We start from the raw sequence: 115,343 nt of genomic DNA on the forward strand, positions 1-115,343 counted from the left end.
GCAAAGATATCTGCATGATCAAACTCAAGGTTATTCAAAATAGCAGTACGCGGACGATAGTGAACGAACTTTGAGCGCTTATCAAAGAAGGCAGAGTCGTACTCATCTGCTTCAATCACAAAGTAACCAGCTTTATCATCATCGCTTTTATCAGCACCTAAATAGCTGCTATGGGCGAACACTTGCTGTAGCTGCTCGTCAGTTGTATCAACTAATGGTACACCGCCAATCAAAAACCCTGTATCAATACCAGCATAATGTAATATCCACGCAAGCATAGTCGTGGTTGTGGTCTTGCCATGCGTACCTGCAACGGCGATTACGTGACGTGACTGCAATACTTGCTCAGATAAAAACTGCGGACCTGAGGTATAGCGCAAGCCATTATCTAGCATGTACTCAATCACATCCATGCCACGCTTCATCGCGTTCCCAACGACGACTAAGTCTGGCGTTGGTTGCAAATGTTCTACCAGATAGCCTTCTTCGATAGTTACGCCAGCATTTTCGAGTTGAGTGGACATAGGAGGATAGACATTGGCATCTGAACCTGTGACCGTATGCCCAAGCGCACGTGCTAGCAATGCCAGTGAGCCCATAAAAGTACCACAAATACCAAGGATATGAATATGCATAGACGTTCCGTACGCGCTTGAATGAAAAGAATAGAGAGCGGATAAAATAAAGTATGAGGTGCCTAGCTATTATCAGTAAAAATAAACACTCTGATAAACAACGACCAATATATCAGCTTGGCAAACAAGCAATCATTGTAAAGTAAACCCTGTTCGATGACCAATAAAAAACGCCTAACAAGTAGGCGCTATGTAGCTAATGTAATTTGGTCATTTTAGTATGTAGCGATACGCCAACTAATAGTTAGCATGATGACGCTTTTATTTGCGAGATAACGTATAGTCATCCTCTAAATTATCGTGTTCATCAATCCGTATCAAGTGGTTGTCTTGGATATGATAGGTCTCGATATTTTTTCCTTCATAGACAATGGTGATCTTATCATTGTCTTGTCGGTAGATACCCGATTCGAGTAGAGGTGTTTTTGGTTTTTCAGGATTATGATAATAACTTGATTTTAGTACGGAACCATCAGCGAATAGGTTCAGTGTAACGTCGATACTGTCGCAATCTATACAAGAGACCATACCGCCATAATCGCCCATCAATGTCGCTTGCAGCATACTGCTTTTTGCTTCTGATCGCTCCATAGAGCTGTCTGCATAAGTATCTTTATTTGACTGAGCAGCAGCAATTAATGATTGCCCTTCCACCATTTCGCCTGTCTCATCATTATTCGCTAGCTCAGCACTCTCAATATTGTCATCTTGCAATGATTGTGAAGCCTCCTGCGATTCAGAACCAGTCGACGCAAACGTAGATACCATGTCTTTATCGGTATTGGACGAGGCACTATCACAGCCTACGAGTAGCACACATAGTGACGCTACCAGTAAAGAAGGACGCCACCGTTTTACGATAGCAAGCGTGGTAGAGCGAACGGGAGCAAAATATATCATGGTCATACCAAAAACAGTTTTTAACAAGTATTTTTCAAGCTCATCTATACTATCGACAACGTAAAGCCATTGTCAAAGATAAGGATAATAAGGCATGGGCGCGTAGTAATAATATAAATTAAGAACTTGATAGCATTATCTTATATTCAAAATACAGATAGCTTATGAGTAGAAAGCGGCAAATATCTAATGCTTATCCGTTTATAAGGTAAGCTGACTAAAGATATCAAAGGCTTCAAATTATCTCTGTGGGCTTTTTGTTGTTGCCCATATATCTAAAAGACATGAATAGGTAGTAGAAAGTCCTGTTGGTAACGCTAATATGGTTTATAAGGGCGGGTTAATAGTAGATAAAAAAACAGACATTGTATCGAAGATAGCAATGTCTGTTTTAAAAGCAGAACTAGGAAAGAAACCTAACGTTTTATTAAGTCATAAGATACTAATTGGCAGATTTTACGATACGCATTACTATCAAGACATGTACGATCAGCAGCATACTAAATAGAATCAACGACTGCTCAGGGATACTTAATCCCATAAGCGTCCAATCAATAGAGGCACATTCGCCAGATCCTGCAAATACTTCTTTGAATACTTGTAAGATAGGGAGGGTATCAAGCCAATAGTTCAGTCCTGGACCACAAGAAGGTACTTGGTCAGCAGGCAAGTGTTGCAGCCATACATGGCGTGCTGCTACTGCGGTTGCCCAGCCGATACCTAATAGGCTACCAAGCCATAATAGTAGTCTTATCACTTTAGACTTAGGATTAAACAACGCTGATATCAGGGCAAATCCGCCCATGACGATTAGACCAACACGCTGAAAAATACAGAGCGGACAAGGTGAAAGCCCTAAATGACGCTGTAAATAAAACAGCGCAAAGCTCATGCCTATCACGGCCATTATCACCAAAAATACTTGCAGGTTACGGTAAGTGGTTAGCTGTCGCATTGTGCGGTTACTCTTATGGGTTTATCTATAATAGATGTGGGGTAGCAAACAAAATTAGGCAGTCAGACTTTAACAATGAGGACTTAGCAATTAATAACTAGCAACTTAGCGATATTGCTGTAAAAATTCCGCAAAGTCTTCTGTTTCAGACTGCTCAATCTCAGCTTGCTGTAAGATAGATTTTTCTGCCAATACTTCGTATTTAGCTTGAGTATTTGGACTAAGTGTCTGCTGTAATAAAGACTCGCGATGCTGCTGAGCCAACGTAAAGCCAAGCTGCCATAAGCTGCCTAAGCGTTTGCTATCGGAATTTACTTGTGCGGAGATAGTCGACTCAGAGTGTCCTGCTTTGCCTTGCATCAATGCTACAGCCGCGCGGTAATCGTTACCACCGTAGTGAGCATCAAGCAATGCAGCAAGCGGCTGCATACGCTCTAGATGAGTGAGCATCCAGCTTTCAAGTGACTGCTCTTGACCATTATTGATAATGTGCAAATCATCACGGCGACCTTCATTGACCACACGCTCAAGATTGATAGCGAGCGTGTCTTCTTCTTCAGGTAGCAGGTCTGGTGAGTCACTGAACAGGCAATACAGCGCCATCACTTCCAAGAAACAAGCGCTAGAGAGGCGAATACCAACGTCACTATATGGGTCAAGATCGATAGCGCGGAACTCAACATAGGCGATACCGCGACGCTCAAGCGCTTCGGTCGGTGTTTCACCGCTCATCGCAATTTGTTTAGGACGAATAGGGCTGTAGTACTCGTTTTCTATTTGCAGAATATGATTGTTAATTTGTATTGGGTTACCATCTTCGTCTTCTAAGCCAAGCTTAGCAAAGCTTTCGTGCGGTGTTTGAATGGCACGGCGTAGTCCAGCGACATACTCTGGCAGATAGTTGTAACGGATATCAAGCTGCTCTTGCACGCTATTGGTATAGCCAAGCTTACCCATACGTAGGCTAGTCGCAGCAGGTTTGTAATAGGTTGAATCATTAAGCAATTCTAAATCGTGCTCACGCCCTGCCAAGAAACAAGGACAAACGCTAGGACTGGCACCCAGTAAGTACAAAACAAGGCTAGTTAGACGTTTAAAGTTACGAATCAGCCCTAAGTATTTCTCGTTTTTGAACTCTGTTAACGTTTGGCTTTGTGCGGTCGGCGTTTTGGCTTGCCATGTCTCAAACAGCGTATCACCAAAAGACAAGTTGTAATGCAAACCAGCAATCGTCTGCATACGGCGACCGTAGCGGATACCAAGTCCACTACGATATAGGGTTTTTAGCTTACCCGTATTAGAGCTACCATAATCAGCCAGTGGAATATCTTCATCTTTAGAAGACAACATACAGGGCATAGATAGTGGCCACATCAGCTCGCCGTCAGGCATGCCTTGATACACCAATACATGCAATTGACGCAGCATATTGAGTGTCTCTTTTGGCGAAGCTTTTGGTTCGGTGATAAGCTCAAGCAGGCTTTCTGAATAATCGGTAGTAATAAAAGGATGGGTCAATTTTGATCCGAGTTTGGCTGGATGCGGCGTCTGTGCCAAAAAACCATCAGGTTTTACGCGCAGGCCCTCTTTTTCAATACCGCGGAGCATACCCGTTAAATGCTGGCTGTCAAACCAATTGGGAATGTCAAAATTAACAAAGCTACTCGCAAAATTACTCATAATAGTCATCTATTGTTATTTATTATGGCGGATCAAAACACGATAAGCGTTTGTCCATAAAATAGGTAAATGTTAGGTCAATAATTCCGTCAGTTTAGCTCAAAGCTGTCTTGAAAACCACGGACAATTACAAATACGATAAGCTTTAGGCAACGCGATTTGTGAGGATTTTGACCCTGTTTTTAATACAAATTCATCTCGAATATAGCGTTATTCTGGCCAGACAGTTTGATAAAAAAAGCATCTACCTGAGAGATAGATGCTTTGTTCATTATGCCTACCAGCCATTTGACATAGTATTGGCACAATATCGCATTATCTTAATAACCATAGCGCGACCGCGTCTATTTAGCTTATATAGAGAATGACGAACCGCAGCCGCACGTGGTCGTGGCATTTGGATTGGTCACGACAAAACGTGCCCCTTCCAGTCCTTCGGTGTAGTCAACGGTAGAGCCTTGCAAGTATTGATAGCTTAGCGAATCGACGACTAACGTCACATCACCATTATCAAAATTGGCATCGTCTTCGTTTAGATCGTTGGCAAAGTTAAACCCGTAAGAGAAACCAGAACAACCGCCACCCGTCACATAGACACGTAGCATAAGATCGCTATCGCCTTCTTCTTCACGTAGACGGCGTACTTTTTGCGCCGCACTATCAGTTAGGCTTAATACGGTTGGGTCTACTGGCTGGCTTGAGCTTGGGCTAAATTGGTTGGCTGATTCGTTCATATCTACCTCAGTTGCTAGGATCAAATGCGGTCGTCGTCCTGTTTGGGTTTGCAATAGGATACTTGCAAATAAAGATACGCACGGCGTTTGATTTAATTGGGTGCTGTCATTATGGCAAAGCTATTGGTGCATTATAAGCTGTTTGTACAATTTCAAAATAGTATTTGTGCCACCACAACGTTTTATTGGCTCTATTGATAGTGGGCACTTATCTTTTAGCAGTATATCATAATGGGGGTGCTGATTCGTTTGTCAAGAGTGATGCAACTACTGAATTTTACTAATGAATAGCAGTGTCCCAATTTTGATAATGTGTTTTTTAAAATAACTGCGTCAATGGGCTAAACCAATAACCAGACTAAAAAATAATAGCGTGTGACTGTATAAAACACTACTTAATAATATTAGGCAGTCTTAAAGCTTATTAGTCATATTACGGTATTTTACGGCCATAACCTTTATAATAGTAACAACCATGTATGAGCTCAAGAGTCGCTTGTACAACATAAGGTGTTTGGCGTAATAAATACTTAGTTTTGAAATAGTTATTTAATTGTTTGCCTATGTGGCAAGCGTTTGAAATAATAGCCGCCAGTTGGCATACCCTATGTGTGTTTCTTATTGCCCTATATCTATATTATTGTTGAGATGAAGAAATTATATGATCGAATTTAAAGACGTTGGTGTTCGCCGTGATGGTCGTGAATTGTTTGCAGGTGCAAGCTTTCAGCTCCATCCAGGTCACAAAGTTGGACTGACGGGCAACAACGGCACAGGCAAATCTACTTTATTTGCGCTGTTACTGACGCAGATGGGTACAGGCGATACAGAAGTCACCCTTGATAAAGGTGAAGTCAGTATTCCTGATAGCTGGCATGTGGCGCACATGGCACAGGAAGTTGGTGCTACGACGCAGTCTGCAATCGATTATGTATTGAGCGGTGATGAGCAGTGGTATGAAATTAATGCTGCGCTAAATGATTTGAGCAGTGTCAGTGATGAGCAAATTGGTGTGCTACACCAGCAGTTCGATGAAATCGACGGATATCGTACGCCGACCAAAGCAGCACAAATTATGGCAGGTCTTGGTTTTAAGACTAGCCAGCATGAGCTGCCTGTAGAAGGGTTTTCTGGTGGTTGGCGTATGCGCTTAAACCTTGCCAAAACCTTGATGAGCCGTGCTGATTTGATGTTACTCGATGAGCCAACCAACCATTTGGACTTGGACGCTATCTTATGGCTTGAGACATGGATCAATGCTTATATGGGTCTGGTCATCGTCATCTCGCATGATCAGGCATTTCTAGATGCGACAGTCGGTCATATCCTGCATGTAGAGCAGCAAAAAATCACTCTATATACTGGTAACTATCAGCAGTTTATCCGTACCCGTCACGAGCGTATGGCGCAGCAGCAGCAAGCGTTTGAAAAGCAAGAAGCGACAAAGGCCCACTTGGATGACTTTATTCGCCGTTTCCGTGCTAAAGCCAGTAAAGCCAAGCAAGCACAGAGCCGTATTAAGCAGTTGGAGCGCATGGCAGAGCTATCACCAATGATGGCTGACAACCCATTCTCGTTCCAGTTCTACGAGCCAGCAAATATGAGCTCACCGCTGATTGAGCTGACCAACGCAGATATTGGCTATAGTGAGACACCGCTTCTACACAATGCCAATGTACAGGTGACCCCCGATACCCGTCTTGGCTTATTGGGTATGAACGGCGCTGGTAAATCAACGTTGATTAAAGCATTAGTCGGTGAGCTTGGCGTACTAACAGGGAAATATCGTGTTTCGGATACTCTAAAGCTAGGCTATTTCAATCAGCATCAAATGGATATCCTAGATGCCAAAGCCACGCCTATAGAGATGCTACGTCGCCTAGCAGGTAAAACCTCTGATGCGATGCTACGCTCGTTTTTGGGTAGCTTTGACTTCCGCGGTGAGCGCATTGATACGCCAAGCGAGCTATTCTCAGGTGGTGAGCGTGCGCGTTTGACCTTGGCACTGATCGTTTGGCAACGTCCAAACGTTCTTGTACTCGATGAGCCAACCAACCATTTAGATTTACAAATGCGTCAAGCATTGACTATCGCCTTACAAGGTTTCAAAGGTGCAGTAGTACTGGTCTCGCATGATCGAGAATTGATTGCTAATGTCTGTGATGAGCTGTATCTGGTACATGATGGCATCATCGAAGAGTTCGATGGCGACATTGGTGACTATGGTAAATGGCTAGCAGAGAAGCGCAAGCAAGAAAACGCATCAGATAAAAATACTGGTAAGAAAAAAAGCAAAAAAGAGAGTAAGAAGTTTGTTTCACGTGAAACAGATAATAGCCAAGTAAACAACAAGTCATCTGATACTTCGTCAAACAGTAAAGCGGCGACACCTGCACTTAGTAAAGAAGAGCAGCGTAAGCTAGCCGCTGAACAACGTAAAATGACAGCACCTATCCGCCGCGAGATAGAAGAAACAGAAAAGACATTGGCTAAGATTGATAAGCAGCTCGTGACGCTTGAAGAAAAACTGGCTGATACAGATCTGTACGAAGAGAGTCGTAAGTCTGACTTGCTTGTGTTACTCAATGAGCAAACAGCGCTACAGCAGCAGCATAGTGATAATGAAGAGAAGTTACTACTATCAATGACGACTTTAGAAGAGATGGAAGCTAAGTTCGCATAAAGCGTTCTAGATAGTTAGTTATATAAGCAGACATAAAAAAGGGATGGCATAAGCCATCCCTTTTTTATTACATTATTCCTTACGATATTTGCCATCACCATACGACAGTATTTCCATCGTGGTCGTACAAAGCTGACAGTTTATTTCACCAGCAGCGGCTTTTGATAAATCAAGGATACGACCTCTAATAAAAGGTCCTCTGTCCGTGATTTTTACAACGACGCTCTGCTTTGTCTTTTGATTGGTTACTTGTACCTTCGTGCCGAACGGTAACGTGCGATGTGCAGCGGTTAAAGAGTTCATGTTGAAGATGCTGCCACTCGCTGTGCGCTTGCCATGAAACTTACTACCGTAGTAACTGGTATTGGCAGCGAAAACTGTGGTGCTAAGTAGTAGCGATAAAGTGACAACCAAAGACTTGATTAAATAAGACATTTAATACCTTTAAGCAATTAATAAAATAGACAGATGCTCTTGCCTACGTTATCTATACTCCCTATGAGTATGAATAATAGGGGATTCTACAAGAGCTAGCTTGTCATATTATTACTGCCGTGTAAAAAACTCATGAGGTCAAATAGCTGTTTTTTAAGGAAAAATAGCTATTTTTTAGCAAAAATAATGATGACGTAGGTACTAAAATTAGTCTTATAAAGAGTGATTCTCATAAAGAAGCCGACAAAATACTGGAAAGCCAATAACGTAATATAAATAGGTAATATATAAAGACCAAATCTATCGATATAGCATAATTATCGTTATGAAAGCTCAAATAGTAATAGATAATATAATGTAAAAAAACCTTGCTATATTCTTACTATTTTGTAGAATGCATAAGGTTAAACATTATTCTAGAGTATCTATGAAATATACTCATAATAAGTTTGATTTTTGGTCAAATAATCTATTTTTTATCGTCTTTCGAGGAAGTTTTATGTTAAAGAAAATTGCGTTCGCTTCAGTTGTTGCGGCAATGATTCCATTTAGTACAGCGAATGCTGATCTTGGTTCTAGCTTTAAAACAGCTGATACTGGTCGTACTATCGAGCAAGTATATAAAGAATGTGGTCTTGGTGGCGCTTTGTTTGGTAATTCAAGCCCTATCCTTGCTATTATCTCTAACGTGACTTGGGATTTAGGTACAACAGCTGCTACCTCTGACTCTATGTCTCCTGCTACTTGCCAAGGTGGTAATGTTAGAGCAGCTGTTTTGATCAAAGAAGCCTTCCCAAGTGTGGAAAAAGACTTAGCTTCAGGCCAAGGTGCTCATTTATCTGCACTACAAAGCGTTGCTAACTGTGATTCAGCTGCTAGTGTACGCGCACAATATGGTCAATATACTCAGACTTCTGCCTATCGTACTGCTACGCAAGATCAAAATGCTGAGACGCTATTTAGCATCGTTAAGCAAAGCTGTACTATCTAAATATTGAAAGTGCTAGGTATTAAGTTTTTAGTTTAATACTCAAAATTTTGATGATTTAATGATAAAAACACGTAAACCTAGTGCTTACGTGTTTTTTATTGCTCATGTATTTATGGTATCTAAATAAAATGCAAAAAATGTTTTTATGGGTGGCTTGCTTGGCTGCAACGACTATTTGCAATGCGGAAGTTGATGAAACGAATGCCTATGCTTCAGATCCAGTAACAGTAGATAAAGAAAATAAATTCTCTTCTAGTAATGCTTCGTCTATCGCAGTAGATATGACTTCAAGTGATCGCGAGAACTTGTCAGATATTGTGCAAAGCGTACAACGACTCACTGACTCGCAGATACAAGAGCAAAACCGGAACTCTCAAAAAGATACCGCTATTGACCCCATAAAACTAAAATCATTGGCTAAGCACTCCCAGTGGCAACATTTATTGTTTTATAAAAATGGCAAGGCTGAAGTCATCTCACCAGATTTTTATTTAACCAATCCTAAGCCTCGTTCGAAACGTAATTTTGACCCCTATGCAGAGCTTATAGCAACGATAGAGCAAATGAATAATGAGGGCGTAGTTTGTAAGTATCCAGCCAGATATTTATGGCTTAATCATCATTTACCAGAACTGAACGTCGATCTCAAAAACTGCTCAAAATTACCCGATGCGAATCAAGAAATAAGCTTGATCCTAGTAAGCAGCTATTTAAAAAACCCAGCTTCTTCATTTGGTCATGTACTGGTCAAAACCAACACGTCTATAGATAATATAAATAATACGAACAGTGATGTTAGAGAGCTATCTAGCGAGGACTTACTTAATAATTCATACAACTTCGGCGCTCGTATTCCAGAAAATGAGAACGGTGCGATGTATGCGCTAAAAGGACTATTTGGGTTTTATGATGCTGGGTTTTCAGAGACGGAATTTTTTAAACAAGATGCGGTATACTCCAAGAACGAGCAACGTGATATGTGGGAGTACGTGCTCAATCTAGATACCTTTGAAACGCAATTATTGAACTATCATTTGTACGAAGCAAAGTCCGCTCGATTTGACTATTACTTCATCAAACAAAATTGTGGTTATCGCTCAGGAGAGATACTTGAGCTGATAAGCGACATAAAAACGACTGAGCGAGTAGGTCCTTGGTATGCGCCAGACTATGTATTCGATCAGCTATTAGAACACGACAACGGCGCTGATTCCTTAGTTTCTTCAGTACGCTATTTGCCCTCTGAACAAACGCAGCTGCGCGAGAAGTTTGTACAATTATCTAAGCCAATACAAGCCGTCATAAACTCTGTCATTCGTACAGAAAGCACTGCCCCGCTTGCTACTTTAAACGCGGACGATAAGGCAGTTGCTCTTGATTTTCTGATCTTACATCGTACTTATAAAATCACGCAAGACGATACACCGAAGCAGAGAGCTCTCAAAAGCGAATTGCTCAGTCAGCGTTTTGCGCTACCAGCTAGCAATGGTTTGGCTCAGCTGCCTGTACCAAACAAACCCTCTCCAGCATTGAGTAACAAAACCACGCAGACTACCGTCGTTTTATCTGAGGAGAGGGCAGAAGTTGGTTTATCGTTATTTGTAAAAGACCCACTGAACGCTCATACAGATATTGATAAACGTTTTGAAGCCGTAAAAGCGTCACTGGGTTATAGCTTTGATATGCATCAATGGACATTGACGGATTTCGTATTTTTAGACATGCAGCAGATTGAAGATCTTAGACAACCGTTATCAGGCGAACCGAAACTGTCTTGGCAACTAAAAACAGGCGCTCGTATAGACATGTTTACTGGTAATCGACATAGCCCTTATGCACAAGCTGGCGTTGGCGCAGGCGCTAAGTTTGGTAAACATATACTTGGCTATGGTATGGTCAATGCGACGGTCCATGATCAAGATAGACACGCAGATATCGGTATTGAGCTTGGCTTACGTATGAAACGTAATAGCCAAAGTGCTGAATTGTCTTACGTCACTTCAAAGCGAGAAGGGCGCACTGCTATTGATGTTGCCAAATTGATATTACGCCAGCAGCTATCAAAGAATAACGATGCTAGGCTTATAATGACATATTCAGACACTGTGATGGCCGATAATAGCGTAGTGTTAGGTGAATCAGATAAGATAGATGCTGCAGTCGCTTGGCATCACTACTGGTAATATTTATATAACGGTGTTTGTGGTAATTATTGTTATGATGATAAGTAGGCTACAAAAATTGCTATAGCAAAATCTAGTAGCTATCTATACCGTATCGTTTGAAATTGGCAGACTGATACCACTAATATGTTTTTATTTTGGGGGAAATAACATGGCAGAGAAAAACTACTATGACATTTTAGGGGTCAAAAAAGACGCCTCAGACGCTGATATCAAAAAAAAATACCGTAAGCTCGTTCGTCAGTATCATCCCGATGTCAGTGATCATCCAGACGCTGATAATAAAATTGCAGAAATAAACAACGCTTACGAAACGATCAGAGATAAAGAAAAGCGCGCCGAATATGACGCTATGCTCAATAATCCATTTGCTGGTCAAAGTAGATCAAGTGGGTTTGGTGGTAGTGGGCAAACTGATGCGGGTCAAGGTGGTTTTCGCTGGGAAGATATCAAAGACCAGTTTGGTGACGGTGAGGCCTTTGGTGATGGTGGTTTTCGCTTCGATGACATTTTTTCAGCATTTGGTCGCGGCGCACGTGGGTCAACTGGTGGACAAACGGGCAGTCGCTCTCAAAGCAGTGGCTTCGATCAATTTGGTGGTGGCTTTGGGACGCAAGATAGCAAAGGTCAAGATCAGCATGCCGAGATTACCGTTGATTTATCTTCAGTCTATAGTGGCGACGACTATAGTATTAAGTTAAACGTCCCTGTTCGTCAGCCCAATGGCAATGTCGACTACGACAATAAAACCCTTAAGATAAAAATCCCTAAAGGTATCACTGACGGTAAGCAAATTCGTTTAGCAGGGCAAGGTGCTGCTGGTAGCAGTAATGGCAAAAATGGTGATTTGTTTTTGAAGGTTAAAATTCGTCATGATGCCAATATTCGTATAGAAGGTGCAGACGTTTATCAAACTGTGAATATTGCACCGTGGGAAGCGGCATTGGGTGAAAAAATCAACGTCAGTACGCCAGCGGGTACGCTTGGTGTGACCATTCCTAAGAACAGTAAGTCCGGTAGCAATTTACGTCTTAAAGGCAAGGGTATCCCTGCCAAGCAAGCAGGTGACCTGTATCTAACTCTAAATATTGTCAACCCTGATGTCAGTAGTGATGCGTCGAGACAGGCTTATGAGCAGCTAAAACAAGCCTTTGCAGATACCAATATTAGTCGTTAAACAAGATTATGAATAACCGTTACTCATTATTGAAGTAATAAACGAATAGCAGAGATGAACACGATACCGATGAAATAAAGAGAAAACGAGGATAATAGCTATGAACCACTCGACTGAATTTACAGACATCATCATGAGCTTAGATGAACTGGTCTCTGCCTGTGGCCAAGAGCGCCAATGGGTCATCGAATTAATCGAAGAAAACATCATTGAGTATGATGTACCAGAGCATGAAAAATTTACTGGTTATCAGCTGACGACAGTGCGCCGTGCATCGCGACTGAGTCGTGACTTTGAAGCCAGCGTACCAGCAATTGGTTTGATACTTGAGTTGTTAGATGAGGTTGAGCAACTGCGCCAACTCAAACGTCAAATAGAGCAGCAAACACCAGTCATCGAAGTCGACATAGACAATCTAAAGTAACCAAATAATCAAAATAACACATAAAAAAAGGGCCCTTTAAAGGCCCTTTTTTATGTCTATATAAAACACTTCAGCAGAAATTAACGCGAATACGTCGGATCAGCTGCTGCTGTAAATAATACATCAGTAGAAGAGTTCAATGCAGTCTCAGCTGAATCCTGAATCACACCGATGATAAAGCCAATCGCAACCACTTGCATCGCGATATCATTTGGAATGCTAAATAAGCTAGCAGCGAGTGGAATCAATAGTAATGAACCACCAGCAACACCAGAAGCACCGCAAGCACTAATCGTAGCAACCAGACTGAGTAGCAGCGCTGATGCAAACGTCACTTCAATACCCAACGTATGAGCAGCAGCAAGCGTTAAGACATTAATGGTAATCGCAGCACCAGCCATATTGATCGTGGCACCTAGGGGAATGGTCACCGAATAAGTGTCTTCATGCAATCTAAGCTTACGGGCAAGATTCATGTTGACTGGAATATTGGCCGCTGAACTACGTGTAAAGAAGGCAGTAATTCCTGATTCGCGCAGACATCTGAACACGAGTGGATAAGGGTTTTTACCCGTTTTAATAAGGACGATAAGCGGATTGGCAACCAACGCAATGAATAACATACAGCTGATTAATACCATCAAGATACGTGCGTAGCCTGCCAAAGAAGCAAAGCCTGTCTCCGCAACCGTGCTAGCGACTAGGCCTAAGATACCAAATGGCGCTAAAGCAATAATCCATTTAACCACTTGTGAGATGGCATCAGCGAAATCACCGACAACATTACGAGCAGTATCACTGGCTTGGCGCAATGCAAAACCAATAATAATTGCCCATGCTAAGATACCAATATAGTTGGCTTCAGCGATTGCATTGATCGGGTTAGCGACCAAGTTCATGAGCAAGTTCGTCAAGACTTCTTTTAGGTCAGCAGGTGGTACTTGTGCGATATCGGCGTTGATCAAGACCAGCTCAGTCGGGAATAAAAAGCTGGCACCGACTGCTGTTAGCGCTGCCAAAAAAGTACCGAACATGTACATAATAAGCACCGGCTTTACGTAGACTTCATTGCCACTGCGATGTTGACTAATTGCTGCCATAACCAGAATAAATACTAGGATGGGAGCGACTGCTTTTAGTGCGCCGACAAAGAGTGTACCAAGCAACCCTATGGCGGTGCCGATACTTGGCGCCAGCCAACCAATCAATACCCCTAATACCAAGCCAATAATAATAAGCGACACCAGCCCTATACGCTGATACATCGCAATTAATGAACGCATCTGTACACCCTCAAGTCCGTTAAAAGTAAGTGAATTGTCACAACAGAAAATCTATCGAAGGATGGTAGCATTTTTTGACATATTCGCATACCGCTCATAGCAGTAGCTGTTGCATGCAAATAGAGGAATAGTAGAGTTATACAACTAGTACAAAAAGAATGCAGCACTTATAGGCAAGGGCTAGCTACTCAGAATACCTCATTTATAGGAGAGTAAAAGCAGCGATATAGGCAGTGATATATAGGTAGGAAGACATGTCGCTGTAAGAGATGAAGGGAAAATAAACGGCAGAGCTACACCTTAAAGTGGGTCAGATCGTAACCTAATTGCTGGTAGGCTTTATATTTATTGCGACCTTCTTGGGTACTTGTGGCATCAGGTCGGATCAACTCAAGGACTCGGGAGGGTTTTGAATTATTAGTAGCGGCCATAAAATCGTTGACCGGACGTGTTGTCGTATTGAGCACGATACCATTAAAATCTGCTGGCATATGATTGCCTAGTAGTACAGGCGCTAATGATTTATGAGTAGCGATGTTGCTATCATCAGTACCTCTATCATCAGTACCTCTATCATCGGTACTTTTATTGTCATTATCAGAAAGACATTGATGCGGTATAAAACTCGTAGAATCTTGTGCCCAAAGTGCCGTATCTAGATTTGCTAGTAATGTCTCATCTTCAATTAAAATCAGCAAAGACTGAGCGCTTTTGTTAAGCGCCGTCTGAGTCAGCTGACAAATAAAGCCCAAGAAATCTTGGGCCTTACTTTCACTTAATACATAAAAACTAATTTTCATAAATGGATTAAGCCATCTCTGCGCTGTTTTTTAGATATTGCATAAACAGTGGTACAGGACGTCCAGTGGCTGCTTTGTCTTTGCCTGAGTTCCATGCAGTACCAGCGATGTCTAAATGGGCCCATGCTTGACCTTCTTCAATGAAACGCGACAAGAAGCAGGCGGCAGTTACCGCGCCAGCACCTTTACCACCGATGTTTTGCATATCAGCGATTGGTGAGTCAAGCTGAGCTTGATATTCATCATCCAAAGGCATATGCCAAATAAGATCGCCTGATAGGTTACTGGCATTTTCTAAATCAAACAGGACATCTTCATCATTACTAAATACTGCTGAACGAACATGGCCTAGCGCAACCACACAAGCGCCAGTCAAAGTGGCAACATCGATGATGGCTTTTGGCTGATAACGCTGCACGTAGCACAAGGTATCTGCTAGTACTAAACGACCTTCGGCATCAGTGTTCAAGATTTCAACTGACTTACCATTCATTGCTTTAACGATATCGCCTGGACGCGTGGCATCACCTGATGGCATGTTTTCAGCACAGGCTAGCGCACCAACGACGTTGATTGGTAGACGTGCTTCACATAAGGCTTTGATTGTACCAAGTACTGACGCCGAACCACCCATGTCAAACTTCATCTCGTCCATCGCCGCACCTGGCTTGATTGAAATACCGCCTGAATCAAAGGTCACGCCTTTACCGACTAATACGATAGGTGCGTCGTCATTGGTCACTTGTGCATTGTCATTGCTATTTTTGCTTGCATTTTTAGCTGACTTTTTGGTTGGTAGTTTATCCGCCAATGCTTTTAAACCACTTACTTTTGCGTTGCTAGTAGTTTGCTCGGTAGTGCCTGCATTTGAACTAAATTCTGATTTACCACGGTATTCCATGAGCACCAGCTTACCTTCTTTGGTAGAGCCTTGTGCAACGGCCAAGAAGCAATGCATACCTAGCGCTGACATCTCGTCTTCACCTAGTACTTTCACGGTTAATAGGTCAGGATACGTTTTTGCAAGTTCTTGAGCTTGTTCAGCCATATAAGCTGGGAAGCAAATATTACCAGGCTCATTGGCCACATCACGAGTAAGGCTCTGACCAGCAAATACTGATTGAGCAAATGCTAGCGCAGGCTGTAGTGACTCATCAGCTAATAGATAGACATCAGTCAATACAGGACTCGCTTGCTCAGACTTATACTTGTCAAAGCGGTAGCTTGCTGCCAATAGATTAAGGACAAATTGACCAAAGTGGTTTTCTTCTAGTGCATCACCCAAGGCGACAGTGATAGAAGATACACGCTTTTGTGTGCTGCTATAGATAGTGTTGGCGATTTTTTGCAGCACTGTGTTGTTGAACTTATCAGTGTTACCTACACCGACCAATAGCAGTTGTACAGGGTTTTGCTTAGTGGTTTTTTTATCACCTGCCAGCGCATAATCAGCAACAGTCTCACAAGTAGTACCCTTGAAATGTGATACTTCAATCAGCTGCTCAATGCGAGCGGTATATTCGGTCAGCACAGATTCAGCCAGAATGTTTTTCTTGTCATCGACCAATACAACCAGACAAGCATCGTCTTTACTTTTGGCTTCTTTTTTCAGGATTTTCTGCGTATGGGTCTTTGGTAAATGCTGAGATAATTTGATATTCATATAGTTATCCTTATTAGAGTTATGAAAATTGCAGGATTTGGATGACTGCTTATACCTGTCAGATTATTAGATTATTTGGTCTGTTGAGCAATCACAGTAGTGTAGCATATTGCGATAATCGTGCGCAGTTAGCAAGCCTTAGGTAATACGTTTGACTTATTATGCTGTGCTAACTTACGCTATGGTTTAGCGGTTACATTATCATTTTTCGATGATGCCAACATACTAGTCATTGACCAATTCGTCGGTCGTTACCATCGTGGCAAACCTGTCTTGCAGTGCTGCCATGCTAGTATCATGCATGATTTCAGCGCTTATCGGCTCTCTAGTAGCACTAGGTAGATCGCGCGTGGCACAGGCATCATGGCAGACAAAACTATCAAAACCTAGGTCAAATGCGGCGCGGACGCTTGAGCTGACGCACATATGACTCATAAAACCCGCAAAAACAATCTGCTTTTTTTCTGCTGCTGAGATTAATGATTGTAATTGCGTATCATAAAAGGCATTTGGATGCTTTTTGGCAATCACTGTTTCGCCATCTTGCGGCTGCAACTGTTCGACGATCTCAACGTTAGCTGATAAAGGGTCAAAGACATTGCCATTTTCTGCACCGTGATGAGTTATGTGAAAGATAGGTAGATCTTGCTGACGCGCTTTATCGAGTACTAGGCGTGCATTGGCGATAGCTTTTGCCCCAGCGTCCCCTAATGGCATAGCGCCATCGACATATTCATTTTGATAGTCGATAAGAACGAGTGCGCAATTTGACCAATCAAGCGCATCAAAAGTGCCGCCAGCGAGTTCAAGTAGGGTAGAAGGTGTAGAGGTCGTTTTATTCATTAATATTATTCTCCGTTTGACGATATAAGTATATTTTTCTATCAGTCAGTCTAGCAATTAATAACAGAGATAAATGTTTGATGATACGAATGACAAACAAACCTTTCTAAAATAAATAAAGCAAAAACTTAGCGCTATAAATACTATCAATTCGATATAATTTGAGGTTTTATTAATTATTTATCCAATATTTGCTATATTTGTTACTTACTGTCAGTAATGCGCTCTCAGCAAGGTGTAGGTAATGTTTTCAAACACATTTCACAGCCATTTTTGGGCAAAACATGCTAGCATTAGCGGTTATATCTGTCGCTTGTGTTTATTGAGTATGACTAACCAGTCGCTTAGTAACGTTTACCGTTATTTGAGTATGTAGATGACCCATATCATGCTGGTGATATGTCGTCGTACGACCTAAATAGTCAATAAGCTCATCATCAATTGCGCACATACCAACCGTTTAAGAGTACCCATTGTGATATTACGCCGCTACATGACACAACAAGTTGCCTCGACCACTGCCTTAGTGTTGGGGTTTTTGGTAGTGATGATGCTTGGCGGTCGTTTGATACGCTATTTTGGCATCGCTGCTGAAGGTCGTTTGGACGTCAGCCTACTGTTTACTATCATTGGGTATAACCTACCGTATTTTTTAGAGCTCATTTTACCGTTAGCATTCTTTATCGCTTTGATGCTGGTATTTGGTCGCTTGTATGTTGATCAAGAAATGGCAGTGATCAATGCTAGTGGCGTGTCTCGAGGTCGGCTTGCTCGATTGATGACACCATTAATATTAGCGTTGTTCGTCGGCGAAGCGGCGCTATCTGTCGTTGGTAAGCCTTGGGGCGTACGCTCGTCTGAGGCTGTGTGGCAGCAGCAAGCATTGACCAGTGCGTTCGACTTGATTCGTCCGAACGAGTTTATCAGTAGCGGTAATTATCATTTATATGTGGGTAGTCTCAGCGATGATAAGAAAAAGTTGCAAGATGTGATATTGATACAATCAGAACCTGCTAAAAAAGGTGGTGCTGCTGAAGATGTCGATGCTAATGTCAATGCTACTAATATGAATAACACGATTGACAGCGAAACAGCTGAACAAATTGGCATCTCTGATATTCCAAAAGATATTATAAGTAGTGGTGCAAAGGACATCAGCAAAGACACGATCACGTTGGCTAAGCGTGCTGAGCAAGTAGATACTGGCAATAGCGGCGTGACTCAGTTGGATCTGTTCCAAGGACGTCGTTACGAAGTCGGCGCAGGCAGTCTGAAATATAATCAAGTCGCTTTTGATCGCTATCGCATCACCTTGACTGAATCTTCACAGGAAGTTATCACCGAAGACAATATTGAAACGCAAAAGATAGGACCATTGTGGCAGGCCGCCACGAGTAGCTCACCATCAGGCTCTAACAGTGCAATGCGTGCTGCACAAGGTGAGCTTGGCTATCGTTTGGCGCTACCATGGCTGATGATTATCGCGCCTATGTTGGCCGTGCCACTGGCGCAAGTCCGTCCGCGTCAAGGACGTTGGCTACGCTTGTTTCCTTCTATCTTATTATTTGTCAGTTGTGCATTAGGTATCATTTCGCTAAAAAACGCAGTGAGCAAAGACAGCATCAGCGTATGGGCATATGCATGGCTTATTTTAGGATTTATGGCATTGGCGCTTTATATGAATTGGGGTAGCCGTGTGCAACATCGACTGCGCTTTCGCAAACAAGAAAACAGGCTAGCCGCTGCCGCAACTAGTTCAGTTAGCGACATAGATAATCAGAACAACAGCTCACAAGGAGGGCAGTCTTAATGCGCTCTTTATTTGCTAAGTCAGCCAAGTCTAATCAATTGGCTAAAAAGCCTGCCAATCTAAAAGTCCTCAGTCGTTATGTCAAACTCAACGCTCTATTGGCTATTATCGCTGCCGTTATTGGTTTGTGGGCGTTGCAGCTGATTTTCTCTTATTTATCAGAGCTTGATTCGTTAGATGATAACTACACCATGGGCGAGGCGCTCAAATATATCTTTTATCGTTCGCCTTACTTTTTAGAGCAATTTATCCCAACGGGTGCGCTATTGGGTGCTGTCATAGGGTTAGGTTTGCTGGCCAATAAAAGCGAGCTGGTCGTCATGCGCGCGGCTGGGGTCAGTATTTATCGTATCGTCGGCTGGGTATTGCAGCCCGCTTTGATATTTGTACTATTGGCATTGGCTATCAACCAATTTGTCCTACCGTCTTCTAACCAATTAGCGAAACAGATTAATGATGAGGACAGTACCTCACTGGTCACTTCGGTACGCGGCTACTGGACGACACAACCACGATTCGAAACCGCAGAAGATGGCAGTGCTACACATGATGGTAGCGACGTTTTATATATTGATTATGCTGATGTAGCAGGCAATATTGGCGAAGTGAAACGCTGGCATTTGGATAACAACGGAAATTTGCAAACCGCTGTCCATGCGGAAGGTGGAAAGTATACTGGCCGTGAACCAATTGATGTGAATAGTGAAAAGCCAAGCGAGCAGTATCGTTACGAGTGGCAGCTAAATGATATGGTTGAGCTCTCTATCAATCAGGGCTTTGAGAGTAGCCAAGCTATTTCACCATCAGATACGTTAAGCTTACCTTTTGCCCCAGAGTCTGTCTATCTGCTAACGCGTAAGGCAGAAGATTTGTCATTGACGCAGCTGTATGAGCATCGCACGTTTATGCATCAGCAGGGCAATCGTTCTTTAGATCATGAAGTCGCATTTTGGCAAAAGCTACTATCACCATTATCGATATTGTCGCTGGTGATTGTCGCTTGCTCGTTTGTCTTTGGCTCGCTACGGACGCACAGCTTAGGCTTGCGTATCGTCGTGGCATTGTTGTTTGGACTACTATTTAGCTATATTCAAGACTTAGTCGGTTTTGTATCGCTAGCCACAGGTTTTTCACCAATGCTCATGGTGCTATTGCCGATTATCGGCAGCGCGCTATTGGGTGGATACTTGATAAAACGTCAGATGTAAAAAGACAATTGGTCATACCAAATAAAAAGCACGCTAAATTAGATTTAGCGTGCTTTCTTATGTCGATTTCAATTTAAGCTTCAGTTTAAATGGCTGAAACTCAATCAGGCAAAGCTAAAACTAGTCTTTGGTCGCCATCGTAATCGTATAGGTTTTACCTTGTTTGATTTTGTCGCTATTGCCAAACACTTCGGTAAACGAGCGTTTCACAAATTGGCGCAGACCGTTGATGGTGACGACATAAAAACGGCCACCTTTACGCATGCGTGCATAGGCATCGAGGAAGTATAAATAATGCTGCTCTTTACCGACTTTGGCTGGCAAGTTCGACATCACAAGGCTAAAGTCTTTATCTTTTGCCACATGATTAAAGCCATTTGATAAATGCACATCGACATTGTTTAGACCATTTTTCTCACAGTTACGACGTGCGTATTCTACTGCCATAAAATCTTTATCAATCAGCGTATGCTGACCATTCGGACATTCACGCGCTGCCGTCATACCAAGTACACCATAACCACAGCCCAAATCAATCGAATCATCATCTTGCTCAAAATCTACATAATCAAGTAGCATCAAGCTACCATCATCGAGCTTTTGCGGTGAAAAAATGCCCCACGTGGTCGCAAAATCAAACGGCTTACCCAGCACTTCTTGGCGAAAATTGATATCTTCGCGCCAGTGTTCGGCGTTTTTTAACAGGTCAGAAGGTGGCTTATGATTTAGTGGGTGGCTCATAGGATTCTCAGATGATGAATAGGAAAAAGGTAGTGCGCAGCCCAGTTAGGCAGCATGTATATCATGACGCACTTTAATAAGGGTATTGTAACGAGAAAAGGATGGGTTTGCAGCTATCTATTTATGGAACTGCATTTTGCTATGTCGTAAAAATTTTTAAGAAAAAATGCTAGAGATATTAGATAAGAGGTATCGCTTAAGATAGAATCAAATCTAACCTGATAGTCTCTAAGTGTTATTTATGCCAGACATTATATTCGTATCCAAAGTAGACTTCTGGCTTGCACTGTTACTTTGGGGTTTGAGTTTATTTACGGTGTCTGTTCCATTATGGCAGTGGAAGCGAGATGCTCAAAAATCCCTCATACAAACTATATTAATGACGGTTATTCTCATCCCTTTTGCAGCACTAATGCTCATCCCTTTTTTCGGTACTAAGTACATATTAACGAATGACCAACTACAAGTAGATAGTGGGTTCTCTGTTCAAAAAATTGAAATTACAGATATCACCTATATTACGCCGACTCGAAGTATGAGTTCTGCGCCAGCACTATCATTAGATAGGATTAAAATATTATATAACGATGAAGAAATACTAATTTCACCAAAAGACAAATCACGTTTTTATCGCGAGATACGGGCACGTAATCCTAGAATAGTGATAGATACAGCAGGCGAATAGAGTGTCATTATAGTTAGCCGCATTCAGCTATACATCGTTCTTGATATTGAAGGTTTCTTGAAACTACTTCCCCAAACTCTTCTTCAGTAAATGATCAAATATAAAGGGCCCAAATGGCAAAAATGAGCCAAGCACACCAGCAGGCAAAACCCAAAGCGGCATTCTTATTCTACTCGCGGTGATGATTAACACCATGACATAGGCAACGAATAATACCCCGTGCACTGGACCGACATAGCTTACCGCTTCTGGAATATCGAGCATATATTTGAGTGGCATCGCGATACCAAGTAACAATAGAAAAGACGTACCTTCTAAATAACCCATGATAGTGAGGTTTCTAAGTGCAGAGTTTTGACTCTTTGTTAAGGTAGACGGTTGAGCTTGCGACACGATATATTCCTTTTACAATCATCAATAATATTAGATTTCAATGCTGCCCATATGACAATATGGTAAGGCTACCCACGTGGATGATGCTCGGCATGTAATTTCTGCAATCTTGCCGTTGCAACATGAGTATAGATTTGCGTGGTGGATAAATCGCTATGTCCTAGCAATAACTGCACACTTCTTAAATCTGCACCATGATTGAGCAAATGCGTGGCAAAGGCGTGACGTAGCGTATGCGGGGATAACTCTTTATCGATACTGGCAACTTTGGCGTACTTCTTAAGTAGATACCAAAAGTTCTGCCGCGTCATATAGCCACCTTGCGCCGTCAAAAATACCGCTTGGCAATTGCCTGATTTTAAATGAGCAATCAAGTCGCCACGCCCATGAGACAGATAATCTTCCAATGCATCCGCTGCATATTCGCCGAGGGGCACCAATCGCGTTTTATTGCCTTTCCCCGTGATTTGTAGCCAGCCTGAGTTTAGATTCACTTGCTCTAATGAGAGGTTAATCAACTCACTCACCCGCAGACCGCAAGCGTATAAAACTTCTAACATGGCTTTATCACGGAGACCGAGCGCGGTGCCGGTATCAGGTGCAGCAAGTAGATTATCGACGTCAGCCTCGGCTAAGTCTTTTGGCAGCGGACGTCCGAGTTTTGGGCTTTTGATACGCTCACAAGGATTGTCTTCGCGCAAATTGCTGGCGATCATCCATAGATAAAACTGGCGCAAGCTTGAGAGCATGCGTGCTTGTGTACGTGGGGTTTTGCCATCTTGAGCAAGGAGTGACAGACAGTGCAGCACATCATCAGGCTGCCAGCGTGTCAGAGCGATAGGATTGGTCAGCTCGCAGGAGCGTAGGTCGCGGACGTACGCATTACGAGTACGCGTCGCTAGACCGCGTGCCAGCATGGCTTGACGAAACTCAGTCATATAAGCTGGCTCATCATCGACCGCCAATGCTTTAGGCTGTCGTTGTTGCACGGCACGATCACGGCTCATAGGATGATACTCAGGTAGGGGTTAAGTTAGCAATAACAGACAGTTATTAAAATAATGCCAAACTTATCATGCCATTTTTTTCTTAACCAGATAGCGATATAGCGTTACGCTTGCAGGCGTATCCTCATCGCTATCGATGGTGATTTCATCAGGATCAGCGTCTAAGCTCACGTTCTCAGCCAGTGTTTCTTGGCCTACTAGTTCATGACCTAAATGACGACAGAAATTTGGAATATCGCGCGTGGTAGCCGGATCTGTCGCCAATATTTCAATCACTTCACCGCCATCTGCTTTGCGAATGACTCGGTGTAGCATCATGACGGGCTCAGGACAGATCAGCCCTTGAGTATCTAAGTGATGGTGGATAGGCGTGTCTGGTATCGAAGTGGTCATAATCATTATCGTAAAGCTAAATAAGTGGGTTTAAGGACAAGTAGGGTAAATAGTTTGCTTAAGTACTTATCATGGCGTACTTTGTAGGTCTTCTATGCTTCAGTACTTTCAGCCTCTTCGTCGACTTCAGGTACATCAGCTACTTCTAAAAAGTTAAAAAATCGCTTAAAACTTACTTTAAATAAGAATGCCACGCCTAGCCAACAAGATAGCCCTAACCATGCAGTATCGGCAAAAATTAATCCACCAACCAATATAATAGTTGATACACCAATACTCATGGCAATCATCGACGGTTGATTTAAGCGATAACGATAAACGACCAATGCATCGTAAATAGTAATGGGTATCGTGAGGGCTACTAAGGCATAGGGCAAATTGTAAAATAACTGATAAAGCAGCTGGTTATCATGGAATGCTTTGATACTAGCAATCGTGCCAAAGACCACAAATGCAAAAATAGCCGCATAAATGAGATAAATCGCTATTTGGTTGGCACGCTGTGCGCCTTTAATACGGGCAATAGCAAGTGGAGCAAAACCATGCTGTGACTTATGTTGCGAAGATTGGTCTGAGACAGTGGTCATAGTAATCAGTCATTTATCCGTTGAGAGGTATGATGTATCGAAGTGACATTATAGCTGCACACGTGTCTTTTACCTATTTGGCTGCTTTATTCTGCTTTGATTGCATCGATAGCGATACTGCTATTAGGATCAGCAAAATAGGTCGACATCAGAATACAAGCGGAGATATCATCGATTGGGTCGCGTTCGTTTTTGATCCAACCATTGTCCCATGCTATTTCTCTTGCTTCGACTGAAGTCAGCCGCTCATCACACAGTGATATGGTCACTGGCAAATGTTGCTCCATCACTCTATGGGCTAGACGACGAGCGAATTTGTGTGCTCGTTTTGAAAGCATGGAGCTAGTGCCATCCATATTAAGCGGTAGACCGACCACGACTTGCGCCACGCCCCAGACTTTGATGATACCAATTAAATTGTCCCAATCTGGCTGGCCGTTATTCATTGCCAAAATGTCAAAGGCACGCGCCGTCTGCGTAATGGTATTACCGAGCGCCATGCCCATCTTTTTGACGCCGTAATCTAGTGCCAAGATAAGATGCGGCTTTACTTCTGGCTCGATAGTTTCAGCAGTGATATTGCTATCGTTATTAAGAGTATCAATACCAATATCAATGTCATTATCTATAGCGTCTGTGCTATTGGCTGTAAAAGTGCTATCTACCATAGTAATGGGTGTCCTTTATGTCTTTATCTAAATTCGCAGAGCGTATGATATTACGCATGACCTATGTCACTACTAAGATAGTCGAAATTGACTCCGATTTTGTCGGCTGCGATTTGCCAGCGTTCTTCAAACGGTGTATCAAATAATAAATTCAGATCAGCAGGGCAGACTAACCAGTCACCATTACTGAGCTCTTGGTCTAGCTGTTTTTTGCCCCAGCTGGCATGTCCGAGGCACAGTTGATAGTGACCGACGCCTTGGCCTGCGGCAATACGCTTTAGAATATCTTGGCTAGTTGTGATGCAAACGTTCTCTGAAATAGCAAAAGAAGACGCCCATTCTGGCTGACCAGTATGCAGCACAAAACCAACCTCCGGATACATAGGGCCGCCCTCTAATGCCACATCTTCCATCACCTGTGGATTGGTCACTTCAATATCTAAATCTTCTAGCAGTTTACCTACGCGAGATTGCTCAAGCGGACGATTGACCATCAGACCTAGCGCACCATGCTTGTCATGACGGCAAATATATATAAGTGCCTGCTCAAACCTTGGGTCTGACAGCTCGGGTGCTGCAATCAAAAAATGATGGGTCAAATTGGTTTTAGACATAGAAACAAACGCAACCTAATAATAAGGGTGAAAGACCACTATATGGTGATAATCAATAGAAAAGCAAGATTCGCACTAATTGCTACTGACCATCATACAGACTCAGCTAACCATCCGTTTTAATGAAAACGAATGATTATTTAACGTTAGATAGGTCAGGTAGAGCGTTATTTAACATCGGATAATAAGCTGCGGGCATGATCACGCGTGACATCAGTAATAATGACACCACCAGACATACGCGCCAGCTCGTCTACTTGCGCACTGTTGGTCAGTATGAGTAGCTCGCTTTCGGTCTGTTCTTGATGGTGCTTTTGTACCAAGATATGTTGATGCGCTTGCGCTGCGACTTGCGCTTGGTGCGTGATGGCCAGCAATTGCTGTGTTTGCCCAAGTGAGCGTAGCAGCTCGCCAACCACTTGTGCAGTACCGCCACTGATACCGACATCGACCTCATCAAATACCAACATAGGCTTGGCGGCGTTGTTATCAGCATTGGTCGCTTGTAAGACTTGCATCACGAGTGCCATACGTGACAGTTCACCACCTGAGGCGATTTTATGTAGGGGCTGCATTGGCATACCGACATTGGCGCTGAATAATAAATCAATATCGAAGCAACCTTGGGCATTGTACTGACTAGGTTCGGTTTTTTTGGTAAAGACAAATTCACAGCGAGCATTGGGTAGCGCAAGCGGTTGTAGTTGTTTGATGAGTTGCTTACTAATTATCGGAGCAGCTTTTGTGCGCTCTTTATTTAACTGTGTGGCCAGAGCGAGATAGTCTTGCCAAGCCTGCTCAATTTGCGCTGCCATTGCATCACTGCTTGGCTCGTTCTCTAGCTGCTCTAATTGCGCTTCCCAACCTTTTGCTTCATGAATTAAATCACTGGCTGGCAAGCTATGCTTACGTGACAAACGATGTCCTAAGCTGATTAAATTGTCTAGTGTTTGCAGGCGTTCAGGATCAGGTAGCTGCTGTTCGGCATAATCTGATAGCAGGGCAGTCACTTCAGTGATTTGCTGCTGTGCTAAATGGAGCTGTTCGGAAGCTTGTTCAAACGTTTGACTAACGCTTACTTGATTGTCACAGAGTTTGATCGCTTGTCCGAGCAAGGTCATGACGTCTGGCTCATCGGTATCATTGTCGAGCAAATACAGACCATGACTGGCCTCTTGCATTAACGCTTCAATATTGGAGAGCTCTTCGTGTTCAGATTCAACTTCTGCGTAATCCACAGCCAATAACGGCGCAATATCTGCTAATTGGCTTTGCAACAACTGAATACGATCTTGACGCTGGGCTTCGCGGCTCGCGATGTCGTCCGCGCGACGTTTTAGCTGCTGATAGGCTTGATAGCTACTGGTAGTTTGGTTGGCTAGCGGTGTTATCTGGGCCATCTCATCAAGCCATTGCACCACAAATTGCGGCTTGAGCAATGCTTGCTGAGCATGTTGGCTATGTATATTGACCAATAAAGTGCCTAAACTCTTTAGCTCCGCTAAGCTAACCGGTGAACCATTTAGCCATGCTTTTGAGCGGCCAGTATTGCTTAATTGTCGACGAATAAGTACTTCAGGTTCTTCTAGCGGTCGATCATTTTTGGCAAACCAGTCAGCGACGACGCTATTATTTTCTACATCGAATTGAGCGTAGATATCCGCATGCGCAGCGCCATGCCTGACCATCGCACTGTCTGCTCGCTCACCGACACATAGTGATAGTGCATCTAGCAATAACGACTTGCCAGCACCTGTTTCACCAGTGATGACATTAAAACCTTCAGCCACGCTCAGCTCATGCTGAGCAATCAACGCAAACTGATGTAAAGTTAACGATACTAGCATCAACGCCTCTCAGGACAGACAATGGACATCATATAAATCTTAGGAAGCCATCTATAAATAGGGTAAATAAGGAAGTGAAAATATCTATTTAAACTTGCTAATTAGATAAATATTGTAGGCAAATAGTATGGTGTTAAATGTGCGTAAATACAAACTTTAAGACGAGGTATAACAGAATTTATTATTGGAAGATTACCATAAAACTATTAAAAACTGACAATAAATCATCGACATAATACCTATAATATTAATCATTAGGGTCATTGGATATCCAAAGATAAGCATAGTATGAGAAGAAGTATTTTGACTGATAACGATAAAAAAATACCTAAGTTAGTGGCCTAGCATCCGCCTAGAAAAATACTAAATAAATATTAAATGAGCGAATGGGATACTTGCCATCAAATAGAATTTTCCTAGTCGCTTTAACAAACTTTATAGATATAATGTGGTAGCATAATCTCACATAATGATAAACTCTTCTTATGAGTTTGATGCGCGATGCAACCTAATAACGAGTCATAATTTTGTAAAATTGTAGGCGTATAGTGGTGAAAAATATGCCACTCAATCATTATTCAAAAGCGTTTTCATAGAACCTGTGGCTACCTTTAGCGCGCAGATATCTACTATAGAGGGATAAGGTGCCTAAAGCAGGCGTGTTTGCTTACTGGTCGCGTATTCGAAGCCCAGTGCAACTCTGTCGGTACTTTAACCCGTTACTTATTTTTTAGTTTTGCCATAATTATTTGATAAGGAAGCCACTATGACAGCGGCGCAATTTACTAACGTAACAGTTAATGCCCAAGCGACAGTATCTTATGATGGTCGCTGCTCAAGCCATACCATTATGTTTGAGGATGGTCGTCATAAAACGCTAGGCGTTATCTTACCTTGTGACAACTTGGTTGAGCATTATCACTTTAGCACCAATACCTCTGAGCGTATCGAAATCACCAGTGGTGAGTGTGAAGTGAAGATCAATGGTGACGATGAATTCAGCTACTACCGTGCAGGTCAATCATTTGTCGTTGAAGGCAATAGCGGTTTTAACCTACGTACTGAAGAAATTGTTCAATATGTCTGTCATCTAGAAGGCTGATATTATTAATAGGGCGCTCAAGCTTTCATTCTAGCGCCTGTTCTATCACACATTAGTGTTTCGAGAAAATAAACAATATCGGATTGGTATTGTTTATTTCTTTTTTGACGTTTGGTTTACTGTTCTCTCATCATCAATGAGCTATGACATTTAAAGCCGACGTTATCCTCTTTTATCCCGTCGCCTAGTGCGATATCCACTTTATATTTAGTAGGCCTATTATGGCAAAACCCATTTATTTTTACGGCATTCATGCCATTGATGCGTTACTTGAACATCGTCCTCTTGATGGTCTTAGTTTGTTTGTGCAGCAAGGGCGTGAGAGTGACAGTCATGTACAAGCTATCATGGCCGAAGCGGAAGCAAACGGCATTAGCATTCAACCAACCCAAAAAGACAAGCTAACGCAATTATGTGGTAGTCCGCAGCATCAAGGCGTGGTGCTCAATGCTCGTCCGTTAGGTTTCGCTGATGAAGGTTTGCTTGATACTATTATTGGCCGTGAACAGTGCTTATTATTGGTACTAGATCAAATCACAGATGCACATAACTTTGGCGCTTGCCTACGTACCGCAGTGGCTATGGGTGTGGATGCAGTGGTTTGTCCAAAACACCATGCAGCGAGCCTAACGCCAACAGTCGCCAAAGTATCAGTTGGCGCAGCAGAGATGATGCCGATCGTCAGCGTTACCAACTTAGCACGCACGTTGTCGCAAATCAAAAATGCAGGCGTTTTCGTATTTGGTACGGCACTTAGTGAAGAGGCTAAACCAATACATGCCGCTGACCTAACTGGAAAGACTGCTATCATTATGGGTTCAGAAGGAGAGGGTATGCGTCGCCTGACAATGGAAAGCTGTGATGAGTTGGTTTATATTCCAATGTCAGGAAACGAGCATGGTAACTTGCAAAGCCTAAACGTGAGTGTTGCTACTGGCATGGCATTGTATGAGGTTAATCGCCAGCGAACTTTAGCTGCTGGGCAAGCGTAAGGTACTCTTGGTGTAAAGGTTCTAGTTGTAGATATAGAGAGGCAAGGTCGCTCTCATTGAGTATGACATTGTCTGCATGACGATTACGCTCTTCACGACTCAGCTGATTGGTCATAATGGCCTTAATTTTTTGTATGCTTTGATCATCACGCTGACTGGCACGCGCAAGCTGCGTGTCTTCGGTGGCATCCATGACTAAAATACGTTGACATAAATTAGCCAGTCCTGCTTCTGCCGCCTCTATAAGTAGGGGCGCAGACAAGACTATATACGGTGAAGTACTAGCATCTAGCTGTGCCTTTGCTGTCTCACGTATCGCTGGGTGAGTGATAGCCTCAAGCTCAATCAGCGCTTCAGGATTTGCAAATACGTGTGTACGTACAGCAGCCCTATCCATGACACCCTCATCCGTCAGTATCCAATCACCAAACTTTTTCTGGATTTTCTGCAGAGTGGTGCTACCTTTAGCGACAGTCTCATGGGCGATCACGTCTGCATCAATAATATCGATGCCTTGCTCAGCAAACCAAGCACTAGCGGCAGATTTGCCACTACCGATACCACCCGTCAAACCAACCACGAGCTTCTTATTTTTTGGTTGCGTGGTTTGTGGTTGGTGTGAATAAGAGTGCGATATATTTTTTGACATAATAGTGGCTTATCTGATAGATAGAACAATGAATGCAGCTTTGAACTCACAATCGGCCTTGTAAAGCTTTACTTATGAGTCGCTGCCGAAAATTTCCTACAATGATATTTACTACAATAATCTAATGTGCGCTGTCAGTTATTAGACATACATACCGAGATACCAGCTGACGATATCTGAGCCGTATAATAAGGCAGCAATACCTGCAATAGCGATATAAGGCCCAAAAGCAAAAGGTCGGCTTTCACCCTGTTTTTTCATCAAGATCAGCCCAACGATAGAGCCGAGTAAAGATGATATTAGAATAATCAAAGGTAACATCATAGGTCCGAGCCAAGCACCTAATACTGCTAGTAATTTAAAATCCCCTTGACCCATTCCATGTTTTTTAGTTATTAAGTAAAACACCTTGACTACTATCCATAGCGACAGAAACCCAAATAATAATCCCCATATGGATTGTGTTGGCGAGACAAACCAGCCTTGCGAGTTCACGGCCAACCCTAAGCCCGCTAGAGGGAAGGTTAAGCGATCGGGTAATAACTGGGTATCGAAATCAATACCCGTTAACGCAACCAATGTCCATACCAGTACCAGTGCAGATAAGCCTACTACACCGACACCGAATTGATAAATTACCAATACTGATAGCAAAGCGGTGATGAGCTCAACAATAGGGTAGCGTATACCAATGGGTGCTTTGCAGTCTGAGCACCGCCCACGCAGTGAAAGCCAGCTTATTAAAGGTATGTTTTCATACCATTTGATTTTATGAGCGCAATGCGGACAGCGTGAGGCTGGGCGACTTAAAGTAATCGGTTGGTCAGTAGCGACAATATTTGCTATGGGTAGCGTATGCTCGCGTGGCATATCTGCCTGTTCAGACATAAACTGGCTACACTCCTGTCTCCAACCATACACCATCATCAGCGGTATGCGATGAATCACAACATTTAAAAAACTACCAACGCAAAGACCTAATAGGCCAAACACGAATAAAGCTAGGGTGATGTTTTCTTGTAGTAACTGTATAAACTGCATCAAATCATTATCCTACTACTGAGCCCATTTGGAAAATTGGCAAGTACATTGCGATGACTAGGCCACCAACTAACACACCTAACACTGCCATAATTAACGGCTCCATCAAGCTGGTCAATCCATCAACAGCGTTATCAACTTCGTTTTCGTAGTAGACAGCGACTTTATCTAGCATTTCTTCTAAGCTACCAGACTCTTCGCCAATACCAACCATCTGAATGACTAGACTGGGGAATAAGTTGGTCGAGCGTATGGAAAACTGTAATTGCTGACCAGTGGATACATCATTCTTAATTTGCTGAGTGGCATTATAAAATACAACATTATTAGTCGCACCGGCAGTAGAATCTAGGGCATCAATAAGTGGAACACCCGCGGCAAAAGTTGTAGATAGTGTACGAGAAAAGCGTGCAATAATCGCTTGATAGGCGATATTGCCGAATATTGGAGCTTTTAAGACAGCACGGTCTAAAAAGTCACGAAATTTCTTAGATCTTTTTTTAGCTTCTGAAAAGCCGATGATTGTACCGCCGATAGCAATGATAAGGATAAACCACCATGCCTGCATCCATTCGGACATGCCAACAACCATTTGCGTAAACGCTGGTAGCTCTGCGCCAAATGATTCAAATAGATCAGAGAATACTGGTACTACTTTTATCAATAGAATCATAGTAACAATGATAGCAACTACGATAACAGCAATAGGATACTTCATCGCCTTTTTTATTTTTGCTTTCAGAAGCTCGCTTTTTTCTTTGTAAGTAGCGACTCGTTCAAGCATCGTCTCAAGTGCACCTGATTGTTCACCAGATTCAACGAGTGAGCAGAATAAATCATCAAAATAACGAGGATGTTTGCGCAATGCAGAAGCAAAAGTACCACCTGCTTCAATGTCTGCTTTTATTTTCAATACTAAGTCTTTCATACTCGGATTATCGAGCGAGTCGGCGACAATCTCAAAGGACTGGGTCAACGGTACACCTGCTTTCATCATTGTTGCCAACTGCCGAGCAAAAATAGCAATATCAATGGCTTTAATTGCTTTTTTGAAGGTATAAAGAGGTTTTGGTTTTTTCTTAATCCCTTTAACCGTGATGCCTTGTTTACGTAGGGTTGCTTTCGCTAGCTCTAAGTTACGACTGGTGGTTTCTCCCTTAACTTTCTGCCCGCGTCGGTTCACACCGTCGTAAACGAAATCTAATAACATGTCGGTCTTAGCTTTTGCCATACTACTACCCTCAAAATTGTCCAATATATATTGTAAATTTACAATAGAATACCAGACTTAAAATACCAGTCAGGCATACTTTATTTTAGCGTAAAAAACCAGTGTTTATCTGTTTTATTTTTAAAGATATAAGATAAAGGACATTGCTGGTTTATAAATCAGTTACCAACTAATAGTTAGAATACTAAGACTTATAATATAAATTTTATTTATTATTCAGAAGTCACCCGCATCATTTCTTGAATACTCGTGACACCTTGCAAAACTTTTAAGATCCCAGAACGTCGCAAGTCGCGGAAACCATTCTTGATGGCAGCGTCTTTGATATCTATTGCGTTACCATCTTCCATAATAATGCGTGAAATATCAGGGCTGACCTTCATCACCTCATAGATACCTACACGGCCTTTATAACCTTCACGGCATTCATTACAGCCGACTGGTTCATAAATGATATTATCAGTGTTATCTAAATCAGTATCGGTAAAACCAATCTCTAATAAGCTCTGACGCGGGATGTTAATAGGTTTTTTACAGTTCTTACAGAGACGTCGTGCCAATCGTTGAGCAATGACTAGGTTGACTGACGTGGCAATATTAAAAGAAGCGACGCCCATGTTGCGTAGACGCGTTAATGTTTCAGGCGCTGAGTTGGTATGCAAAGTAGAAAGAACCATATGTCCAGTCTGTGCTGCCTTAATAGCGATCTCAGCAGTCTCAAGGTCACGAATCTCACCAACCATGACAATATCAGGGTCTTGACGCAAAAAAGACTTGAGTGCATTGGCAAACGTCAAACCAACTTTGGCATTGACATTGACTTGGTTAATCCCTTCAAGGTTAATTTCGACTGGATCTTCAGCCGTTGAGATATTGGTTGCGCCAGTATTCAAGATGTTGATACCAGTGTAAAGTGATACTGTCTTACCAGAACCAGTAGGACCAGTGATAAGCAACATGCCTTGTGGTTTGTGTAATGCCTCTAAAAACATTTCCTGCTGATCTGGTTCATACCCCAATGCATCAATACCTAGCATAGCTGATGATGGATCAAGGATACGCAAAACAAGCTTTTCACCGAATAACGTCGGTAATGAGTTTACCCGGAAATCAATGGCTTTATTCTTAGAAATTTTTAGTTTAATACGCCCATCTTGCGGTACCCGACGTTCTGAGATATCCATTTGCGACATGACTTTTAGACGTGCTGCAATTTTATTCGCAAGTTGAACCGGTGGGCTGGCCATTTTTTGCATGACGCCATCGACACGAAATCGTACTCTGAAAGACTTTTCGTATGGCTCGAAATGTAAATCAGAAGCACCCATACGGATAGCATCGACTAGCATTTTATTGACGAATTTTACGACAGGTGCTTCATCAACGCCGTCGTTCAGCTTAGTTTCGTCATTCTCTTTATCTTCGTCACCGTCTTCAAAGCCAACATTTAAATCACTATCAGAGAAGCTATCAAAGCTCTGCATCGTATCTGCGTATGCACTTTCGATACGCTTTTTAAGCTTATTTTCTTCGACAACAATGGTTTCTATCGACAGTCGAGAGTTAAAAGCAATCGCATCAATAGCATCAACGCGTGTGGGATCACTCAGTGCGACAAACAGGCGTTGTCCTCGTTTAAAGAGTGGTAATGCATTAAACTTGCGAACGATTTTTTCATCCACCAAGTCTTTTGGAATAACATCAACGTTTAATGCATCAAGATCGAATAGAGGGTCGCCGAAAGCTTGGGATAGCATTTGGGCAAGTTGATAAGCATCGGCCAATTTATTGTCTACCAGATAGGGTACCAGTCCTATTTGCTGCTGTTGCGACTCAATCTGCGCCGTCTTCATATTCGCTTCGCTAACGACACCGTCGCTAATCAGTTGCTGCGCTAGACCGCCGTACTTACTGGTTGCGATAGACATTGTAACCTCTCCTTTGATACAAAATATTCTGTAGAAATGCTTGATATTACACGCTATACACTTGTCGTTGATAGTCGATAACTGGCTATAACTGTCTTGCTTTGTTTATCCTATCTACCTGTATATCTATATATAGAACCAGCAATAATATTTGATTTTATAAACTCTGTAGTATAGAACTTTACTTTAGTTTGAAAAAATTATATATACCATTAGACGACTAGCTCGTAAAAATAAGGGTCTATTGATGTATTATCTGTAGATAAGTTTGCAGAAGTGATTCTGCTCATGGTGGCACGCTACTATAGCACTTACGAATTATTTGTTATACTGACGCGCATATTAGCCGAATTGGCATGAATACATGAGACAAGGTAAATAAGTATGCAAGCTTGGGTAATTGGCAATTGGAAACAGAATCCTGCGACTAACAGTGCTGTCAATGCACTATTGGACGACTTATTGACGAAAGTTAATACTGAAGAACAAGCCAACTCTCAGACATCAAAAAACCGCTGTAAATTAATGGTAGCGCCCAGTTGTGTTCATTTAAGTACAGTGAGTACGCGTCTAGCAGATAGCTCAATACTTTGTGCAGCACAGGACGTTAGTACCTATAGTGCAAGTACAGGAGCCTATACTGGTGACTGCTCAGCCCAACAGGTAGCAGATGCAGGTGCTACTTGGACGCTACTTGGCCACTCTGAGCGTCGTCAATATCATAAAGAATCTCATGAATGCCTGATAAGCAAATTGTCTCATGCGTTTTCTCAGAGCTTAGGCGTGGTGTTTTGCATCGGCGAAACACAAGAGCAGTATGACAATAGTCAAACACTCAACGTTATCAATGAGCAACTCTCGGTTATTAAAGACTTACTGACTCAGCAGCCAGATTTAGCATCATCGTTATCTGAACAGCTGCTCGTCGCTTACGAACCTGTATGGGCCATTGGTACAGGTAAAGTGCCTACTGTGGCAGAAGTGAGTAAGACTCATCAGTACATCAAACAAACGGTTGCAAGCTTTGCTGATATAACAGATACGATTACCGTGCTGTATGGCGGTAGTGTTAATGCTGATAATGCTAATAGTTTTGCTTCTGACGCTATGATTGATGGTGCGTTGGTGGGCGGTGCTTCATTAAAAGCAGAGAGCTTTCTAGCGATTGCCGATGCATTTAACCAAGCCAATGTTTAAATGAATAAATAACGCTCAGATATCAAGATCATAGCTTATAGACAGTATGGTTTTATCGGTTGGTAAAAGTAGGTTTAACACTGCCCTTGCAATCGTGTACAATGCGCCTTATTTATATAGTCGATTTGGCATTTGATCATGCCGATTGTCATTCTATTAACCTTACGTTTTATTTTCCGTTATCAGTCGTCATTACGCGGCAAAAGAGGCCACCATGTTTACGTTTATATTAGCCCTGCATATTATTGTGGCCATTGCCATGATCGGCTTGATTCTGATACAGCATGGTAAAGGGGCAGACGCTGGAGCTTCTTTTGGTGCCGGTTCATCAGGTACCGTGTTTGGCGCAGCAGGTACTGCTAATTTCTTGACGCGTGCTACGGCAGTACTAACGGTCATATTTTTTATTACGAGCATGACGCTTGCTGTTCATGCTCGTAAGCAAGCAGAAGATCAGTTTCGTCTAGATGCGCCAGTTTCAGCACCGCAAACGCCGCGTCCATTGACTCAAAATCCTGAGTAAGCCTCTTTTAAGTAGGCAGCGCTTGCTATTTTGGTAGGTTAGATTTACAATGCTTTCCTGTTTTCGCAACTCCTGTTCTATAGATGCCTACCTTAAGCATTATTGATTATAGACTGGATGATAGAAGCAGAGCAGTACAATGCGATTGTGGTGGAATGGTAGACACGCCATCTTGAGGGGGTGGTGGCGAAAGCTGTGGGGGTTCAAGTCCCCCCAATCGCACCAAGTTTTACAGACGCAGCATAGCGTCAGGTTGGATTTTTAGCAGATAATACTTAATTTATAATTAATTTAAAAAAAGTATTGACACTTCTACGAAACTTCCCTATAATATGCGTTCTAGATTGATGCGGGGTGGAGCAGTCTGGTAGCTCGTCGGGCTCATAACCCGAAGGTCGTTGGTTCAAATCCAGCCCCCGCTACCACTTTTTATACTGATGTTTTGTACACTAAATTTGTCAGTACCGATTAGCCCACCATTATGTTTGTGGGTTTTTTTGTATCTGAAGGTCAGTGTTATCGCGGTATCTATCCTACTTATGCTAAGCTCTAAGTCTATAGAGTACGATATTACTCGTCACTGGTCATCATCGGCCGCTACCGGCACGATGCTTCTTAAGCAACACTATCTTTTATTCCTCATACTTTTATCGATAGTAGTGCTTTATAAATAATAAAAGCATTGTTTGGCCGAGCTTGATGTTTTTTACGCTCGTCCCTATATAAATGCACAATATGTATCATATATTTGTGATTTAAAATTATATACTGACCGTGATTCTTATCATCATAAGATTGTTATATATAGATAAGAGTCAATCTTTAATACGGTTTACTAAGTACGATAGATAAGTGAATAGGAAAATACAAAGAGATTATGAAGCTTTCGACTAAAGTTGCAGAACTGACTAATATTATTGCCCCTGCCGTGGCCGCTTGTGATGTGTCACTATGGGGTATCGAGTTTGCGCCACAAGGTCGTCGCTCTTTACTACGTATCTATATTGAGGCATTGCCAGAAGAGCAAGCCCAAGATAAACAAGTAACGATTGAAGATTGCGCGGCAGTAAACCATCAAGTAAGCGGTATTTTAGAAGTTCATGATCCTATCGCTGGTGAATACATACTAGAAGTATCTTCACCTGGCTTTGATCGTGCGTTTTTCTCAGATGAGCAAATGCATGCATATGTTGGTCAAACTGTGAGCTTGCGTCTGATTCAAGCCATCGGTACAGGCGATCAAAAACGTCGTAAAGCCACAGGTACTTTAGATAGTATTGATGAAAACTCTTTAAAACTGACGTCAAGTGATGGCGAGCAGTTTGAGATTGCACTAAGTAATATTGATAAAGCCAATTTGATTTATGAAGATGCCTAGATTCTTACTAGGGTAACTGTTTATAGATAGACAGTTTTATCTTCCAATAGCTTATGTGGCTTATAGCAACTATATAATAGCAGCACCCAAATTATAAAATTTAAGTCAATTAAAAAATGATAGGACAGGTATAGCATGAGTCGTGAAATCTTAACGGTAGTAGAAACTGTCAGTAATGAAAAGGGCTTAAATCCTGAAGATATCTTTGAAGCAATTGAAGACGCTTTGGTGGTATCGACTAAGAAAAAAGTATATACCGAGCAGCCAGAAGTGGCTGTACGGGTAGCGATCGACCGTGCAACTGGCGATTACGATACTTATCGTTACTGGACAGTGGTTGCAGATGAAGACCATGAAATGCCAGCTTGTCAGCTTGCTATCACCGATCTTGATCAGGAAGAATGGTCAATTGGTGATATTAAAGAAGAGCAAATTGAATCAATCGAATTTGGTCGTATTGCTGCTACTCAAGCCAAACAAGTCATCATCCAAAAGATTCGTGAAGCTGAGCGTGCATTAGTTGCAGATGCTTTCGAGCCACGTGTTGGTGAGATGATGTATGGCGAAGTCAAAAAACAGACTCGTGATGGCTATATCATCGATTTGGGTGACAATGCTGAAGGTTATTTGTCACGTGATCAAATGTTGCCACGTGAACAACTCCGTGCAAAGTCGCGTATCAACGCTATCTTGTACCATGTGAACCGTGAAAACCGCGGTGCACAGTTATTGTTATCTCGTACGCATCCTGAAATGCTATCAGCATTGATGCAAAAGGAAGTACCTGAGATTGCAGAACAAATTATCGAAATTCGTAACGTCGCTCGTCTGCCAGGTACTCGTGCTAAAATAGCCGTGAAGACTAACGATCATCGTATTGATCCAGTAGGTGCTTGTATTGGTATGCGTGGTACACGTATCCAAGCAGTACAGCAAGAGCTAGACGGTGAGCGTATTGATGTGGTGGTATGGTCAGATGATCCTGCCCAGTTTATCATCAGCTCTCTAGAGCCTGCTGACGTAAGCAGTATCATTTTAGATGAAGATACGCAAACAGCAGATATTATCTTTAGCACCAATGATCAGTTGGCACGTGCTATTGGCTCACAAGGTCAAAATGTACGTCTAGCGTCTGAGTTAACAGGTTATAAGCTTAATATGATGCTTGAAGAAGAGTATCAGCAACGTCAACAAAACGAATCAAAAGCGTTTATTGAATTATTCTATGAGCGCCTAGAAGTAGATAAAGATTTAGCACAGGCATTGGTTGATATTGGTTTTACCAGTGTCGAAGAAGTGGCCTATGTACCAGTTGAGACTTTCTATGATATCGAAGGTCTAGACGATGAAGCGATTGATATGATTCAAGAGCGCGCTAAAGAAGTTGTCATCGCTGATGAACTGGTCAAACAACAGAACATGAAAGAGCCAAGTCAAGAGCTTCAAGAGCTTGAAGGTATGACAGTCAGTTGGGCTTATAAAATGGCGCAAAAAGACATCATTACTGTTGATGACTTGGCAGAACAAGCCGTCTTCGATCTAGAAGATATCGAAGGATTAGACTCTGAAACTGCAGGAAAACTCATCATGAAAGCTCGGGAATCTTGGTTCGATGAATAAGCGGTAACTGCATATCGCTGTCTTTTGGTGATATGCTATTGAGAATAAAGCGCTGATATCTATTTATAAGTATCAGCCTTAACCCAATCATTTGTAGCCAACAACTGAATTGAACATATAGCAAATAATAGACAGTAGGTGATAATAAATGGCAGATAAGACCGTCAAAGAACTGGCAGAAATGGTAGGCAAAACTACAGATGCTGTAAAGCAGCAATTAGTAGATGCTGGCCTGCCTGCTCGCGCAGAGGATGACCTAGTCACCGAGCTTGAGCAAGAAAAGCTGGTGACGTATTTAAAGCAAAGTCATGGTCAACAAGAAAAGCGTCGTATTAGTCTTAAATCTAAGACGACCAGTACTGCACGTGTGACCGGCTCTTCTGGTAAATCTAAGAGCGTCAACGTAGAAGTGCGTAAAAAGAAAGTATTCGAAAAGCCTGATCCAGAAAAAATGGCTGAAGAGCTAGCCGCTCGTGAGCAGGCTCTAATTGAGTCTCAAGAACGTGCAGCAAAAGAAGCTGAAGAACGCGCCGCTACTAAGAAAAAAGCGGAAGAGCGTCAAGCAGCAACGCTAGCAGCAATGCGCGCAAGCTTAGGATCTAGCAAAAAATCAGATGACAAAAATGATGATATTTCTACATCAGTTGTCGTCAAAAAAGGCGGTAAAGCGACGGCTGAAGTTAAGCCTAAAGAGCAACCGAAAAAGAAAGTTGCTGCTACTAAGCCTAAAGTTGAAACCGCTGCTGAACGTAAAGCTCGCGAGACTCGTGAGAAAGAAGAAGCACGTCTGCGTGAAATCGAACTAGAAACCCGCCGCACACAAGCTGAAGAAGCGCAAAAGCGTACACTTGAGCAAATGCGCAAAATGGCTGGTAAATATACAGATCGTGAGCCTGTTACTGAAGTACGTAAAGATGAGCCATTGGCTGAAGGTCTGGTAGGTGATGCACTAGAAGAGTCTTTCGAAAAAGAGCGTCGCGAAATCAAACGCGGTTCGAACAGTACTGGTACTCGTGGTCGTCGTCGTAAGAACCAAGATGAACGCGAAATCAAAAACCGCAAAAACGGTTTGCGTTCAACTCAGGCATCACAGCATAAGTTCGAAAAACCTGTTGAAAAAATCGTCTATGATGTCGAGATTAGTGAGCAAATTTCAGTTGCCGATCTTGCACAGCGTATGGCGGTTAAAGCTCGTGAAGTCACCAAATTACTTATGAAAATGGGTGAAATGGCTCGTGAGTCAGATACGATTGATCAAGCAACCGCAAGTTTGCTTGTTGAAGAAATGGGTCACAACCCAGTACCAGTTAGTGATACTAAAGTCGAAGATGACTTACAGTATGCAGTCGATGAGCGTAGCAGTAACATCCAAACTCGTCCACCAGTAGTAACTATCATGGGTCACGTCGATCATGGTAAGACATCACTACTAGATAAGATTCGTGAAACGAAAGTTGCGAATGGCGAAGCGGGCGGCATTACACAGCATATCGGTGCTTATCATGTAAAAACTGATCGCGGTGTTATTACTTTCCTTGATACTCCAGGTCACGCAGCGTTTAGCGCAATGCGTTCACGTGGTGCTCAAGCGACTGATATCGTTGTATTGGTGGTTGCGGCTGACGATGGCATGATGCCACAAACAGCAGAAGCAATTGATCATGCACGCGCAGCTGGTACGCCAATTATTGTTGCTATCAACAAAATGGATAAGCCAGGCGCTGATCCTGACCGTGTTCTTAATGAATTAACGACGAAAGAAGTTGTTTCAGAAGAATGGGGTGGCGATACACCAATGGCTCGTATCTCGGCCAAAACAGGCGAAGGTATCGAAGACTTACTAGAATTTATTAGCTTACAAGCTGAGCTAATGGAACTAGAAGCGCCATTAGACGGTGCTGCTCAGGGTGTGGTTATTGAGTCAAGACTTGAAAAAGGTCGTGGTCCTGTCGTTAGTGTCCTAGTGAAAAAAGGTACATTGAAACAAGGCGACTTGGTTCTAGCTGGTGAGCATTATGGTAAAGTTCGTGCATTAACAGACGAGCATGGCCAACGTATCAAATCAGCTGGTCCTTCTATTCCTGTAGAGATTTTAGGTCTGCCTGAAACACCTGCTGCTGGTAGTGAGTTCCTAGTTGTAACGGATGAGAAAAAAGCTCGTGAAGTTGCGGACTTTAGAACCAACCGTGAGCGTGAGCGTCAACTTGAGCGTCAGAATGCCATGCGTTTAGAAAGCATGTTTGATCAGATGGGTCAAGGCGATGTGTCGTTCTTGAATATCGTACTAAAAACAGACGTACGTGGTTCACTTGAAGCACTACTAGCTGCCCTAAACGAATTGTCTACTGACGAAGTAAAAGTCAGAGTGATTAGTTCAGGCGTTGGTCCTATCTCTGAGTCTGACGTAACCCTTGCAGAATCGAGTGAAGCAGTACTGTTAGGTTTCAACGTTCGTGCAGATGCGACCGCACGTCGCAAAGCAGACACTGCCAATATGGATATTCGATACTATAGCGTAATCTATGGTTTGATCGATGATGTGAAATCAGCAATGAGCGGTATGCTTGCTCCTGAACATCGCGAGAAAATCCTTGGTGTTGCAGACGTTCGTGAAGTATTCCGTTCTAGTAAGTTCGGTGCTGCTGCTGGTTGTATGGTGGTCGAAGGTACAATCTATCGCAACAAACCTATCCGCGTATTGCGTGATGACCAAGTTATCTTTACTGGTCAATTGCAATCATTGCGTCGTTACAAAGAAGACGTCAATGAGGTACGTACTGGTATGGAATGTGGTTTGGCCGTTCGTGGCTATGATGTTGAAGCTGGCGATAAGATCGAAGTCTTTGAAATCCAAGAGTTCGCACGTACTATCTAAAGCTGCTGTTCGATAGCAGAGTATGTATTAATGCAATATGCGTAATCCGCTGAGCTGTTTAGATACTTTGCTAATATTCAGCTGTACTTAGGCCTAACAGGTACATCCTGCTAGGCCTTTTTTAGCACATATCAGTGCAACATCTATTAATCAGCAGACTTATACAGTAATAAAATAAGCCCATTAAAGTAAGGTAACAACATGAACCAACGTTTACAAAGATTGTCGGATCAGATTCAGCGTGAGCTTGCTGTTCTTATTCGCGATGAAGTCAATGACCCTCGTCTAACAGGTTTTGTCACAATCTCTAGTGTCAAAGTTAGCCCAGATTTAGGTTATGCGGACGTCTATGTCACTATCATGGAGCCTGAGCTCAATGATGCTATGAACAAGACCAACCATGAAGAAAGCATCAAAGTACTAAATAAAGCAGCAGGGTTTTTGCGTACGGAATTAAGCCATAGCTTAAAAACACGTACTACGCCGCGCTTACGTTTTCATTATGATGAAGTAACGGCTCGTGGTAACTACATGATGGACTTGATTAGTAAGGCCGTGACTAAAACCGAGCAAAACGAGAATGACGAGTAAATTATTATTATGTCTATAGCGTCTAAGCAAGTTGATAAAAAAGCCAATAAAGTACCTGAAAAAGTAAAAGTTTCAGGTGTCATATTGGTGGATAAACCCAAAGGTATGACCTCGCAGCAAGTTGTGTCAAAAGTGAAGTATTTATTTAAATCACCGATACACGATAGTAAAAAGGCAGGGCATACAGGAACGCTTGATCCGATGGCAACTGGCTTATTGCCTATTTGCTTGGGTGAAGCCACCAAGTTTAGCCATTATCAACTGGATGCTGATAAATCCTATCAAGCGACTATCTTGCTAGGTAGTCAAACCGATACTGGTGATGCTGATGGCCAAATCGTAACGCAGGCATCTATCCCAGAATTTGATGAAGCGTCATTGGCGACTATTGCCCAGCAGTTTTTAGGTGCTCAGCAGCAGATACCACCGATGTATTCAGCGCTAAAAAAAGATGGCAAAAAACTGTATGAATATGCTCGCGCTGGTATTGAGGTTGATAGACCACCTAGAGATATTACGATTAAAGCAATCAATCTGCAGATGATAGATGATACCCAGATTAATCTAACGGTTACTTGTACGAAAGGTACTTACGTACGTGTATTAGCGGAAGATATTGCAAAGCAGCTAGGTACGCTAGGACATTTGACAGCATTGCGTCGTACACAAGTGGGGAACTTCAGCATTGATGATGCGATCGCTTTATCATCGTTAGAAGAGCATAGTTTAGAGGAGCGTCAGTCTTGGCTACTGCCTATCGATGCTTGTATTGATATCGATGCTGAACTGACGCTGACAGAGGAACAATGCGTCCGTGTACATATGGGGCAGCGCTTAAACGTATTTGATGAGCTAACAGGTAAGCTCAAGGATTATGTTACTAATATGGTTTCTGACCAGCTGTCTAATGATAGTTCTGTCGGTATTGATGGTGACGCTAGTATCAATGGTAAAACTGATACTGATCTTGATGCGCCTCAGCTCCTAGAACACGAAATACCAGTTGATATACGTTTACTTAATGAGCAAGGAGAATTTCTTGGTTTGGGGTCTGTGAGCTTAAACGGACGTTTACAACCTAAGAAATTGATTCAGCGCTAATAGTGACGTTTTCATCAATGTTACTTAAATAGAGAAACTACCACCTAACGTTGGCCTGATTTACTAATAGTTTACACTAATCACATACCGTCACATTTTATTGCAGGTTTCGCCTATGGTGAAACCTGTTTTTTTTGTACTCTAGATTCATCAGATAGGGAATACTGAGCTAAAAAACAAAACGGACAAATATTATAAAAATAAAAAATTGCCATAAGTTTAATAATTATAATAATAGACACTTAGAAGTAAAAACCAATGCAGAAAGGACGCATTTGAACAAAAATAAAATAGTTCAAAGGAGAATGTACTGCCAAACAATAATAAAACTAACTTATAAAAATATACTGGCTCACAAAAACTAATAGATAAGAAGAAGGAAAGTTATGAAAACGATCGCTTTTTTACTACATAACCACTTTGAACAAGCAGAGTATGAAGACGTCAATAATCAGCTAAAAGACAAAGGCTATAAAACACTTCTCATAACAACAAATGATAAGAAAGAAGTGCAAGCCATGCAGCAAGACGTAGATAAGAGTGATACTTTTACTGCTGATATCTTTGTAGAAGATGCTAACGTTTCTGACTATGATGCATTGGTGTTACCAGGTGGTACTGTCAACGCTGATACTATTCGTGGTAACGAAAAGGCTCATCAAATTATCAATGCTATAAATGAAGCAGGAAAGCCACTAGCTGTTATTTGTCATGCTCCTTGGGCTCTCATCAATACGGGTATTGCTAAAGGCAAAACCCTTACGGCTTACCCTACGTTGCAACTAGATTTAGAAAATGCTGGAGCAAACTACGTAGATAAGACAGTACAAGTAGATGGTAACCTTATTACTTCGCGTAACCCAGACGATATTCCTAATTTTGTTGATGCCATAGATAAAGCATTATCTTAGAATTTTGACTTCTAATTAAACAAGTCTAATCAACTAAGTATTATTAAATTTCAACTCTGTACAACTAATATTCATAATCATAACTAAGGAAGATACTATGTCAAACTCTAACCCAAACGATACTAAACTTGAGCAACAACGTTCTAATTCAGCAGAAGCAGCACTTAAAGGTCAAACTGAAGACAATCACAATGAAAATAGCGAAGCAGCAGCAGAACGTATCGCAGCTAACTTAGAAAGCGCGAAAGAAGATAAGTAGGTTTTTAATATGCCACCTGTAATAGGTGGCGTTGATATGTTTATAGTTTGCACGTCTTATGCTCGATGAGTGCAACTACCGTTAGTCCAAAAAATAATAATTCAGGAGCTAATATGAGTAATTCACTGAACAATATGGACGAGCAGGAAAAAGAGATTGAAAAGCTTGCAGAAGAAATCAATCCAAGTGAGCATACCGTCCCAGATAGTCTAGCGGAAGTTACTACTGCTGCGCCTCTTGAAGATGATGAACTAGGCGGCAATGCGACAGAATCTAAAATTAATAAGTAGCCTAGGTAGGATCTTAATAGATAGTTATCTATCAAATACTAGTTACTAGAAATTAAATATCGCTTTACAAGTATTATGAAAAACTGCTGCTAGTTCAGCAGTTTTTTGTTATAATTACCCCCACATTTAGATTAGGTTCTGAATGAGGTACTGTAGTTAGCCCATTACTTTGATTAAGTAGTGCTATAGTTAAATACAATGTACGATTCAAAACATACTAAATGGTTGTTAACTGAGCTTGTCGTACACTAGGTCAACTCTAGTAATGCAGGGTTGTCCTGAATGGCGTACAGGTTATTTTATTTATTATTCTATTGCTTTAATACTGACTCAAATTGCAGTCCGTTTTTTAAAGTTTTTAGCATTGCCGGAGATATTTATGCTAACTAATACCGATCGTGAACAAATCATCGCTCAATACCAACGTGGCGAAAATGACACTGGTTCTCCAGAAGTTCAAGTAGCTTTGTTGAGTGCTCGTATCAATGATTTGCAGAACCACTTTAAAGCACACAAAGCTGACCATCATAGCCGTCGCGGTCTTATCCGTATGGTTAACACGCGTCGTAAACTGCTTGATTACTTAAAAGGTAAAGACCTTGGTCGTTACACTACTCTAATCAGCCAGTTGGGTCTACGTCGTTAATCTAACGACAATAGTACGAGTGGATGCTGAATTTTTTGCTAAGTCGCTTGGAACTTGTTTGTTATTATCGATAAAATAGATTTTTCTAAAAACGGTGTGGAATAGTTTCACGCCGTTTTTTTATGCTTATTCGTTTTAGATACCGTGCTCAAATAGTAAGAGCTATAACTCCTTCTATAGAATAGTTAAGAGGAATATTGGTATAAACTGTACTAACCAAGCCTCAAATACGGTATTTTCTGACGATAATTGCGCTACTGTGCAATTAATTGGTCAATGGCTATAAATCACTGTAAAATAATGCCTTGTGAGTTTGATAGCGCATCTGCTACAGATATGGTGATTATTGATAGAATACTTATTATTTGGCTTGGTAATCAGCGCAGATAGCTGATATTTGAAAGTTCAGAAAATAGCCTGTAGGGTTTTTAGCATCGAAGTCTTTTGACTTAATGTCTTTTTGATAGTATTTATAGTAAAGCCAAAATTGCACGACCGAATATACATAATAGTACGATGTCTAACTCAGACAGATATATGAGACAACCAAGTAACGTTATTGGCATCGCAACTGATAGCCATATACACAGAATTTTAATGACAGATATCAGCTTTTTTTGACGCTGATATCAGTTTTGTCAGTCAACATTAGGAAGATTATATGACAATGTTCAACACCATTAAGCGTGAATTTCAGTATGGCAACCAGCAGGTTGTTATCGAGACAGGCCGTATTGCCCGTCAAGCAAACTCTATTTTAGTACACATGGGCGGTGTAACCGTATTAGTTGCAGCAGTCGTAAAATCAGAAGCTAAAGAAGGTCAAAACTTCTTTCCGCTAACGGTTAATTATCAAGAAAAAATGTATGCAGCGGGTAAAATCCCAGGTGCTTACGGCAAACGTGAAGGCCGTGCGAGCGAATTTGAAACTTTAACTTCACGCTTGATTGACCGTCCGATTCGTCCGCTATTCCCAGAAGGCTACGTAAACGAAATCCAAATTACCGCAACAGTTGTATCATCAGATAAAACTCAGTCTGCAGATATCGCTGCACTAATCGGTGCTTCAGCAGCATTGGCTATTTCTGATGCACCATTTAATGGTCCTGTTGCTGCCGCTCGTGTTGGTTTCATTAACGGTGAATACGTTCTAAACCCAACGTCTGAGCAGCTTGAAACCAGTGACCTAGATTTGGTTGTGGCTGGTACTAAGTCTGCGGTATTGATGGTTGAATCTGAAGCGGCAGAGCTATCAGAAGACCAGATGTTAGGTGCAGTATTGTACGGCCATCAGCAACAACAAATCGTTATTGATAACATTGTGTCAATGGCTGAAGAGATCGGTACTGCTAAGCAGCAATACTCTGCTCCTGAGCGTGATCAAGCACTTACTAGCAGCATGAAAGAGCAGTTCGGCGAGCAAGTTGCTGACGCTTATACCATTACTGATAAGCAAGCACGTTACACGAAGCTTGATGAAATTAAGCAATCAATTATTGATGCACTTGCTGGTGATGCTGAGTCAGAAACTTATGCTGATACCGTATCTGAGCTTAAAGAAATCTATAACGACCTTAAATATCGTACCGTTCGTGACAACATTTTGTCAGGTAAGCCGCGTATCGATGGTCGTGACCCTGAGACAGTTCGTGCGCTTGACGTACAAGTTGGTGTATTGCCATATACGCATGGTTCAGCACTGTTCACACGTGGTGAGACGCAGGCATTGGTTACTACCACACTTGGTAACAGCCGTGACGTCAACATGATTGACTCACTAGGTGGTACAATTCGTGACCATTTCATGTTGCACTACAACTTCCCGCATTTCTCAGTTGGTGAAACGGGCCGTGAAGGTATTCCAAAACGTCGTGAAATCGGCCATGGTCGTCTAGCACGCCGCGGTGTACAAGCGATGTTACCAGATAGTGAGCGTTTCCCGTATGTGATTCGTGTGGTATCAGAAATTACTGAATCTAACGGTTCATCTTCTATGGCTTCTGTTTGTGGAGCAAGCTTGGCATTGATGGACGCAGGCGTACCATTAAAAGCACCAGTTGCTGGTATCGCGATGGGTCTGGTTAAAGAAGGCGATCGTTTTGCTGTATTGTCAGATATCTTGGGTGATGAAGATCATCTAGGTGATATGGACTTTAAAGTAGCCGGTTCTAAAAATGGTATTACTGCACTTCAGATGGATATCAAAATCGAAGGTATTACCCCTGACATCATGGAGCAAGCGCTTAAACAAGCTCATGCAGGTCGTATCCATATCCTAGAAGCAATGAACCAAGTATTGCCTGAGAGCCGTACTGAAATCAATGCTCATGCACCAAACTACGCGGTTATCGAAATCAACCCAGACAAGATTCGTGACGTTATCGGTAAAGGCGGCGCAACTATCCGTCAGCTAACGGAAGAAACTGGCGCGGTTATCGATATCGATGATGCAGGTACTATCCGTATCTTTGGTGAAAACAAAGCAGCGACCAAGGCAGCTATCGGCAAAATCGAAGCACTAACTGCTGAAGTTGAAGTTGGTAAAACTTATGAAGGTACCGTTGCTCGTATCGTCGACTTCGGTGCATTTGTAAATGTCTTGCCAAACACTGATGGCCTAGTACATATTTCACAAATCGCAGAAGAGCGCGTAGAGAATGTATCAGACTATCTAAAAGAAGGTCAGGTCGTTAAAGTACTCGTACAAGACGTTGACAACCGTGGTCGTATCAAACTGACTATGAAAGGTGTTGAGCAGAACTAATACTCAATATCTGATGTGGTTTAAGTAATAAAAACCGCTTTGAAATACTCGTCATGAGTATTCAAGGCGGTTTTTTTATGTGTCCAAAAAGATGATGACTGTCTAGCTAAAAGGCCATTTATAAATCAATGCTTTTAGGCAGGTGTATATCGATACGAAGTTTTGGTAGGTCTTGTAAGTACTCAGTTAGTAATGGCAACGTATCAGCATGCCAGTCTAGGGGCAGAGTATCTGCTGTAGTGCTTTCATTGGATACGATATCACGTGGTTTGCCTGAGATAAGCGGCCGAGCAAGTAATGCAACTCTGCGTATGCCTTGGTAACGTATAAGCGGCATTATTTGCTGTTGCAAATCAATCAAGGCAGCAGTCAGCCAACGTGTGCGCGCTGGATGATAAGGATGGTTTGATATCACAAGGTTGGCAATATAGTTTGGCTGGTTACCGTTACTACTGATACCAAGTCCGACCTGCTCACGTGTACGCTTATTAATTAAGCAGCTACCAACATTCAGACTACCATCGCGGCACGCACGATGATAGCGACTATAATTATCAGGAAATAGAGTTTTTGCTCGTGTGAGTACAGGATCTAAAACGACACCAGCATTGTTGACAGGTAAAACAAGCAACTGTGCATTGCTATTTAAAATAAAGGCATGTGTGAGTTGTAAAATCGCCATCGTAAGCCTCTCTATAACCAAATCAAGTATACGGTTATTGAATCGTCGATTTATTAGAGTCGTTTGCTTCTAATTGAGCAATTTGTTGTTCGAGTAGCGCAATTTGTTCGGCCTTCATATCAGTTAATTGCTTATTCATATCCACTTGTTCAGCGGCTAACTTTTCTTGTTCGGCCAGTCGCTGACGCTCATCTTCTAAACGATCAATCTCTTCTTTCGCCAAGCTGTCATTTTCTGGTAGAGGCGCATCTAATATAGCAGTAGGGTTTGGTATCGCAATACTGTCATTGTTGGCTGCTCCAGAGTTTTCATCCATGAGCACACCGTCGTCAATCACAGAATCATCTGATACTTCTGAAGTGCTGTCTGTGACTAATTCTGTCTGTGCTTGCTCAGTTACTGGTGCCGAAGTGGCGTCATCTACAGGAAGTGTGGACTGAGTGCCAGACCTTCCTACGATAAGGTAGACAATGACGATAAGTAACAATATGGAGATAAGTACTGCCAGAATTTTCTGACGTGATTTAGTCTGTTTTTTCTTAGAAGTGTGTGTTGATGAAGGCCGGATGTTGTCTGGTTTCATATTGTGATCGATTCAAGTCAAGAATATAAGTAGCCATACTATAGCAAACTCAAAATAAAAAGCCTATCTATTGATAGATAGGCTTAATAGACCATTAAATAATAAAGGATTTAATCTGTTTTTAGATATGAAAACTAAATAACTAAGGCTTAAATTTTACAGTACCGCTGGTGCCAGTTGCCATCGCATCACGAGCCATTTGATCTTCTAAATGGTTCTTGGCGCTAATGGCATCAGGATCCGGACGGTGTTCTGTGTGTCCGCACTGAGTACATTCAATATACTCATCTGGGGCAGGGGTGACGATATTAACTTGCACCACAGCGTCCATCTCCTGACATTTCGGACAGCGCACCCCTGCTAAAAATCGGCGCTTAGGACTAGATGACTGATAACGCATTTAAATGACCTCGCAAGTCGTTTGAGTATTTGCGGTATCAATATTTTTAACATCAGTGAAACCATTATGACGTAGCAAGGCGTCGATACTGGCGCTACGACCACGGAAGTTTTCAAAGTTGGTTTTCGCTGGGAAACTGCCGCCAACAGATAAGATAGATTCACGGAACGCTTTGCCTGTCGCTGGGTTGAAAATACCGTCTTCTTCAAACTTGCTAAACGCATCAGCTGATAGCAGTTCCGCCCATTTATATGAGTAATAACCTGCAGCATAACCACCCGCGAAGATATGACTAAAACCATTAGCAAAGCGGTTATAGTCAGGTGTTTGCATAACGGAGATATCATGACGGACAGTATTGAGCGTCTCTAAAATGCCATCGTAACTCAGTGCTGGCGTATGAGCATGAATGAGTAGGTCAAATAGAGCAAACTCTATCTGACGCAGCGTTTGCATGCCACTTTGGAAATTTTTGACTGCTAGTAGTGCATCGAGCTTGTTTTTAGGTAATGGCTCACCAGTCTCAACGTGGCTGCTGATAAGGGCGATACCTTCAGCGTCCCAAGCCCAGTTTTCCATAAACTGACTAGGAAGTTCGACTGCATCCCACTCGACGCCATTGACACCAGCGACATCGCCCACCGTCACTTGGGTCAATAAATGATGCAAGCCATGACCAAACTCGTGGAATAAGGTTAATACTTCATCATGAGTCAATAAACTAGGTTTGCCATCAAGTGCTGGCGTGAAATTACCAACCATAAAGCAGACAGGCAGCTGCTGATGGTTCTGTTCTTCGTAGCTATAGCGAGATTGAAAACCACTCATCCATGCACCGCCACGCTTACCGCTACGTGCAAACAAGTCAAAGTAGAAGCCACCGAGCAGGCGATCATCAGCATCGAATAATTGATAAAAGCTTACATCGTCATGCCAGCGAGAGACTGAGTCACTTTCTGCATTTTTATGGCTTTGCTCTTGTACTTTAATACCGTATAGACGCTCAACGATAGTGAACAAGCCATTAATCACTTTGGGTAATGGGAAGTATGGACGAATTTCCTCTTGCGATAAGCTGAACTCACTTTGTTTTACCTTTTCAGCGATGTAAGCGCTATCCCACGGTTGTAACTCGTCAATGCCATAATCGCTAGCGTATTTTTGTAGCTGTGCCAAATCTGCTTTGGCAGCAGGGGTTGCTTGCGTTGCTAAGTCACGTAAGAACGTTTCAACTTCTAAGACGCTGTCTGCCATCTTGGTCGATAAGGATACTTCAGCATAATTTGCAAAACCAAGTAGCTTAGCTTTTTGTTCACGTAATGAGAGGATTTGACTCATATTGTCAGCGTTATTTAATGAGTTGCCTTTTGCATTGGTATGCGTATCAAACTCAGAGGCGCGTGTGACGTAAGCATGATACAGCTTCTCACGTAGGCTACGATCGTCCGCATGAGTCATGATCGCTAGATATACAGGAATATTTAAACTGGCCACATAGTAAGGAGTAGGAAGCGCATATATATCAGCTTGGCTAAGGGCACCGCTAGCAAGCTCACGCGCTTTGTATTGCTCGCCTGCATCTGCCAATAGTGCCAAACCACTCTCTGTTAACCCCTTTAACTGAGAGTCTTCTAAAGGCAGGGCAAATGCTTGCGTCGCATCCAAGATATTGTCCGAAAAGGTTGCAGACAGGGTCGATAACTCACTTTGGATAGTGGCAAACTTTTCTTGCTCAGCTTGAGGTAATGCAACGCCTGATAACTCAAAGCTACGTAATGCCAGTTCGATTGCACGTGCACGAGCAGGCTCTAACGTAGCAAAGAAATCTGTGTCATTGACGATAGCTTGATAACGATTAAACAAAGGCTGATGTTGGCCCACTCGCGTACCGTAAGCAGATAGTTTTGGTAGCAGTTCATGGTGAACATGGCGAATCTCATCGTTGCTCATCACGCTATTGAGATGCGACAAAATACCCCAGCTACGATCTAATGCCAAATTGATATGGTCAAAGCTCATCACATCTGCTAAAGCTTGTTCAGCGCTTATTTTTTCAGCACTTGTTTTTTCAGCACTATCGCTTTCTACCACGGTTAAGGTATCTAAAAAAGCATTGGCAGCATCAATGGCATCAATTACTTGGTTTTGTAACGTATGTGGCGCAGTGTCGGTAAAATCGACAAGGCGTAAATCTAAAGGAGAAGGTGTCATATAGTTATCCGGTATCAATGAATTATTATTAATAAAAATGAGAATGAGATAAGTCTGGCTACTATCGAAATATACAGTGTGTTCTTATTTTATATATAGATTATATAAAAGATGGGTTCGTTTGGTAAAAATACAACCTAAGCACTTTTATACGATTCAACTAATTAGGACAGTGCTAGCAATCTGAAAGTAAATGTCGAGATTCTGATATTTAGATTCAACTTCTCAAGATAATTATCTGAATATGTAGCTATGCTCGTTAAGGCAGTTCTTTAACAATATAGAGTGCTCTACTTACAAAGCGCTATCATTTGCTTGCAAATTAACCCTACAGGGAGTGGGGTATAGCTGTTAGCATCAAGGTAATGGAATTCAAATATTATGCGTTAATGAGATGCAAGAAAAACATGGATAGAAATTTCTACACTTATAACAGTATATGAGTGAAGAAATACATAAAGTTAAAAATGAACGATAATAAAACAAGGAGCAATATATGAAAGCGACTCTTAAAAGTTTACGTGAAACTAAAGCTAACCCTGCCGTAAGTATCTTTGTTAAAACGCATCGTGAACATCCAGCTAATGAGCAAGATCCTATCGCTCTAAAAAACCAATTGAAGGTTGCCGAAGATCGTTTGACGAAAGAGTACGACAAACGCACAGCGACTACCATTCTAGATAATATTCAAAATAAGATCAGTGAGCTCAATCACAATTATAACCTCGATACTTTAGCTATATTTGCTAGTACGGATGATGTGCAAGTTATTCGTATGCCAATTGATACGACAGAGCGCGTTGTGATTTCAGATAGATTTGCGACGCGTGACTTGGTTCGTGATATGGCAAGTGCGGTTCATTATTATACTGTGGTCTTAACTCGTGATAATGCGCGTTTGATTGAAGCGTCTAACGACCGCGTTGTAAGAGAGTTCGATAAAGATGATGATGCACAAAACAATATGGAGAACATTCAGTTCCCTGTTGAAAACAACGGACTATACACAACAGGCGACGGTGGCTCAGATCGCTCATCAAACAATGAAAGCAGTCACTTAAAAGAATTCTTTAACCAAGTTGATAAAAGTGTCCAAGAATTGTGGGGCGAGCATAAAATGCCTCTTGTTATAGTTGGTGATGCAAAAAATATTGGCTACTATAAAGAAATCTGTGATCGTCCAGACAATATCATCGCTACAGTATCGAATGCGACCAATCTAGAAGACGGTAGTGCTCAGCATATCGTAGATAGCGTGCAAGAAGCCGTAGAAGAGTATCGCACCTCATTACATAAAGCTGCATTGGGCGAAATCGACAAAGCTCGCGGTGCGAATATGTTGCAGACTGACTTGCAGGAAGTATATCGAAGTGCTTTCCAAGGAGCTGGCGAGACACTTTATGTACGCCGTGGCTATATACAATCTGCTAAGATTGATGAAAAGGCACAAACGTTAAGCCCTGCCAATGATGCTACTACGGAAGGCATCACAGATGATGCAATCGGTGAAATCATCGAGCACGTCATTCACAATGGCGGCGAAGCTGTATTTATGCCACAAGATATCATGGGTGAAGATCAACCAATAGCGCTAGTAACTCGCTACTAATCTGACGATGCCACCTATGTGCGATATTCATTTATGAATCAGCCATTTATGAATTAGCCATTGATAATACATAGGTGTAATATGAGAGCATTGGTTCAATACGAGCCAGTGCTCTTTTTATGTCTGTCATTACCATCACTATGGATGCTATCGTAGCTGAGCTATTGATCTTTACTCCATAAATAATGAGCGTACAACTAACCAAACTATGACTACCACCTCTTTTGTTTTAACTAGCTACAACATCCATAAAGGCATGTCACCGCTGAATCGCCAAGTGAAGATGCAAGGTATTGCTCAGGCGCTAGAGTCTGTGGGTTCAGACGTCTTGTGCCTACAAGAAGTGCAGGGCCAAAACCTCAAGCGTAATATGCAATATAACGAGTACCCAGATCAATCACAGCATGAATGGTTTGGCGAATTTTTAGATTTGCAAAACAGTTACGGTAAAAACTCCGAATACGAAAACGGCCACCACGGCAATGCAGTATTGAGTCGCTTCCCGCTAGACCCCAAACACAATGTAAATATTACGGTCAACAAGCTTGAGCAGCGCGGTGTCTTGCACTGTGAGGTAAAACCTGTCGGTTGGGAGATGCCAGTTGTCGTATTGTGTGCACATTTGAACTTGTTTGAGCGCGATCGTATCAAGCAGTATCAAGCGATTAGTGACTATGTGCGAAATGAGATTGCGCCGGATCAACCACTTATCTTAGCAGGCGATTTTAATGATTGGAAAAAGATGTCTTGTGACAAACTGGCGTCAGATCTCGGTATGATAGAAGCGTTCAAACATTGTCATGGCAAGCTGTTGCCAACCTTTCCCGCAAAACTGCCAGTACTCAGCTTAGATCGTATCTATGTGCGCAATTTGCTTGTGAAGGATGCTTGGGTACACACTGGAAAACCTTGGTCATCGCTATCAGATCATCTGCCCATTAGCGCAGAGCTGATGTTGCCCTAATACCTAACTATAATAATTCGTCTAAATGTATTATATTGGCAATCTATCGATATATGAACAATTGTCTTTATTGATCATATTATTAATTAACTATGTTCTCGATTGAAAGTGATATTAACAGCACAACGTTTCAATAAAATGAAGACCAAGTACAGCCTAATAAACAAAATATAAGGATATTCTATGATGGCAACAGCGTCTACTACTGATAATAATCAACAAGCTAACCACAACATACCTAAGACTCAGCACGCCGTACTCATACGCGAGTTCGGTGAGCCTGAAGTAATGAAATATCAAGATGGTGCTGATGTCCCTGAGCTACAGGACGACCAAGTACTGGTGAAAATTGCCTATGCTGGAATTAACCCTGTCGATTATAAAACTCGCCAAGGTAAAGGCTGGGGTGCGGAAAACATTCGCAAAGACAAGTTTGAGAATGATCAGCCAGCTATTTTAGGATTCGATGTATCAGGCGAAGTAGTCAGCAGTAATAGCGACGAGTTTGCTGTTGGCGATAGAGTAGCGGCTTTGACCTTTAGCGGTGGTGGCTATGCGCAATATGTGGCAGTAGATGCCAAGTTGCTTGCGAAAGTACCAGACAATGTCAGCTTAGAGCAGGCAGGGGCTTTGCCTTGTATCGGACAAACGGCACTACAATTCGTAGATTTTGCTGATATAAAAACAGGCGAACATGTGGTAATTAATGCACCAGCAGGCGGTGTCGGTCATTTGTTGATCCAACTGCTCATGAATAAAGTGGCGCAAGATAACATCAAGGTGACGGTAATTTGCTCACCAGAAAAGTACACCAAGCTTGATGAGTTAATAGACGTATCTAAGCTAGCGGGTTGGATAGATTATACAAAAGATGAAGCGTTCCCTAACTTACAAGCCGACGTGCTGCTTGATTTAGTCGGTGGTGAAGCAGGTGTCCGTGCGCTTAGCGTACTCAAGTCAGGTGCTCGAGTAAATGTGTTGCCAACTATCTGGGTTGATAAGCTCAAAGAAGCCGGTCAGCAAAAAGACTTGGCAGTAGCAGGCTATAAAGCGCAGCGTAGTGGTCAAGATATGGCGCGTGTTTTACAGGAAGTGGCCAATGGCAAGCTGACTTTAAAAATTCAAAAAACTTATCCACTCTCAGAAGTTGTTGCAGCGCACCACGAGCTACAAAAAGGCGATGCTTTTGGCAAGATTGTCTTAGCGGCAGCTGAGTGAATGTCAAGATTGCCCAAGTATTAGGTAGTGTTCGATAGGATTTATTAGTAAAGGGATGTCTGTTGAAACGCAGTAAACTTAACTGATGATTTAACAAATCATACAAAAGTTTTATTTTGGACAACAGAACGTCCCTGTAGTCTTCGCTTATTTATCATAGGATAGAAAGCGAACGATACTAATGAAGGAAATAATATGACTACCAACAATAAGACTATGAATAATAAGACCAGCAATGAAAAAACAGATGACCACATTGCTTATGAATCCAAAGTCCGTGCAGAGATAGAAGCGTGGAAGAACCCTGATAAAGGGATTTTGGATAAGACGCTAGCAGTGCTTAATACCCCTGTGGTAGCAGCCGGTGATGCGTTGATGGAAGCTCCACAATTTGGCGATTCTCTAAAAAAAGCAACTGAGGAAACGATTAGTGCTTTGAGTGACGCAGCCAACTGGACACTAGATACTCAAGACGTTATCGATAGCTATCAAGAGGAAGCAGATGTTAACGACTCCTCTATCAAAACGCTTGGTGACATTAAACGTCTACCCATTGCGGTTGTAGATAAACAAGTTAAGCTTTTTAAAAGCAAATATGTAGCGCTAACCAGCGCGCAAGGGGTGACTACAGGGATTGTAGGCTGGGCAGGTATCCCTGCTGATGTCGTTGGGCTTATTACAGCCAATCTACGTGCGATTGGAGAATATGCAACATACTATGGCTTTGATATCAATGATGAAGGCGAGCAGCTATTTGCGATGTCTTTGTTGGCTGTGGCAACTTCTGCCTCTGTTGAAGAGCGTAAAGCGGCGTTAGATGACACTCATGCAATGATTAAAGATCCAGAAACTCAAGCATTCAATCAGATTAATGAAGAAGTCATGTCTCGTGTACTGCGTCAGACAGCGACTAAAGTAGCCACTAACATCGTTAAGACAAAAGCGGCGCAAATCATTCCAGCGGTGGGTGCAGTAGTCGCAGGTGGTGTTAATGCTAGCTACACTGCCAATGTTTGTGAAGCTGCTTATCAGTGTTACCGTGAGCGTTTTTTGGATCATCTAGCATAAGAGTTAGATGACTCGTTAAGTCAGTGATAGTATCAAGATGTAAGCATATGCCGAAACGTTAGACTGATTCGCCCAGCATCGACCGTCTTTGTCTTAGTGATCGTATGTTTCCAAAAGGTCTGTGTGTCACCATGCATCACAACGAGCTGACCAGACTCAAGATAAAGTTCAACTTTGTCTTGAGTTTTTTTATGCTTAAAAACAAATTTGCGTGTGGCACCGAGCGATAAGGAGGCGATGACTGGTTGATGACCGAGCTCTTTTTCGTCATCGGCATGGTAGCCCATACCATCAGCGCCAGAAGGATAGTAATTAAGCAGGCAGGTATTAGAATTGGCAGTTACGCCAACCTCTGCTAAAGCTTGTTCGATATTCTGTTTCACGTGAAACACTATGTCTGACCATGGAACAGTTTGCCGCACGTGTCCCGAGTATTGATAGTCTGCATCTGTATCTCCCATCCAAACGATTTGCCGAGTAGTTATATGGGTCTTACCAAATAACGTCACGATGTCTGGCTGCCAAGGTAGCTCATTTAGTAGAGTATTATAAAGGGCAGTGGCATCGTCGATAATCACGCCTAGATCATTCACCTTACCATCATAGGGTAGTAAGTTATCCGTGGGTGCAGGGGCAAAGAGGTCAGTCATAATTCAGTCGTTATAAATCCTTATTTACTGCTTTGATAGTGCTCGTTGATAATTTGAGCACATAGTTCAGGCGCTTCCATTGGCAATAGATGACCATAATCTGACAGCGAAATAAGACTGCTATCTGGGACAAACTTTTTCCATTGCTTTCGTACTTTATCATTGATGAACAGGGTAGGCTTGCCTGTAATCAAGGTGTAGGGACAGCGTAGTTTCTTGAGCGCAGCATCGATATGAGGGGCGCCAAAATAATTGGCCAGCTCTTGTTCTGGTGCAAACATAAGCGTATAGCTACCATCTGCATTCTTGCTCAAGCTTTGCTCAGCAAACACTTGCAAATGCTCATCGCTGATACGCTTATAAGCACGCTGCGCACGTAGGCTCTCGTAATAACTATGGGTACTTGGCCAAGTAGATTGCTTGGTTAACGTGCTTTTGAAAGGCTCGCGGCTCAGTAGGACAGAGCGTGGCAAAAGGTTATATAAGGTAGCTTGGTATTTGGTAAATGTGACAGGCTCGATCAGGTACAACTGCGAAAACAACTCTGGACGTTTGGCAGCTGCCATTGCTGTAGCCGTTGCCCCTTGCGAGTGACCAATACCTATGACAGGCTTGTCTTGCGTCTTTTCTAAAAATTCAATCAGCATATCAGCATCTTGATCGCGCGTCAGACGACGGCTTTGCGGCTTATCATACCAGTAGCCACGTAGGGCAAGTGAGCTGATATCAAACGCAGTAGCTAGCTTACTTAATAGTGGCGTATAAGTACCAACAGTAAAACTATTACCACTATAAAAATGTGCTGGAGCGCGGGGAGTAGAGCTGAAATCTACCGGCTGATTAAACTGGCTAAGGTCATAGTAGCGTGCCTGTTTTCCGCCAAGATTAATGCGGTTTGTGAATGCTTCCATAAAATAAACACTTCCTTGTGACTTATTTTGAGTGATTTTTTTGTAGTTTGTCTTCTTATGATTGAGCTGACTTAACAAGTCCTAGTTATCTTCACCTAAGAAGCCACCGCTTTGACGTTGCCACAGTCGAGCGTAGACACCATTCAATGCCAATAGTTCATCATGACTACCTTGCTCAATAATACGGCCTTGATGCATAACGACCAGTCTATCCAGTGCGGCAATAGTAGACAAGCGATGGGCAATAGCAATAACGGTCTTGCCGGTCATGATGTCATTTAAGCTTTCGGTAATAGCATATTCAATCTCAGAATCTAACGCACTGGTGGCTTCATCTAAAAGTAAAATCGGCGCATTTTTTAGCATAACACGTGAGATAGCAATACGCTGACGTTGACCGCCAGATAGTTTGACTCCGCGTTCACCCACTTGGGTATCAAGTCCTGTATTGCCTTTATCATCGTACAAATCTTTGATGAAATCCCATGCCTGAGCTTGTTTGGCAGCGATCATAATCTCTTCGTCAGTAGCATCAGGACGACCATAGGCGATATTTTCACGCACGGTGCGATGTAGCAATGACGTATCTTGAGTCACCATACCAATCTGTTGACGTAACGATTCTTGCGTGACCGCATCAATAGCTTGACCATCAATCAGAATCTTACCGCTATCGACATCAAAAAAGCGCAGTAACAGATTGACCAAGGTCGATTTACCAGCACCTGAACGCCCAACCAAACCAATCTTTTCACCCGGCTTAATATCTAAGTGGAAGTTGTCCAACAGTTTGATATATGAGTTAGGAGCGCGTTTAGCAATGTTGGTACTATCAATAGGTTTATCAGTTTGGCCATTGTCTTCATCATCATTCTCATAACTGAAGTCAACATGGTCGAACACGATACGCCCGTCTGTGACAGCTAGGGCTGGCGCGTCAGGTTTATCAATGATTGTCTGCGGTGCTGACAACGTACGCATACCATCTTGAACTGTACCGATACTCTCAAACAAACTGGCTGTCTGCCACATAATCCAACGCGTCAAACCATTTAGACGTAATGCCATCGCAGTCGCAGCAGCAATGGCACCAACACCAACTGCGCCTTGTTGCCACAAGTACAATCCAATACCCGCGGTACTACTGACCAAGATCACACTGATAAGATGGGTCGATACTTCTAAATAGCTGACCCAGCGCATCTGCGCATGTACCGTACCTAAGAATTGTCCCATGGCATTTTTGGCATAGCCTAGCTCACGACGAGAATGGCTAAATAGCTTAACGGTCATGATATTGGCATAAGCATCAGTGACTCGTCCTGTCATCAAGGCACGGGCATCCGCTTGCACAATCGCTGTTTGTTTAAGCTTAGGGATAAAGTACCAAATGGTAATGGCAACCAAGACCAGCCAAATGACAAATGGAATGAGTAGTAAGCTGTCTAAATTAAACAAAATCACCCCTGAGGTGATAAAGTAGACAGAGACATACATAAACATATCGGTGACGGTCATTACGGTATCGCGTACTGCTAGGGCTGTCTGCATTACCTTAGCTGAGACACGACCCGAAAACTCATCCTGATAAAACTGCATGGATTGCCCAAGCATTCGCTGATGAAACCGCCAGCGCATCTGCATAGGAAACACGCCTTGCAAGGTCTGAAAATGGATAAATGATGACAAGGCGATCCACAATGGGCTCACTATCATGACAGCGAGCATGATGAGTAGCATATCGCCTTTTTCTACCCATAAGTTTTGCGGCGTATAAACGCCCAACCAATCGACGATATTACCTATCCAAGCAAACAGCATGGCCTCGTAGATACCGATACCAGCGGACAAAATCATAAAGATTAGTAGCCAGCCGCGTAGGCCATTGGTACATGCCCACAAAAACTTCAGCATGCCATCGCGAGGTGATGGCAATGGCATAGGTGTATCTGGAAAGGCGGGTAGGCGATTTTCGAAAAAGCGAAATAGAGCATTCATAGGCAGTAATAAAACATCAATAGCAGTACGTCAAGATGAACGAGAGGACTCGTTATCTAGAATCTTTACTTTTGTGATTGGGATTAGGTGCTATTTTAGCAAAATTACTAATCATACCTGCATGCTAATTGTAATTTGCTTAAGAATAGCTATGTTTTGAAAGCTTCAGTTATAACCATAATAAATAGATTGCTGTAGAAAACATATTTTGTTACATTCCACATCCAAACCTATTCATATTTTAAATACTGATTTTATAAGCATGATTTCATTGCAAATATCAGCTGATTAGCAGGCATTTTATTTAATGGTTTTTATAAATATACGGACAGTAATAACTCAACATTGAAGTTCAAAAGGTAGCAGTGAATGATGTATTTAATAATAGCGGTGCTATGTAGCGTCGCTGTCTCAGTACTTTTGAAAATATTGCGCCAGAAAAATATAGATATTCGTCAGACCATCGTGGCAGGCTATCCTGTGGCTTTTTTACTGACTTGGGTATTACTAAAACCTGATGTAGGTGCCATTCATGCGCTTGATAGCGCTTGGGCAATCATCATCGCGCTTGGGATACTATTACCTGCCGTATTTATTATTCTGGGACGAGCTATTGAAGCGGTGGGGATGGTAGCAACCGACGCGTCTCAGCGCTTATCACTTATCATTCCTATCGTAGCGGCTTTTTTGCTATTCGGTGAGGTACTGACTGGTACACGTATACTTGGACTGGCGTTAGGTTTTCTAGCATTAGGTGCGCTTGTCTATCGACCACAGCATAACGATGTTACTCGGCAAGCAAAGCATACGCCACTGTGGTTATTCGGGGTATGGGCAGGCTACGGCATTATTGATATTTTGTTCAAACAGGTTGCCAAACAAGGGGCAGCTTTTCCATTGACTCTACTGGTAAGTTTTGGCGTAGCAGGTGTATTGCTTTTAATCTATTTAATTGTCACAAGGGTACGTTGGCAAAAACAAGCACTTATGACAGGCTTGCTGCTCGGTACATTAAACATGGGCAATATCTATGCCTATGTACGGGCACACCAAGTACTGCATGATTCTCCTAGTATTGTTTTTACTGGTATGAATGTCGGTGTTATTGCCGTAGCGACATTGATTGGCGTAGGAGTGTTTAAAGAGCAGCTAAACCGTATCAATATAATAGGATTAGTATTGGCAGTCTGCTGTGTAGGGGTACTGTTTTTGGCGTAATGGACTCTGTCCAAAAGTATTGGTTTCATAATTTTTTAGCTATATTGTCACGTATCCTATATAGGCATATAAATCATCCTATGATAAGGTTATCTACAAATAACACGGCTTGTATGGAATAAAAAAGCTTAGTTTATGATATTTAACTTAACCAATAAAAATAGGATACAGGCTCAATGGAATACGATAAGCAATTACAGCGTATAAAAAATAGTTCAGGTTTTATTGCTGCTCTTGATCAAAGTGGTGGCAGCACACCAAAAGCGTTAGAGACTTATGGTGTCAGCAGCGACGACTATGATAACGATGAGGCCATGTTTGATTTGGTTCATGAAATGCGTGCTCGTATTATGACGTGTGACTGTTTTGATAGTGAGCGTGTACTTGGTGCAATTTTATTTGAAGACACCATGGAGCGCGAAGTCAATGACAAGTCGACGGCCAACTACCTATGGGAAGATAAAAATATCGTACCATTTTTAAAGGTAGATAAAGGTCTGGCTGAGCAGATGAGCGGTGTACAAGTCATGAAGCCGATTCCGAATCTAGATCTATTATTAGATAAAGCAAAAAACTATCCCGTATTCGGTACTAAAATGCGCTCAGTCATTTATGAGCCAAACGTCGATGGTATCGAGCTTGTGGTACAGCAGCAGTTTGATGTGGCTAAGCAGATTATTTCAAAAGGTCTGATGCCTATCGTCGAGCCAGAGGTCAATATTGATAGCACTCAAAAGCATGAGTGCGAGCTACTGTTAAAAGCAGATATTTTGCGCAATCTAGAACGCTTAAGTGACGAACATCAAGTGATGCTTAAGCTGACTTTACCTGAAGAGGCTGGGTTTTATCAGGAGCTGATTGACCATCCTAAAGTGCTCAAAGTAGTGGCGTTATCTGGTGGCTATAGTCGTAGCGATGCTTGTGCCAAGCTTAAACAAAACCCAGGTATGATTGCGAGCTTCTCGCGTGCCTTTACTGAAGGCTTGAGTAAACAGCAAAGCGATGAGGCATTTGCGGCAATGATTGATAGCTCAATCGAAGAAATCTATGAGGCGTCGAAAGTTTAACAGTTGCATTTTAACAAATAGAGTTTAAAAGCTATAATTTGGTGCTCACCAAAATCTCAGCAGGCAAAATATCTGTTGGGGTTTTTTGTTTATTTGTATTGATTTAGTATCTGTTTCAATCTATTATTAGCGAAATTAAGTTCACTTCTATGTTGATTGACCGTTAACCTAAATGGATATGTATTGATGAATAAACGTTATCTAAGTTTGGCTTTGGCTTCTATGTTGGCACTTTATGGCTGCGGTGGTGGTAGTGATGGCGGTAATAAAAATAGTAGTGTTACGCCAGAGACACCAGTCATACCAACTACTAAACCAGATAAGGTTGAACCACAGGTTCCAGATGTCACTTTTTCTAACGAAATGGCAGCTGAAGATGACGAGGACGTCGATCAGTACATTCGCGCACCTGCTAGGTTCGATAACGAAACTGGGAAAATGTATAAGGTTTTGCCAATTTCTGGAACACATCTTGGAAACTTATATAACGCTGACAGTATTGAAACCACTAGGGTTTTTTATCTTGAAAGCGATAGCTATGTAACGGTCAACAAAGGCAATCTTGCTACCATGGCATCTTTTGAAGATTTGCTACAAGATAAAAACCCAAGTCTACCTGATATTTTCAACATGTTATCTGGCAATCTTGTAGACACCAGTAGTAATAGCTACAAACTCTATAAAGGTAAACGTGAAGCTGAATTTCTTCGCTATACATGTTCTCGAGCGTTAACGCTTGGTGAGCAAGAGCTATCAATGCAGTCTCAGGATTTATCAAATTTTATCAATCATTTAAACAACAATCCTTTGTGTAAAGAGGATACAGTAGTACTGGCAGCTAACTTACCTGAGGATAAAAGCAAAGCTCTAAAAGCTCTGGGTGTAACTATTGAACCCTATCTCACTCAAGAAATAGCGTGGGGGAAGACAATGGCATGGATTGGCGTGGCCTATAGTGATGACGTCCTTGGTACTACTAACTCAGTACAGCAAATTATTGATGAGCTATCTCGCAAAGGTATTCATCATATTGGTTTGCTCAGTGCGATGGGAGGCACTAACGACAAAGTTATGCTGAACTCTCTGACAGAAGTAGATGTTGTTTTGGGTAATTTAGATACTTCAGCAAACGAGACAGATTTTTCAGAACTGAAGACCAATTTAAATCAAAAATTGGATAGCTATAAGTTTGAAACGATGAACAGGGGTGGACAGAAAGTCTGTATGAGTTATAACAGCAACAAAATATTGACGTCAAGCTCCTATGAGGCTGAGACAAATATCAAAGGTGAAGTAACACAGTGCGAAGGTTCGGTATACCTCTATATAGATAAACCTGATACTCGCTACAATGAGGAAGTTTATTCTTACTCAGAGTTTTATGAGTACATAAAAGGGCTTAACAATGCCTTAGATAATTTTGGCAGTGACAAAGAGTTTTATATTGTCTCCAAGCTAGAATCTACAGGTATTGAGGAAATTCGAAAAATCGAGAAAAAATATCCACTGAATTGAGTATTCAATTTTTAAAGATATTGAGAGTTATTTTAAAAAAAGCTCGAACCTGATTATCAGGTTCGAGCTTTTTTGACGCGCTGCTATATAGTTTGCCTACAGCTCTTTATGCCACTGACGTCCTTCGCTAGTATGTTTATCACTTCAATCAAATGATTCATATCCGTTAAGTCGTCTATTTATTTTATGATGCAGCTTTTTGATTAGCAGCATCTTTATCCAGTCCTGCTGCATAATCCCGCACGTTTTGAGTGATCTTCATTGAACAAAACTTAGGGCCACACATGGAGCAAAAGTGTGCCGATTTGTGTGCGTCTTTTGGCAACGTCTCATCATGATATTCACGTGCAGTATCAGGATCGAGCGCTAGATTGAACTGATCATCCCAGCGGAATTCGAAACGTGCTTTAGATAGCGCGTTATCACGTGCCTGTGCTCCTGGATGACCTTTAGCAAGGTCAGCAGCGTGTGCAGCGATTTTATAAGTGATAATGCCGTCTTTGACGTCTTTTTTGTTTGGTAGACCTAAGTGTTCTTTTGGCGTGACATAGCACAGCATCGCTGTACCAAACCATCCAATCATCGCAGCTCCGATGGCGCTGGTGATGTGGTCATAACCTGGAGCGATATCTGTGGTTAATGGCCCTAAAGTATAGAAAGGCGCGTCCGCACAAAGCTCAAGCTGCAAGTCCATGTTTTCTTTGATGCGGTTCATCGCGACGTGTCCAGGGCCTTCGATCATTACCTGTACATCGTGCTCCCATGCCACTTTGGTCAATTCACCAAGCGTACGTAGCTCACCGAACTGCGCTTCATCATTGGCATCTTGCAAGCAACCAGGGCGTAGGCCATCACCTAGACTAAATGCTACATCGTACTGTTTCATAATCTCGCAGATGTCTTCGAAATGCGTATATAAAAAGCTTTCTTTGTGATGGGCCAGACACCACTGCGCCATGATAGAGCCGCCGCGTGAGACGATACCTGTCAGACGCTTTGCGGTGAGCGGTACATAGCGTAATAGCACGCCAGCATGAATGGTAAAGTAATCTACGCCTTGCTCTGCTTGCTCGATCAACGTATCACGGAATATCTCCCACGTTAGGTCTTCAGCGACGCCATCGACTTTTTCTAGTGCTTGATAAATCGGTACCGTACCAATCGGTACAGGAGAGTTACGGATTAGCCATTCACGGGTTTCATGAATATGATTGCCCGTTGATAAATCCATAATGGTATCCGCACCCCAACGTGTTGCCCACGTCATTTTGGACACTTCTTCATCGATAGACGAACCCAGCGCTGAGTTACCGATATTGGCATTGATTTTCACCAAGAAATTGCGCCCGATGATCATCGGCTCAGATTCAGGGTGGTTGATGTTGTTTGGAATAATTGCGCGTCCAGCCGCCACTTCATCACGGACAAATTCAGGGGTGATGATTTGAGGCGTATTGGCACCGAAGCTTTCGCCATCGTGTTGACGCATATCGGTCAGTTCATGCTGCTTTTGCGTTTCGCGTATGGCGATATATTCCATCTCAGGGGTGATGATGCCTCGGCGCGCGTAGTACATTTGCGTGACGTTCTGTCCTGCTTTGGCGCGACGCGGTTTATCAATATGGGCAAATCTAAGGTTAGCAGTGCTGATATCGCGGGCACGTGCTTGTCCGTATGAGCTAGATAGGCCACTTAATTGCTCGGTATCATCGCGTTCTGCGATCCAGTTCTCACGCAGTTTTGGCAATCCACGTGTGAGGTCGATATTGACATTAGGGTCGGTATATACACCTGAGGTGTCATATACATAAAACGGCGGGTTGTGCTCACCGTCTTTATCTCCAGTACCGCCAACAGGCGTATCAGCCAAGCTGATTTCACGCATCGGTACTTGGATATCAGGTCTTGAGCCTTCGATATAGACTTTTCTTGAGGCAGGTAAAATACGGTGCAAGTCGCGCGCATCTTCTTCGAAACGGGCATCACTTGCGGCACGGTGAGCAGGGGTTTTTAGCGCATCTGCTTTCTTATCTGCTTTGACGTTATTCGTGTCAGCAGCATTAGAAGCAAGCGTTGAGTTGTCGGCTGGGTTATGCGTTTGGGCTTTCGGTGCAATTGAGGTGGTGTCTGCAGTAGTCATATGCTGTCCTAGCGTGTTGGTTTTTGAATAAAATCAACACCGCCAGTATCTGCGGGGGTAGGCATCCATCATCTAGACAAGTTTATATCATGAACCCACAACTTCGACCAAAAAATATCGTCGCGCATGGTGCTCATCAAATATTGGACGCAGCTTGATATCCTCTCTTCTTATCTGGCCATGCATTACGCATATCAAGACAGTAGTGACGATAAAAATGTATTTCTACGCGCCCTTTGTCATAAATAACAAAGTGCTTAAGACTTCCCTGCGTCGGTACTAACCGCATCAGGTTCGGCGGGTGATCTCTCAGCGAATGTATCAAGGCGACTACTTTAATAAAGCAAGTTTAATAAAGTGAGCCAAAAATACACCGCACCCCGAGTCTGTCAGTGTTGTAAATCAGCCTTCATACTAACAAAATTCTGTACCAACGGCTAATGGTATTTGGATACAAATATTCTGCGTCACACATACAGTTCCATATTTTCGTGAATATTTTTTTGAGTGTTGATAGATGAGGGTGCTTAGTACTATTAGGCTGTAGGCAAATCGCTGTTGGACTGTAGATAAATTATTCAAATATTATGTAAAGCGAATGAAGGATTCTAGAAGTTGTCATTAAACTGTCATAAAGATTTGGCAAGATAACACGCATATCACGAGCAATGCTTTTTTATACCGTTGTTAAACTTCAGGAGTCCTACATGCGTTATTCGTTATTAGCAGTGGCCGTCAGTTGTACATTAATGCTTACGGCGTGTAATAAGTCAACAGATACGGCGGAGCCAACTGCTGATACTAGCAGTAGCGCTGTGACAACAGCTGAAACAACCTCTCAGACAGCATCTTCTGCTACGTCAGATTTTAAATCTGCTGAAAATATCGCTATGAATATTACAGGTGCAGGTGCGTCGTTCCCGCAGCCTATCTATGCGAAATGGTCATATGACTACAATGCTGCGACCGGCGGCCAAGTCAACTATCAATCGATTGGCTCATCTGGTGGTATCAAACAAATTCAGTCAAAAACAGTAGACTTTGGTGCTTCTGATGCCCCAATGACGCCTGAAGAGTTAGACGAAGCAGGTTTGATTCAGTTCCCAACAGTCATCGGTGGTGTTGTACCAATCGTCAACATTGATGGTGTTGAGCCTGGTGCATTGAAACTAGACGGCACAACGTTGGCTGATATCTATTTGGGTAAAATCAGTAACTGGAATGACCCTGCGATTAAGGCGATGAACCCAGATTTGACCTTGCCAGATGCCCCAATCACAACAGTATTCCGCTCAGATGGTTCAGGTACGACGTTTAACTTTACTGACTATCTTGCCAAGGTTTCACCAGACTGGAAAGACACCGTTGGTGTTGATAAAACCGTCAAATGGCCGACTTCTGCTACTGGTGCAGGCGGTAAAGGTAACGAAGGCGTATCAAGCTACGTCAACCGTATGAAAAACTCTATCGGTTATGTTGAGTATGCTTACGCTAAGCAGAATAAGATGTCACATACTGCGCTGAAAAACGCAGCTGGTAACATCGTACAGCCATCTGCTGAGACGTTTGCTGCGGCAGGTGATATCGATTGGTCACAACAAGAAGGCTTTTATAAAGTCATCACCAACTCTGAAACTGACCAAGCATGGCCTATCGCTGCTGCGACCTTTATCTTGGTACATAAGCAACCAGAAAATCCTCAGCAAGTCGCTGGCGTATTGAACTTCTTTGACTGGGCTTATACCCAAGGTGATGACAGCGCCATGGAACTAGACTACGTACCATTCTCTGACACGGCAGTAGCCTTGTTCAAAGAGAAGTGGAACGAAGTGAAAGGTAGCGATGGACAGCCTGTCTACAAGCCAGCTCAGTAATTTGTTTTTGCTAAATACTATTTAGCAACTGACAAGTTATCCTCTCGAATAACTATTCTCCGGTAGTTGTTTGAGAGGTTTTAACACAGCAAATTTGATGGATACATCTCGATAAATATGCTTACTCATACCGTTTAAGTTTGTTGTGTTAAAACCTGATATACATCTTTTTAATATTTCGATTCATCCCATTCAATGCTGAGACACTTATGACAGACTTAAGGTCCCAACTGGCTAAACAAAAACGTTACGACGCTTTATTTGTTAACTCTACTAAAGCGTTTGCCATACTCGTCCTCCTATCTTTAGGGGGCATTTTGGTGTCTCTAATTGTTGGAGCATGGCCGAGTATTCAAGAGTTTGGTTTGGGGTTTTATACCAGCAATAACTGGGATACAGTCGCCAATGAATACGGTGCATTAGCGCCTATTTACGGCACCCTAGTCACGTCATTTATCGCTATTGTTATCGCGGTTCCAGTCAGTTTCGGTATTGCGATATTTTTAACCGAGATGTGCCCTAAGTTCCTCAAAAAACCACTTGGTATCGCCATTGAGTTGTTGGCTGGTATCCCATCTATCATTTATGGCATGTGGGGATTGTTCGTATTTGCGCCATTCTTTGGTGATCACATTCAGCCATGGTTTATTGAGCACGTCGGGCCTTTGCCTATTATCGGTAAGCTGTTTGCAGGTGCGCCTATGGGACTGGGTATGTTTACCGCATCCCTAGTACTTGCCATTATGATCATACCGTTCATCGCCGCTACTATGCGCGATGTTTTCTCTGTCGTACCAGACTTACTGAAAGAGTCAGCATATGGCATGGGCGCGACGACTTGGGAAGTCATGTTCAAGATTATCTTGCCTTATACCAAAGCTGGTGTCGTTGGTGGCGTGATTTTGGGTCTTGGTCGTGCATTGGGTGAGACGATGGCAGTTACTTTCTTGATTGGTAATGCGTTTAATATCAGTCCAAGCCTATTCACGTCTGGTGTGACGATTACCTCGGCCTTGGCCAATGAGTTTGCTGAAGCGTCAAGTGAGCTACATCTTGCGTCTTTACTACATCTAGGCTTAATCTTATTTGTCATCACCTTCATTGTGCTGTCTTTAGCAAAACTGATGCTCATGCGCATGGATCACAAAGCAGGTAACCGATAAATCTGTTACCGATTTATTGAACCTTGATAGATATTGATAAAAGATATGGGAAATAAATATTATGCCTGCTAACAATGCGATCAATGCACCACTACCTACTAAGCCAAACGGCGCTACCCGCTACAATCAAAGCCTTTATAACAAGCGTCGTTTGACCAACAAGTTAGGTCTAGGCTTTGCTATGTCAGCGATGATTTTTGGCTTATTTTGGTTATCATGGATTTTGGTGACTTTGTTTGTTGAAGGCTTCCAAGGTATGGTGCAGTTGCCAATCTTTACCGCTGATACGCCGCCACCGATGAGTGCGGGCGGTTTACGCAATGCTATCGTTGGTTCGGTCATGTTGGCGTTTTCAGGATTATTTATCGGTGCACCTATTGGTCTTATGACAGGTATTTACTTATCTGAGTTTTCTAAAGGCAGTATGCTGGGCAAGGTCACTCGCTTCTTAAATGATATTCTATTGTCAGCGCCATCGATTGTCATCGGTCTATTTATCTATGCACTGATGGTAAAAGGTCAAAGTTTCTCTGGTTGGGCAGGCGCGTTGGCATTGGCATTGATTGTTATTCCAGTGGTCGTACGTACGACAGAAAACATGCTGAACCTAGTACCCAATAGTCTACGCGAAGCGGCCTATGCGCTAGGTACCCCTAAATGGAAGTTGGTCACTCAAGTTACGGTAAAAGCTGCGCGAGCGGGACTGACCACAGGTGTGCTATTGGCTTTTGCTCGAATCACTGGTGAGACAGCGCCGTTACTATTTACCGCACTTAACAATCAATACTTCAGTACAGACATGGGTCAGCCCATTGCTAACTTACCCAATACCATTTACCAGTTTGCGATGAGTCCTTATGACAACTGGCATACATTGGCTTGGGCGGCAGCATTGCTTATCACCGCGTCTGTCCTAGTGTTGAATATATTGGCAAGATTTATCGGTGGTAGAGGTCAGCCCAAATAAGAGCTGAGAGCAGACCGTAGTACATTAAGCATTTACTTAAACTTATATGAAATTAATTGAGCTAGGTTGAAATATTATGAATGATGTCCTAAGCAACGTCCGTACGAACACGACTGCTGACAACTTTAATACGGCAACAGGCAGCCTATTAAATAGACCCATGTCTACTAGCGCCCAAGCTCAGCAACCAAACACTGCTGATTTTAATAAACAAACGATTCAAGATATTCCTAAAAACATGCCTGCTGCAAAAATGGAAGTTCGAGATCTAAACTTCTATTACGATGACTTTCAGGCATTAAAAAACATCAATATCGATATCGCGGATAAAAAAGTGACCGCTTTTATTGGTCCTTCAGGTTGTGGCAAGTCTACGCTACTGCGTACCTTTAACCGCATGTACGATCTATATCCAGGTATGCGTGCAGAGGGCAATATCAATCTAGATGGCAAAAACATCTTGGGTAAAGACATCGATGTGAACTTACTGCGTGCACAAGTTGGTATGGTTTTTCAGAAGCCAACGCCGTTCCCGATGTCAATCTATGACAATGTTGCCTTTGGTGTACGACTGTATGAAAAATTAAGCAAAGACGAGCTGGATCATCGCGTCGAGTGGGCACTGAAAAAATCAGCGCTATGGCCAGAAGTGAAAGACAAGCTAAAAGCATCGGGATTGTCATTATCAGGTGGCCAGCAGCAGCGTCTGTGTATCGCTCGTAGTGTGGCGACCAAGCCTGAAGTGCTGTTGCTTGATGAGCCGACATCAGCGTTGGATCCTATCTCAACGGGTGCTATCGAAGATTTGATCGAAGATCTGAAAAACGACTATACCATCGCTATCGTCACTCACAATATGCAGCAAGCAGCACGCGTATCTGACTACACAGTCTATATGTATTTGGGCGACATGATTGAAATGGGTGAGACCGATCAGATATTCACCAAACCTACCCAAACCGCGACAGAAGACTATATTACAGGTCGTTATGGCTAATATTGATTGAGATTGAAGTCGGTACAAGCAGACAAAGCTGATTAGCATGTCATAAGCCGACTTTCTAACTTCACAAGCACACTGCGCTATTAAAATATAGATTCTAGGGAATACCTCTCATGCAAAGTGATAAGCATATCTCCAAAAGTTTTGACCAAGATCTTGATGAAGCCATCCGTTTATTTTTATACATGGGTGATAGCGCGGCTAACCAAGTGGCCAAAGCTATTCATGCTCTGATCGATAAAGATGAAACACTGGCGCAAAAAGTCATCGATATGGACTTCGATATCAATCGAATGGAAGTCGAACTCGACGAGCACATTTTGTTATTGGTCGCCAAGCGCCAGCCAGCAGCCAGTGATTTGCGCTTAGTCATGTCAATCAGTAAAGGTGTGGTTGATTTAGAACGTATCGGCGATGAAGCGGTAAAGATTGCGCGAATGGCCAGTAAAATTGCGGCAGAAGGCAACTCAGCATACGGCTATGCTGAGGTTCAGCACTTGAGCAATCAAGTTCGTCTAATGCTAAACAACTCGCTAGAAGCTTTTAGTCAATCGAATGCGGAGCAAGCGTTTGAAGTGATGCGTAATGACAGCGTGGTCAATACCGAATATCAGTCAGCCATTCGTGCCTTGATGACCTATATTATGGAAGACTCACGCCATGTATCAAAAGTCATTAATATTATGTGGATACTACGATCGCTAGAGCGTATCGGTGACCATGCACAAAATGTCGCAGAGCTAGTCATTAACTATATCAGTGGGCAGGACGTGCGTCATTCAGACTATGCGATGGTCGAAAAAGCGGTGCAAGAAGCCAATGACCGATTGGCTGCTCGTCAAGTTAGTACATTGTCAGCCAATGATCTTGAAACGTCAGATAGTGATGAAGGCTGCTAGGAATGACTGTGATCTTCACCTTATAATAAAAAAACGCGCTAAAGTAAGCGCGTTTTTTTATAATTACTAGACCTCTTGCAAAAGTAGTTGTAAGACACAACGTATATTATTGAACTCTACTTACTTAATAGATATGCCAAACATAGATAAGCTACTCAAACAAAGTGACGCTGGTTTTAAACGCTACACTGGCATTCATAAAGCCACCTTTTATGACATGCTTGAGGCCATGCAAAAGCATGAAGCATCTAAGACCAAATCAGGTAGACCAAGTGTGCTCAGTCTTAAGGAGCAGATACTACTAGCCCTGACTTATTGGCGTGAATACCGCACGCTTTATCATATCAGTATGGACTTTGGTATTCATGAGTCTTCTGCTAGCCGTATCATTCGTAAAGTAGAAGACACACTGATTGACTTTGGTAAGTTTGAATTGCCCAAAAAGCTGCCTAGTCGTGTCGATGAGGACATCAATTGGTCAGTCGTCATTGTCGATGCCACCGAAACCCCTATTGAGCGTCCAAAAAAAACCAGAGAGACTACTATAGTGGCAAGAAGAAACAACATACCTTAAAAGCGCAGGTTATCGTTCATTGGCAAACTGGTTTGATACTTGATGTGCAAACCTGTAAAGGGTCAATCCACGATTTTAAGCTGTATAAAGATACTTGTCCTGATTGGTTACCTGAGAATACTAACTATCTAGCAGACAGTGGTTATCAAGGGTTAGCAAAGCTACATAACCAAACTTTCACACCATTTAAGAAACCTCGTGGTGGTCAGTTATTGGAGATATGCAAACAGGCCAATCAATATCTGGCAAAGTTCCGTATTGTGGTTGAGCACAAAATAGGCTTAATCAAGTTGTTTAAAATCGTGGCTCATAAATATCGCAACCGTCGTCAGCGCTACGATCTTAGAATGAAGCTATTTGCTGGTATCATTAATTCCGAGCTTAGACTATGACTTTTGCAAGAGGTCTACTAAATGTAGCTAGTAGAAAGCTAGTAAATACTAACTTTCTGGTGTCCAGCCTTGTGCACGCTCATAGTCTTCGTTGTCTAAGAACTTATCACGCTGCTCTATTAAGAACTTTTTAGCAGCAGGATCCATCATGCTTAGGTGATTCTCATTAATAAGCATCGTTTGATGCTCAAGCCATTCTTTCCACGCCTTTTCAGATACGGTCTCTTGCAGCTCTTGACCTTTTTTATTAGGGAAGGGTGGATGCGGCATCTTTGGTAAATCTTGCTTATATTTACGGCAAAACACAGTATTTGCTTGAGGATTAAAAGTCTCAGTCATAAGGCATTCCTTATTCATTATATTAAGTGGTTAAATCAAATATCATATGAGTCTATGATAACGGTCTTGGTAGATTTAGCAAAGGGTACTAATGTATATCGTTAGACCTCTATCCATTTGTTATACAGTCTCTGGTAGTTGGTGTATGACAAATATTATCCACGTTCAGCCTTTTTATTTGAATTTTCAAAGCTATTGATATTTTGATAATGACATTGGCCAAACCAGTAAAGGTCATAGGACAAATAAAAACACCCGCGTAAATAGCGGGTGTCAAATTTAAATTAGCAAGTTGGCTGTTATTTGCAAATTAATGATTAAGCAAAGGCTTTTAAGCGAGCACGGCCATTGATCACCGCTTGCTTGACTTGGTTTGGTGCAGTGCCACCTAAATGGTCACGAGCTGCTAATGAGCCTTCTAGCGTTAGATAGTCGAAGACATCCTCACCGATAGCATCGCTAAATTGCTGTAGCTGTGCCAATGACAAATCACTTAGATCAACGCCCTCTTTGATGCCTAAAGCAACAGCGTTACCAACGACTTCATGAGCGTCACGGAATGCCACGCCTTGACGTACTAGGTAATCTGCCAAGTCAGTCGCAGTCGCATAGCCTTTCATCGTCGCGGCACGCATGGCATCGACGTTTGGCGTGATATTTGGTAGCATATCAGCAAACGCTAATAGTGAACCTGTCAACGTATCAACGCAATCAAACAAAGGCTCTTTGTCTTCTTGATTGTCTTTGTTGTAGGCGAGTGGCTGGCTTTTCATTAGGCTAAGCAAAGTCATCAACTGACCAAAGACGCGTGCCGCTTTACCGCGTACCAACTCCGGTACGTCAGGATTTTTCTTTTGCGGCATGATCGATGAGCCCGTACAGAAGCGATCTGGTATCTGCACAAAATTAAATTGTGCTGACATCCAAAGAATAATCTCTTCGCTCATACGCGACATATGCATCATCAAGATAGAAGCCGCTGAAGTAAACTCAATCGCAAAGTCACGGTCCGAAACAGCATCGAGTGAGTTTTGACAGATACCTTCAAAACCTAGTAGTTCGGCAGTGATGGTACGATCGATTGGGAAAGTCGTACCAGCAAGCGCTGCACTACCAAGTGGCATCTGATTGATACGGCGACGTGCATCGACAAGACGCTCGGTATCGCGATACAACATCTCAAACCATGCCATCACGTGATGCCCAAAGCTAACAGGCTGTGCCGTTTGCAAATGAGTAAAGCCTGGCATGATAGTATCAGTATGTTGCTCAGCTAAATCAAGCAAGCCACTTTGTAAGCGTACTAATAACTCAATAATATTATCAGTCTCTTCGCGCAACCATAGGCGAATGTCTGTGGCTACCTGATCGTTACGGCTACGTCCAGTATGTAGCTTTTTACCAACGGCACCTATAATGTCAGTCAAACGTGACTCGACATTCATGTGCACGTCTTCCAGAGCGATCGACCAGTTAAACTCACCCGCTTCAATCTCGCGCAATACTTGCTGCAGGCCATCAATAATATTGGCAACTTCATCAGCAGTTAAAATGTCACATTCTTTTAGCATCGTTGCATGCGCAATCGAGCCTTGAATATCGTGACGAGCAAAGCGTTGGTCAAATCCTACAGAGGCAGTAAAGGCAGCAACGAAGCTATCTGTCGCTTCACTGAAGCGCCCGCCCCACATTTGTTGACCTTGGCTACTAGCAGGCGCAGTCTGCGTTGTGGTACTTGTTATAGAAGCATCTGTGCTAAAATCAGAGTCAGATGAACTTTTACTTGATTCAGGATTACTAGGTTTTGAAGAATTGGCGTTCATATCGGTACAAGACAAGTCAAGAGAATAAGAACTCGAGTATAGCAAATGATGAGGTTGCCTTACTAGCTACACGCTTAGAGTTTTTTATTCCTAAACTCATGGAAATCATGAGGCCTTGGCAGTGGCTGACATATATCTTTTTTTGGTCACTGTTTTTGACGGTGATTGAGCGCCATGGTCTATCAGGCTGGTCTGATTTTATTATCAAGTTTTTTTCTCGCGTGATACAAAATGCACTGACAGTTATTCCCGCACTATATTTGGTCGATTATTTGCGTCCTGTCTTCAAAAACGCGAGCATTCCTAGTGTGAGTTTGCGTATTGTCATGCTCATGATGTTTTCTGCCACGGTCTCTATGGTGTTGGTGGTTTTGGTTATGATCAATCTAGGGTGGATGGAGTATAACCGTCAAGCTTTTGTCATTAATTTGCTTTTCAACACAGTGCTTACCGGTGGTTTTACTGCTGTGTTCTTATTATATTTTCTGCGCAGCTACCGTGAGCTTAATGCGCTAAAGCTGTCTTTTGAATATAAACTGACTGCACAAAACGACCTGATAAAAGCCCGTACGGCACCGCACTTCTTCTTTAATACTATCAACACACTCGTATCACTGATTGAATCAAACCCGCCAAAAGCCGCTGACTTATTACAGCACGTCTCTGCACTATTCCGCGCTAGTTTTAGTGGTACACGCGAGATTAGCTTTGAAGAAGAAGTTGATCTTTGTGAGCATTATTTGGCAATCGAATCTAGTCGTTTAGCAGACAAGCTCGAAGTCAATTGGACGTTACCTGAAGAAGATATCATGTATGACATGGTTATCACTGCACTAACGCTACAAAGCGTGCTAGAGAAAATACTGCTCAATGTGGTAGAGATGACGACAGAAACTATCTGCATTAATATCGAAGTCACGTGGGAACAACACCGAGTTAAAATTATGATTGATGTTGCGCTTCCCAAAAAGACATTAATTATCAATCATGATTTGCGCCAGCATATGAATTTCTATATTCAAGCTGATCGTTTGCGCGCCCATTTTGGACAAAGTGCTGACATTCAAAGCTCGGTAGCCAGCACTCAAATTATCACTATCATCGACTATCCTCTACAAGACGTCGGTTTATAACCTACTGTTCTTTATTAGCTTTCTTCATTTTTTCAACTCTTAAAAGCCTATGTGGCATACTTATTGCATCACCATGTATAGACGTCATAATTTATGTTTGATAAATAATGAGTACGAATCAGTAATATCATAACTACCGTGAAACACAATTACACCATATAAAATCTACCGATAGCAGGAGTATATTGTCCGCTATAAAAATTGGTAGTTTTTGTCAAAATCTTATTAAATAATTTAGATTTTATATTCTAAGTGATTGATAATGAGTGCTAATATAGCCGTAATACTATTGAAAAAAATATTAAGTATGTCCTTGGATGGGAGTTTGCATGCGTATCGTAGTTTGTGATGATGAGCCCCTAGCGCGTGAGCGCTTGGTGAGAATTGTACAGGAGTCAGGCCATGAGGTAGTTGCTCAGGCCACAACAGGTGCAGAAGCCATCGTCGCTGTAAAAACCCAGCAGCCAGATATTATATTATTAGATATCCGAATGCCTGAAATGGACGGAGTACGCTGTGCTCAAGAACTTGCCAAACTTGAGCATCCACCAGCGATTATATTTGTGACGGCATACGACCATTATGCGATCGCAGCGTTAAAAGCCAATGCAATTGGCTATTTGTTGAAACCTGCGAACAAAGATGAGCTACTAGAGGCATTAAACAAAGCAAAGAACCTAAATGCTGCTCAACTGAACGAAATTCGCAAGCTTGAAGACCCGACAGCACGTCCGATACGTGAACATATCGCTGCTCGTACGCATCGCGGTGTTGAACTGATTAAACTAAAAGATATCTACTATTTTGCAGCAGATCAAAAATACGTCAAAGTGCGTCACAAAGATGGCATGGTATTGATTGATGAAACGCTAAAAGAGTTAGAGCAAGAATTTGATGATCGTCTGTTCCGAGTACATCGCAATGCCATTATCAATCTTAGTTATTTGGACTTTTTAGAAACTTTGGATGCAGGCCAGTATCAGATACGTTTTAAAGGTATTGATGAGACGCTAGCGGTCAGTCGTCGTCACTTACCTGCCTTACGTGATAAAATCCAAAGCATGTAATAGGCTGTCCTGGATAGCGACCAATCATTCCATATCATCAAACCCTTATTTATGCTTAAATAGGGGTATTTTTTTGCGTCAGCATCTACTATTAATCATTTGAGTTGCCTATTCTTTGGCAAATTTACCCTATCGAGTAATATCGATATTATTCAGTATAAAGATGAACAGTACTGACATAGGGACTATAGCCATTATAGTATTAGTATCGAACTTATTGAGGCCCTTTATGAGCAATCCGCAGCAACCTGTTTTGACTACTTTAAATATCGCCACACGTCAAAGTCCTTTAGCCTTATGGCAGGCTGAGCATATTCGCGATCGTTTATTGGCGTTGTATCCTAATCTGACGATTAATTTACTGAAAATTGTCACTAAGGGTGACAAGATTTTGGACACACCTTTGGCCAAAATCGGTGGCAAAGGATTGTTTGTAAAAGAGCTTGAACAAGCGCTGTATGATAAACAAGCCGATATTGCAGTGCACTCGCTAAAAGATGTACCCATGCAGCTTCCCGAAGGCCTCACATTAGGCGTCTACTGTAAACGCGCCTCACCAACAGATGCCTTTGTCTCTAATACTTATAATAGTATTGATGAGCTACCACAAGGCGCAGTCGTTGGGACATCGAGTTTACGTCGTCAATGCCAGATCAAAGCCTATCGTCCTGACCTGCAAATCAAAACGTTGCGCGGCAATGTCGGCACTCGTTTGGGCAAGCTGGATGCAGGTGAATATGATGCCATTATTCTGGCAACGAGCGGCTTGCAACGTATTGAGTTGGACGAGAGAATACGCGGTGAGCTTGACATTGCAGCTTGCCTACCTGCAGTTGGGCAAGGTGCCTTAGCAATCGAATGCCGTGAAGGCGATGAGGAAGTCCTTAAATTGCTTGCACCACTCAATGATGATAAAGCTCGTATTCGACTTATCGCTGAGCGTGCTCTGAACCGTCATTTAGAGGGCGGCTGCCAAGTACCGATCGCCGCTTATGCAGTTCTGCAGACAGCTGAAGAAACCAGTGTTAATAATGATAACAATGGTGATAATGGCAATAACGACAGCGGGAATGTGCTGTGGCTACGCGGTCGAGTGGGTCAGGCTGATGGTAGTGAATTGTTGAAGGCGGACAAACGAGCTACGTTGGTTGGGACACAAGCCGAGCAAGAAGCCCAAGCCAACCAATTGGGTATCGATGTCGCAGAAATGCTACTTGCTGATGGCGCAGGAGATATTTTGTCAGCCATTTATAAGCCTGAGTAGTACAAGTACAGTTGCTATAGGTTTGATTAATCGCAGGATAGACTGATCTAAGCATCAGCCATTTTTGTATACTTAAGCCTTTTTCATTCGTTTTTTGTCATGGTATACCTATGTCATCAATGCCAAATCAATCTACATACACAACTTCTCATAAAAATTATGCTAATGAGAAGTTAAAAGTCGTGCCGCAAATTGTCATTAATACTCGCCCAGTAGAGCGAGCAGCACCGTTGACGCAGCATTTGCAAGCGGCAGGATTGACAGTGATTGAAATGCCAATGTTGACGCTACGACCACGTCCAACAACTGATCTAGATATTACATTAATGCGTCAGTGGATGGCGGGGGAGTACAAAGCGCTTGTTATCGTCAGTCCAACTGCGGCAGCTTCAGGGCTAGTCGCTTGGCAATCACTTGAACATGAATTTAAAGAGTGCGAATACAAAACGACAGACAGTTATGCGCAGAGATTGTCAGAAGGTTTATCATTACCTAGTCCTCTGGTTGCGGTTGGTGAAGCAACGGCGGCAGAGTTCAGTCAGGTGCGTATAAATACAACAGACTATCAAATACTTCAGCCTGAGACTGCCAATAACGAAGGCATGCTAGCAATGCCTGAAATTGATAACTTACAAGCAGGCGATAAATTGCTGATATGGCGCGGGCTTGGTGGACGACGATTATTGGTTGATACATTGCAGGCGCGCGGTGTACATATCGATAGTATTGCTTGGTACGAGCGTACAATGCCTATCGATGCAATGGCTGAATATCAGCAGTGGCAACAAGCATTTCTTACTCATAGTACTACGTCAGATATTGCCCTACCAAAGCAGCCAAAGCCAATTGTCGTAATCAGCAGTGCGGCGGCTTTTGAGCATTGGTCAAATATCGTAAATGATGGCCAATCAAAGATAATAAACAAAGAGCAAAATTCTGATGCAGTGACTGATACAACACAGCGTCTATCGCTTACTCTAAAAGATTTTTCTTACGTTGTCTTAGGGGAGCGTCTTGCCAATATGGTTGCCGCACAGCAGTTGAGCTACTGGCGAGTAGAGGATTTATCGCCAGCTACGATTCTCTCAGCCATTAATTCCAAAATATAATACCTTAAACTCCTCATTTGCTTTAAACATGTTTATCTATACCAATAACGGTACTGCCTTATGTCAATGAATTCTGAGTCCTTATCTAAGAATCCTTCTACTGTTCAGCAGCGCCGGCAAGCAAATATTTTGCTGCTACGGATGCAATGGCTGGTTATCTTATTACTGATCGCTGCATTATTGTGGCTATATATTAGTCAGCAGCGCTTTCAGCATAGTGTCAACGATCGTTTGCAGAGTAATGAGCAAGTAATCAGTCGATTAAACGAAATGGACGATCGTCTATTTGCCATGAGTCAGCAGACGCTGCCAGAGCCTAGAGTTAAGGCTAGTAGCCAAGCTCAGAATCAGTTGGACCTATTGCGTATCCAAATCAAAGCGGCTGATAGACTGTTGGCAGATAGTAATGACAGTGCGGCGATTGAGTTATTGCGAGGTCTACATTGGCAGTTGTCGCAAAGCAGTAATGAGATTGCGCCTGCGTTAACCATCGTTATTAAGCAAAGTTTGCTCAAAGATATTGAGCGTCTGCAGGCCCAAAGCTCGCAGCCAAGCCCGTGGCAAATACAAAATCTGGCGATTCAAAATATTCAGGAATTTTTGCACAGTCATGAGCGTCTTGGTAGCTACGAAGGTACGGATCTACAGCGTCGAGAGCTAGTAGATGCAGCTACTGAAAATAAACAGCAGCTCAAAGCAACTGATACTTCAGCGACTAGTGATACAAATTTAACGCGTCGTCAGCTCACTATCCATGAAGTCATCATGACACTGAATCTAGCAAGCCAAGCCAGCAATATGCGTAAGCAAGATCAACTTGTCAGCTATTTGACGCAAGCACGCAGACAGTTAAAAACGTTGGTGCCTCAGGCTTCAACTAGCGATAATAAAAAGTCAGCACAAGCTGGCGCGATTGGCATTGTACAAGCTGATAAAAAACCAATCGATGGTCAAAGTAATCTTGAGACAATGAAAGCACCGAGTGACATACCAGAAGTAATTGTATGGCTAAATCAGTTGATCGCTCATGCACCAAAACCAACGCCATTATTGACGACAGAAATCTTAGACAAGCCGCAACGTTAATGAGAGCTAGTCACAATAGTTAATACAGAAAATATAAAACGTAAGGTAAGCAATGACCCATTTTAATGAAAAGTCAGCATCTATGTCTGATGCAACAAACGAACACCGCCCTGAATTATTAGCTCATTATCCTGTTATTCATTATCAACCTATACAGTGGGGAGAGATGGATGCCTTTAATCACCTGAATAATGTGGTTTACTATCGTTACGCTGAGTCAGCACGCATTAGTTATTTGCATGCGCTAGGTATGTTTGATGGCAGTATGGTCACTGTTTTAGCCCAATCTAGCTGTCAGTATTTACGACCAGTTACCTATCCTGATACGTTATTATTAGGAGTTCGTTGTAAGCGTTTGGGCAATACAAGTATGGCGATGGAATATAGTTATTATAGTACCGCACAAGAAACAATCGTTGCTACGGCAGAGGCAGTGGTAGTGCGTCTGGATAGTGGTGGAAAAGGCAAATTGCCGTGGACGGCGGCAGAGCGTCAACAGCTGCTAGAACTGGAAGCCAAGTTTGGTCATACGCCTGAGCTTTAGATTGGTTTCTATATAAATCGATGATTCATTTCTTCGAAGAAGCTATCTTTAATTAAAATCTAAAAACAAAAAAAGGCACGCTAACATAATGTTAGCGTGCCTTTTTTATCACTCATTCTGCAACTAAACTCTTAAACAGTTTTTAGTCTTGTTGCGGTGCATGAACAAAATCAACCACATTTAGATCAAAACCTGACAATGCAAAAAACTTCATTGGTGATGATAATAAGCGCATATCACGGACACCTAAATGACGTAATATCTGTGCACCAACACCGATACTACGATATGGCTGTTGCGTAATGGTTGATTGCGACTCGTTGTCTGCGGCTTTGTCCAGCGCATCTCCTAAATCAACTGGCTGATTGCTACCAATCCATACCAGCACACCACGATCTGAAGCACTGATTTCTTCTAGTGCTGACTGTACGCTCCAGCCACTACGGCCAGTCATATCGTTTTTAGCTGCAAACAAATCGCGTAATGGGTGGAAACCGTGTACACGTACAGTGCTGACGCCTTCGCTGACATCACCTTTTACCAAGGCTAAATGTGTTTCTTCAGCCCCAAACTCACGGAAGCGATGTAGCGTAAAAGTACCGTGTTCAGTTTCAAAAGGATGTGACTCAATCTCTTCGACCGTTTGCTCATTAGCGATACGGTAGTTGATAAGGTCAGCAATCGTGCCTATCTTGATGTCATGCTCTTTTGCAAATATTTCAAGGTCGTCACGGCGCGCCATCGTACCATCTGCATTGATAATCTCTACAATCACCGCTGCAGGCTCTAGACCTGCTAAACGTGCTAAATCACAACCCGCTTCTGTATGACCTGCACGGTGAAGTACACCGCCGTTTTGTGCCATAATTGGAAAAATATGTCCAGGCTGAACGATGTCTTCAGGCTTTGCTGACGAAGATACCGCCGCTTGAATAGTACGTGCACGATCACCAGCAGAAATACCCGTGGTGACGCCTTCAGCCGCTTCAATCGAGACAGTAAAGTTGGTGCTAAATTTAGCCTCGTTACGATCTGACATCAGTGGCAGTGCCAATTGCTGGCAACGTGCTTGTGATAAGGTCAAACAAACTAGACCACGCGCGTGAGTAATCATAAAGTTAATATCTTCAGGGCGCACATGCGTCGCTGCCATGATGATATCACCTTCGTTTTCGCGGTCTTCATCATCCATCAAGATGACCATTTTTCCAGCACGAATGTCTTCGATAATCTCAGGGATTGCATTTAAACTCATAGTAAATCTCAATATTTTATTATTTATAAATAGGTGTCATTTAGAATATAGGGCTCTATCTGCTTATTGTAGCAGTAGATAATACAAAGCGCTGTTACGGTCAAGCAAAGCGCTACTACGGTCAAGTAAATCGCGCTATAAGCAATATAATTTGATATAAAAGTGACTTGCTTAATTGCTTGTATATATCATTATGAGGTTATTTTAACGCTTTTCAGCGTCATGTGCTGCGCCATCTTCCCACTATATCGTTCAGTATGTCAAAAATAGTCATAAATATTATCAATGACCATTAAAACTGACTCATAAATCTAGGCACCATCTTTTTTATTAATCTATATCACGGTTAATCATTGCTCGCAGCTTGGCCTTTTAGCCAGTCCATAAATTGCTTACTGTGCTGCTCACGCTGATTATCTGCAAACTCGTAGAAACTGGTACCAACCAAACTATCTGGTAAGTAGCTTTGAGGATAGTAATGGTTGGGATAATCGTGCGGGTAAGCATAACCTTGACCATAGCCTTGACTACGCATCAGTTTGGTCACGCCATTGCGCAAATGTAGCGGTACAGGCGAGGCATCTTTTTCAGCAAACGCCATTGCAGCATTGATCGCTTTATAAGTGCTATTGCTTTTGGCGCTGGTCGCTAAATACACCACAACTTGCCCTAAAATAATACGCGCTTCTGGCATACCGATAGATTGCACACTACGCAATGCCGCATCAGCTAGGAGTAAGGCATTAGGATTGGCATTACCGATATCTTCACTGGCCAAAATCACCAAGCGCCGCGCAATAAAATCAGCAGGTTCGCCGCCTACGAGCATACGTGCCATCCAATACAATGCCGCATCCGGATCGGAGCCACGGACTGACTTTATCATCGCTGAGATAATATCGTAATGCTGCTCACCATCTTTGTCATATCTTACCAAAGCAGTCTGTGCCACTCGGCTGACCAATTCATCATCGATAATCACTGGCGACTGCTTGGCATCAGCTGTTTGAATGGCTAACTCTAATAAGTTTAGCGCTTTTCTAGCATCACCGTGGGCCAGCTGACTGATGGTATCTTTTGCTTGTAAGTCGACGGTTAGTTTTTTGAGTATATTATCTTCTGAAAGCGCTCGTTGTAGCACGGTACTTATCTGCTCAGGTGTTAACGGCTCTAAACGATATACTTGGCAACGTGATAGTAGAGCGTTATTGACACTAAAAGATGGGTTTTCAGTGGTAGCACCAATCAAAGTAATATCACCAGACTCTACCGCACCTAATAGAGCATCTTGCTGTGCTTTATTAAAGCGATGAATTTCATCAATGAAGACCACAGGTGATTCAAACGCCAACGAATCTTTATTATCTAGGACTTCGCGTAACTGTTTGACACCAGTATTTAACGCGGAGAGCGCATGAAAAGGTCGATTAACGGCATCGGCTAACAACATCGCAATGGTTGTTTTGCCAATACCTGCTTCACCGTGCAAGATAATAGATGGTAGGTGTCCTTGCTCTACCAAACAGCGTAACGGTGCACCAGCTGCCAGCAAATGCTCTTGACCAATAATATCAGTAAGAGAAGTAGGGCGCATACGCTGAGCAAGTGGGGTATCGGCGTGGAAGTTAGGTGGCATAAGACTCTCTATCGGAAAATAAAAAAGCTATTTACTAGCTGCAAAGGTAGTAACGGCAAGGTCTTTATAGTTAAATTTAAATAACAGCATACTAGGCTAACTCCACCATTCTCATTGGATTTTAACACTCGTATACGTTTGGCATGATTTTCGCAGCAATTTTATAATGGCAATGAGTATTAGACATCAGCAGTAAAAGTAGGCTAGTTTATAAGTATGGTACTTTTTATAGGTTATACACGCTAGGCTAACGCAAAAATATGTTAATGAAAGCTAACTAAGCGTATAGCTTGTGTCCGGAGCACTTTAGTTTTCATCATTCATCTATATTAACGGCTCTACTATTAACAGCTTTACCGTATCGATGGCAAAGGTTGGCCAATCGCGACCATTAACTATTAGAAGTAGCTTACCAAATATGTAGCTTATCAAATATAAGGTGTTACATTTACGATGTCTGAACCGACTCTTAAACGCTTATTCAATCGTTACTTGCGTAGTGATATAGGCAAGCAGCAGTCACGTTATCTGACAGCTGGCGAGATAGCATTGGCGCATTCAGTATTTGGTAATAGTATCAAACTCGACGAAGTGCAGTTAAAGACAGCATGGTGGGTACTAAAACATTATGCAGTCAGCCCCAATGGCAATATTTATTTTAACTCAGTCGATTGGATTACGGATTTTAGCGAAGCTCCATTGAGCAAACAAAGCTGGCTTATACATGAGCTAACGCACGTATGGCAGTTACAGCAAGGCTTAAAAGTGGTACGCGGAGCAATTATCAACCGAAAATACGACTACGTGTTAGAAACAGGTAAATCATTTTTTAAGTATGGTATTGAGCAGCAAGCACGCATGGTTCAAGACTATTTTGTACGTCGTCAGCGTGGTCAGAACTGCCAAGAGTTGGAAGCTTGTATTCCATTTTTGACGATGCAGCCTATTGTTAAGGCAACAGGTACTGATGATCCATCAGTCATCTAGTTTTCAAGAATAAGATTAAGCTTGGCTATGATAAGCCATAACCGAGCTATAGAACGATTAAACTATATAGCAATTGAGATACAGGTCAGTCGGATAAATACTGGATAACTATATTGGACAATTTAACAGTTAGTTGTGTCGCTAAAAATCAAAGAATAATGAACCGCAATTGTAATTTACCCTTTAATAATTTTGCTTTACCAAAGGATATATACTCTCATGTTTAAATTTTTGTCAGTAAAGCCTAATGTTGATACCTGCTACCCACCGACTTTGCTTATAGCCGCACTGTCAGGAGTGTTGTTTTTGACAGGCTGTCAGCAGTCTGACACATCACCTGTAGCTGATGACAGTCAAACCAGTGAAAAAACAAGCGTAGAAGACAGTCAGCCTATGCCAAAAAGTGACTCAGCTGCGGCGCGCATAAAACAATTTCAGCCTATATATGTCGCACAAGCACAGAGTTTACAGAGACGATTGCAAGCAGAATATGAGTCATTGCAAGCGGCAGATGCGTCAGACAGTGAGGAACTATTATTACTGAGTACTAATAATAGTGAAAATACAGATAGTAATAACGAAGTAGCGACCGATAATACCGCTCCTAACGCGAATACTACTGCTACCAGTTCTGAAGAAGTGGCGTCATCAAATATCGATATCGACCCGATAGACAGCAATTCAAATGTAGATGCAGAGGTTGACGTCAATACTAGCACTGAAGTTGGTGAGCGTGATTTGACGGTGTTAAAACGTATCAGTCTTGAGCCGCGTAAACCTGTTATGTTGACCGAGGATCAAATCATAGAGCGATATCAGCAAACTATGGACGCTTTATATCAACCGGTGACAACACCGCTGAGCGCAGAGGATTCTGATACATTAATCAATATGGCGACGTTGGTTCCGCAGTTATTTGAGCATGCAGAGATTGCTGGCAGAGTAAGTGCAAAAAGTCCGGCTCTTGCCCGTTTAATTATTCAGCATCAGGTATGGGAGCAAATAGAAGCACAACAAGTGGTTGATATGCAGCAAATGAAACAGAAGCAGCAACAAGAGTTTGAAGCTTTGATGGCTAAGTTTAATGAAACCATCGAAGGATACGATGAGCAGATTGCCAAATATGAGCAAACGTTAAAAGAGTTTCAGTAACTGACTATATTTTTATGAACTGATTGAATTCATCATTTCTCATAAAACAATCAATATTAAATAACGAGAGTTAAGACAATAAAAAATCCCGCACGATGGCGGGATTTTTTATTGGATAAATATTATTTTTGCTTACTTGCGATCTTCGACTTTTACAAAATCACGGCGCGTTTCACCAGTGTATAACTGACGTGGACGACCGATTTTGAACGGTGCACTGTGCATTTCTAACCAATGGCTGATCCAACCTGAAGTACGAGCCAATGCAAAGATTACGGTAAACATTGACGTTGGGATACCAATGGCTTTCAAGATGATACCAGAGTAGAAATCAACGTTTGGATATAAGTTACGCTCGATGAAGAACGGGTCTTCTAACGCAATTTTCTCTAGTGCCATTGCTAATTCAAGCTTAGGATCGTTGATACCTAGTGCTTCTAGTACTTCATCACAAGTCTCTTTCATTACTTGAGCGCGTGGATCAAAGTTTTTGTAAACACGGTGACCAAAGCCCATTAACTTCACTTCACGGCTCTTCACTTTTTCCATGAACTCAGGCACGTTCTCAACAGTACCGATTTCGTCTAGCATCTCAAGAACAGCTTCGTTCGCGCCGCCATGTGATGGTCCCCAAAGGGCTGCGATACCAGCAGCGATACACGCATAAGGGTTTGCGCCAGTAGAACCAGCTAAACGTACCGTTGACGTAGAAGCGTTTTGCTCATGGTCAGCATGCAAAGTAAAGATTTTGTCCATTGCGCGAGTGATAACGTCGTTTTTCTCGTAGTCTACGTCAGCAGGTGTTGCAAACATCATGTATAAGAAGTTTTCTGCGTAGTTAAAGTCATTACGCGGATACATGAACGGTTCGCCTTGTGAGTATTTATAACTCATCGCAGCAAGCGTAGGCATCTTAGCAATCAGACGAATAGCTGTGATTTCGCGATGCTCTTCATTGCTAACGTCTAGGTCTTCATGATAGAACGCTGATAAGGCACCAACAACACCAACCATGATAGCCATTGGATGCGCGTCACGGCGGAAGCCTTCAAAGAACTTACGCAATTGATCATGAACAGGAGTATGCTCGCGGATTTTTTCAAAAAATTCTGCTTTTTGCTCAGCAGTAGGTAGGTCACCATGTAAAAGTGCATAAGCAACTTCTAGGTATTCAGCATTGTTCGCTAGCTCGTCGATAGGGTAGCCGCGGTGTAATAACTCGCCTTTGCCACCATCAATATAAGTAATCTTTGATTCAACAGGAGCAGTTACTTTAAAACCAGGGTCATAAGACCAAAATCCTGATTCTTGTAAAGCAGCAATATCGATAACTGGGCGCCCTAAAGTACCTTTAATAATAGGAAGTTCGTATTCTTCACCATTCACGGTTAGTTTGGCATTAGTATCAGCCATAAATTGCTCTCCATTGGTTTGACTTGTTAGAATAAATTACTACAGACGCATACCCTCGCGTCATTGTCGGTTGAACGGTAAAAGTGCATTCAACTCATTTATAGTACGCAGGGTATATTAGCAGCAATTCTTGATGATTTGAAAAAACTTTTATGGACCATGTGTCCAATTGGCGCGGTGTGGCGGTAGTTATTCGCTGTAATTTTTGTATCAAAATATGTCTGTCAGGTTATTTTGCTTAAAATTCCTCTGTTTTTGAGCAAGTTTATAGCAGCATTATCGAGCCAATATTTTGGGTTTCTAAATATATTTAAGAGACAAAACTCATAAATAATGACACCAAAAACTGGCAGACTATGCCTAGTAAGCGGATTAAAGTTTGTCATAATAATCACTGTTAAAACCAGTATTATCCTTATCCATTCATTTATTGATTAAATATGTATATATTCTTACTGAATGGATAAATTTGTAATTATTGCTCAGGCATTTTATAATTGTAGGAATTAACTGGCATTAGCTTTGCGCGAATTAATAAATGACCATGTTATAGTGTCGTTCAGAGCGTCTTCTATTCATGCTTGTTTACGATTGTCTGATGTTACGATAGACCAAACCGCATTCTATGGTTTGAACTTTCTTCTTAACCAATCTTTTTTATTTGTTTAGCACAAGATTTTGAGTGCCTAATATAAGGTTTGCTCTGATATAGAAGACATAGTAACGTTGTCTTACTATTCATACGACCTCTAAAATAGACTGGTTAGTCGATGTTACTCATGTTTATTTTCTTTGTTGTATAATAGATAGGTTGTTTGATAGGCCTGTCGATTCGACAAGCGACATTGAACAGTCTATCAATACCTTTATATACATGATCCTTTCTTCATATTTAGCGCAAACTAAACGAAGTCAGCTAGCTCTTCCTTACTTTATTCGTCTCGTGTGTTGCTCAATGCTCAATTGGCACTATTTATGTCAGGCGTTGATAGCAGATACAGGAGTATAACCGCAAAAGGATGCCCGCTGTGAAAAGCAACCGACCTATTGATCTGCCTTTAAGCCAAGTGATTAGCGTTAATCGCTCACCGATCGCGATCGCCTCTATCTTGCATCGTATCTCTGGCATTATTTTATTTTTATTGATTCCTGTCATGTTATGGATACTACAGAACTCATTGGCATCGCCTGAGAGTTTTGCGACCGTATTTGACAACGTACTTGTGCGCTTTTTGGCATGGATATTTGTTGCCGCCATTGCATATCATTTTGTAATGGGTATCAAACATTTATTTGCTGATATGGGCATGAACGAAGAGCTAAAATCTGGCCGCACTGCCTCTATGGTCAGTTTTGTGATTGCAGCGATTTTAGTTGTCGCGTCATTTGTATGGGTGATGTTCTAATGATAAAAAATGATTCAGGAATCAAAAGTGCTACTGGTCTGACAGGTTCAGGCTCACGTGATTGGATTATTCAGCGTATTAGTGCTGTTGTTTTAGCCGTTTATAGTGTGGTATTGCTGGGCTTCTTTTTGACCCATGGTGATGTCACTTTCGTTGAATGGTCATCATTTATGACCAGCCTACCGATGCGTCTATTCAGCTTGGTTGCAGTACTTGCACTAGCTGGTCATGCTTGGGTTGGGATGTGGACAGTATTTACTGACTATATTACGACGGGCAAACTAGGCTCAAGCGCAGCAGGTTTACGTTTAGTACTACAGTCATTGATGATTATCGCTATTTTAGTATTTCTATTTTGGGGCATCATGATTTTTTGGGGTAACGGTTTCGGTATCGCTGCCGTTTAACCATCTCATAAAAAGCTCTGATATCTATATATAACGACGGATGCATCCAACTGCTACATTAGTTGGCAAAGTATTTTAGAGTCATCCGTTGATAGCCAAGAATAGTCATAGCATTGGACTAGCATTACTGATCAGCTAATCTGATTATAGTTGAGTAGGCTTAGTTCAGTATAACGATAGATATGCAAATTAAGTGGTTAACGACTATTAAGACTCTTTATTTTATAAGCGTAGAAATGGCCAAATAGTAAGCCTTTATAGCTGTAATAGAGATGTCTTAAACAGTCTTTGATTTACTTTTACGCATTAACAGGCATTAGGAAAACCGTAATGGCAACTAGACAAGACAATACCATTAGTAATATCAAGACCCTAAACTACGATGCAGTTATCGTTGGTGGCGGCGGCTCAGGTATGCGTGCTTCATTGCATTTAGCGGAAGCGGGCATGAAGGTTGCAGTCCTTACCAAAGTATTCCCAACGCGTTCGCACACGGTTGCCGCTCAGGGTGGTATCGGTGCAAGTTTGGGTAACATGAGCAATGATAACTGGCACTTTCACTTCTATGATACCGTTAAAGGATCAGATTGGTTAGGTGACCAAGACGCTATCGAGTATATGTGCCGTGAAGCGCCAAAAGTAGTCTATGAGCTTGAGCACATGGGCATGCCGTTTGACCGTAACGAAGATGGTACGATCTATCAGCGTCCGTTCGGTGGTCATACGTCTAACTATGGTGAAAAAGCAGTACAACGTGCTTGTGCCGCTGCTGACCGTACAGGTCATGCACTACTACATACGCTATATCAGAAAAACCTAGAGCAGGGCACTGAGTTCTTTATCGAGTGGATCGCCCTTGATTTGATCAAAGACGAAGCTGGTAACATCAACGGTGTCGTCGCGCTTGAGCAAGAGACTGGTACTATCGCTGTATTCCAGTCACCAATTACTGTCCTAGCGACAGGTGGTGCTGGTCGTATCTTCGCCGCTTCTACTAATGCTTATATCAATACTGGTGACGGTATTGGCATGGCAGTACGTGCTGGCATTCCATTGCAAGACATGGAGTTCTGGCAGTTCCATCCAACTGGTGTTCATGGTGCAGGTGTACTATTGACTGAAGGTTGCCGCGGTGAAGGTGCTATCTTGCGTAACAAAGATGGCGAAGCATTCATGGAGCGTTATGCACCAACCGTGAAAGACTTGGCACCGCGTGATCTCGTATCGCGCTCAATGGACCAAGAAATCAAAGAAGGCCGTGGTTGTGGTCCTAATGCTGACCATATCGTAATGGACATGACGCATTTAGGTGTTGAAACCATTATGAAGCGTCTACCATCAGTATTTGAGATTGGTAAAAACTTCGCCAACGTTGACATCACTAAAGAGCCAATTCCAGTAATCCCAACCATCCACTACATGATGGGCGGTATTCCAACCACTATCCATGGTCAAGTGATTGTACCGGATCTAGAAGCAGGTACTGATGAAGACGGCTTATATGCTAAAGGCAATGTGGTCAAAGGTCTTTATGCAATCGGTGAGTGCGCTTGTGTCAGTGTACATGGTGCTAACCGTCTAGGTACGAACTCTCTACTAGATCTATTGGTATTTGGCCGTGCAGCTGGTAAGCATATCGTTGATGAATTCCATCATGCTGATCATAACTACAAGCCACTTGATCCACGCGTACTTGATTTTACAGTGAAGCGCTTAGACAAGTTGCAACAGTCTACTGAAGGCTACAACGCGCAAGACGTGGCTGATGAGATTCGTGCTACGATGCAAAAACACGCTAGTGTATTCCGTACGCAAGCGATGATGGACGAAGGCGTTGAGAAGATTTTAGCGCTGGGTGAAAAAATCGACAAGATTCATCTTGGCGATAAATCACAGGTGTTCAACACAGCACGTATTGAAGCATTCGAAGTTGCTAACTTGTATGAAGTAGCAAAAGCGACAATGATATCTGCAGCTAAGCGTCATGAAAGCCGCGGCGCACACAGTGTATCTGACTATGATCGTCCAGAAGATGATGATTACGCACCTAACGGCCGTAATGACCACGATTGGATGAAGCATACTTTATGGTACTCTGAAGGCAATCGCATCATTTATAAGCCAGTACGTAAAGTGCCATTAACCGTTGATTATATCGAACCAAAAGTCCGCGTCTACTAATTCTAGACTGCATACTTTATATATAGTTGATAGATAACAGCAGTGTTAACGTTTTATCCCTTATTAATTTATTAAAAAGGTGACCGCCAGCTACATGCTCATGCCAGCGCTACGACGCTATTAATTGGTATCCGATATTGGTTATCAGTACTGATTAATAGCTAGCGCAAATATGTTGCAATCTTTGTATGCCCGCCATCACCTACGTGTGGAGTTTAGCATTATGAGCCGAGGTACTCGCACCATCGAAATCTATCGCTACGATCCTGATCTGGACGCAGCGCCACGCATGCAAACTTATACGATTGAGCTACTTGATTCAGATCGTATGTTGCTTGACGTACTATTACGCCTAAAGAAAGAAGATGAAACGCTTACTTTCCGTCGCTCTTGCCGTGAAGGTATTTGTGGCTCTGACGGCATGAACATCAATGGTAAGAACGGTTTGGCATGTCTAATCAACATGAACACACTACCAGAAAAAGTAACGGTTCGTCCGCTACCTGGTTTGCCAGTGGTTCGTGATTTGGTTGTTGATATGAACCAGTTCTATGAGCAGTATGAAAAAGTACATCCGTACTTGATCAATGATCAGCCAGCACCGCCAACTGAGCGTCTACAGTCACCTGAACAGCGTGAAAAACTGAACGGTCTATACGAATGTATTCTATGTGCTTGTTGTTCAACCAGCTGCCCATCTTTTTGGTGGAACCCTGATAAGTTCCTAGGTCCATCAGCATTACTGCATGCTTATCGCTTCGTTGCTGATAGCCGTGACGGTGATACTCAAGCACGTTTAGCTCGCTTAGACGATCCGTTTAGCTTGTTCCGTTGCCGCGGTATCATGAACTGTGTATCAGTTTGTCCAAAAGGCTTGAATCCAACCAAAGCGATCGGTCATCTACGTAATATGTTGATTGACCAAGCTGGTTAAGCATAAATAATTGATCTTTATAGTTACTATACGAAAAACACCACCTACATATTAGGTGGTGTTTTTGTTAGTTAAAAAGCTGATACATAGGTTTACTACTGTTTATAGTTGGCTTGTTGTTTAAAAATATGGTGAATTTAGTCTATTGAAAAATAGGTATTAAATGATTTAAGAGTAAAACTGTATGGTCAATACGTTGGTCGTATGTAAGAAGAAATAATATATAGACAATCACCCTATATAATCGAATATAGACATAGTCGAATTTTGGTATAATTGTATTTGGTATTTAATGAGATGGTTAGAGCGTCTTTTTTAGCGCTTAATATGTGCCGTTTGAACACATTATGACATTATCGGGCTAAAATACTATGCGCACAATGATTATGCGTTTATAATTGATGATAGATATTCATTACATAAATACCTAGTATTGAACAAACAAACTATGTCGCAAAAAATGGGCATGATAATCTATACAGCAATGTATGTCTGTCTGAAAAGGCAGGATTTATCAGCAAATTTAGGGTAATTCAGCATCAATAACCAGTTTATAGGTTAGCTGAAAATATAATTATCTATTAATAGCTTATCATTAATGGATTGGTTATGACTCAAAGAAGTATATATAAATTAATGTTGTGAAACGAGCTAGATAAGAAAACTGAGCGTTCACAAATAGTTTTATTTTTAGACGGGTATTGCAATAAGACTTGTTACCACTATTTAGCATCACTTGCTCTTGTAGACAATGACAGCAATATTCTATGGTGATGGCAATACTTAGGGATAAAAGTGTTTTATCGAATAGTATTTAACAGGATATGACACATTGTCTAACTACCTGAGCATACAACGACTGACACAATAATAAGCACGATTCCATTCATTTATCTATCAAATAGACGATTATTATGAATAGTATAACCAAAGAAAAATCTGGCCAAGTACATACTGAACTGGCTGCCGATAACGCCAACTATATAGAAGCTCTCTACGAGCAATACCTAACAGACCCTGATAGTGTTGATACTGACTGGCAAACGTACTTTGAACAGTATAAGTCGCAGAACGATGCTCAGCACAATGCTATCAAAGATCAGTTCTTACTACTTGCTCGTAATCAAACGGCAAATAAGAGTAGCAGTACTGATACCGACTCTAGCAGCTCTGCCAACTGTGACCCTAAGCAGATGGGCGTACAGCAACTAATCTCAGCATACCGTCGTCGCGGTCATCGCCGTGCCAAGCTTGATCCTTTAGATTTGCATCCACGTGCAGAAGTAGAAGATTTGACGCTTGCTTATCATAATTTGTCAGAAGCTGATCTCGATACCGTATTCCCGACCAATGATTTAGTCATCGGTAAAGATGAAGCAACATTGCGCGAAATCATCGAAATCATGGAACGTGTTTACTGTGGCCATATCGGTGTCGAGTATATGCACGTTACCACCAGTACCGAAAAACGCTGGATGGAAGAATACCTAGAGACCAATCTAGGCTATATCAAATTCGATAAAGAAAAACGTTTATCTATTCTTGAGCGCTTGACGGCTGCTGAAGGTCTAGAAAAATACCTTGCTCGTAAATATACGGGTGTTAAGCGTTTTGGTTTGGAAGGCGGCGAGAGCTTCATTCCTGCGATCAATGAAATCATTCAACGTGCTGGCGGATATGGCACAAAAGAAATGGTCATTGGTATGGCTCACCGTGGCCGTCTAAACCTACTAGTCAACATTTTAGGTAAAAACCCTGCAGACTTGTTTGATGAGTTTGATGGTAAGGTACAGCCAGAAAAAGGCTCAGGTGACGTTAAATACCACAACGGTTTCTCATCTAATGTGATGACACCAGGCGGTGAAGCGCATTTGGCTTTAGCATTTAACCCATCGCATCTTGAAATTGTCGCGCCAGTACTACAAGGCTCAGTACGTGCTCGTCAAGTACGTCGTAACGATCAGCCATTACTAGACAATACTGGTGGTAATTCAGTATTACCTATCGTGATTCATGGTGATGCTGCTTTTGCTGGTCAAGGTGTGGTTCAAGAAACTTTCCAAATGTCACAGACCCGTGCTTATACCACTGGCGGTACTGTGCATATCGTAATCAATAACCAAGTTGGCTTTACTACTAGCCGTCAAGAAGATGTTCGTTCAACTGAATATTGTACTGACGTTGCCAAGATGGTTCATGCTCCTATCCTACATGTAAACGGTGATGATCCTGAAGCAGTCGTATTTGCCGCTCAGTTAGCATTAGATTATCGTCATAAGTTTGACAAAGACATCATCATTGATTTGTTCTGCTATCGTCGTAATGGCCACAACGAAGCAGATGAGCCATCTGCAACTCAGCCATTGATGTATGCTGTTATTAAGAAGCTTCCGACTACTCGTACTCTTTATGCGCAAAAACTTATCGCAGAAGGTATCTTAAATGCCGAAGAAGAGAAACAGTACGAAGATGATTATCGTGAGTCGTTAGACCGTGGTGATTATGTTGTTAGCTCATTGGTTCAAGAGCCTAACGAGCAGTTATTTGTAGATTGGAAACCTTATCTAGGTCATGACTTGGTTGATGACTGGGATACCAGCGTTGATATCGAAAAGCTCAAAGGTTATGGACGCCGTATGGCAGAAATGCCAGAAGGCTACAAGTTACAACGTCAGGTTCAAAAAGTTGTTGAGCAGCGTCTAGCGATGCAAACGGGTGAAGAGCCTCTTAACTGGGGTGCAGCTGAGACATTGGCTTATGCATCATTGGTTGATAACGACGGCGTATTAGTACGTATTACTGGTGAAGATGTTGGTCGCGGTACTTTCTCACATCGTCATAGTGAAATATATAATGTGAATGATGGCAGCATGTATGTGCCGTTGTCTCATTTGAGTGAAAATCAAGCGCGCTTTGCTACTTACAACTCATTGTTGTCAGAAGAAGCGGTACTAGCCTTTGAATATGGTTACGCGACCACCGTACCGAACGCATTGATCGTTTGGGAAGCACAGTTTGGTGATTTCGTTAACGGTGCTCAGGTTGTGATTGACCAGTTCATCTCAAGCGGCGAGACCAAATGGCAGCGTGTTTGTGGTTTGACGATGTTGTTACCACATGGCTTTGAAGGTCAAGGCCCTGAGCATTCATCTGCACGTTTAGAGCGTTTCTTACAGTTATGTGCTGAAGACAATATGCAGGTCATTACCCCAACGACTCCTGCGCAAATTTATCATGCATTACGTCGTCAGGCAGTACGTCCTATTCGTAAGCCACTGATCGTTATGTCACCAAAGAGCTTATTACGTCATAAGCTAGCGACTTCTAATCTAGAAGAGCTAGCTAATGGTAAGTTTGAGACGGTATTGCCAGAGATGGACGATCATAACGCAGATAAAGTGACTCGTATGGTTCTGTGTGGTGGTAAGGTTTATTATGATTTGTTAGAGCAGCGCCGTGCATTAGGTCTTGATCATGTGGCTATCGTTCGTATTGAGCAATTGTATCCATTGCCAGAGACTCGCTTAATCGCTGAAATCGAAAAATACAGCAACCTAACTGAAATCGTATGGACGCAAGAAGAGCCATTGAACCAAGGCGCTTGGTACTACTTAGCACCGCATATGTTCCGTATTGTCGTACCGCATCCAACCAAAGCAAAAGTCATGGAGCCAGTAGCGCGTCCTCCTAGTGCAGCCCCTGCAACAGGATCACCGAAACTGCATGCTCAACAACAGCAAGCACTTATTGCTGGTGGCCTTGGCATAAGTGTTGATGAATTAGCTCAGTAATACCTTGTTTAATCAAAAGATTATAGAAGATAAATGAATCAGGCGATGACAGTCAGTGTTTTTTAATAAAATATAAGCAAAGTTATTAAAAGATTACCGGCTGCCTATCACGACTTAATAATAAGTATGAATATCCAAATCTAAGGAGTATATCGATGGCTGACATCAAAGCCCCCGTTTTTCCAGAATCGGTTGCCGATGGCACAATCGTTGAGTGGCACGTCACTGAAGGTCAACAAGTTAATCGTGATGACCTATTGGCTGAAATTGAAACTGATAAAGTTGTATTAGAAGTTGTAGCACCTGATAATGGTGTATTGACCAAAATCGTAAAGCAAGTTGACGATACTGTATTGTCTGATGAGCTTATCGCTCAGTTTGAAGCCGGTGCAAGTGCTGGTGCTAGCGCAGAAGAAGCGCCAGCAGTAGATCCAGACCAACCAGCTGCGCCAGTTCAAGCAAAACAAGCTGCTGATGGTGGCGAGCCTGTTCAAGCAACAGATAAGAAAGGCGAAGCTGATCATAAAGATCAAAGCCCAGCAGTTCGTAAAGCAGCAAAAGAGTCAGGCGTAGATCCTAAAGAAGTTGAAGGTAGTGGCCGCGGTGGTCGTGTAACCAAAACTGATATGGCTAACCCAACATTGAAATCAGACAGCAGCATCAAGTCTGATAGCGGCCGTCCTGTTGCTGAATCAATGGGTGAGCGTACTGAAAAACGTGTTCCAATGACTCGTCTTCGTAAGCGTGTTGCTGAGCGTCTACTATCAGCATCACAAGATACTGCGATGTTGACGACGTTTAACGAAGTGAATATGAAGCCATTGATGGACATGCGCGCTAAGTACAAAGAGAAGTTTGAAAAACGTCATGGCGTACGTTTAGGCTTTATGTCGTTATTCGTAAAAGCAGCGACAGAAGCGCTAAAACGCTTCCCAGCAGTAAACGCTTCACTAGATGGCGATGACATTGTTTATCATGGTTTTTATGATATCGGTGTAGCAGTATCTTCAGATCGTGGCTTGGTTGTTCCAGTACTACGTGATACTGATCGCATGAGCATGGCTGATGTTGAAAGCACAATCCGTGAGTTTGGCGGTAAAGCACAGCAAGGTAAGCTTGGTCTAGAAGACATGACTGGCGGTACGTTCACTATCTCTAACGGTGGTGTATTTGGTTCATTGATGTCAACACCTATCTTGAACCCACCACAAACTGCTATCCTAGGTATGCACGCTATCAATGACCGCCCAATGGCTGTCGACGGCAAAGTTGAAATCTTACCAATGATGTACTTAGCATTATCTTATGACCATCGTATGATCGATGGTAAAGAAGCAGTACAGTTCTTGGTAACTATCAAAGAGTTGGTCGAAGACCCTGCAATGCTACTACTAGACCTGTAAGCTTTTAAGCTTGTATTGGCAACCGCTGATACAAGCTTTTTAACTTTGGTATAGATAATGATTTTTATTAGTCAGCGATCACTTGATGCGCTGATAACCGTATTTAAATGAATTTAATAATGGTGACTTGCTATCGATGAGTGAGTCTATCTCATTGACATAGTGTATTAACTATTCAGTGTAGATAACGCTGATCTATCAGCAAGATAACAACCAGTTTAAATGACACATACAATTAAAAATAGGAACGTACTATGAAAGACAATTATGATTTAGTCGTCATCGGCGGCGGTCCTGGTGGTTACGAAGCAGCTATTCGTGCAGGCCAGCTCGGTATGAGTGTTGCTTGTATTGAAAAGCGCGTTTACAAAGGCGAACCAGCACTTGGTGGTACTTGCTTAAACGTTGGTTGTATCCCATCAAAAGCCCTACTTGACAGCTCACATCGTTACGAAGCTACTAAGCATGACCTTGACGAGCACGGTATCAGTACTGGTGACGTTGCTATCAATATCGAAAAAATGATAGAGCGTAAAGAAGGTATTGTTAAGCAGTTGACTGGTGGTGTTGCAGCGTTGCTAAAAGGCAATGGTGTTGACTGGCTACAAGGCTGGGGTACTTTAGTTGATGGTAAAGGCGCTGACAAAAAAGTCAAATTTACTGCTCTAGAAGACGAAAGCGAAACGACGATCACTGCTAAGAATGTCATTCTTGCGGCCGGTTCTGTGCCTATTGAGATTCCTGTTGCCAAAACTGACGGTGACCGTATTGTTGATTCAACTGGCGCACTTGATTTCACTGAAGTACCTAAGCGTCTAGGCGTTATCGGTGCTGGTGTTATTGGTCTTGAGCTTGGTTCAGTATGGCGTCGTCTAGGTGCTGAAGTAGTTGTGTATGAAGCACTTCCTAGCTTCTTAGCTGCTGCTGACAAAGACATCTCAAAAGAAGCTGGCAAAATGCTGAAGAAGCAAGGTCTTGATATCCTTGTCGATACCAAAGTAACCAATGCTGAAGTCCAAGGTGACCAAGTTGTGGTTACTAGCGAAAATAAAGGCGAATCTTCTGAAGAAAGCTTCGACAAGCTAATCGTTTGTGTCGGTCGTCGCGCTTATTCTGAAAAATTGCTTGGCGATGATAGTGGCATCACGTTGACTGAACGTGGTCTTATCGATGTCAATGACCAGTGCAAAACCAATCTTGATGGCGTTTATGCTATCGGTGATTTGGTCCGTGGTCCTATGCTTGCGCACAAAGCAATGGAAGAGGGCATGATGGCTGTTGAGCGTATTCATGGCGAAAAACCTCAAGTTAACTATGACACTATCATCAATGTCATTTATACTCACCCAGAAATCGCATGGGTAGGTTTGACTGAGCAAGAAGCTGAAGAAGCTGGCTATGAAGTTAAAACAGGTTCTTTCAACTTAGCTGCTAACGGTCGTGCATTAGCGCAAAGCGAAGCGCAAGGTTCTGTGAAAGTAGTTGCTGATGCGAAAACAGATCGTCTATTAGGTATGCATGCTATCGCTGCTGGTGCTGGTGATATCGTCCATCAAGGTATGATCGCGATGGAATTTGTGTCTAGTATCGAAGACTTGCAGTTGATGACATTTGCTCATCCAACTATTTCAGAAGCAGTGCATGAAGCTGCTCTATCTGCAGATGGCCGTGCTATCCACGCTATCCAGCGCAAAAAACGTAAGAAATAAGTAGTTGCTCGTTTAGTTATTATCGATTTACAACCTGATTGGGGTATCGCTATTTTGGTGATGCCACAATCATGAGTGCGTCAGACGTATGATTAATATGTATATGCGCGCACTTGATTTCACTTTTTATTAATTGTAAAAAATAAAGGATACAATCAATGAATTTACATGAGTATCAAGCAAAAGAGCTATTAAAAAGCTACGGTTTGCCAATTCAAGAAGGCATCATCGCTCATAACGGCGAAGAAGCTGCTGCAGCTTTTGATAAAACCCCAACTGACATTGCGGTCATTAAAGCGCAAGTACATGCTGGTGGTCGCGGTAAAGCTGGTGGTGTAAAGCTAGTTAAAACTCGTGAAGAAGCTAAGCAAGTTGCTGAAGAGCTGATCGGTACTAACTTAGTAACGTTCCAGACTGATGCTGATGGTCAGCCAGTAAACTTCGTATTGGTTGCAGAAGATATGTATCCAGTACAAACTGAGCTATATCTTGGCGCAGTCGTTGATCGTGCAACTCGTCGTGTAACTTTCATGGCATCTACCGAAGGTGGTGTAGATATCGAAGAAGTAGCACACAGCACTCCAGAAAAAATCTTCAAAGTAAATGTTGATCCTTTAGTTGGTTTAATGCCTTTCCAAGCGCGCGACGTTGCGTTCAAACTTGGTCTAGAAGGTAAGCAAATCAACCAGTTCGTTAAATTGATGACTGGCGCTTATAAGGCATTCGTTGAAAACGACTTTGCTCTAATGGAAATCAACCCATTAGCTGTTCGTGAAAATGGCGAAATCGTTTGTGTTGATGGCAAAATCGGTATTGACTCAAACGCACTGTATCGTTTGCCAAAAATCGCAGCGCTACAAGACAAGACTCAAGAAAATGAGCGTGAGCTTAAAGCCGCTGAATTTGACCTAAACTATGTTGCTCTAGAAGGTAACATCGGTTGTATGGTTAACGGTGCTGGTCTTGCAATGGCGACCATGGACATCATCAAATTGTATGGCGGCAAGCCTGCTAACTTCTTGGACGTTGGCGGCGGCGCAACTAAAGATCGCGTTGTTGAAGCGTTCAAAATTATCCTAGAAGACAGCAGTGTTGAAGGCGTTCTAATCAACATCTTCGGCGGTATCGTACGTTGTGACATGATTGCAGAAGCTATTATCGCTGCTATCAAAGAAGTTGACGTACAAGTACCAGTTGTTGTTCGTTTAGAAGGTAACAACGCTGAGCTAGGCGCACAAATCCTAGAAGAGTCTGGTCTGAAATTGATTTCAGCTCAAGGTTTATCTGACGCGGCTCAAAAAATTGTCGATGCTGTTAAAGCGTAAGTCTTTAAACATAAGTGTTTAGAGATAAATGCTTAAGCATAGTAGTCAAATCGTAGTAGTGGTTTTATAGCAAAGATTGGTTATCAAAATTTGATAAGACTAGTTATAAAGGCCACTGTTACAAGACAACCGAATACAAGGAAAATATAATGAGTGTATTAATCGATAAAGATACCAAAGTATTGGTACAAGGTTTTACTGGTAAAAATGGTACGTTCCATTCTGAACAAGCCATCGAATATGGCACAAAAGTTGTTGGTGGTGTTACTCCAGGTAAAGGCGGCCAAACGCACCTAGGCCTACCAGTATTTAACACTATGGCGGAAGCCATGGAAGCGACTCAAGCTGACGCTTCTGTTATCTACGTACCAGCACCATTTGTACTAGATTCTATCGTTGAAGCAATCGATGCTGGCGTTAAGTTGATCGTTGTGATCACTGAAGGCGTACCGACTATCGATATGCTAAAAGCAAAACGCTATCTTGAAGAAGCTGGCGACGTACGTTTGGTTGGTCCTAACTGCCCAGGCGTTATCACTCCAGGTCAGTGCAAAATCGGTATCATGCCAGGCCATATCCATCAGCCAGGTAAAGTAGGTATCATCTCACGTTCTGGTACATTGACTTATGAAGCCGTAGCTCAGACGACTAAGCTTGGTTTTGGTCAGTCAACTTGTATCGGTATCGGTGGTGATCCTATCCCTGGTATGAACCAGATTGACGCATTGAAGCTATTTGAAGCTGATCCACAGACTGAAGCTATCATCTTAATCGGTGAGATCGGCGGTACTGCTGAAGAAGAAGCTGCTGCTTACATCAAAGACCATGTGACTAAGCCAGTTGTTGGCTATATTGCTGGTGTTACTGCTCCAGAAGGCAAGCGTATGGGCCATGCTGGCGCTATCATCTCTGGTGGTCAAGGTACTGCTGAAGAGAAATTCAAAGCGTTTGAAGATGCTGGTATCGCGTACACACGTGACCCATCTAAGCTAGGCGATAAGCTAAAAGAAGTTACTGGTTGGTAAGATAGGCATTAGTCTACTAACTACCAAAACTCTATTGAATTACTGATAAGACACCCCTACAATGGGGTGTCTTTTTTATATCTGAATCCCTTATGAAAAACAAGATACTAGTTACGGGCGGTGCTGGATATATCGGTTCCCATACCTGTATAGCATTGCATGAAGCAGGCTATGAGGTTGTCGTATATGATAACTTATCTAATAGTAGTCGTGAAGCGATTAACCGTGTCTCTACGCTTATTGGACAGACAATTGAGTTTATCGAAGGTGATATACGAGATGCTGAGTCACTTAAAAAAGTGTTTGCTGCATATCATTTTTTTGGTGTGATTCACTTTGCTGGGTTAAAAGCAGTTGGGGAGTCAGTAGCAAAGCCACTCATGTATTATAATAATAATGTCAGTGGAACCATCACTTTATTAGAAATGATGTCAGAGTATGATGTCAAAAATTTAGTTTTTTCATCATCTGCCACTATTTATGGTGATCCTGAATCCTTACCTATCGATGAGAGCTCGAAGCGTTCTTGTACCAATCCTTATGGACAAAGTAAGCTTGCTGTCGAATACATATTAGAAGACTTAGCTGTGTCTGATGGCAGCTGGAACCTGATTGCTCTTAGATACTTTAATCCAGTAGGCGCGCATCCATCAGGACAAATTGGCGAAGACCCTAATGACATTCCTAACAACTTGATGCCTTATATTTCTCAAGTAGCCGTCGGCAAACTTGATAAGCTCAGTAGACCTCTTGCAAAAGTAGTTGTAAGACACAACGTATATTATTGAACTCTACTTACTTAATAGATATGCCAAACATAGATAAGCTACTCAAACAAAGTGACGCTGGTTTTAAACGCTACACTGGCATTCATAAAGCCACCTTTTATGACATGCTTGAGGCCATGCAAAAGCATGAAGCATCTAAGACCAAATCAGGTAGACCAAGTGTGCTCAGTCTTAAGGAGCAGATACTACTAGCCCTGACTTATTGGCGTGAATACCGCACGCTTTATCATATCAGTATGGACTTTGGTATTCATGAGTCTTCTGCTAGCCGTATCATTCGTAAAGTAGAAGACACACTGATTGACTTTGGTAAGTTTGAATTGCCCAAAAAGCTGCCTAGTCGTGTCGATGAGGACATCAATTGGTCAGTCGTCATTGTCGATGCCACCGAAACCCCTATTGAGCGTCCAAAAAAAACCAGAGAGACTACTATAGTGGCAAGAAGAAACAACATACCTTAAAAGCGCAGGTTATCGTTCATTGGCAAACTGGTTTGATACTTGATGTGCAAACCTGTAAAGGGTCAATCCACGATTTTAAGCTGTATAAAGATACTTGTCCTGATTGGTTACCTGAGAATACTAACTATCTAGCAGACAGTGGTTATCAAGGGTTAGCAAAGCTACATAACCAAACTTTCACACCATTTAAGAAACCTCGTGGTGGTCAGTTATTGGAGATATGCAAACAGGCCAATCAATATCTGGCAAAGTTCCGTATTGTGGTTGAGCACAAAATAGGCTTAATCAAGTTGTTTAAAATCGTGGCTCATAAATATCGCAACCGTCGTCAGCGCTACGATCTTAGAATGAAGCTATTTGCTGGTATCATTAATTCCGAGCTTAGACTATGACTTTTGCAAGAGGTCTAGTATCTTTGGCAATGACTATCCTACTGTCGATGGAACAGGTGTCCGTGACTTTATTCATGTTACTGATTTGGCTCAAGGTCATGTGGCTGCGCTAAATTATTTAGAGAAACAAATTAGACTAAACGAAAGTGGTACGACACAACAATATTCAGTAGGCTTTTTACCTATTAACTTAGGTACTGGCAAAGGTGCGTCTGTATTAGAATTGGTATCTGTATTTTCTGACGTATCTGGCCAGACTATTCCTTATCAGTTTATAGATCGTCGAGCAGGTGATATCGCGAGTTGTTATGCCCGTGCCGATAAAGCGAAAACGTTGTTAGGGTGGCAAGCTGAATTATCGATTATTGATATGTGTCAAGATACATGGCATTGGCAGAGCATGAACCCGAATGGTTATGAGTAGATTTTTTCTATTTTTTGCAGTTGAGTGACATTTTTTTCTAGAGTAAAAATATAAAAATAAGGAGTTTTCCATAACTTTAGCTGAAAATTAAATTACGAGTCAGTTATAATATGAGAGTAAACAATTATTTAAAAGCACAATCACCTAATTAACATAGGTGATTTCCATTTAGACATATACAAATATCTGAGGTTAAGAAGAAATGTTAAGTAATTCAACGATTTTGGTGACAGGTGGTACAGGTTCGTTCGGACATAAATTTATACCTATGACCCTTGAAAAATATAATCCTAAAAAAATCATCATTTTTTCAAGGGATGAAATGAAACAATGGGAAATGGCTAAATTGTTTCAAGATGACCCACGTGTGCGCTTTTTTATTGGCGATGTAAGAGATAAAGAAAGGCTATATCGTGCTTTAGATGGAGTTGATTATGTCGTGCATGCTGCTGCTACTAAAATTGTTCCAACAGCAGAATACAATCCTTTTGAATGTGTAAAAACAAATGTACATGGGGCAATGAACCTAATTGACGCATGCATAGATAAAGGTGTTAAGGGTGTAGTTGCGTTATCAACCGATAAAGCAAGTAGTCCTATAAATCTATACGGTGCTACTAAACTCACTTCTGATAAATTATTTGTAGCAGGAAATGCTTATAGTGGACAGCATGTGACCAAATTTTCTGTCGTAAGATATGGTAATGTGATGGGATCACGTGGATCAGTAATCCCTTTCTTTTTATCAATTAAAGAAAGAGGTGAGCTACCTATTACTGATGATCGTATGACACGTTTTATGATTACCTTGGAAGAAGGCGTTGAGCTTGTATGGCATGCTTTTGAAGATATGGAAGGTGGTGAGATTTACGTTAAAAAAATTCCATCAATGAATATTATGGATGTAGCAAAAGCTGTGGCGCCAGAAGCTACCACTAAGGTAGTTGGTATTAGACCTGGTGAGAAACTACATGAGCAAATGATTGGTGCTGAAGATTCTTATTATACTTATGAGTACCCTGAACACTTCAAAATCTTACCTACTATTAACAACTGGGGTCATTCACCTGAAAGAGTGAAAGATGGTAAATTAGTTCCAGAAGGTTTTGTTTATTCAAGTGATAATAATACTGAATGGATGCCAAGAGAAGAGCTCGAATCTTGGATACAAGAAAACAAAGATAATATTGGTAAAATCTAATGAATTTTATTCCCTACGGTCGCCAAAATATTACAGAGGAGGACATTGACGCAGTCGTCAATGTCCTCAAGTCTGATTATTTAACGCAAGGCCCTAAAGTGCCAGAGTTCGAAGATACAATCAAAAAACATTGTAATGTTGAATATGCTCTGGCAATGAACAGTGCTACTTCAGCCCTCCACGTTGCGTGTTTGGCTTTGGATGTGGGCAAAGGTGACATTGTTTGGACGACACCTATTACATTTGTAGCATCTGCAAACTGTGCTTTGTATTGTGGTGCTACAGTTGATTTCGTAGATATTGATCCAAGGACCTATAATTTATCTACTCAGTCTCTAGAACATAAGCTTAAAGCTGCTAAAGAGCAAGGTAAATTACCGAAGGTAGTGATTCCTGTGCATTTATGTGGTCAACCTTGTGATATGGAGAGGATATATCAACTTTCTAAAAAGTATGGCTTTTATATTATCGAAGATGCTTCACATGCTATAGGTGGTAATTATAAAAACCAGCCAATAGGTAACTGCCAATATTCGGATATTACAATTTTTAGCTTTCATCCAGTGAAAATAATTACGACTGCTGAAGGCGGCGTAGCGACCACGAAAAGCAAAAAGCTAGCACAAGAGATGGAGTTGTTACGTAGTCATGGTATTACTCGTGATTCTGATCTAATGACTCATGAGCCAGATGGCTCTTGGTACTATCAACAAATTACGCTTGGTTTTAATTATCGAATGACTGAAATGCAGGCTGCGTTAGGTGTTTCTCAAATTAAACGTCTTAATACTATTACTGATAGACGCCACCAACTTGCTAAAACATACGACAGCTTATTGGCTGATCTACCTGTAATAACTCCTTATCAACATTCAGATGGATATTCAGGACTACACCTTTACGTGATACGTATTGAAACTAAACAGGTGCAAAGAACCCAAAAAGAAATATTTGATGATTTACGGGCTGCGAATATTGGTGTCAATCTTCATTATATCCCTGTACACCTCCAACCTTACTATCAACAAAACTTAGGGTTTACGTTAGGGGACTTTCCTGAAGCAGAGTTATACTATGCACAGGCAATTAGCTTGCCTATGTATCCTGAACTTTCAGAACAAGAGCAGGAGTATGTAGTAAAAACGCTAAGGAGTATTCTAATATGAGTAGTGTAGCTTTGATTCCTGCTCGTGGTGGAAGTAAGCGTATTCCTAGAAAAAATATAAAGAACTTTTGTGGAAAGCCAATTATTGCCTATTCTATCGAATCAGCCCTAGAAAGTGGTTGCTTTGATAAGGTAGTTGTATCAACAGACGACCAAGAAATTGCAACTGTAGCTGAAAAATATGGTGCCGAAGTTCCTTTCTTGAGGCCTGAATACATCAGTAATGACTTTGCAACAACGAAGGATGTAATTAATCATTTTCTAGAGTATTTAAAAGAAACTGATGATGACTATGACTATCTTTGTACTATTTATGCTACAGCGCCACTTCTTCAAAAAAAATATCTTGTCGAAGGTCATAACAAGCTACAGAATTCTAATGTAGTAAATGTATTTAGCTGTACAACGATGCCATTTCCTATACAAAGAACTTTCAAGTTAGGGCATGATGATCGATGCGAAATGTTTTGGCCAGAAAACTTCAGTAGTCGTAGCCAAGATTTGGAAGAGGCTTATCAAGATGCAGGTCAGTTCTACTGGAGAAATCTAAAAACCACCTCTACAAAAAACATGTTTGGCTCTGATAGTGCCGGGATAGTTATACCAAGACATTTCGTACAAGATATTGATACATTAGAAGATTGGGAAAGAGCCGAATATATGTATCAGCTAATCAATAGATAGGACAAATAATGAATAATACAATATTAATTCTGGGTACAAACTCAGGGCAACTTGATTTAATCAAAACAATGAAAGAGTTGGGTTGGTATGTTATTGGTTGTTCAAATAGATCTGATGAAGTTGGCGTTAAATACACAGACAAATTCTATGAAGTTGACATTCGTGATATTGAAGCAGTATCAAAGATAGCAGTAGATAATAATGTTAACTTAGTATATTCAGTATCATCAGATACAGCGATTAAATCAGTAGTACAGGTGTCTAGCAAACTCAACTTGCCTACTTTTTATTCAGAAGAGCTAATCCGATTACTTGATAATAAGCAAGATTTAAGAAGTTTTTTGAATAACATTGAGCTTAGTATTGTTAACTATGTAGAAGTTGATGACATTGATGAAAGTAACAAATGGAATACGTTCCCATGTATCGTAAAGCCATCTAATGCACAAGGTCAGCGAGGTGTAAAAAAAGTTAACAATGCTTATGAGCTAAAGAACTCAGTTATAAATGCTAAACAATTTTCGTCAAACAACACTGCAGTGATTGAAGACTTTCTAGATGGAGTGGAGATATCGTGTAATGTGCTAGTTTCAGAAGGCCAAATTGTATTTGACATACTATCTGAACGTTTAACTTATAACGATGAATATTTTGGTATACCAATAGGACATCTAATTCCTTGTGTAAACATTGACGAAGATACTAAGAAAGAAGCTGTTGAATTGGTTTCTAATGTAGTAAAAGCATTAGAAATTGAAAACGGACCTTTATATTTTCAAATGAAAGCGACTACGAACGGAGTCAAAATTATCGAAATCGCTCCGAGATTGGATGGCTGTCACATGTGGAGACTTATTCAGCATGCCACAAATAGGAGCTTTCTAGTTGAAACAATTGAGGTGTTATTAAATAAGCATCAAAGTATGCAGCGTGTGCAATTGAAAGATAATAAATACTACGAATTGATTTTTCAACATTCACAACCGAGTCAAACATTTGAAGAAGAACGTTTCCCTATTCCAGTAGATGCTCTATATCATGAATATAGATACTCTAATGGAGAAGCGATTAATATCATCAATGGCAAAAAAGAAGTAGTAGGTTACTACGTTGCTGAATTTCCAAAAGATAAGTGGGAAGATGAATGAGACTCATAGTCACAGGTGCGACAGGTTTTATTGGTAGGCATTTAGTTGAGTCCGCTCAGCAGAATTTTGAAATTATCTGCTTAACGAGAAGTAACGAAAAAAATGGTGAGAATCAAAGCGTAAGTTTTGTTCAGACAGACTATGAGCTAAATAGTCTAGAAAATATTTTTCGAGAAGGTGATGTGTTGGTTCACTTAGCTGGTCAAAGATTAACTAGAAGTGAAGAAAAACCTAAGCTAAGTGGCTTTATTGATTCCAATATAAAGATGACCGAAAACTTGCTTTTAGCAGCATGTGATGCAAAAATCAGGCAAATTGTTCTGACTTCTACCATTGGAATATATTCCGAAATGGATAGAACGCCATATTTAGAAGATGCGGTTACACATCCCAATACTATATATGGATTGTCAAAGTTAATGGGGGAGCAGCTAGTCACCTATTACTGTCAAAAAAACAATGTCAAAAGTACTATTTTTAGACTGTCTCAGTGTTTTGGTGTAGGAGAAAAGGACTCTCCAGTCTTAATGAGGTTTGTAAAGTTAGCTAGAAACAAAGAAAAGCTTACCGCCCAAGATAACGAGTTTTATTTGGATGAGGTGTATGTTAAGGATGTTGTTGAAGCAATAATCTTATCCATTACTAAAGAAGTAGCAGGTACTTTTAATGTTGGCGGTGGTAAAGCATACTCTATTTTAGAAATGGCAGAAACAGTTAATGAAGTTTTTGATAATACTGATAACATTGAAATCATCTCAAATATAAAAATTAGAAACGTAGATAATTTTCTATCAACTCAGAAAATAGAGAATCAATTAAATTGGACACCTAAGTTTAATTTAAAAGAGGCTTTAGTTGATATGAGAAATACTTATAATGCAAATAAGGAGTTGAAATGAATACATTGAAGGAAGTTCTATATAAAGGTGATGCTAAAGCAAATGATCCAACTCCGTTTATCATTGCAGAAATGTCAGGGAACCACGGAGCCTCATTAGAACAAGCACTAAAGATTGTCGATCACGCTTCACAAACAGGTGTAGACGCTCTAAAGTTGCAGACCTTTACACCAGAATCGATGACCTTAAATTTAGATCACGACCATTTCAAAGTGACTAACAAAAAGTCATTATGGTATGGCAGAAGACTTTACGACTTATACGAAGAAGCCCAAACAAAGTATGAGTGGCACAAGGCTATATTTGATAGAGCACGTGAAAAAAATGTTTTATGTTTTAGCACTCCTTTCGATGAAGAGGCAGTAGACCTTCTAGAGTCGTTAGAGGTTCCAGCTTATAAAATTGCTTCTTTTGAATGTGTTGATATTCCTTTGATTAGATATGTTGCTCAAACAAAGAAACCAATGATTATCTCTACTGGAATGGCATCTATTTCTGAAATCGACCTGGCTGTGAATACAGCTCTAAAAAATGGCTGCTCTCAGCTGACGCTTTTACAGTGTACTAGTAGTTATCCAGCTCCTGCATCAGAAGCAAATTTAAGAACCATTCCTCATATGAGAGAGTTGTTTGGTTGTCAGGTGGGTTTGTCTGACCACACGCTAGGCATAGGTGCTGCAATAGCTGCTACAACGCTAGGTGCAACTGTTATTGAAAAACATTTTAAGCTAGAAGATGATGAGGGTAGCATCGATGCAGCATTCTCTTTGACACCGAGCCAGTTTAAACAGCTTGTGACTGAATGCAAAACTGCTGCTGAGGCTATGGGTTGTGTATCTTACGGAGTAAGTGATGCTGATACACTAGCAAGAAAAAATAGAAGATCTATTTATGTTGTTAGTGATATCAAAGCTGGTGAATTGATTACAAGTGAAAATATTAGAAGAATAAGACCGGGACATGGTTTAGCACCGAAATATTTTGATGAAGTAATTGGTAAAAGGGCTGCATCAGATATGAGTATAGGCACACCGTTAGATTGGAATAAATTAGAGAATTGATTATGGCTCATTACTGGCTCAAAAAAGCAAAAAAAAGTCTTTTAAAATCTAAAGAGTTTTCTAAGGCGAAAGAAATCTTGGAGACGAATAATTTTTTAGAGAAGAAGGAGTTTGCAAAAGTAAAAGAACTCTTAGATTCTAAAGAGTTCTCGAAAGCAAAAGAGTTCTTAAAAGCTAAAGAATTAGAGTTTTTCAAGGCCAAAGATTTCTTAATCACTAAAGTGAATCAAAGTCCTAGTCATGATATAGAAGAAACATTGCAAGAGTTGGTAAGTAATGAGCAGCTACGGGTTACTTCTCAAAGAAAATATGGTTTGCATCTTGAAAAGCTATTGAACTCAGAAGAAGGCCTAAAAGACTTAGGCGCAGTTGCCGAAAGACTGATAGGCAATAACCCTGATAGTATTCTACTGATATATTTGTCAGTTATCTCTCTAGCTAAGCAAGAGAGATTTGAAGAAGCATCTGATTTAATTTCAAGTAAGGTTGTCGAGCTCAAGTTAAATAAAGCTAAAAATATTAAGGTCAGAGATAAACAATTAGTGGCCTTGCTAAAGGTTTGGAGAGTTCTCGATCTTGTAGCAAGAGAAAATATGAAGTGGGCAGATGGTGATAATTTAAAGAACAAAAATTACGATGAGTTAGAGTTCTTGTTATCTGATCATGACTTAGAAGATCCTGAGTTGACCTCTGATCTTATTCTATTTTATGCTGAGCCATATTTGCAGGGTAAGCTTCATCATGATTATTTGAATATATGTCAATTAGCATTTGATAAAGCAAAGACTTTAGATAAAAAGCTCAAAGTTATTTATGCTTCTAGACGAGAAGGTATTAGGCGTCTTCCTAGCTATCATCAAAACTATGAGTTGGCGATAGCTTTATATGTTTCATTAGAGGATGAAATTAACGAGTTTGTTAATCAATCTTTGCTAGACAGAACCTTGAAAAATGTAAAAACTCTAAGAACAATAATGAATGTAGGAAGGTCTTTGGGGCAGGATGCTATATATAGACCGGCTAAAGAGGCAATTATTCAAATCGCAATGTCAGATGCAGGTCAGTCAACAGTATGGACTGCCGCCTTTGCACTTATGGAAGATGGTAAAGACAATTATGAAATATCTAAAAAAATACTGAATTTAAATGATAAAAAACCTCAGCATGCATCAGATATTCAGCATTTTCTGGATTGGGCTATATTAGCAGAAGAGTATCAATTAGCTTATGAATTCTTTTCGAAGCAGCCAAGAAAAGTAAAGGAGTCAAAGAGTGCTCTTTCTTATGTAAAAATTCTTCATAGACTTAAAAAGTTTGAAGAAGCAGAAGATATAACTAGAGGAGTTCACATTTCTCTCTTATCTCGGAGCCATAATTTATGTCCGTATACTAGTTGGTCATTGGTCAAAAGGTCAGGCGAGCTTAAATTTTTAAAGGATACAGCCGTACTGTATCAAAGTATTCCACAGCCCAAAAATCCACAGGGAGTAATTTTTATTACTCCAAGATCTATAGAGCAGTTGAGAAAAACGCCTATCGTTCTTCTCATGGAGCTTAAAAGATTGGGTTGGGCCGTCATACCTTTATCAGAAGGTCTTTTGCCGACAGAAAAAACGAACAATGTATATATCAATGAGTTCATTGATGTCATAACGATGAATCGAGAAATAAAGAGGGACTCTAAGCTTGAACTTGATACAGAATTCGATATCAGTTTGAGTCAAGGTAAAATGCAGTGGAAAGATATTGATCTATCTCATGTTTTGTGGGAAGAGTCAGCTATCAACAAACGTATCTATGACGTAGATTACACTTGCCCGGCATTAAACCATTACTTAGAAAATATTTATACTACAACAAAGTCGGCAGCGACTGTTTTAGACAATATTCATAAGCTAAAAGACGATATTGGATTAAGAATCGGTTTTATCGTACAGTTTAATGCAAGATTACCAGATGCGCTCTATCGTTTTTATTGCGAAGAATATGGAGATCCTAAAGATTTCTTTTGCATACATTCTGCAAATGGATATCAAAATTACTTTTCTAACTTCTCTACTAATATATCTTCTAAGTGTGTTGTTAGAAATATGACGAAGTACCCTCATACACGGTCTGCTAGCTTCCCATTACCAGAGGAGTTTGAGGTTTTTTACCAAGAAAACAAATATCGTGCTGAAGAGATTTTAGAAACGGTAAGTGGCGTTACAAATGTAAAGAGATCCGTCTCTTATGATGACGATTCTGTTGAGAAGAGAGCTGCTATTCAATACATTAATAGTTGGAGAGCAGCTGGCAAAAAAGTAGTTTGTGCATTTGGCAAGGTTGTCTATGATTCAGGAGTTCCATTTGATGGAGGTGCTGCACATTCAGACATGAAGGACTGGATCAATCATTCTATTGAAACGGTTAATGGTACAGATACATTACTACTTATCAAGCCTCATCCACATGAATTAAATCAGCAAATTTCAACATTTGGGAATGCCGTATTTAGAGATATTATTCAGGAAGAAAACCCGAATATAATATTTCTAGATCATAATTGGTTCAAAATGCATGACTTGAAAGATTTGATAGACTTTGCAATCGTTTATAACGGTACTTCTAGTATTGAGCTAGGTGTAATGGATATACCCGCTATTCTATGTGGACATTTCGGAACGGTCGATTACCCGGTCGGGCACCCTTCGCCAAACGATAGATTGCATTTCGAACAAATGTTAAAAGGTGAAGTCGAACTTGAATGTGACGATGAGTTGAGATACAAATCAGCATTATGGCTTTTCTATATGGGGAGTAGTTTGTTCACGACAGACTATAGATACCATTCAAGACCTGTCACCAATAAAGTGCTATATCCTCCATATTGGTTTAATAAGGATGTAAATCGTTATTTGACTAAGGGCGATCAGAATGTAAGAAAGCTTGCATTAGAAATTATTGAATAGGATTATAAATTGGATATAGTCGTTATAAGATGTTCAGCAAGTACTAACGTTGGATTTGGCCATTTGGTTAGATGTAGAGTGCTTGCTACGGAGCTATGCAAAAGAGGATATGGCGTGATTATGATTGGCCCACCTTTTAGCTTAAAAGATAAAACTGACAAAACCAATTTTTTCGAATGGATTCCCAGAGAGAATTGGTTAAGCTCTGAAAGTGAAGCTGACTTTCATCTTAGTGTTTTGAAAAAATACAATTCAAGGCATATTATTATCGATGATTATCGATCTGATGGAGAACATCAGAAAAGATTGCGCGAAGAAAATGTAAGGATCGTTCAGCAATATGATGCTAGTAAAAAGCAAAATTTTGCGGCTAATCTGGTAGTAAACGGTAGTCCACATGAAAGAGCGGAATTTTATAAAAAAGATGTTTTATATAATGATGTAGAGTTTTTATTAGGTCCTAAATATTGCATACTGCGACCAATATTCTTTAATGATGAGCTCAAAGAATGCCATAAGCAAAAAAGAATCTTGATGACTTTTGGTGGCGGTAGTGATAGAGGTGCAATTCTCTATATTTTAAAAAACTTCTATCAAATTATTGCAGACAATAATTGGAAATTAACTATAGTAGTTAGTGATAAGAATGAAAATATTGGAGACATATCTAATTGGATAAACTCAAAGGGCTCTAAAGATATTGAGCTTATGATCAGTCCTGAAAATATGGCAGAAATAATGTCTACCTGTAGTTTTGCAGTCTTAGGTGGTGGAACTACTATATTTGAAGCTGCCTATCTAGGTATTCCGGCACTATTGATACCTATTGCTGATAACCAAACAAATCAATGTATAGGTTGGGATAAGTTGGGCGGTATGACATATGTTTCAAACTTTAATGAACTTGATGATGCTAAGTTTGCAGAGGATCTAAGAAGTTTCTTGAGTGAGCCTAGCTTAATTGAATCACATAGACAAAATCTAAAGACTATTATTGATGAGCATGGCTATGAAAGAATACTCGATAAGCTGTTGAACGATGAGTAATAGTGAATTTCCAACACCTTTGAAAGGTGATAATCATTCTATATTTGTCAGACCAAGTTCGTCAAAGTTAGTTATTTTCTTTGCTGCAATTAATATGAAAGAAAATCAATTTAATTTTTGGCAACTAGGCAGAGAAATTGATGAGAATGTCATTTTTGTAAACGATCCTTCTAATCAATGGTATCTAAATGGTATTCCAAGCTTAGGAGTAAGTTTGGATCAGACAATAATATGTCTCAAAAAATGGATAAATCATTTAGAGGTGAAAGAGGTGTACACTGTTGGAACTAGCATGGGTGGTCATGCATCCATTCACTATGGGATAGAATTAGATGCCAATATACTATCATTTCCAGCTGAGATTATATTGGGAGAGCCGTATTCTAGAAGCATTCAAAACTTGGAGCAGGATATAGTAAAGAAAAATTTTCTATTAGAAAAAATAGCCAATTTTGATAGAACGATACATATGATAATCGGTGAATCTACACCTAAAGACCTGATTAATGCAGGTTATATAAGGGGTTTTGAAAACGTTAAAGTTTACTCATTATTAGGAACGGATCATTACGTACCTTCTGTGATTTCAC

Annotated in this window: 97 protein-coding genes, 2 tRNA genes, 4 pseudogenes and 1 riboswitch (2 of these 104 only partly in view); of the genes and pseudogenes, 68 read left to right on the forward strand and 35 right to left on the reverse strand. The window is 41.7% G+C overall.

Features of this window, described 5'->3' with window-relative positions:
- The 5 genes from mpl to erpA all read right to left on the reverse strand — a co-directional run.
- A protein-coding gene (gene mpl / locus ACS8FA_RS15205) for a UDP-N-acetylmuramate:L-alanyl-gamma-D-glutamyl-meso-diaminopimelate ligase (RefSeq protein WP_439264601.1) crosses the window boundary here: on the reverse strand, positions 1–635 show its start. It extends 847 nt beyond the left edge of the window; the window shows 635 of its 1,482 coding nt (coding positions 1–635); it begins with the start codon at positions 633–635; its stop codon lies beyond the left edge, outside the window.
- A 261-nt stretch (positions 636–896) separates the two neighbouring features.
- Positions 897–1,535 (reverse strand): copper resistance protein NlpE N-terminal domain-containing protein, encoded by a 639-nt coding sequence (locus ACS8FA_RS15210; RefSeq protein WP_439264599.1) that lies wholly within the window; start codon positions 1,533–1,535, stop codon positions 897–899.
- A gap of 442 nt (positions 1,536–1,977) precedes the next feature.
- On the reverse strand, positions 1,978–2,490 hold the full coding sequence (locus tag ACS8FA_RS15215; protein ID WP_439264597.1) for a disulfide bond formation protein B: 513 nt from the start codon (positions 2,488–2,490) through the stop codon (positions 1,978–1,980).
- A 105-nt stretch (positions 2,491–2,595) separates the two neighbouring features.
- Positions 2,596–4,170 carry a glutamate--cysteine ligase gene (gshA, locus tag ACS8FA_RS15220; protein WP_439264595.1) on the reverse strand — a complete coding sequence of 525 codons (1,575 nt, stop codon included), beginning with the start codon at positions 4,168–4,170 and terminating at the stop codon, positions 2,596–2,598.
- 353 nt (positions 4,171–4,523) lie between these two features.
- Entirely contained in the window at positions 4,524–4,904 is a 381-nt protein-coding gene (gene erpA / locus ACS8FA_RS15225; RefSeq protein WP_057757666.1) for an iron-sulfur cluster insertion protein ErpA, read from the reverse strand.
- 661 nt (positions 4,905–5,565) lie between these two features.
- Between erpA and ACS8FA_RS15230 the strand changes: the two genes are divergently transcribed.
- Positions 5,566–7,587: an ATP-binding cassette domain-containing protein gene (locus ACS8FA_RS15230; RefSeq protein WP_439264593.1), complete on the forward strand. Its 2,022-nt coding sequence runs from the start codon at positions 5,566–5,568 to the stop codon at positions 7,585–7,587.
- Between the two features lie 72 nt (positions 7,588–7,659).
- Here ACS8FA_RS15230 and ACS8FA_RS15235 read toward each other — a convergent pair whose 3' ends face one another.
- Positions 7,660–8,022 (reverse strand): septal ring lytic transglycosylase RlpA family protein, encoded by a 363-nt coding sequence (locus ACS8FA_RS15235; RefSeq protein ID WP_057757673.1) that lies wholly within the window; start codon positions 8,020–8,022, stop codon positions 7,660–7,662.
- Positions 8,023–8,521: 499 nt separating this feature from the next.
- On the opposite strand from ACS8FA_RS15235, the gene ACS8FA_RS15240 reads away from it, so the two are divergent.
- From ACS8FA_RS15240 to ACS8FA_RS15255, 4 genes are all read left to right on the forward strand, one after another.
- Positions 8,522–9,013 (forward strand): DUF3015 family protein, encoded by a 492-nt coding sequence (locus ACS8FA_RS15240; RefSeq protein WP_335731541.1) that lies wholly within the window; start codon positions 8,522–8,524, stop codon positions 9,011–9,013.
- Positions 9,014–9,141: 128 nt separating this feature from the next.
- A complete protein-coding gene (locus ACS8FA_RS15245; protein WP_439264590.1) occupies positions 9,142–11,196 on the forward strand; it encodes an Lnb N-terminal periplasmic domain-containing protein in 2,055 nt (684 codons plus the stop codon).
- A 151-nt stretch (positions 11,197–11,347) separates the two neighbouring features.
- Complete coding sequence (locus ACS8FA_RS15250) at positions 11,348–12,373, forward strand: DnaJ C-terminal domain-containing protein (RefSeq protein WP_439264588.1); 1,026 nt, start codon at positions 11,348–11,350, stop codon at positions 12,371–12,373.
- Between the two features lie 100 nt (positions 12,374–12,473).
- Complete coding sequence (locus ACS8FA_RS15255; RefSeq protein ID WP_102083164.1) at positions 12,474–12,797, forward strand: chaperone modulator CbpM; 324 nt, start codon at positions 12,474–12,476, stop codon at positions 12,795–12,797.
- Between the two features lie 80 nt (positions 12,798–12,877).
- Here ACS8FA_RS15255 and sstT read toward each other — a convergent pair whose 3' ends face one another.
- The 4 genes from sstT to ACS8FA_RS15275 all read right to left on the reverse strand — a co-directional run bounded on the left by sstT (position 12,878) and on the right by ACS8FA_RS15275 (position 17,386).
- Positions 12,878–14,080, reverse strand: coding sequence for a serine/threonine transporter SstT (sstT, locus tag ACS8FA_RS15260; RefSeq protein WP_160021370.1), 1,203 nt, complete (start codon positions 14,078–14,080; stop codon positions 12,878–12,880).
- 293 nt (positions 14,081–14,373) lie between these two features.
- Positions 14,374–14,880: a DNA polymerase III subunit chi gene (locus tag ACS8FA_RS15265; protein ID WP_424509983.1), complete on the reverse strand. Its 507-nt coding sequence runs from the start codon at positions 14,878–14,880 to the stop codon at positions 14,374–14,376.
- Between the two features lie 7 nt (positions 14,881–14,887).
- Positions 14,888–16,543: a leucyl aminopeptidase gene (locus ACS8FA_RS15270; protein ID WP_439264585.1), complete on the reverse strand. Its 1,656-nt coding sequence runs from the start codon at positions 16,541–16,543 to the stop codon at positions 14,888–14,890.
- A 225-nt stretch (positions 16,544–16,768) separates the two neighbouring features.
- Positions 16,769–17,386, reverse strand: a complete 618-nt coding sequence (locus ACS8FA_RS15275; RefSeq protein WP_439264583.1) for a cysteine hydrolase family protein — start codon at positions 17,384–17,386, stop codon at positions 16,769–16,771.
- A gap of 493 nt (positions 17,387–17,879) precedes the next feature.
- On the opposite strand from ACS8FA_RS15275, the gene ACS8FA_RS15280 reads away from it, so the two are divergent.
- Together ACS8FA_RS15280 and lptG are read left to right on the forward strand one after the other, a co-directional pair.
- Positions 17,880–19,196 (forward strand): LPS export ABC transporter permease LptF, encoded by a 1,317-nt coding sequence (locus ACS8FA_RS15280; protein ID WP_160021374.1) that lies wholly within the window; start codon positions 17,880–17,882, stop codon positions 19,194–19,196.
- Entirely contained in the window at positions 19,196–20,404 is a 1,209-nt protein-coding gene (lptG, locus tag ACS8FA_RS15285) for an LPS export ABC transporter permease LptG (RefSeq protein ID WP_160021375.1), read from the forward strand. Before ACS8FA_RS15280 ends, lptG begins: the two co-directional genes overlap by 1 nt.
- 120 nt (positions 20,405–20,524) lie before the next feature.
- On the opposite strand, the gene ACS8FA_RS15290 is transcribed toward lptG, so the two are convergent.
- Positions 20,525–21,145, reverse strand: a complete 621-nt coding sequence (locus tag ACS8FA_RS15290; RefSeq protein ID WP_414559803.1) for a class I SAM-dependent methyltransferase — start codon at positions 21,143–21,145, stop codon at positions 20,525–20,527.
- 241 nt (positions 21,146–21,386) lie between these two features.
- On the opposite strand from ACS8FA_RS15290, the gene ACS8FA_RS15295 reads away from it, so the two are divergent.
- The gene (locus ACS8FA_RS15295) at positions 21,387–21,830 is read left to right on the forward strand and encodes a PH domain-containing protein (RefSeq protein ID WP_439264580.1); all 444 of its coding nucleotides are present in this window, start codon (positions 21,387–21,389) and stop codon (positions 21,828–21,830) included.
- A gap of 63 nt (positions 21,831–21,893) precedes the next feature.
- On the opposite strand, the gene ACS8FA_RS15300 is transcribed toward ACS8FA_RS15295, so the two are convergent.
- From ACS8FA_RS15300 to recN, 7 genes are all read right to left on the reverse strand, one after another.
- Entirely contained in the window at positions 21,894–22,223 is a 330-nt protein-coding gene (locus tag ACS8FA_RS15300; protein WP_439264578.1) for a DUF3817 domain-containing protein, read from the reverse strand.
- A 68-nt stretch (positions 22,224–22,291) separates the two neighbouring features.
- Positions 22,292–23,230: a site-specific tyrosine recombinase XerD gene (xerD, locus tag ACS8FA_RS15305; protein WP_160021378.1), complete on the reverse strand. Its 939-nt coding sequence runs from the start codon at positions 23,228–23,230 to the stop codon at positions 22,292–22,294.
- A 66-nt stretch (positions 23,231–23,296) separates the two neighbouring features.
- A complete protein-coding gene (tusA, locus tag ACS8FA_RS15310) occupies positions 23,297–23,623 on the reverse strand; it encodes a sulfurtransferase TusA (RefSeq protein ID WP_102092648.1) in 327 nt (108 codons plus the stop codon).
- 92 nt (positions 23,624–23,715) lie between these two features.
- Positions 23,716–24,210 (reverse strand): hypothetical protein, encoded by a 495-nt coding sequence (locus ACS8FA_RS15315; protein ID WP_439264575.1) that lies wholly within the window; start codon positions 24,208–24,210, stop codon positions 23,716–23,718.
- 86 nt (positions 24,211–24,296) lie between these two features.
- Complete coding sequence (gene ruvX, locus ACS8FA_RS15320; RefSeq protein ID WP_439264717.1) at positions 24,297–24,788, reverse strand: Holliday junction resolvase RuvX; 492 nt, start codon at positions 24,786–24,788, stop codon at positions 24,297–24,299.
- Positions 24,789–24,928: 140 nt separating this feature from the next.
- The gene (locus tag ACS8FA_RS15325) at positions 24,929–25,492 is read right to left on the reverse strand and encodes a YqgE/AlgH family protein (RefSeq protein ID WP_101204671.1); all 564 of its coding nucleotides are present in this window, start codon (positions 25,490–25,492) and stop codon (positions 24,929–24,931) included.
- A 167-nt stretch (positions 25,493–25,659) separates the two neighbouring features.
- Positions 25,660–27,339 (reverse strand): DNA repair protein RecN, encoded by a 1,680-nt coding sequence (gene recN, locus ACS8FA_RS15330; RefSeq protein ID WP_439264573.1) that lies wholly within the window; start codon positions 27,337–27,339, stop codon positions 25,660–25,662.
- Between the two features lie 766 nt (positions 27,340–28,105).
- On the opposite strand from recN, the gene ppnP reads away from it, so the two are divergent.
- Both ppnP and rlmB read left to right on the forward strand, forming a co-directional pair.
- Positions 28,106–28,441, forward strand: a complete 336-nt coding sequence (ppnP, locus tag ACS8FA_RS15335; RefSeq protein WP_057757729.1) for a pyrimidine/purine nucleoside phosphorylase — start codon at positions 28,106–28,108, stop codon at positions 28,439–28,441.
- A gap of 221 nt (positions 28,442–28,662) precedes the next feature.
- The gene (gene rlmB, locus ACS8FA_RS15340) at positions 28,663–29,433 is read left to right on the forward strand and encodes a 23S rRNA (guanosine(2251)-2'-O)-methyltransferase RlmB (protein WP_102078746.1); all 771 of its coding nucleotides are present in this window, start codon (positions 28,663–28,665) and stop codon (positions 29,431–29,433) included.
- Here the strand turns inward: rlmB and coaE are convergent.
- The 4 genes from coaE to pilB form a co-directional block, all read right to left on the reverse strand.
- On the reverse strand, positions 29,396–30,082 hold the full coding sequence (coaE, locus tag ACS8FA_RS15345; protein ID WP_102078745.1) for a dephospho-CoA kinase: 687 nt from the start codon (positions 30,080–30,082) through the stop codon (positions 29,396–29,398). The genes rlmB and coaE overlap by 38 nt on opposite strands.
- Before the next feature lie 141 nt (positions 30,083–30,223).
- On the reverse strand, positions 30,224–31,123 hold the full coding sequence (locus tag ACS8FA_RS15350; RefSeq protein ID WP_439264715.1) for a prepilin peptidase: 900 nt from the start codon (positions 31,121–31,123) through the stop codon (positions 30,224–30,226).
- A 7-nt stretch (positions 31,124–31,130) separates the two neighbouring features.
- Complete coding sequence (locus ACS8FA_RS15355; protein WP_439264570.1) at positions 31,131–32,354, reverse strand: type II secretion system F family protein; 1,224 nt, start codon at positions 32,352–32,354, stop codon at positions 31,131–31,133.
- A 212-nt stretch (positions 32,355–32,566) separates the two neighbouring features.
- Positions 32,567–34,282: a type IV-A pilus assembly ATPase PilB gene (pilB, locus tag ACS8FA_RS15360; RefSeq protein WP_439264568.1), complete on the reverse strand. Its 1,716-nt coding sequence runs from the start codon at positions 34,280–34,282 to the stop codon at positions 32,567–32,569.
- Positions 34,283–34,666: 384 nt separating this feature from the next.
- On the opposite strand from pilB, the gene tpiA reads away from it, so the two are divergent.
- From tpiA to pnp, 14 genes are all read left to right on the forward strand, one after another.
- Positions 34,667–35,479 (forward strand): triose-phosphate isomerase, encoded by an 813-nt coding sequence (gene tpiA, locus ACS8FA_RS15365; protein ID WP_439264566.1) that lies wholly within the window; start codon positions 34,667–34,669, stop codon positions 35,477–35,479.
- 214 nt (positions 35,480–35,693) lie between these two features.
- Entirely contained in the window at positions 35,694–36,002 is a 309-nt protein-coding gene (gene secG / locus ACS8FA_RS15370; RefSeq protein ID WP_021814138.1) for a preprotein translocase subunit SecG, read from the forward strand.
- A gap of 141 nt (positions 36,003–36,143) precedes the next feature.
- Positions 36,144–36,227, forward strand: a tRNA-Leu gene (locus ACS8FA_RS15375).
- 123 nt (positions 36,228–36,350) lie between these two features.
- Positions 36,351–36,427 (forward strand) — tRNA-Met (locus ACS8FA_RS15380).
- Between the two features lie 452 nt (positions 36,428–36,879).
- Positions 36,880–37,380: a ribosome maturation factor RimP gene (rimP, locus tag ACS8FA_RS15385; protein WP_057757748.1), complete on the forward strand. Its 501-nt coding sequence runs from the start codon at positions 36,880–36,882 to the stop codon at positions 37,378–37,380.
- Between the two features lie 135 nt (positions 37,381–37,515).
- Positions 37,516–39,000, forward strand: coding sequence for a transcription termination factor NusA (gene nusA, locus ACS8FA_RS15390; RefSeq protein WP_439264564.1), 1,485 nt, complete (start codon positions 37,516–37,518; stop codon positions 38,998–39,000).
- A 148-nt stretch (positions 39,001–39,148) separates the two neighbouring features.
- Entirely contained in the window at positions 39,149–41,875 is a 2,727-nt protein-coding gene (infB, locus tag ACS8FA_RS15395; protein ID WP_057757754.1) for a translation initiation factor IF-2, read from the forward strand.
- A 201-nt stretch (positions 41,876–42,076) separates the two neighbouring features.
- Positions 42,077–42,466 (forward strand): ribosome-binding factor A, encoded by a 390-nt coding sequence (locus ACS8FA_RS15400; protein WP_102078739.1) that lies wholly within the window; start codon positions 42,077–42,079, stop codon positions 42,464–42,466.
- 9 nt (positions 42,467–42,475) lie between these two features.
- Positions 42,476–43,567 (forward strand): tRNA pseudouridine(55) synthase TruB, encoded by a 1,092-nt coding sequence (truB, locus tag ACS8FA_RS15405; RefSeq protein WP_439264561.1) that lies wholly within the window; start codon positions 42,476–42,478, stop codon positions 43,565–43,567.
- Between the two features lie 386 nt (positions 43,568–43,953).
- The gene (locus ACS8FA_RS15410) at positions 43,954–44,478 is read left to right on the forward strand and encodes a type 1 glutamine amidotransferase domain-containing protein (protein WP_102078737.1); all 525 of its coding nucleotides are present in this window, start codon (positions 43,954–43,956) and stop codon (positions 44,476–44,478) included.
- Positions 44,479–44,575: 97 nt separating this feature from the next.
- Entirely contained in the window at positions 44,576–44,737 is a 162-nt protein-coding gene (locus ACS8FA_RS15415) for a hypothetical protein (RefSeq protein ID WP_439264559.1), read from the forward strand.
- A 113-nt stretch (positions 44,738–44,850) separates the two neighbouring features.
- The gene (locus ACS8FA_RS15420; protein WP_439264557.1) at positions 44,851–45,027 is read left to right on the forward strand and encodes a hypothetical protein; all 177 of its coding nucleotides are present in this window, start codon (positions 44,851–44,853) and stop codon (positions 45,025–45,027) included.
- 379 nt (positions 45,028–45,406) lie between these two features.
- Entirely contained in the window at positions 45,407–45,673 is a 267-nt protein-coding gene (gene rpsO / locus ACS8FA_RS15425; protein ID WP_045443035.1) for a 30S ribosomal protein S15, read from the forward strand.
- A gap of 661 nt (positions 45,674–46,334) precedes the next feature.
- Positions 46,335–48,437 carry a polyribonucleotide nucleotidyltransferase gene (gene pnp / locus ACS8FA_RS15430; RefSeq protein WP_165597089.1) on the forward strand — a complete coding sequence of 701 codons (2,103 nt, stop codon included), beginning with the start codon at positions 46,335–46,337 and terminating at the stop codon, positions 48,435–48,437.
- Between the two features lie 118 nt (positions 48,438–48,555).
- Here the strand turns inward: pnp and ACS8FA_RS15435 are convergent, their stop codons facing one another.
- The 4 genes from ACS8FA_RS15435 to ACS8FA_RS15450 form a co-directional block, all read right to left on the reverse strand.
- Positions 48,556–49,119: a hypothetical protein gene (locus ACS8FA_RS15435; protein WP_439264554.1), complete on the reverse strand. Its 564-nt coding sequence runs from the start codon at positions 49,117–49,119 to the stop codon at positions 48,556–48,558.
- Between the two features lie 34 nt (positions 49,120–49,153).
- Positions 49,154–49,702 carry a hypothetical protein gene (locus ACS8FA_RS15440; RefSeq protein WP_439264552.1) on the reverse strand — a complete coding sequence of 183 codons (549 nt, stop codon included), beginning with the start codon at positions 49,700–49,702 and terminating at the stop codon, positions 49,154–49,156.
- Between the two features lie 142 nt (positions 49,703–49,844).
- Positions 49,845–50,102, reverse strand: coding sequence for a YheV family putative zinc ribbon protein (locus ACS8FA_RS15445; RefSeq protein WP_134292263.1), 258 nt, complete (start codon positions 50,100–50,102; stop codon positions 49,845–49,847).
- On the reverse strand, positions 50,103–52,313 hold the full coding sequence (locus tag ACS8FA_RS15450) for a M3 family metallopeptidase (RefSeq protein ID WP_439264550.1): 2,211 nt from the start codon (positions 52,311–52,313) through the stop codon (positions 50,103–50,105).
- A 496-nt stretch (positions 52,314–52,809) separates the two neighbouring features.
- Here ACS8FA_RS15450 and ACS8FA_RS15455 point away from each other — a divergent pair, with 496 nt between their 5' ends.
- The 4 genes from ACS8FA_RS15455 (at position 52,810) to ACS8FA_RS15470 (ending at position 57,172) form a co-directional block, all read left to right on the forward strand.
- Positions 52,810–53,922 (forward strand): AOC03_06830 family ribosome hibernation factor, encoded by a 1,113-nt coding sequence (locus ACS8FA_RS15455; RefSeq protein ID WP_102091366.1) that lies wholly within the window; start codon positions 52,810–52,812, stop codon positions 53,920–53,922.
- Between the two features lie 208 nt (positions 53,923–54,130).
- Positions 54,131–54,886 (forward strand): endonuclease/exonuclease/phosphatase family protein, encoded by a 756-nt coding sequence (locus tag ACS8FA_RS15460; RefSeq protein WP_102092664.1) that lies wholly within the window; start codon positions 54,131–54,133, stop codon positions 54,884–54,886.
- Between the two features lie 183 nt (positions 54,887–55,069).
- Complete coding sequence (locus ACS8FA_RS15465; RefSeq protein WP_439264546.1) at positions 55,070–56,104, forward strand: NADP-dependent oxidoreductase; 1,035 nt, start codon at positions 55,070–55,072, stop codon at positions 56,102–56,104.
- 195 nt (positions 56,105–56,299) lie between these two features.
- A complete protein-coding gene (locus ACS8FA_RS15470) occupies positions 56,300–57,172 on the forward strand; it encodes an EcsC family protein (protein ID WP_439264543.1) in 873 nt (290 codons plus the stop codon).
- 32 nt (positions 57,173–57,204) lie between these two features.
- Here the strand turns inward: ACS8FA_RS15470 and ACS8FA_RS15475 are convergent, their stop codons facing one another.
- From ACS8FA_RS15475 to ACS8FA_RS15485, 3 genes are all read right to left on the reverse strand, one after another.
- Positions 57,205–57,822, reverse strand: a complete 618-nt coding sequence (locus tag ACS8FA_RS15475) for an alpha-ketoglutarate-dependent dioxygenase AlkB family protein (protein WP_439264540.1) — start codon at positions 57,820–57,822, stop codon at positions 57,205–57,207.
- Between the two features lie 20 nt (positions 57,823–57,842).
- Positions 57,843–58,733: an alpha/beta fold hydrolase gene (locus tag ACS8FA_RS15480; RefSeq protein WP_439264537.1), complete on the reverse strand. Its 891-nt coding sequence runs from the start codon at positions 58,731–58,733 to the stop codon at positions 57,843–57,845.
- A gap of 81 nt (positions 58,734–58,814) precedes the next feature.
- A complete protein-coding gene (locus tag ACS8FA_RS15485; protein WP_439264535.1) occupies positions 58,815–60,731 on the reverse strand; it encodes an ABC transporter ATP-binding protein in 1,917 nt (638 codons plus the stop codon).
- Between the two features lie 369 nt (positions 60,732–61,100).
- On the opposite strand from ACS8FA_RS15485, the gene ACS8FA_RS15490 reads away from it, so the two are divergent.
- The 3 genes from ACS8FA_RS15490 to ACS8FA_RS15500 all read left to right on the forward strand — a co-directional run bounded on the left by ACS8FA_RS15490 (position 61,101) and on the right by ACS8FA_RS15500 (position 64,531).
- Complete coding sequence (locus ACS8FA_RS15490) at positions 61,101–61,949, forward strand: EamA/RhaT family transporter (protein ID WP_439264532.1); 849 nt, start codon at positions 61,101–61,103, stop codon at positions 61,947–61,949.
- Positions 61,950–62,125: 176 nt separating this feature from the next.
- On the forward strand, positions 62,126–63,016 hold the full coding sequence (locus ACS8FA_RS15495) for a fructose bisphosphate aldolase (RefSeq protein WP_102078261.1): 891 nt from the start codon (positions 62,126–62,128) through the stop codon (positions 63,014–63,016).
- A gap of 186 nt (positions 63,017–63,202) precedes the next feature.
- Entirely contained in the window at positions 63,203–64,531 is a 1,329-nt protein-coding gene (locus tag ACS8FA_RS15500; protein WP_102078262.1) for a metallophosphoesterase family protein, read from the forward strand.
- A 184-nt stretch (positions 64,532–64,715) separates the two neighbouring features.
- Here ACS8FA_RS15500 and thiC read toward each other — a convergent pair whose 3' ends face one another.
- Complete coding sequence (gene thiC, locus ACS8FA_RS15505; protein WP_439264527.1) at positions 64,716–66,671, reverse strand: phosphomethylpyrimidine synthase ThiC; 1,956 nt, start codon at positions 66,669–66,671, stop codon at positions 64,716–64,718.
- A 248-nt stretch (positions 66,672–66,919) separates the two neighbouring features.
- Positions 66,920–67,064, reverse strand: a riboswitch (TPP riboswitch).
- 314 nt (positions 67,065–67,378) lie between these two features.
- Here thiC and pstS point away from each other — a divergent pair.
- The 7 genes and pseudogenes from pstS to ACS8FA_RS15540 form a co-directional block, all read left to right on the forward strand.
- Positions 67,379–68,545, forward strand: coding sequence for a phosphate ABC transporter substrate-binding protein PstS (pstS, locus tag ACS8FA_RS15510; protein WP_057757805.1), 1,167 nt, complete (start codon positions 67,379–67,381; stop codon positions 68,543–68,545).
- 209 nt (positions 68,546–68,754) lie between these two features.
- Positions 68,755–69,708: a phosphate ABC transporter permease subunit PstC gene (gene pstC / locus ACS8FA_RS15515; RefSeq protein ID WP_101204645.1), complete on the forward strand. Its 954-nt coding sequence runs from the start codon at positions 68,755–68,757 to the stop codon at positions 69,706–69,708.
- Positions 69,709–69,769: 61 nt separating this feature from the next.
- On the forward strand, positions 69,770–70,675 hold the full coding sequence (gene pstA, locus ACS8FA_RS15520; protein ID WP_101204644.1) for a phosphate ABC transporter permease PstA: 906 nt from the start codon (positions 69,770–69,772) through the stop codon (positions 70,673–70,675).
- Positions 70,676–70,835: 160 nt separating this feature from the next.
- Positions 70,836–71,672: a phosphate ABC transporter ATP-binding protein PstB gene (gene pstB / locus ACS8FA_RS15525; RefSeq protein WP_101204716.1), complete on the forward strand. Its 837-nt coding sequence runs from the start codon at positions 70,836–70,838 to the stop codon at positions 71,670–71,672.
- Between the two features lie 119 nt (positions 71,673–71,791).
- A complete protein-coding gene (phoU, locus tag ACS8FA_RS15530) occupies positions 71,792–72,577 on the forward strand; it encodes a phosphate signaling complex protein PhoU (protein ID WP_439264523.1) in 786 nt (261 codons plus the stop codon).
- Positions 72,578–72,710: 133 nt separating this feature from the next.
- Entirely contained in the window at positions 72,711–73,151 is a 441-nt protein-coding gene (locus ACS8FA_RS15535) for a transposase family protein (RefSeq protein ID WP_522901981.1), read from the forward strand.
- Between the two features lie 8 nt (positions 73,152–73,159).
- Positions 73,160–73,543, forward strand: a pseudogene (locus tag ACS8FA_RS15540) (transposase family protein); the annotation flags it as partial.
- Between the two features lie 48 nt (positions 73,544–73,591).
- Here ACS8FA_RS15540 and ACS8FA_RS15545 read toward each other — a convergent pair.
- Positions 73,592–73,882, reverse strand: coding sequence for an oxidative damage protection protein (locus ACS8FA_RS15545; protein ID WP_201579278.1), 291 nt, complete (start codon positions 73,880–73,882; stop codon positions 73,592–73,594).
- Between the two features lie 317 nt (positions 73,883–74,199).
- On the reverse strand, positions 74,200–75,573 hold the full coding sequence (gene argH, locus ACS8FA_RS15550; RefSeq protein ID WP_439267289.1) for an argininosuccinate lyase: 1,374 nt from the start codon (positions 75,571–75,573) through the stop codon (positions 74,200–74,202).
- Positions 75,574–75,803: 230 nt separating this feature from the next.
- On the opposite strand from argH, the gene ACS8FA_RS15555 reads away from it, so the two are divergent.
- The 6 genes from ACS8FA_RS15555 to ACS8FA_RS15580 all read left to right on the forward strand — a co-directional run bounded on the left by ACS8FA_RS15555 (position 75,804) and on the right by ACS8FA_RS15580 (position 81,908).
- Positions 75,804–76,838 (forward strand): histidine kinase, encoded by a 1,035-nt coding sequence (locus ACS8FA_RS15555; RefSeq protein ID WP_227522887.1) that lies wholly within the window; start codon positions 75,804–75,806, stop codon positions 76,836–76,838.
- A 329-nt stretch (positions 76,839–77,167) separates the two neighbouring features.
- The gene (locus ACS8FA_RS15560; RefSeq protein WP_102078269.1) at positions 77,168–77,905 is read left to right on the forward strand and encodes a LytR/AlgR family response regulator transcription factor; all 738 of its coding nucleotides are present in this window, start codon (positions 77,168–77,170) and stop codon (positions 77,903–77,905) included.
- A gap of 229 nt (positions 77,906–78,134) precedes the next feature.
- The gene (hemC, locus tag ACS8FA_RS15565; RefSeq protein ID WP_371547982.1) at positions 78,135–79,169 is read left to right on the forward strand and encodes a hydroxymethylbilane synthase; all 1,035 of its coding nucleotides are present in this window, start codon (positions 78,135–78,137) and stop codon (positions 79,167–79,169) included.
- A 110-nt stretch (positions 79,170–79,279) separates the two neighbouring features.
- Entirely contained in the window at positions 79,280–80,278 is a 999-nt protein-coding gene (locus ACS8FA_RS15570; protein WP_371547984.1) for a uroporphyrinogen-III synthase, read from the forward strand.
- A 60-nt stretch (positions 80,279–80,338) separates the two neighbouring features.
- A complete protein-coding gene (locus ACS8FA_RS15575; protein WP_371547986.1) occupies positions 80,339–81,364 on the forward strand; it encodes a hypothetical protein in 1,026 nt (341 codons plus the stop codon).
- A gap of 52 nt (positions 81,365–81,416) precedes the next feature.
- Positions 81,417–81,908, forward strand: coding sequence for an acyl-CoA thioesterase (locus ACS8FA_RS15580; protein ID WP_439267285.1), 492 nt, complete (start codon positions 81,417–81,419; stop codon positions 81,906–81,908).
- 142 nt (positions 81,909–82,050) lie between these two features.
- Here the strand turns inward: ACS8FA_RS15580 and ribBA are convergent, their stop codons facing one another.
- Both ribBA and ACS8FA_RS15590 read right to left on the reverse strand, forming a co-directional pair.
- Positions 82,051–83,163: a bifunctional 3,4-dihydroxy-2-butanone-4-phosphate synthase/GTP cyclohydrolase II gene (gene ribBA, locus ACS8FA_RS15585; RefSeq protein WP_057757842.1), complete on the reverse strand. Its 1,113-nt coding sequence runs from the start codon at positions 83,161–83,163 to the stop codon at positions 82,051–82,053.
- Between the two features lie 346 nt (positions 83,164–83,509).
- Positions 83,510–84,799, reverse strand: a complete 1,290-nt coding sequence (locus ACS8FA_RS15590) for a replication-associated recombination protein A (RefSeq protein WP_439267283.1) — start codon at positions 84,797–84,799, stop codon at positions 83,510–83,512.
- 453 nt (positions 84,800–85,252) lie between these two features.
- Here ACS8FA_RS15590 and ACS8FA_RS15595 point away from each other — a divergent pair, with 453 nt between their 5' ends.
- On the forward strand, positions 85,253–85,786 hold the full coding sequence (locus ACS8FA_RS15595) for a type IV secretion protein Rhs (RefSeq protein WP_439267281.1): 534 nt from the start codon (positions 85,253–85,255) through the stop codon (positions 85,784–85,786).
- A gap of 219 nt (positions 85,787–86,005) precedes the next feature.
- Positions 86,006–86,938 carry a hypothetical protein gene (locus ACS8FA_RS15600; protein ID WP_439267280.1) on the forward strand — a complete coding sequence of 311 codons (933 nt, stop codon included), beginning with the start codon at positions 86,006–86,008 and terminating at the stop codon, positions 86,936–86,938.
- Between the two features lie 132 nt (positions 86,939–87,070).
- Here ACS8FA_RS15600 and gltA read toward each other — a convergent pair whose 3' ends face one another.
- Positions 87,071–88,351: a citrate synthase gene (gene gltA, locus ACS8FA_RS15605; RefSeq protein ID WP_057757851.1), complete on the reverse strand. Its 1,281-nt coding sequence runs from the start codon at positions 88,349–88,351 to the stop codon at positions 87,071–87,073.
- A gap of 1,019 nt (positions 88,352–89,370) precedes the next feature.
- On the opposite strand from gltA, the gene sdhC reads away from it, so the two are divergent.
- From sdhC to ACS8FA_RS15715, 22 genes and pseudogenes are all read left to right on the forward strand, one after another.
- Complete coding sequence (sdhC, locus tag ACS8FA_RS15610; protein WP_082624524.1) at positions 89,371–89,757, forward strand: succinate dehydrogenase, cytochrome b556 subunit; 387 nt, start codon at positions 89,371–89,373, stop codon at positions 89,755–89,757.
- Positions 89,758–89,759: 2 nt separating this feature from the next.
- Positions 89,760–90,164 (forward strand): succinate dehydrogenase, hydrophobic membrane anchor protein, encoded by a 405-nt coding sequence (gene sdhD / locus ACS8FA_RS15615; protein WP_057762261.1) that lies wholly within the window; start codon positions 89,760–89,762, stop codon positions 90,162–90,164.
- A 330-nt stretch (positions 90,165–90,494) separates the two neighbouring features.
- Positions 90,495–92,345 carry a succinate dehydrogenase flavoprotein subunit gene (gene sdhA, locus ACS8FA_RS15620; protein ID WP_057757857.1) on the forward strand — a complete coding sequence of 617 codons (1,851 nt, stop codon included), beginning with the start codon at positions 90,495–90,497 and terminating at the stop codon, positions 92,343–92,345.
- A gap of 223 nt (positions 92,346–92,568) precedes the next feature.
- Entirely contained in the window at positions 92,569–93,279 is a 711-nt protein-coding gene (locus tag ACS8FA_RS15625) for a succinate dehydrogenase iron-sulfur subunit (RefSeq protein WP_055123743.1), read from the forward strand.
- Between the two features lie 914 nt (positions 93,280–94,193).
- Positions 94,194–97,070 carry a 2-oxoglutarate dehydrogenase E1 component gene (locus ACS8FA_RS15630; RefSeq protein ID WP_102092685.1) on the forward strand — a complete coding sequence of 959 codons (2,877 nt, stop codon included), beginning with the start codon at positions 94,194–94,196 and terminating at the stop codon, positions 97,068–97,070.
- 155 nt (positions 97,071–97,225) lie between these two features.
- Positions 97,226–98,473: a 2-oxoglutarate dehydrogenase complex dihydrolipoyllysine-residue succinyltransferase gene (odhB, locus tag ACS8FA_RS15635; protein ID WP_439267276.1), complete on the forward strand. Its 1,248-nt coding sequence runs from the start codon at positions 97,226–97,228 to the stop codon at positions 98,471–98,473.
- Positions 98,474–98,727: 254 nt separating this feature from the next.
- Positions 98,728–100,182 carry a dihydrolipoyl dehydrogenase gene (gene lpdA, locus ACS8FA_RS15640; protein WP_439267274.1) on the forward strand — a complete coding sequence of 485 codons (1,455 nt, stop codon included), beginning with the start codon at positions 98,728–98,730 and terminating at the stop codon, positions 100,180–100,182.
- Positions 100,183–100,340: 158 nt separating this feature from the next.
- Entirely contained in the window at positions 100,341–101,507 is a 1,167-nt protein-coding gene (gene sucC / locus ACS8FA_RS15645) for an ADP-forming succinate--CoA ligase subunit beta (RefSeq protein ID WP_057757869.1), read from the forward strand.
- A 149-nt stretch (positions 101,508–101,656) separates the two neighbouring features.
- Positions 101,657–102,532: a succinate--CoA ligase subunit alpha gene (sucD, locus tag ACS8FA_RS15650; protein WP_101204626.1), complete on the forward strand. Its 876-nt coding sequence runs from the start codon at positions 101,657–101,659 to the stop codon at positions 102,530–102,532.
- Between the two features lie 92 nt (positions 102,533–102,624).
- Positions 102,625–103,275 (forward strand): annotated as a pseudogene (galE, locus tag ACS8FA_RS15655) (UDP-glucose 4-epimerase GalE); the annotation flags it as partial.
- Between the two features lie 65 nt (positions 103,276–103,340).
- Positions 103,341–103,781 carry a transposase family protein gene (locus ACS8FA_RS15660; RefSeq protein ID WP_522901981.1) on the forward strand — a complete coding sequence of 147 codons (441 nt, stop codon included), beginning with the start codon at positions 103,341–103,343 and terminating at the stop codon, positions 103,779–103,781.
- A gap of 8 nt (positions 103,782–103,789) precedes the next feature.
- Positions 103,790–104,173 (forward strand): annotated as a pseudogene (locus tag ACS8FA_RS15665) (transposase family protein); the annotation flags it as partial.
- Between the two features lie 7 nt (positions 104,174–104,180).
- A pseudogene (locus ACS8FA_RS15670) lies at positions 104,181–104,597 on the forward strand (GDP-mannose 4,6-dehydratase); the annotation flags it as partial.
- 202 nt (positions 104,598–104,799) lie between these two features.
- The gene (gene pseB / locus ACS8FA_RS15675) at positions 104,800–105,798 is read left to right on the forward strand and encodes a UDP-N-acetylglucosamine 4,6-dehydratase (inverting) (protein WP_102078642.1); all 999 of its coding nucleotides are present in this window, start codon (positions 104,800–104,802) and stop codon (positions 105,796–105,798) included.
- Complete coding sequence (gene pseC, locus ACS8FA_RS15680; protein ID WP_371548000.1) at positions 105,798–106,964, forward strand: UDP-4-amino-4,6-dideoxy-N-acetyl-beta-L-altrosamine transaminase; 1,167 nt, start codon at positions 105,798–105,800, stop codon at positions 106,962–106,964. The genes pseB and pseC overlap by 1 nt, the downstream gene beginning before the upstream one ends.
- Positions 106,961–107,647, forward strand: coding sequence for a pseudaminic acid cytidylyltransferase (pseF, locus tag ACS8FA_RS15685; protein WP_102078640.1), 687 nt, complete (start codon positions 106,961–106,963; stop codon positions 107,645–107,647). Before pseC ends, pseF begins: the two co-directional genes overlap by 4 nt.
- 8 nt (positions 107,648–107,655) lie before the next feature.
- Entirely contained in the window at positions 107,656–108,795 is a 1,140-nt protein-coding gene (locus ACS8FA_RS15690; RefSeq protein WP_439267363.1) for an ATP-grasp domain-containing protein, read from the forward strand.
- Positions 108,792–109,694: an NAD-dependent epimerase/dehydratase family protein gene (locus ACS8FA_RS15695; protein WP_439267365.1), complete on the forward strand. Its 903-nt coding sequence runs from the start codon at positions 108,792–108,794 to the stop codon at positions 109,692–109,694. The genes ACS8FA_RS15690 and ACS8FA_RS15695 overlap by 4 nt, the downstream gene beginning before the upstream one ends.
- A complete protein-coding gene (gene pseI, locus ACS8FA_RS15700; RefSeq protein ID WP_102078637.1) occupies positions 109,691–110,755 on the forward strand; it encodes a pseudaminic acid synthase in 1,065 nt (354 codons plus the stop codon). The genes ACS8FA_RS15695 and pseI overlap by 4 nt, the downstream gene beginning before the upstream one ends.
- A 2-nt stretch (positions 110,756–110,757) precedes the next feature.
- A complete protein-coding gene (locus tag ACS8FA_RS15705) occupies positions 110,758–113,706 on the forward strand; it encodes a hypothetical protein (protein ID WP_439267367.1) in 2,949 nt (982 codons plus the stop codon).
- A gap of 120 nt (positions 113,707–113,826) precedes the next feature.
- Positions 113,827–114,753: a hypothetical protein gene (locus tag ACS8FA_RS15710; protein WP_439267368.1), complete on the forward strand. Its 927-nt coding sequence runs from the start codon at positions 113,827–113,829 to the stop codon at positions 114,751–114,753.
- Positions 114,746–115,343, forward strand: the 5' portion of a protein-coding gene (locus tag ACS8FA_RS15715) for a tetratricopeptide repeat protein (protein WP_439267370.1). It continues 563 nt past the right edge of the window; 598 of the gene's 1,161 nt are visible here — the first part of the coding sequence; its start codon is at positions 114,746–114,748; its stop codon lies beyond the right edge, outside the window. Before ACS8FA_RS15710 ends, ACS8FA_RS15715 begins: the two co-directional genes overlap by 8 nt.

The organism is Psychrobacter sp. 1Y1, assembly GCF_051847395.2.
Classification (GTDB): Bacteria; Pseudomonadota; Gammaproteobacteria; order Pseudomonadales; family Moraxellaceae; genus Psychrobacter.

Excerpts from the sequence above, each read along its gene's own strand:
- truB (WP_439264561.1), top strand. The coding sequence starts at position 42,476 with ATGTCTATAGCGTCTAAGCAAGTTGATAAAAAAGCCAATAAAGTACCT.
- argH (WP_439267289.1), bottom strand. The coding sequence starts at position 75,573 with ATGTGGGGCGGGCGCTTCAGTGAAGCGACAGATAGCTTCGTTGCTGCC.
- rpsO (WP_045443035.1), top strand. The coding sequence starts at position 45,407 with ATGCTAACTAATACCGATCGTGAACAAATCATCGCTCAATACCAACGT.
- infB (WP_057757754.1), top strand. The coding sequence starts at position 39,149 with ATGGCAGATAAGACCGTCAAAGAACTGGCAGAAATGGTAGGCAAAACT.
- ppnP (WP_057757729.1), top strand. The coding sequence starts at position 28,106 with ATGACAGCGGCGCAATTTACTAACGTAACAGTTAATGCCCAAGCGACA.
- xerD (WP_160021378.1), bottom strand. The coding sequence starts at position 23,230 with ATGAGCCGTGATCGTGCCGTGCAACAACGACAGCCTAAAGCATTGGCG.
- sucC (WP_057757869.1), top strand. The coding sequence starts at position 100,341 with ATGAATTTACATGAGTATCAAGCAAAAGAGCTATTAAAAAGCTACGGT.
- pseB (WP_102078642.1), top strand. The coding sequence starts at position 104,800 with ATGTTAAGTAATTCAACGATTTTGGTGACAGGTGGTACAGGTTCGTTC.
- ACS8FA_RS15435 (WP_439264554.1), bottom strand. The coding sequence starts at position 49,119 with ATGGCGATTTTACAACTCACACATGCCTTTATTTTAAATAGCAATGCA.
- ACS8FA_RS15595 (WP_439267281.1), top strand. The coding sequence starts at position 85,253 with ATGTCTGAACCGACTCTTAAACGCTTATTCAATCGTTACTTGCGTAGT.
- ACS8FA_RS15210 (WP_439264599.1), bottom strand. The coding sequence starts at position 1,535 with ATGATATATTTTGCTCCCGTTCGCTCTACCACGCTTGCTATCGTAAAA.
- pstB (WP_101204716.1), top strand. The coding sequence starts at position 70,836 with ATGTCTACTAGCGCCCAAGCTCAGCAACCAAACACTGCTGATTTTAAT.
- sstT (WP_160021370.1), bottom strand. The coding sequence starts at position 14,080 with ATGCGTTCATTAATTGCGATGTATCAGCGTATAGGGCTGGTGTCGCTT.
- ACS8FA_RS15350 (WP_439264715.1), bottom strand. The coding sequence starts at position 31,123 with ATGCAGTTTATACAGTTACTACAAGAAAACATCACCCTAGCTTTATTC.
- pseI (WP_102078637.1), top strand. The coding sequence starts at position 109,691 with ATGAATACATTGAAGGAAGTTCTATATAAAGGTGATGCTAAAGCAAAT.
- ACS8FA_RS15575 (WP_371547986.1), top strand. The coding sequence starts at position 80,339 with ATGTCAATGAATTCTGAGTCCTTATCTAAGAATCCTTCTACTGTTCAG.
- ACS8FA_RS15570 (WP_371547984.1), top strand. The coding sequence starts at position 79,280 with ATGTCATCAATGCCAAATCAATCTACATACACAACTTCTCATAAAAAT.
- ACS8FA_RS15445 (WP_134292263.1), bottom strand. The coding sequence starts at position 50,102 with ATGCGTTATCAGTCATCTAGTCCTAAGCGCCGATTTTTAGCAGGGGTG.
- ACS8FA_RS15475 (WP_439264540.1), bottom strand. The coding sequence starts at position 57,822 with ATGACTGACCTCTTTGCCCCTGCACCCACGGATAACTTACTACCCTAT.
- ACS8FA_RS15270 (WP_439264585.1), bottom strand. The coding sequence starts at position 16,543 with ATGAATATCAAATTATCTCAGCATTTACCAAAGACCCATACGCAGAAA.
- ACS8FA_RS15415 (WP_439264559.1), top strand. The coding sequence starts at position 44,576 with ATGTCAAACTCTAACCCAAACGATACTAAACTTGAGCAACAACGTTCT.
- recN (WP_439264573.1), bottom strand. The coding sequence starts at position 27,339 with ATGCTAGTATCGTTAACTTTACATCAGTTTGCGTTGATTGCTCAGCAT.
- ribBA (WP_057757842.1), bottom strand. The coding sequence starts at position 83,163 with ATGAGTTTAAATGCAATCCCTGAGATTATCGAAGACATTCGTGCTGGA.
- ACS8FA_RS15265 (WP_424509983.1), bottom strand. The coding sequence starts at position 14,880 with ATGAAAATTAGTTTTTATGTATTAAGTGAAAGTAAGGCCCAAGATTTC.
- thiC (WP_439264527.1), bottom strand. The coding sequence starts at position 66,671 with ATGACTACTGCAGACACCACCTCAATTGCACCGAAAGCCCAAACGCAT.
- ACS8FA_RS15495 (WP_102078261.1), top strand. The coding sequence starts at position 62,126 with ATGGAATACGATAAGCAATTACAGCGTATAAAAAATAGTTCAGGTTTT.
- ACS8FA_RS15545 (WP_201579278.1), bottom strand. The coding sequence starts at position 73,882 with ATGACTGAGACTTTTAATCCTCAAGCAAATACTGTGTTTTGCCGTAAA.
- ACS8FA_RS15590 (WP_439267283.1), bottom strand. The coding sequence starts at position 84,799 with ATGCCACCTAACTTCCACGCCGATACCCCACTTGCTCAGCGTATGCGC.
- ACS8FA_RS15695 (WP_439267365.1), top strand. The coding sequence starts at position 108,792 with ATGAGACTCATAGTCACAGGTGCGACAGGTTTTATTGGTAGGCATTTA.
- ACS8FA_RS15275 (WP_439264583.1), bottom strand. The coding sequence starts at position 17,386 with ATGAATAAAACGACCTCTACACCTTCTACCCTACTTGAACTCGCTGGC.
- pnp (WP_165597089.1), top strand. The coding sequence starts at position 46,335 with ATGACAATGTTCAACACCATTAAGCGTGAATTTCAGTATGGCAACCAG.
- pstS (WP_057757805.1), top strand. The coding sequence starts at position 67,379 with ATGCGTTATTCGTTATTAGCAGTGGCCGTCAGTTGTACATTAATGCTT.
- odhB (WP_439267276.1), top strand. The coding sequence starts at position 97,226 with ATGGCTGACATCAAAGCCCCCGTTTTTCCAGAATCGGTTGCCGATGGC.
- ACS8FA_RS15240 (WP_335731541.1), top strand. The coding sequence starts at position 8,522 with ATGTTAAAGAAAATTGCGTTCGCTTCAGTTGTTGCGGCAATGATTCCA.
- lptG (WP_160021375.1), top strand. The coding sequence starts at position 19,196 with ATGCGCTCTTTATTTGCTAAGTCAGCCAAGTCTAATCAATTGGCTAAA.
- ACS8FA_RS15250 (WP_439264588.1), top strand. The coding sequence starts at position 11,348 with ATGGCAGAGAAAAACTACTATGACATTTTAGGGGTCAAAAAAGACGCC.
- pstA (WP_101204644.1), top strand. The coding sequence starts at position 69,770 with ATGCCTGCTAACAATGCGATCAATGCACCACTACCTACTAAGCCAAAC.
- tusA (WP_102092648.1), bottom strand. The coding sequence starts at position 23,623 with ATGACCACTTCGATACCAGACACGCCTATCCACCATCACTTAGATACT.
- secG (WP_021814138.1), top strand. The coding sequence starts at position 35,694 with ATGTTTACGTTTATATTAGCCCTGCATATTATTGTGGCCATTGCCATG.
- ACS8FA_RS15470 (WP_439264543.1), top strand. The coding sequence starts at position 56,300 with ATGACTACCAACAATAAGACTATGAATAATAAGACCAGCAATGAAAAA.
- ACS8FA_RS15465 (WP_439264546.1), top strand. The coding sequence starts at position 55,070 with ATGATGGCAACAGCGTCTACTACTGATAATAATCAACAAGCTAACCAC.
- rlmB (WP_102078746.1), top strand. The coding sequence starts at position 28,663 with ATGGCAAAACCCATTTATTTTTACGGCATTCATGCCATTGATGCGTTA.
- gltA (WP_057757851.1), bottom strand. The coding sequence starts at position 88,351 with ATGGCTGATACTAATGCCAAACTAACCGTGAATGGTGAAGAATACGAA.
- ACS8FA_RS15630 (WP_102092685.1), top strand. The coding sequence starts at position 94,194 with ATGAATAGTATAACCAAAGAAAAATCTGGCCAAGTACATACTGAACTG.
- sdhA (WP_057757857.1), top strand. The coding sequence starts at position 90,495 with ATGGCAACTAGACAAGACAATACCATTAGTAATATCAAGACCCTAAAC.
- phoU (WP_439264523.1), top strand. The coding sequence starts at position 71,792 with ATGCAAAGTGATAAGCATATCTCCAAAAGTTTTGACCAAGATCTTGAT.
- ACS8FA_RS15245 (WP_439264590.1), top strand. The coding sequence starts at position 9,142 with ATGCAAAAAATGTTTTTATGGGTGGCTTGCTTGGCTGCAACGACTATT.
- ACS8FA_RS15355 (WP_439264570.1), bottom strand. The coding sequence starts at position 32,354 with ATGGCAAAAGCTAAGACCGACATGTTATTAGATTTCGTTTACGACGGT.
- ACS8FA_RS15440 (WP_439264552.1), bottom strand. The coding sequence starts at position 49,702 with ATGAAACCAGACAACATCCGGCCTTCATCAACACACACTTCTAAGAAA.
- sdhC (WP_082624524.1), top strand. The coding sequence starts at position 89,371 with ATGCCCGCTGTGAAAAGCAACCGACCTATTGATCTGCCTTTAAGCCAA.
- ACS8FA_RS15410 (WP_102078737.1), top strand. The coding sequence starts at position 43,954 with ATGAAAACGATCGCTTTTTTACTACATAACCACTTTGAACAAGCAGAG.
- ACS8FA_RS15230 (WP_439264593.1), top strand. The coding sequence starts at position 5,566 with ATGATCGAATTTAAAGACGTTGGTGTTCGCCGTGATGGTCGTGAATTG.
- nusA (WP_439264564.1), top strand. The coding sequence starts at position 37,516 with ATGAGTCGTGAAATCTTAACGGTAGTAGAAACTGTCAGTAATGAAAAG.
- ACS8FA_RS15535 (WP_522901981.1), top strand. The coding sequence starts at position 72,711 with ATGCCAAACATAGATAAGCTACTCAAACAAAGTGACGCTGGTTTTAAA.
- ACS8FA_RS15560 (WP_102078269.1), top strand. The coding sequence starts at position 77,168 with ATGCGTATCGTAGTTTGTGATGATGAGCCCCTAGCGCGTGAGCGCTTG.
- ACS8FA_RS15315 (WP_439264575.1), bottom strand. The coding sequence starts at position 24,210 with ATGACCACTGTCTCAGACCAATCTTCGCAACATAAGTCACAGCATGGT.
- ACS8FA_RS15710 (WP_439267368.1), top strand. The coding sequence starts at position 113,827 with ATGATTGGCCCACCTTTTAGCTTAAAAGATAAAACTGACAAAACCAAT.
- ACS8FA_RS15215 (WP_439264597.1), bottom strand. The coding sequence starts at position 2,490 with ATGCGACAGCTAACCACTTACCGTAACCTGCAAGTATTTTTGGTGATA.
- ACS8FA_RS15420 (WP_439264557.1), top strand. The coding sequence starts at position 44,851 with ATGAGTAATTCACTGAACAATATGGACGAGCAGGAAAAAGAGATTGAA.
- hemC (WP_371547982.1), top strand. The coding sequence starts at position 78,135 with ATGAGCAATCCGCAGCAACCTGTTTTGACTACTTTAAATATCGCCACA.
- ACS8FA_RS15625 (WP_055123743.1), top strand. The coding sequence starts at position 92,569 with ATGAGCCGAGGTACTCGCACCATCGAAATCTATCGCTACGATCCTGAT.
- sucD (WP_101204626.1), top strand. The coding sequence starts at position 101,657 with ATGAGTGTATTAATCGATAAAGATACCAAAGTATTGGTACAAGGTTTT.
- erpA (WP_057757666.1), bottom strand. The coding sequence starts at position 4,904 with ATGAACGAATCAGCCAACCAATTTAGCCCAAGCTCAAGCCAGCCAGTA.
- ACS8FA_RS15500 (WP_102078262.1), top strand. The coding sequence starts at position 63,203 with ATGAATAAACGTTATCTAAGTTTGGCTTTGGCTTCTATGTTGGCACTT.
- ACS8FA_RS15235 (WP_057757673.1), bottom strand. The coding sequence starts at position 8,022 with ATGTCTTATTTAATCAAGTCTTTGGTTGTCACTTTATCGCTACTACTT.
- ACS8FA_RS15580 (WP_439267285.1), top strand. The coding sequence starts at position 81,417 with ATGACCCATTTTAATGAAAAGTCAGCATCTATGTCTGATGCAACAAAC.
- ACS8FA_RS15690 (WP_439267363.1), top strand. The coding sequence starts at position 107,656 with ATGAATAATACAATATTAATTCTGGGTACAAACTCAGGGCAACTTGAT.
- ACS8FA_RS15400 (WP_102078739.1), top strand. The coding sequence starts at position 42,077 with ATGAACCAACGTTTACAAAGATTGTCGGATCAGATTCAGCGTGAGCTT.
- ACS8FA_RS15290 (WP_414559803.1), bottom strand. The coding sequence starts at position 21,145 with ATGAGCCACCCACTAAATCATAAGCCACCTTCTGACCTGTTAAAAAAC.
- ACS8FA_RS15490 (WP_439264532.1), top strand. The coding sequence starts at position 61,101 with ATGATGTATTTAATAATAGCGGTGCTATGTAGCGTCGCTGTCTCAGTA.
- pstC (WP_101204645.1), top strand. The coding sequence starts at position 68,755 with ATGACAGACTTAAGGTCCCAACTGGCTAAACAAAAACGTTACGACGCT.
- ACS8FA_RS15705 (WP_439267367.1), top strand. The coding sequence starts at position 110,758 with ATGGCTCATTACTGGCTCAAAAAAGCAAAAAAAAGTCTTTTAAAATCT.
- ACS8FA_RS15460 (WP_102092664.1), top strand. The coding sequence starts at position 54,131 with ATGACTACCACCTCTTTTGTTTTAACTAGCTACAACATCCATAAAGGC.
- coaE (WP_102078745.1), bottom strand. The coding sequence starts at position 30,082 with ATGTCAAAAAATATATCGCACTCTTATTCACACCAACCACAAACCACG.
- ACS8FA_RS15660 (WP_522901981.1), top strand. The coding sequence starts at position 103,341 with ATGCCAAACATAGATAAGCTACTCAAACAAAGTGACGCTGGTTTTAAA.
- ACS8FA_RS15455 (WP_102091366.1), top strand. The coding sequence starts at position 52,810 with ATGAAAGCGACTCTTAAAAGTTTACGTGAAACTAAAGCTAACCCTGCC.
- ACS8FA_RS15555 (WP_227522887.1), top strand. The coding sequence starts at position 75,804 with ATGGAAATCATGAGGCCTTGGCAGTGGCTGACATATATCTTTTTTTGG.
- tpiA (WP_439264566.1), top strand. The coding sequence starts at position 34,667 with ATGCAAGCTTGGGTAATTGGCAATTGGAAACAGAATCCTGCGACTAAC.
- pilB (WP_439264568.1), bottom strand. The coding sequence starts at position 34,282 with ATGTCTATCGCAACCAGTAAGTACGGCGGTCTAGCGCAGCAACTGATT.
- ACS8FA_RS15280 (WP_160021374.1), top strand. The coding sequence starts at position 17,880 with ATGACACAACAAGTTGCCTCGACCACTGCCTTAGTGTTGGGGTTTTTG.
- ACS8FA_RS15295 (WP_439264580.1), top strand. The coding sequence starts at position 21,387 with ATGCCAGACATTATATTCGTATCCAAAGTAGACTTCTGGCTTGCACTG.
- ACS8FA_RS15485 (WP_439264535.1), bottom strand. The coding sequence starts at position 60,731 with ATGAATGCTCTATTTCGCTTTTTCGAAAATCGCCTACCCGCCTTTCCA.
- ACS8FA_RS15255 (WP_102083164.1), top strand. The coding sequence starts at position 12,474 with ATGAACCACTCGACTGAATTTACAGACATCATCATGAGCTTAGATGAA.
- gshA (WP_439264595.1), bottom strand. The coding sequence starts at position 4,170 with ATGAGTAATTTTGCGAGTAGCTTTGTTAATTTTGACATTCCCAATTGG.
- ACS8FA_RS15325 (WP_101204671.1), bottom strand. The coding sequence starts at position 25,492 with ATGTCTAAAACCAATTTGACCCATCATTTTTTGATTGCAGCACCCGAG.
- rimP (WP_057757748.1), top strand. The coding sequence starts at position 36,880 with ATGAAGCTTTCGACTAAAGTTGCAGAACTGACTAATATTATTGCCCCT.
- ACS8FA_RS15480 (WP_439264537.1), bottom strand. The coding sequence starts at position 58,733 with ATGGAAGCATTCACAAACCGCATTAATCTTGGCGGAAAACAGGCACGC.
- lpdA (WP_439267274.1), top strand. The coding sequence starts at position 98,728 with ATGAAAGACAATTATGATTTAGTCGTCATCGGCGGCGGTCCTGGTGGT.
- pseC (WP_371548000.1), top strand. The coding sequence starts at position 105,798 with ATGAATTTTATTCCCTACGGTCGCCAAAATATTACAGAGGAGGACATT.
- pseF (WP_102078640.1), top strand. The coding sequence starts at position 106,961 with ATGAGTAGTGTAGCTTTGATTCCTGCTCGTGGTGGAAGTAAGCGTATT.
- ACS8FA_RS15600 (WP_439267280.1), top strand. The coding sequence starts at position 86,006 with ATGTTTAAATTTTTGTCAGTAAAGCCTAATGTTGATACCTGCTACCCA.
- ACS8FA_RS15450 (WP_439264550.1), bottom strand. The coding sequence starts at position 52,313 with ATGACACCTTCTCCTTTAGATTTACGCCTTGTCGATTTTACCGACACT.